A 114093-nucleotide genomic window follows, 5' to 3' on the forward strand; every position below is an offset into this window, starting at 1 on the left:
CTTCTGTAGCGGCAAACCTGCCGGATCGCTATGATGCCAGAGCTAGCCTGAGATAATCCTTATTTCAGGCGGTGTGCGTTGTGACGTGCGTGAACCATTATCAGAAACCTCATCATGCTGAAATTCCGAGTTTCATTATTAAGTCTTGCCCTGGTGCTGGCTGTTCCTTTTGCACCCCAAGCCGTAGCGAAAACGGCGACTACTGCAGCGGCATCTCAACCTGAGATTGCTTCTGGTAGTGCGATGATTGTTGATCTGAATACCAACAAAGTTATCTATTCGAACCACCCGGACCTCGTGCGTCCGATTGCGTCGATTACCAAATTAATGACGGCGATGGTGGTGCTTGATGCACGACTGCCGCTGGATGAAAAACTGAAAGTTGACATCAGTCAGACGCCGGAAATGAAAGGCATCTACTCTCGTGTGCGTCTGAACAGTGAGATCAGTCGTAAGAATATGCTGCTACTGGCGCTGATGTCCTCAGAAAACCGCGCAGCGGCAAGCCTGGCGCACCACTATCCGGGCGGTTATAACGCATTTATCAAGGCGATGAATGCGAAGGCGAAGTCGTTGGGAATGACCCAGACGCGCTTTGTGGAACCGACCGGGTTATCGATTCATAACGTCTCGACGGCGCGTGATTTAACTAAACTGCTGATTGCCAGCAAGCAGTATCCGCTGATTGGTCAGTTGAGTACGACGCGTGAAGACATGGCGACCTTTGCTAATCCGGCTTATACGTTGCCGTTCCGTAACACCAACCATCTGGTGTACCGTGATAACTGGAACATTCAGCTCACCAAAACTGGGTTTACTAATGCCGCTGGTCACTGCCTGGTGATGCGTACGGTTATTAATAACAAGCCGGTAGCGCTGGTGGTCATGGATGCCTTTGGCAAATATACCCACTTTGCTGATGCCAGTCGTTTACGCACCTGGATCGAAACCGGCAAGGTGATGCCTGTTCCGGCCGCGGCGCTGAGCTATAAAAAGCAAAAAGCCGCACAGATGGCGGCAGCGGGTTCAGCGACAGGTGAGCAAACCGCGCAAAACGATTAAACCGTAGGCCGGGCAAGCGAAGCGCCCCCGGCAACGTGCCCGATGGCGCTTACGCTTATCGGGCCTACGATTCTTTCCAGTACTTCTGCTTACTGGTTTTGCCAATACCTGGATTCATACTGTTGGTCGGGTCGTTTTCGCGATAAAAACGCGTCAATGTTTCAGGTGCTTTATACAGATGCCCCACGTTATGTTCTGCAGGATATTGTGCCCCGCGCTCACGCAGTAACACTAGCATTTGCTCTTTCAGTTCGTGAGCATCCACACCTTTCTTCACGATGTAATCCTGATGGAAGACATAGCACATAAAGTGGCCGTAATAGAGTTTGTGCACCAGTTTGCTGTCTATTTCCGGCGGCAGGTGCTCATACCATTCGGTATCGTTACGACGCAGCGCAATATCCAGCGCCAGAATATCTTCCACTTCATCCGCATGGACGGCCTGATATCGAATGGCCGCGCCCGCCGCTGCGAAGCGGTGCAAAAATGCCTTGCTACCTTCTTCCGGCGTACAGGCAAAGAAATCACCTTCGGCAGTTTTGAAAAACTCAGTCAGCCAGCTTTGTGCTTCAGCTACACCGCCACCGGCCATTTTTAACAGCAGGTGATGTTCGTATTTATCACGCCAGCTTTTCATCCGTGCCGGTAAATGGCTGGGGAATAAATGGCCAAACTTCTGCATCGCCCGGTCGGTAAAGTGCGGGCGGAAAATTTTCACTTTTTCCAGCATCGCATCGGTGCGGCCTTTCAGCGTAAAGAAAAACGGCATTTTGTCAGTGCCGAGTTTGTCGATCATCAGAAACGTATCTTTGCCATAGGTTTCGGCGATGTCATAGATATCGCGGTGCATATATTCACCCGCGACCGGCAGATGTTCAAATTTGGCCAGAATATGACGACGGATTTCTGTCAGCACTTCTGGCTGGTTGGTACCGATATAAAATACCTGCTGGTTTTTCTCAGCCTCAAAGGTATCCAGGCGCACGGCGAACACCGCAAGCTTTCCGGCGCAACCAGAAGATTCAAACAAACGCTCAGGGTCTGCGTTATAGCGTGCCGGTGTATCGGCCTCAATATCTCTGACGCGGGTGACGTAATCATGATCGTGTGCATGACGCCCATCGTGCTGGACATCATCATCTTTGATCCGCTCGTCATCAAGTTTGCTCAGGATCTGCTCCGGAGTCTGACCCAGCTCGATACCCAGATGGTTGACCAGCTGCAATTTACCTTGTTCGTCAATGCGTGCAAAGAGCGACATTTCTGTGTATGCCGGACCACGTTGCACCAGCGATCCGCCAGAGTTGTTGCAGATACCGCCGATCACGGAAGCACCGATACAGGAAGAGCCGATCACCGAATGCGGTTCACGGCCAAAAGGTTTGAGCGCCTTTTCCAGCGAATAAAGTGTCGTACCGGGATAAGCCAGCACCTGTTCACCGTTGCCGATGACGTGCAGCTTATCGAGGCGCAGAGTGCTGATGATAACGATGTCGCGATCGTAATCATTGCCGCTAGGCGTAGAGCCTTCGGTCAGACCGGTATTGGCGGCTTGCATCAGGATTATTTTGTCAGCCGAGACGCAGGCGTTGAGGACACGCCACAGCTCTAATAGCGAGCCAGGGAATACGACGGCGAGCGCATCGCCCTGGCCCGAGCGGAAGCCTTTACGATAACGGGCAGTTTTGGCCGGTTCGGTGAGCAGGTGTGAATGGCCGACCAGTCGGGTCAATTCAGTCAGAAACGCTTTATTATCAATTGTTGTAATGGAAGACATTCTCCACTCCTTGTGGTGGGACTCAATATCAGGAACAAGCATAGCGCTATGTATGACAATACGCTTTCTCATTCGCATTGTCTCTGTGTTGTATCCCACTGATTCATGCTGGTTTTGAAAATTCAGAGAATATCCTTAGCTTTCTTCCCCACTCCCGTTTAGGCTTACGGCAAGCTGCGGTTTTTGTTATATTTTCGCTGCCTCGTCGGGTAGAAATTAAGAGAGAATCAACATGAAATGGCTATGTTCTGTAGGTGTCGCTGTGGGCCTGGCGTTGCAACCAGCGCTGGCGGACACCTTGTTTGGTAACCATCCACTGACGCCTGAAGCGCGGGATGCGTTTGTGACCGATTTACTCAAACAGATGACCGTGGATGAGAAAATCGGGCAATTGCGGTTGATAAGCGTCGGACCTGATAACCCGAAAGAAGCCATCCGTGAAATGATCAAAGATGGACAGGTTGGGGCGATTTTTAACACCGTCACGCGCCAGGATATCCGTAAGATGCAGGATCAGGTGATGGAACTTAGCCGCCTGAAAATTCCTCTCTTTTTTGCCTACGACGTATTGCACGGTCAACGTACTGTGTTCCCGATAAGTCTCGGCCTGGCGTCCTCTTTTAATCTCGATGCGGTCAGAACCGTTGGCCGTATTTCTGCGTATGAAGCCGCAGACGATGGTCTGAATATGACCTGGGCGCCGATGGTCGATGTCTCTCGCGATCCGCGTTGGGGCCGTGCATCCGAAGGTTTTGGTGAAGATACGTATTTGACCGCCATCATGGGCAAAACCATGGTGGAAGCGATGCAGGGGAAAAGCCCGGCCGACAGGTATTCAGTGATGACCAGCGTCAAGCACTTCGCTGCTTATGGCGCCGTTGAGGGCGGAAAAGAGTACAACACTGTGGATATGAGTCCGCAGCGTTTATTCAACGACTATATGCCGCCATACAAGGCCGGATTGGATGCCGGTAGCGGTGCGGTGATGGTGGGGCTTAATTCATTGAATGGGACGCCCGCCACCTCTGATGCCTGGCTGCTCAAAGATGTGCTGCGCGATAAGTGGGGCTTTAAAGGCATAACGGTTTCCGATCACGGCGCAATTAAAGAATTGATTAAGCACGGTACCGCGTCCGACCCCGAAGATGCTGTGCGCGTGGCGATCACGTCCGGTATTAACATGAGCATGAGCGATGAATACTACAGTAAGTATCTGCCGGGGTTGATTAAGTCGGGCAAGGTTACGATGGCGGAACTCGATGATGCCGCGCGTCATGTACTGAATGTAAAATATGATATGGGGCTGTTTAATGACCCGTACAGCCACCTGGGGGCGAAAGACTCTGACCCACAGGACACCAACGCGGAAAGCCGTTTGCATCGCAAAGAGGCGCGTGACGTGGCGCGTGAAAGTCTGGTATTGCTGAAAAACCGCCTGGAAACATTGCCACTGAAAAAAACAGCCACCGTGGCAGTCGTCGGTCCGTTGGCCGACAGCAAGCGTGATGTGATGGGCAGTTGGTCCGCTGCCGGTGTTGCCGATCAGTCGGTAACGGTACTGACTGGGATTAAAAATGCCGTCGGTGATAAGGGCAAAGTGCTGTACGCCAAAGGGGCGAATATCACCAACGACAAAGGCATTGTCGATTTCCTCAATCTGTATGAAGAGGCGGTGAAGGTTGACCCGCGCTCGCCGCAGGCGATGATCGATGAAGCCGTGAACGCAGCGAAGCAGTCTGACGTGGTGGTTGCGGTAGTCGGCGAAGCGCAGGGTATGGCGCATGAAGCTTCCAGCCGCACCGATATCACTATTCCACAGAGTCAGCGTGACCTGATTGCCGCGCTGAAAGCAACCGGTAAACCACTGGTGCTGGTGCTGATGAACGGTCGTCCGCTGGCGTTGGTTAAAGAAGATCAACAGGCCGATGCGATCCTCGAAACCTGGTTTGCCGGGACGGAAGGCGGTAACGCCATCGCCGATGTACTGTTTGGTGATTACAACCCGTCAGGTAAACTGCCGATGTCTTTCCCGCGATCGGTGGGGCAGATCCCGGTCTATTACAGCCATCTTAATACTGGTCGCCCGTATAACGCCGATAAGCCGAACAAATATACGTCGCGCTACTTTGATGAAGCGAATGGCCCGTTGTATCCCTTTGGCTATGGTCTGAGCTACACCACGTTCACGGTTTCTGATGTGAAGCTCTCCTCCCCAACGATGAAGCGTGACGGGACCGTGACGGCCAGCGTGCAGGTGACCAACACCGGCAAGCGCGAAGGTGCAACGGTTATTCAGATGTATTTGCAGGATGTGACCGCTTCAATGAGTCGTCCGGTCAAACAGCTGAAAGGTTTTGAGAAAGTGAACCTCAAGCCAGGTGAAACCCAGACCGTCAGCTTCCCCATTGATATTGACGCGCTGAAGTTCTGGAACCAGCAGATGAAATACGATGCTGAACCGGGCAAGTTTAACGTCTTTATCGGCGTGGATTCTGCCAGAGTGAAGCAGGGCGAATTTGAGCTGCTGTAATTGATTAGCGAATAAAGGCCGGGTTTCCGGCCTTTATCTTTAGGCGTATGCGTCGCGTCTGCTTCTTATTTCTCATCACGTTACGGTTAACAAATCCCTCTCTTACTCCCCAATTGCCAGGTTAAGCCCTGATTTTTCGACTATGCTTTTTCCTCAAGTCTCTGAAAAGGGCAGCAAAAGGATGAGGAGAGCAGCATGATAATCTCAAAGGTATGGGTGGGTTCGCTGGCGTTACTGGCCACGATAAGCTTGCCTTTACAGGCCGCGTCACCCGTCACTGTGGGGTCAAAAATTGATACCGAAGGGGCGCTGCTCGGCAATATTATTTTGCAGGTGCTTGAGAGCCACGGCGTGAAAACTGTCAATAAAGTACAACTGGGCACTACGCCCGTGGTGCGTGGGGCCATCACTTCCGGTGAACTGGATATTTATCCGGAATATACCGGCAATGGCGCATTCTTTTTTAAAGATGAAAACGACCCCGCGTGGAAAAATGCGCAGGCCGGTTTCGACAAAGTGAAAAAACTGGACGCTGAGCAAAATAAACTGATTTGGCTAACGCCTGCGCCAGCCAACAATACCTGGACTATTGCAGTACGTCAGGATATCGCTGAAAAAAACAAACTTGTCTCTCTTGCGGATTTAGGCCGCTACCTGAAAGAGGGGGGGACGTTCAAACTGGCGGCCTCTGCTGAGTTTATTGAGCGTGCAGACGCGCTGCCCGCATTTGAAAAAGCGTATGACTTCAAACTCAATCAGAACCAATTGTTGTCGCTGGCAGGGGGCGATACTGCGGTGACAATTAAAGCTGCGGCGCAGCAGACCTCCGGAGTTAATGCCGCAATGGCTTACGGAACCGATGGCCCTGTTGCCGCGCTGGGGCTGCAAACATTAAGCGATCCTAAAGGGGTTCAGCCGATTTACGCGCCAGCGCCCGTCGTGCGTGAGTCGGTGCTGAAAGACTACCCGCAAATGGGGGAATGGCTACAGCCGGTATTTGCCAGCCTGGATGAAAAAACGCTGCAGCAGCTCAACGCCAGTATCGCCGTTGAGGGGCTGGATGCGAAAAAAGTCGCGGCAGATTACCTGAAGCAAAAAGGATGGGTGAAGTAACGGATTTGCAGCAGGTGCGTGTTGTGTCGAAGATATCCGTTAATCGGGTGCTGTTGCTGCTGGTGGTCCTGACCGTGGCCGCAGCCGCGCTTCCTTTCATCAGTTATGCCCCTAATCGTCTGGTTTCCGGTGAAGGTCGCCAACTCTGGGAGGTCTGGCCCCACATGGCGTGGGGACTGGCGGCGACACTTTTACTGCTCGTGGTTCTATGCTTCATACCCGGTAAATCCGGCAGTGTATTGACGCTGGTTGTTGTCCAGTTACTGGTGATAGCGGCGTTGTTTATGGCCGGGAAAACGGCAACGCATCTGGCTCAGACGGGAACTTCTGTCGCCAGAACCAGCCTGGGGAGCGGTTTCTGGCTTGGGGTAGGGGTGTTGTTGCTGGCTGGCAGTGACGCCATTCGGCGTATCACCGCTCAGCCGCTGTGGCGCTGGGTGCTGCATGCGCAAATTGTCATTGTGCCAGTGGCGCTGCTGCTGACCGGCACCCTTAACGATCTTTCTCTGCTCAAAGAATATGCCAACCGCCATGATGTCTTTGATGATGCTCTGGCGCAGCACCTGACTATTCTGTTCGGTACAGTGGTGCCTGCGCTGTGTATTGGTGTGCCGCTGGGCATCTGGTGCACCTTTTCTGCTTCGCGTCAGGGGCCAATATTTGCTGTGCTGAATATCATCCAGACGATCCCCTCCGTCGCGTTGTTTGGTTTGTTGATCGCGCCGCTTGCCGGACTGGTTAAGCATTTCCCGTGGCTTAGCTCGCTCGGCGTAGCGGGAACGGGCCTGACGCCGGCGCTGATTGCGCTGGTGCTGTATGCCTTATTGCCACTGGTTCGTGGCGTGGTGGCCGGGCTGAATCAGGTTCCGCGTGATGTGATGGAAAGTGCGCGGGCGATGGGGATGAGCGCGCGTCAGCGTTTTCTTTCGGTGCAGCTTCCGTTAGCGCTACCCGTTTTCCTGCGTAGCTTGCGGGTGGTGATGGTACAGACGGTGGGGATGGCGGTCATTGCCGCATTGATTGGGGCTGGCGGATTTGGCGCGCTGGTCTTTCAGGGACTGCTCAGTAGCGCCGTTGATTTAGTGCTACTGGGCGTGATTCCGGTGGTGGTACTGGCAGTGCTGATTGATGCGCTGTTTGATTTAGGCTTAGCGCTGCTGAAGGTGACAAACGATGATTGAATTTAGCCATGTCAATAAAACCTATAACCAGCAACAGGCCGTGAGCGATCTCAATCTGCATTTAGGCGAAGGGAGCTTTTCGGTATTAATTGGGACCTCCGGTTCGGGGAAATCCACCACGTTGAAAATGATCAACCGGCTGGTCGAGCATGACAGTGGGCAGATCCGTTTTGCCGGGGAAGAGATCCGTAGCCTGCCGGTGCTGGAATTAAGACGACGTATGGGCTATGCCATCCAGTCGATTGGCTTATTTCCACACTGGACTGTCGCCCAGAACATTGCCACCGTACCACAGCTGCAGAAGTGGTCACGTGCACGTATTGATGACCGAACAGAAGAACTGATGGCGTTGCTGGGGTTGGAAGCGGATTTGCGTCACCGCTATCCGCATCAGCTTTCCGGCGGCCAACAGCAGCGGGTCGGTGTGGCACGCGCGCTGGCGGCTGACCCTCAGGTCCTGCTGATGGACGAACCTTTTGGCGCGCTGGATCCGGTAACACGCAGTGCGCTACAGCAGGAGATGACGCGTATCCACCGTCTGTTGGGTCGTACCATCGTGTTGGTGACGCATGATATCGATGAAGCGCTGAGACTGGCGGAGCACCTGGTGTTAATGGATGCGGGCCAGGTGGTGCAGCAGGGCACGCCGCTGTCGATGTTGACGGCTCCGGTGAATGATTTCGTGCGGACCTTTTTTGGCCACAGTGAACTGGGTGTAAGACTGCTGTCATTGCGCACGGTGGGAGATTTTACCCGTCGTGGTGAACAGTTGGCCGGTGAGCCGTTGGTGGACGAGATGACGTTACGTGATGCGTTATCTGTTTTTGTCGCCCGTGGCTGTGATGTGTTGCCGGTGGTTAATGCCCATGGCGTGGCCCGTGGTACGTTGCATTTTCACGATCTGCTTTCGGAGACACCGCACAGTGAAACATCTGTTTGATCCTCTGCTGTGGCTCATTGCGCTGTTCCTGGTGTTGCTGGTGGGATTGCCCCACAGCCAGACACTGTTCAGCGCGTTGTTTCCCCAATTGCCGCGTCCTGTTTATCAGCAAGAGAGCTTTATGGCACTGGCGCTGGCGCATTTCACGCTGGTGGGCATTTCAAGCCTGATTGCTGTCATTATTGGCGTTGGGGCAGGTGTAGCGGTAACCCGATCCTGGGGCGCGGAATTCAGGCCGATAGTGGAAACCATTGCCGCCGTGGGGCAAACTTTTCCGCCGGTTGCGGTGCTGGCGATCGCCGTACCGGTGATGGGGTTTGGCCCGGAGCCTGCGATTATCGCGCTGATCCTGTATGGGGTGTTACCGATCTTACAGGCAACGCTGGCAGGGCTGGGAGGGATCTCTGCCAGCGTAATAGATATCGCCAGCGGGATGGGCATGAGTCAGGGGCAGCGGCTACGCAAAATCGAACTTCCGCTCGCGGCACCGGTTATTATGGCCGGGATTCGCACGTCAGTGATTATTAATATTGGCACCACAACGATTGCCTCTACCGTTGGTGCGAATACGTTAGGAACACCGATTATTATCGGGTTAAGCGGGTTTAATACCGCCTATGTGATCCAGGGGGCGCTGCTGGTCGCATTGGCCGCAGTCATTGTCGATCGCGGGTTTGAGCGATTAGCGTACTACCTTACCCGGCACGTAAAATAAAGGTATAACCTGCCAGCATCACGCCGCCGATACCACCGATGGCCATCAGCAGGAAGAGGGTTATAACACCGATTTTAGCTGCGCTCATTTTGTACTCCTTATGTGAATTCAAGGATTGTACACGTTTGTTAATAAAATATTAAATACCGAGTGGATAAATATCGTGACCTAACGCGCGCCACTCATCCAGTTGTTGGTGTTGTGCAGGGGTTTGGTTCTCTCCGCACCAGACGAGCAGGGTGCGTCCTTCAAACAGTTCGGGCCGTAGCTGATTGAGCGAGTGGGCCAGTACATCAACACGCCATCCTTGCTGGCTGGCAACCCAGCCTTCCAGCCATAAGCGGGTGGTATCGTGGATATTCCAGCCGACTACCAGGGCATCTTTACCCTGTTTTTTACGCGCCGAGGTAAGGCAAATCGCAATATAATTGATGAGCACACCGTCAAGGATCCCCAATAGCGCCTGAAGAATGGGCTGCTGGCATTGCAGACGTCGGCGTAAGGGAATGAACAAATGCGTATTGAGCGTTTGCGCAGGGTAATCCTGACCACGCTCTTTGATCCACAACCTGAGGCTGTGCAAATTGTTACTTTGCAAATAGCTCAATAGCGTTTCTTGTTGCTCACGCCAACCGTTATGCACATCAATGTTCTCATTGCTGAGTAACATTTTAACTTTACTGACCTGAACGCCATTATTTATCCAGCGTTTTATCTCACGGATCCTGTCAATGTCCGCATCGTTAAACAGGCGATGCCCCCCGTCTGTACGCTGAGGTTTTAGTAATCCGTAACGCCTCTGCCATGCACGTAAAGTGACAGGGTTGATATCACAAAGCAAAGCCACTTCACCTATCGTGTAAAGCGCCATCGTTGTCTCACTCTTGCTCGCGAGGTCCCAGTTTTACTTTAGACGCTCTTTTGCGAACCAGGTAGTTTTGTCTGTTTTTTGATCAAAAGAAGGGTGAGATTGTCGTCATACTCGCGCTTTCGAGTGATCGTTCTCACAAATTCCTGTTTTTTTGCAACAGTTCAAAGAAAGTTACGCGCAGCCCATGTATGTTACGCGCTTTTAAGAAATGTGTGGTTGGCGGGTATGTACGAGTTTAATCTGGTGTTGCTGCTGCTTCAGCAGATGTGTGTGTTTCTCGTTATCGCGTGGCTAATGAGCAAGACGCGCCTGTTTATCCCGCTGATGCAGGTCACTATACGACTGCCGCACAAACTTCTGTGTTACGTCACCTTCTCCATCTTTTGCATCATGGGCACCTACTTTGGGCTGCATATTGAAGACTCCATTGCGAATACTCGCGCCATCGGCGCGGTGATGGGCGGTCTGCTTGGCGGTCCTGTTGTTGGGGGACTGGTTGGCCTGACCGGCGGTCTTCATCGCTATTCGATGGGGGGCATGACGGCGCTCAGTTGCATGATTTCGACCATCGTGGAAGGCCTGCTTGGGGGACTGGTACATAGTGTCCTTACCCGACGTGGCCGTACTGATAAAGTGTTTAGTCCACTGACTGCGGGCGCGATTACCTTTGTCGCCGAGCTGGTGCAGATGCTGATCATTTTGCTGATTGCGCGTCCCTTTGAGGATGCCTTGCACCTGGTCAGTAACATTGCCGCGCCGATGATGGTGACCAATACCGTTGGCGCTGCGTTGTTTATGCGTATTCTGCTCGACAAACGCGCGATGTTTGAAAAATACACCTCGGCGTTTTCTGCCACTGCGCTAAAAGTTGCCGCCTCTACGGAGGGGATTCTGCGACAGGGATTTAACGAGGTTAACAGCATGAAGGTCGCTCAGGTGCTGTATGAAGAGTTGGATATCGGTGCGGTGGCGATTACTGACCGCGAGAAGCTACTGGCGTTTACCGGCATTGGTGATGACCATCACCTGCCAGGCAAGCCCATATCCTCTTCATATACTCAACGGGCGATTGAAACCGGAGAAGTCGTGTATGCCGATGGTAATGAAGTGCCTTATCGCTGTTCATTGCATCCGCAATGCAAATTAGGGTCGACGCTGGTGATCCCGTTGCGTGGTGAAAACCAGCGGGTGATGGGGACGATTAAACTGTATGAAGCTAAAAACCGTCTCTTTAGCTCAATTAACCGCACGCTGGGAGAAGGGATCGCTCAGTTGCTTTCCGCGCAAATCCTGGCCGGACAATATGAGCGACAAAAAGCGATGCTGACGCAGTCAGAAATCAAACTTCTGCACGCTCAGGTTAATCCCCATTTTCTGTTTAACGCGTTGAATACGATTAAAGCCGTGATCCGTCGTGACAGCGAACAGGCCAGCCAACTGGTGCAATATCTCTCGACTTTCTTTCGTAAGAATTTAAAACGACCGTCGGAAATTGTGACGCTGGCTGATGAAATTGAACACGTAAATGCCTATCTGCAAATTGAAAAGGCACGATTCCAGTCCCGTCTGCAGGTGACCTTAACGGTCCCGGAAGCGCTTGCGTATCAGCAATTGCCTGCGTTTACTCTGCAACCGATAGTCGAGAATGCGATTAAGCATGGCACTTCCCAGCTACTTGATACCGGAGAAGTCTCTATCACGGCTCGTCAGGAAGGGCAGTATCTGATGCTGGATATTGAAGATAATGCCGGACTGTATCAGCCCACGACTGAGTCCAGCGGGCTTGGAATGAGTCTGGTGGACAAACGCCTGCGGGAACGGTTTGGCGATGATTTTGGCATCAGCGTAGCCTGTGAGCCTGACCTCTTTACCCGAATTACTTTACGACTTCCCCTGGAGGAACTGGCATGATCAAAGTGCTGATTGTCGATGATGAACCGTTAGCGCGGGAGAACCTGCGGATCCTGTTACAGGAGCAAAGCGACATCGAGATAGTCGGAGAGTGTTCGAATGCGGTAGAGGCCATTGGTGCAGTACATAAGCTGCGCCCGGATGTGCTGTTCCTCGATATCCAGATGCCGCGTATCAGCGGGCTGGAAATGGTGGGTATGCTGGATCCCGAGCATCGCCCGTATATCGTTTTTCTCACCGCTTTTGACGAATATGCAGTGAAAGCCTTTGAAGAACATGCCTTTGATTATCTGCTTAAGCCGATTGAAGAAACGCGGCTGGAGAAAACGCTGATCCGTTTACGTCAGGAGCGCACGAAGCAGGATGTGTCGTTACTGCCGGAACATCAGCAGGCGCTTAAGTTCATTCCATGTAGCGGTCATAGCCGAATCTATCTGCTGCAAATGGATGATGTGGCGTTTGTCAGCAGTCGGATGAGCGGCGTTTATGTGACTAGTAGCGATGGCAAAGAAGGATTCACCGAGCTGACGCTCAGAACGCTGGAGAGCCGTACTCCGCTGCTGCGCTGCCACCGACAATACCTGGTCAACATGGCCCATTTGCAGGAGATCCGTCTGGAAGATAACGGTCAGGCTGAGCTGATTTTACGTAACGGACTGACTGTCCCGGTGAGCCGTCGGTACCTCAAAAGTCTAAAAGAGGCGATTGGCCTGTAAAACTGGTACACTGCGCGCTATTGCATCACCGACAGTTGAAGGCTCTATGCTAAGTAACGATATTCTTCGTAGCCTGCGCTACACCCTGAAAGCGAACAATAACGATATGGTGCGCATTCTTGCGCTTGCTGAGATGGAATCCACCTCAGCAGGTTTCGACACCTGGATGACAAAAGAAGATGAGGACGGGTTTGTTCGCTGCCCGGATATCATTCTCTCCGGTTTCCTGAACGGTCTTATCTATCATCTGCGTGGCAAAGATGATTCTGCGCCGGAACTGGCGATTGAACGTCGTGTTAACAACAATACGGTGCTGAAAAAACTGCGTATCGCGTTTTCACTGAAAACTGATGATATTCTGGCCATCATGACCGAACAGAAATTTCGCGTATCGATGCCGGAAATCACCGCGATGATGCGTGCACCGGACCATAAGAACTATCGCGAATGTGGCGATCAATTCTTGCGCTATTTCTTGCGCGGTTTAACTGCGCGAGTACATAACGCGAAGTCGTGATTTTTGGCCAGCGGCGCGGTGCTTGCAGGACCTACGGGATTTGTAGGCCGGGTAAGGCGAAGCCGACAGCCGGAAAAAAACAAAAAAAAGCCGGAGATAATCTCCGGCTTTTTTGTTATTTCACCTGCTGACCAGGTTTCGCACCGTCATCCGGGCTTAACAGGAAGATGTCTTTTCCGCCAGGGCCTGCTGCCATCACCATCCCTTCAGAGATACCGAAGCGCATCTTACGCGGCGCCAGGTTCGCCACCATAATAGTCTGGCGACCAATCAGGGCTTGCGGATCCGGGTAGGCGGAGCGAATACCGGAGAAGACGTTACGCTTCTCACCGCCAAGATCCAGCGTCAGGCGCAGCAGTTTGTCGGAACCTTCCACGAACTCGGCGTTTTCAATCAGCGCCACGCGCAGATCAACTTTGGCGAAATCGTCAAAGGTGATAGTGTCCTGGATAGGGTCATCCGCCAGCGGGCCGGTCACCGGTGCGGCTGCGGCTTTCACTTCTTCTTTGGAGGCTTCCACCAGCGCTTCTACCTGTTTCATGTCGATACGGTTGTAGAGCGCCTTAAAGGTGTTGACCTTGTGACCGAGCAGCGGTTGCTCAATGGCATCCCAGGACAGGTCGCTGTTCAGGAATGCCTCAACACGTTCAGCAAGCGTCGGCAGTACCGGTTTCAGGTACGTCATCAGAACGCGGAACAGGTTAATACCCATGGAGCAAATTGCCTGCAGGTCGGCGTCACGGCCTTCCTGTTTAGCCACGACCCACGGTGCCTGTTCGTCAACGTAGCGGTTCGCCACGTCGGCCAGCGCCATGATTTCGCGGATTGCTTTCCCGAATTCACGGCTTTCCCACGCTTCGCCAATTACCGCTGCGGCGTCGGTAAAGGTTTTGTACAGTGCCGGATCGGCCAGTTCAGCAGCCAGAATGCCGTCAAAACGCTTAGCAATAAAGCCCGCGTTACGCGACGCCAGGTTCACTACTTTGTTGACGATATCGGCGTTAACGCGCTGAACAAAATCTTCCAGGTTCAGGTCGATATCATCAATGCGCGAAGAGAGTTTCGCGGTGTAGTAGTAACGCAAACTGTCGGCATCAAAGTGTTTCAGCCAGGTGCTGGCTTTAATGAAGGTACCGCGAGACTTGGACATCTTCGCGCCGTTTACCGTCACATACCCGTGAACGAACAGGTTAGTCGGCTTACGGAAATTACTGCCTTCCAGCATGGCAGGCCAGAACAGGCTGTGGAAGTAGACGATATCCTTACCGATGAAGTGATACAGCTCGGCGTCGGAATCTTTCTTCCAGTACTCATCAAAGCTGGTTGTGTCGCCGCGCTTGTCGCACAGGTTTTTGAACGAGCCCATGTAGCCAATTGGCGCATCCAGCCAGACGTAGAAATACTTGCCCGGTGCGTTCGGGATTTCAAAACCGAAGTACGGTGAATCGCGGGAAATATCCCACTGCTGCAGGCCGGATTCAAACCACTCCTGCATTTTGTTCGCCACTTGCTCCTGCAACGCGCCGCTGCGCGTCCACGCCTGCAACATTTCGCTGAACGACGGCAGGTCAAAGAAAAAGTGCTCGGAGTCACGCATTACCGGCGTCGCGCCAGACACAACGGATTTCGGCTCGATAAGTTCAGTCGGGCTGTAGGTTGCGCCGCAGACTTCACAGTTATCGCCGTACTGATCCGGAGACTTACATTTCGGGCAGGTGCCTTTAACGAAACGATCCGGCAGGAACATACCTTTTTCCGGGTCGTAAAGCTGGGAAATCGTACGGTTCTTAATAAAACCGTTCTCCTTCAGGCGTGTGTAAATCAGCTCAGACAGCTCACGGTTCTCTTCGCTGTGCGTTGAGTGGTAGTTGTCATAGCTAATGTCAAAACCTGCAAAATCAGTCTGATGCTCCTGACTCATTTCACCGATCATCTGCTCTGGCGTGATCCCAAGCTGCTGTGCTTTCAGCATGATTGGCGTACCGTGTGCGTCGTCCGCGCAGATGAAGTTAACCTGGTGGCCGCGCATTCGCTGGTAACGGACCCAGACATCAGCCTGGATGTGCTCCAGCATATGGCCGAGGTGGATTGAGCCGTTGGCGTACGGCAGCGCGCACGTTACCAGAATTTTCTTCGCGACTTGAGTCATAGTGGGCAATTACTTCTTTTGTAGTGAAAAGGGCTTTGATAGTACCAAAATGGTAATTACTGCGCCAAGCGATAAGGGCATTTATCCGTAAATGAATAATTGTTGCGGTTGGAGTAAACTACCTGGTGACTATTGTATATTCAGAACAACAAAAAGGAGTCGGGATGAACGCACAATCCCAGGCCAAATCACCAGAGACCCTGCGCGCGATGGTTGCCGGGACGCTGGCGAATTTTCAGCATTCAACCCTGAAGCATAATCTGACGACGCTTAAAGCGTTGCATCACGTCGCCTGGATGGATGACACGTTGCACGTTGAGCTGGTCATGCCGTTTGTCTGGCATAGCGCGTTTGAGGACTTAAAAGAGCAATGTAGCGCCGATCTGCTGCGCATTACCGGTGCGAAAGCCATTGACTGGAAGCTGTCGCATAACATCGCGACGCTGAAGCGTGTGAAAAACCAGCCGGGCATAAATGGTGTAAAAAACATCATCGCCGTCAGTTCGGGTAAAGGCGGTGTGGGTAAATCCTCTACCGCCGTGAACCTGGCGCTGGCGCTGGCTGCGGAAGGAGCGAAGGTAGGTATTCTGGACGCCGATATTTATGGCCCGTCTATCCCGACAATGCTCGGCGCGGAAAACCAGCGTCCAACCTCGCCAGATGGCACCCACATGGCGCCGATCATGTCTCACGGTCTGGCGACGAACTCCATTGGTTATCTGGTCACTGACGATAACGCGATGGTGTGGCGCGGCCCGATGGCCAGTAAAGCGCTGCTGCAGATGCTGCAGGAAACCTTATGGCCAGATCTGGATTACCTGGTACTGGATATGCCGCCGGGTACGGGTGACATCCAGTTGACGCTGGCGCAGAACATTCCGGTAACGGGTGCTGTTGTGGTAACTACGCCGCAGGACATTGCGCTGATCGATGCGAAAAAAGGCATCGTGATGTTCGAAAAGGTGGAAGTACCAGTGCTGGGTATTGTTGAAAATATGAGCATGCATATTTGCAGCAACTGCGGTCATCATGAACCGATTTTCGGCACGGGTGGCGCGCAGAAACTGGCCGAGCAGTATCATACCCAACTGCTGGGACAAATGCCGCTGCATATTTCCTTGCGTGAAGATCTCGACCGCGGTATGCCGACGGTTATCAGTCGTCCCGACAGTGAATTCACCGCGATTTACCGCAGCCTGGCAGGGCGTGTTGCTGCCCAGCTTTACTGGCAGGGAGAAGTTATCCCTGGTGAGATCGCCTTCCGCGCCGTGTAATTAACAGTGTTACAAATATTCACCACATCAATAATATATTGATGTGGTGAATATATTGAGCTAAAAAGTCCACGATATATTTCATCCTGCCTTAATAAACCATGTCTTTTTCTGAATGAACGTCCTCAATGCATCATTGTAATTGATCAAATTGATCTCATTAATCTATAATTTCCATTGGATTGAACAGCGCGTTTCACCCGTATTACGCTGACAGGCCATCTGCATGTTATTTGATGTTAACCACAGAGGTGACGATAAAAATGAAAATTAGCTCGCTGATGGGAACTATAATTCTGACTTATGGAATAAGTGCATCTGCGTTTGCTTCCGATACCGCGACCTTAACAATCAGTGGACGAGTAACCGAACCAACCTGTAGTACCGATGTTGTGAATAACGACGTGCAACAGCGGTGTGGTAAGACGTTCCATTTTTCAACTGTTAACAATGTCGCTTCTTCACCTGCACGTGGGGTGGTGACGGAAATGGTTACAGTCCCTGGCGATACCACGCGACAGATCGTACTCAATCGCTACGATTAAAAAGAACGCCTTTATTAACCATATATCATTTTAATGAATGATATATGGTTTTCTATGCATAAAATAAATTTCTCCAGGCAGTTAATCGCATAAATTTATTAATTCTGAAAATAATACAAATCCTGATTTATTTGTTGCATGTATATTGCGATTTGTAACTTGTTTTAAATCAATAAAACAACGTGTTTACATTGCGGCAACGTTTCACCTGTGAGAATTTAATTTCAAGAGATAACCCCTCTTAACAAATCGAAATTAATTCATTAAGGAAGATATTATGAAACGTTCAATTATTTCTGCTGCTGTCTTGTCTGCTGTATTTATGAGCGCTGGGGTTTTTGCTGCTGATGAAGTAGGTACATTAACTATTAATGGTCATGTGGATAATAGCTCTTGCTATTTTAAAGATAAAAATAATAATAGCATAATTGAGTTACCCACTATTGATGCTTCCCGCTTTGCTAATTTGAGTACTGGGGATACAGTTGGTGATGTAAAACATGATAGCTCAACGCCGATGATTATTGTCTGTCCAGCTAATACAACTTTAAAAACAGTCAGAATTACTGGTGCAAATTTTACCTCTGGTGTACTTAATAAAACCTCGGGTGATGCTGAAGGAGTCGGTTTTAACTTAACGCTAGGCAGTAAGCAGATTACTGACGTTGAGGAAAGCGACCTTTCAGGAGAACTGACTCCAAAAACAACAAGTGATGGAGTTGAATATACTTTAGATTTTGGCGCTAAATATGCTCGCCTTGATACTGGTGTTCCGGTAACTGCAGGGGATTTATCATCAGTTTTAACTATTTCTGTTTCTGCTGACTAACCTTTCATGCCGGTGGATTCACCGGCGATACCTTTAGAAGGACGAACGCGAAATGAAATGGATTCTAATTGCTTTTTTGATCGCATCTACGCAATCCGTCCATGCTGGTATTGTGATTTATGGTACTCGTATTATCTACCCGGCGGAAAAAAATGAAGTCCTGGTGCAACTGATGAATCAGGGAGAACGGTCTTCACTGGTGCAATCATGGATTGATGACGGTGACACATTGTTACCACCAGAAAAAATCCAGGTGCCATTTTTATTGACCCCGCCAGTGGTAAAGGTTGCAGGCGATTCAGGCCAGCAGTTGAAAATTAAAAAAATGCCGAATACGCTGCCTAACGATAAAGAGAGTTTATTTTTTCTTAATGTACTGGATATTCCACCGAATAATCCTGATAGCGCCGGAAAAAATGTACTCAAATTCGCCATGCAGAATCGAATTAAACTTTTTTATCGGCCAAAAGGTATTGCCGCCGTTAATAAAAATACTTTCCATAAACTGGCGTTAACACGCAGTGGTAATAGTTATTCTATCAGAAATGATGCTGCTAACTGGGTTACGGTGACAGAAGTTAAAGCTAATAATGTCAAAATCAACAATGAAAGTATTATGCTTGCTCCGCTCTCCAGTGCGAATGTGGCATTGAAAAATACTAATGCCAATCAGTATAAAATGACCATTATTGACGATCACGGCAATTATATTAGTGATAACGTCAGCCTAAAATAACAGGAGCTGGTTATGTTAAGGATGACTCCGCTTGCTTCGGCAATACTGCTGTTGTTGGTTGGCATTGACGCCCAGGCCGCAGAAGATACGTTTGACACCCACTTTATGATGGGCGGTATGAAAGGCGAAAAAGTCTCAAATTTTCGCCTCGATGATAACCAACCACTGCCAGGCCAATATGATATTGATATCTACGTCAATAAGCAGTGGCGTGGTAAGTATGAAATAACCGTTAAGGATAATCCGGATGACACCTGTTTATCCCGTGACGCATTCACGCGTCTGGGGATAAATACACAAGCATTGGACCAGCAGTATGAATGCCCAACCCTAAAGCAGGCGGTACAGGGAGGCAGTTACGCCTGGAATATCGGCACGTTTCGTCTTGATCTCAGCGTACCGCAGGCGTATGTCGATGAGCTTGAGAATGGCTATGTTCCTCCGGAAAACTGGGATCGTGGCATCAATGCCTTCTATACCTCGTACTATGCCAGCCAGTATTACAGCGACTATAAGGATTCTGGTAACAGTAAAAGTACCTATGCACGCTTTACCAGTGGGTTAAATCTGCTGGGCTGGCAGTTGCATTCCGATGCCAGCTATAACAAAACCGATGACAGCAACGGGGAGTGGAAAAGTAATACCCTGTATCTGGAACGTGGCATCCCGCAAATTCTGGGCACTCTGCGTGCCGGGGATATGTATACCTCATCAGATATTTTTGACGCGGTACGTTTTCGGGGCGTGCGGCTGTATCGCGATATGCAGATGCTGCCAAACTCAAAGCAGAATTTTACGCCGCTGGTTCAGGGGATTGCGCAAAGCAACGCGCTGGTTACCATCGAACAAAACGGTTTTGTGGTTTACCAGAAAGAGGTTCCGCCTGGCCCGTTCTCCATTGCTGATTTGCAGCTGGCTGGAGGGGGAGCGGATCTTGACGTCAGTATCAAAGAGGCTGACGGCTCGGTAACAACCTATCTGGTACCGTACGCTGCGGTGCCCAATATGCTGCAGCCGGGGGTCTCAAAATATGATTTTGCCGCTGGACGTAGCCATATCGAAGGCGCCAGCAACCAGACCGATTTTGCGCAGATGAGCTACCAATACGGGCTGAATAATCTGTTAACGCTGTATGGCGGCACCATGCTGGCAGATAACTACAATGCGTTTACGCTTGGAACCGGCTGGAATACACGTATCGGCGCGATTTCCGTCGATGCGACACAATCGCACAGCAAACAGGATAATGGTGATGTGTTTGACGGGCAGAGCTACCAGATTGCCTATAACAAATATTTGACGCAAACCGCCACCCGTTTTGGCCTGGCAGCTTATCGCTACTCATCACGGGATTATCGGACATTTAACGATCATGTCTGGGCAAACAATAAGAACAACTACCATCGCGATGAAAATGATGTGTACGACATCGCGGATTATTACCAGAATGATTTTGGTCGTAAAAACAGCTTTTCGGCTAACGTCAGCCAGTCTTTGCCGCAAGGTTGGGGCTCGTTTTCGCTCAGTACGCTGTGGCGCGATTACTGGGGACGGAGCGGTAACAGTAAAGATTATCAGGTGAGTTATTCCAATAGCTGGCAACGGATTAGCTATACCTTTTCCGCCAGCCAGACTTACGATGAAGATCATCATGAAGATAAACGTTTTAACGTATTTATCTCTATACCTTTCGATTGGGGAGATGATATTAGCGCTCCGCGCAGGCATTTATATGTGTCTAATTCCACGACCTTTGATGATGATGGCTTTGCGTCAAATAATACCGGACTTTCGGGCACCGCAGGCAGTCGCGATCAGTTTAACTATGGGGTGAATCTGAGCCATCAGCGGCAGGGTAGCGAAACAACAGCAGGCGGCAATCTGACATGGAATGCGCCCGTTGCGACGCTTAACGGCAGCTACAGTCAGTCGTCTAAATACACACAAACTGGCGGCAGTATTTCAGGTGGCCTTGTGGCCTGGTCTGGTGGCGTGAATTTAGCCAACAGACTGTCAGAAACGTTTGCCGTCATGCATGCGCCTGGTCTGGAAGGGGCGTATGTGAACGGGCAGAAATATCGCACCACTGACCACAATGGCGTGGTGGTTTACGACGGCTTAACGCCTTATCGCGAAAACCATCTGATGCTGGATGTGTCCAATACCAATAGTGAAACCGATCTGCAGGGGAACCGCCGCAACGTTGCGCCATATCGCGGTGCGGTAGTGCTGACAACATTTGATACTGACCAGCGTAAACCGTGGTATATCCGGGCGCAGCGCCCTGATGGTTCACCGCTGACGTTTGGTTACGAAGTAGAGGATATACATGGACACAATATCGGCGTGGTAGGCCAGGGAAGCCAGCTCTTTATTCGCACCAATGAAGTGCCATCGGTGATAAAAGTGGCGGTCGATAAACAACAGGGACTTTCATGCTCAATCACTTTCGGCAAAACGATTGATGAAAGTAAAGTTTATATTTGTCGGTGAGAGGCGGATATGAAATATTTGTTTTTTTTAATTGCATTAATTAGTTTTGGTGCAAGTAGTCATTGTTATATTTCTAATGGGGCTGAAACCTATGTGTCTGGCGATGAATTAAAGCTTAATAATATGAAAGGCAATGTTGTCAATATATCCAATTTTAAATTTACGCATAAGCCTATATGTAGAAATTTATTTGACATGGGGGGGGAAACTGTATTTAGTATAGAATTTCCTAGGGAAACCTATTATGTATACCATGCTGATGCTGGTGACATATATTTGAGGGCTACATTTTCTTCTGACCCTGCACATATCTTGTATGATAAAAAAAACTCTTTTACAGAGATGGATATAGGAAAAATAAACAAGGCAGAAATTACCTTAACTTTTGATGTTGTTTCAAAAGCTACTGGGGTAAGTCAAAATGCAAAAAATATAAATGAAGGCATCCAGATAGATTTTATTCCTGAGAAATGCTTTTCAACAGGATGTTTGTTCGGGCATGATAATACGAATCATTATTATCGTGTAACTTATATCCCACAAATCACGCAAATGACAAAAACTTGTAGATTTAATGATGGTGTACTTACTGCCCCAGCAGTTACGATATCAGATCTGAATAATAATGCTTCCAGGTATCTAAAGCTTGAACCTACATCAGGTAACGTATCTTTTATTTGCAATAAAGGATTGTCCTCTTATTCTTTTAAGTATCATTTTGAGTCGGAGAGTATTCAAGGTAATATCCTCAAGAATGAATATGAAAATGAATATGGAGGTGCTGGGGATGTTGGGTTTGAAATCTCACTAAATGGAAGTCAAGCAATTAATTTTAGTGCAGGGAATAGTTCCAGCTATGATCTTTTGAATTTTAAAGATGTAACTCCAGAAGAACAACGCGTTAACTTAAATCTATATGGGAGATATGTTGTATATGGACAAAATATTCGACCAGGTAAAGTACAAAGTAGAGTTAAAGTTGTTACGGAATACGAGTGATATTTAATTGACGCACCCTTTATATAGGGTGCGTGTTTTTTTACCGGTGATAAAAAATCTCGCCGTCGTAGGCTTTAATGATTTTACCGTCGGCATCATTGACCAGCACATACGCGCCGCCCATATAGGTCCAGTGGGTGCCTGGCGTCGGTGCGGGCAGGTTGCGCAGATTCCACTGCTTAATGGTGTATTCTTCGGTGAGATACAGTGGTGGAACCTTGTCACCGGGTTTGAAATGGGTGAAGTCAGCAATAAAGCTGCTCAGCTCATACTTATCGATACCGGTGGGGGCTGCTGTTGCGGCTGGCGCGGCCCAGACGACGCTGCTCGCAAGCAGAAGTGCGCCCAGCAACATTTTATTTTTCATACCCATCCTTTCTACCTCTTCGGGTCATCAAAATCAGTCGTGTATCATTTCTGGCTTACAGGATATCTGACAAGCACTATTTTGTGTGTACCCCAGTTATTTCGTAAAAAGTGTAAATGAAGTGCAGATATGTAGGCAATGTTGGCCTGCAATTTACAACATGGCGTGCAGACAGTATCCTGTTGCTGAAACCTGAATATCATATTTGTGTTTCAACGACTCGGGGTGCCCTTCCGCGTGAAGGCTGAGAAATACCCGTACCACCTGATCTGGATAATGCCAGCGTAGGGAAGTCTGACACTGCTCGTGTCCCTTCTTTCACGCGGGCAGGAGCTGAACCATGCAGCCTGACCTGCACAGCCGCGCACTTGCGGCCCACACCTTACACCAATTTAGAACGCTTTCCCCCCTCACTCACTGTATGACCAACGAGGTTGTGCAAAGCTTCACTGCCAATACGTTACTGGCACTTGGCGCATCGCCCGCGATGGTGATCGAACCTGAGGAAGCCAGCCAGTTTGCTGCTATTGCCCAGGCGCTGCTCATTAATGTTGGGACACTGACTCAGGCGCGGGCAACGGCAATGCGTGCCGCCGTTGAACAGGCGCAGCAGGCGAAAACCCCCTGGACGCTCGATCCCGTTGCCGTGGGCGCACTGGCGTTTCGTCGTCGCTTCTGTCTGGATTTACTGGCGCTACAGCCAGCGGCTATTCGCGGTAACGCCTCAGAAATCCTTGCGCTGGCGGGGATGAACGGAGTGGGGCGCGGTGTAGACACGACGGATACGCCAGCGGTAGCCCTTCCGGCAGCACAAACACTGGCACGCCAGGTTGGAACCATTGTCGTGGTGACCGGCGAAGTTGACTATGTTACCGATGGTCAGCGTACCGTCTGCGTGAACGGCGGTGACCCGTTGATGACGCGCGTAGTGGGCACCGGCTGTGCATTGTCAGCGGTAGTCGCAGCCAGTTGCGCCCTGGAGGGCGACCGGTTGAATAATGTTGCTTCTGCCTGTAGCTGGATGAAGCAAGCCGGACAACGCGCCACTGAACAATCGACGGGACCGGGAAGTTTTGTTCCGGCATTTCTCGACGCTCTCTATAACCTGAACGCCCAGGAGCAAGCATGAAACGGATTAACGCATTAACGATCGCCGGAACCGATCCAAGCGGTGGCGCGGGGATCCAGGCCGACTTAAAAACTTTTTCGGCACTCGGCGCTTATGGCTGCTCAGTAATCACGGCACTGGTGGCGCAAAATACGCGCGGGGTGCAGTCGGTGTATCGCATTGAACCTGACTTTGTTGCTGCACAGCTGGACTCGGTGTTCAGCGATGTGCGCATCGATACCACCAAAATCGGCATGCTGGCAGAAACCGATATTGTCGAAGCCGTTGCCGAACGTTTACAGCGTCATCGGGTACAAAACGTCGTACTGGATACGGTAATGTTGGCAAAAAGCGGCGATCCGCTGTTGTCTTCCTCTGCGGTTGAAACGCTGCGTACCCGTCTGTTACCGCAAGTGTCGATTATTACCCCTAATCTGCCGGAGGCGGCGGCGTTGCTCGGGGCATCGCATGCCCGAACGGAGCAGGAAATGTTAGAGCAGGGGCGCGCGTTGCGGGCGCTGGGCTGTGAGGCGGTATTAATGAAAGGGGGTCATCTTGATGATGAGCAAAGCCCTGACTGGCTGTTTACCCGCGATGGCGAACAGCGTTTCACCGCGCCAAGGGTGGTGACAAAAAATACGCACGGAACAGGGTGCACGTTGTCAGCAGCGCTGGCGGCACTGCGTCCACGCCATGTTAACTGGGCTGATACGGTACAGGAGGCTAAGTTGTGGCTCTCTGCGGCGCTGGCGCAGGCGGATACGCTGGAAGTGGGCGAGGGGATTGGTCCGGTGCATCATTTCCACGCGTGGTGGTGATGAGCAGAAATGGTATACTGGCTGCAGAAACGGCTGCCAGGAAAAAGATAAATGGAACAAGCGCATACCCAGCTTATCGCGCAACTGAATGAACGTATTTCAGCGGCGGACAACACGCCGCTGTATATGAAATTCGCTCAAACGGTTAAGAACGCCGTGCGCAGTGGGATCCTGGAGCATGGCAATATCCTGCCTGGCGAGCGCGACCTCAGCCAGTTGACCGGCGTTTCACGCATTACGGTGCGCAAAGCGATGCAGGCGCTGGAAGAAGAGGGGGTGGTGACGCGTGCGCGTGGCTACGGGACGCAAATCAATAACATCTTCGAGTATTCGCTCAAAGAAGCGCGCGGTTTTTCACAACAGGTGGTGTTGCGCGGTAAAAAGCCGGATACGCTGTGGGTGAATAAACGCGTGGTGCCCTGCCCGGAAGAGGTGGCTCAGCAGTTGGCCATTGCTGTCGGCAGTGAGGTCTTCTTGCTCAAGCGCATTCGCTATGTTGATGAAGATGCTGTGTCTATTGAAGAATCATGGGTACCCGCCCATCTTATCCATGACGTGGATGCCATTGGCGTTTCACTGTACGACTATTTCCGCAGCCAGCATATCTTTCCACAGCGCACACGCTCACGCGTTAGCGCGCGGATGCCGGACGCCGAGTTTCAGTCACATATCCAGATGGACAGCAAAGTGCCGGTACTGGTGATCAAGCAGGTAGCGCTTGATCAGCAGCAACGGCCTATTGAATACAGTATCAGTTACTGTCGAAGCGACCTATACGTCTTTGTGTGCGAGGAGTAACGCCTCGCGTGAGGGGGCGCAGTCACCACCGCGGTGACCCACCACCCAGGATGCTACTGCATTGCCAAGCAGGACGGCATCGCCCAGCGACCAGCCTGATGCCAGCCCAGCCAGCATGCCGCCGGCGTGGCTGTCACCTGCGCCAATGGTGTCAACGACCGCCGTTGCAAATGCCGGTACGCACCCAGATGTCTGTGCGCTGAAATACCATGCGCCGTCTTTATCGTGACGCACGACCACCGGTGCGGTGAAACGCTGCACCCATTCTGCGCCAAAACCTTCCACATCCTGACTCAATGCAAATCGCTCGGCAGCAATTTCCGCCTCCTGACGATTAAGTGACACCAGCGGACGGCAGGCCATAATTCGTACCAGTAAGGGCTCGGGAATGTCGCCGATGCGCGGGCCAAAATCGATAAACGGCGTCACCTCTTCCAGACCTTCCAGCCACTGCACCAGCAATTCACCGCACGGGGATGCTAGCTGATAACCCGAGAGATACACCAGGCTATGACGCGGGATATCCAGCTGTGCCAGCCAGGCGGCATTCCACTGATTCTCAACGCCGCTAAAGGACATAAATGTGCGTTCACCGTCTGGCTCTACCAATGCCAGACACCAGCCGTTATCACCTTCGGCATTATCGATCAGGCTGTGCAATCCTTCTTTCGCCATACGGTTGCGGATAATATCGGCCCACACGCCCTGACCCAGCGGTAACGCATTGCTGGCCTCGATACCTAAACGTTTAAGCGCCACGGCAATATTGAGCGCGCAGCCGCCAACGTTCACCCCTTGCTGCTTAAGCTCAATGTCACAGCCGCGCCAGGGAAGAGCATACGCATCGGCAATCACATCAATAACCGCCGCGCCGACTACCGTTACCGGTCGCTGGCTGTGCAACTGTGGGAGAAGCGTTTGCAGACGAGTAGCACTCATTGCGCCTCCCGTTGCTCACGCAGCTGCATTAATCCACTGGCGTAGCGGATAAAGTCCAGCTGATTTACCGCATCAAGCTCATGTTTCAATGCCGGATTAATCGCACTTACGCCGTGCAGCGCGCCACAAATGGCGGTTGCCATCGCCCCGATGGTGTCGGTATCGCCGCCGAGGTTCGCGCACAGAATGGCGCAGCGGTTGGGATCGGTCTGCGCCAGTTCGACCATCGCGATGGCGCAAGGTACGGATTCAATCGTACTGGTTCCAGCCCCCACCACCTGATACAGCTGCTCACTGGCAGACTCAAAGCCGTCGGCATTACGGACGATTTTCAGCGCCAGTTCAAGGCGTGCACAGAGAGACGCGCTGAAGGTGGTAATCCGCTTTTGCTGGGCATGCCGGGCAATGGCGGGCAGTGCGTCGACAATCTCCGACCATTTACCGCCATCAATGGCGCGTGATACCGCCCACGCGACCACAACTGCGCCAGCAATAGCCAGATCCGATTTATGCGTTGGACTGGAAGCTAATGCTACGTCGTCGATAAAGGCATCGAGATCGCGCGCGGGCAGCAGACATCCCAACGGCGACACGCGCATAGCCGCCCCATTGGTGACACCGTTGTTTTCCAGTTCGGCGACGGGTTTGCCGTCGCGAATGGCGTTTAGCGCAATTTTTGAGGTCGGACCCAGCACGTTTTTATTAAAGGCATCAAAGCGCTCTGCCCAGGCCAGAATATTGCGACCAATAACGTCGGGTACAATTTCTCCGTCGCACTCGAGCAGGGCATCTGCCAGACACAGCGCCATGGAGGTGTCATCAGTGAACTCCGCCTGGCTGAAATAGCAGGCGGCATTATTCTCCGCCGGACCGGGCAAAAAACGGTCGATCCAACCGAAGTGAGCTTTTACCCGGGTTCGTGGCCACAGTTCCGACGGCATACCCATCGCATCCCCTAACGCCTGCCCATAAAGAGCACCGAGAATACGTTCTGCTTTCATTTAATTTCCCCTTGTTGCAATACGATATCGCGGTCGTCCACCTTAATGGCGGTGATTTCTTTGTCTGACTCGCGAAAGAAAATCATAAACAGCACGGCGATAACGGCGATCATGATCGCGCCAAATCCCCACATGCCAGCCCAGTTAAAGGTGAGGCCATTCACCGGCTCTTTATAAGCAAACATTTTTTCCATCATCACCCCACCCAGGCGGTAGCCGAGCAGGCTGCCGAATCCCTGACAGCAGAGAGTGATTAACCCCTGCGCAGCGGTACGCATGTGCACTGGCGCTTTTTTATCGACATAGATGTAGGCCGTAACGTAGTAGAAGTCGTAGCTAACGCCATGTAGCAGAATGCCGAGAAATAGCAGGGCGTAGGTGAAATATTCTTCCGCGCCGCCGTAAACAAAAAATCCGTAGCGGATCGCGGCAGTGATAAGACCAAGCAACAGTACCTTTTTAATGCCAAAGCGTTTGGTGAAGAACGGCAGTGCCAGCATGAAGAAAATTTCAGAGAACTGGCCCAGCGTCATCCAGCCGGTCGCATTTTTCATCCCAACTTCTGTCAGGTAGCCGTTGGCGAAGATGTAGTAAAACGCCAGCGGCATGGCAAACAGAAAAGAGCAGAAGAAAAAGACCAGGAAGTTCTTATCACGCAGCAGGATCAGCGCATCCAGACCCAGCATGACTTTGAAATCCATCTTGCCGGTACTTTTCGGTGGTGTATCCGGTAAAAAGAAAGCGAAGATACCCAGTAACGCGGAACTCGCGGCCGTAATGAGCAGCGGAATGTTGGTCGGTGAAATGTCGTTATAGCCGAGCATTTGCGGTAAGAACCCGCAAGCCAGGCCGGAAGCAATCCAGCCGATCGTGCCCATTACGCGAATGCGCGGAAAATCACGTTCTACATCCGGGACGTTGGCGAAGGCGATACTGTTGGTTAGTGCAATCGTCGGCATATAGGTGAGTGAATACGCCAGCAATAGCGGAAAGAATCCGCCGAACGTCGTCTGCTGCGCTGCAAAATACATCAAAATCGCGCCGACAAACATCAGCACTGCCAGTACTTTTTGCGCAGAGAAAAAGCGGTCAGTGATCGAACCGACGAAGATCGGTGAGAGGATCGCGGCAATGGCGGTACAGGCATAAGACCAGCCAATTTCACCAGCAGTAAAGCCGCTTTTACTCAGCCAGAGCCAAAGCGGCACAAACCAGGCGCCCCAGATAAACCACTCCACAAACATCATGAACGACAGCTTAACTGTAGTTTTCATCTTTAAATCCTTCATGACAGGTAAGGTACGTCTGGATAGTACCACTTAATAATACCTTTTAAATACCTTTATGGTCTAAATTTGACCGTTGTATCATTTTTTGATGCCTGAATCGAGCCAGCGGAAATCGCTGAAAAGTGCGCTAAAGATGGAAAAAATGCGCAGTCAGTACCAGGCTTATTGCTGCCCGCCATCAGGCGGGTCAGGACAATCCACTTCCGAGATCAAATCGGAACTTACGGGAGCATAGCTATGACTGATATTGCGCAGTTGCTTGGCAAAGATGCCGACAACCTTTTACAGCATCGTTGTATGACCATTCCTTCTGACCAACTTTACCTGCCAGGACATGATTACGTCGACCGCGTGATGGTTGACAATAACCGTCCCCCCGCCGTGCTGCGTAATATGCAGACGCTGTACAACACCGGACGGCTCGCCGGGACCGGTTATTTGTCGATTCTGCCTGTAGACCAGGGTGTGGAACATTCTGCTGGGGCATCGTTTGCCGCAAACCCGCTGTATTTTGATCCGAAAAATATTGTTGAGCTGGCGATTGAAGCGGGCTGCAACTGCGTCGCGTCAACCTATGGCGTGCTGGCGTCTGTTTCCCGCCGTTATGCGCATCGCATTCCATTCCTGGTGAAAATTAACCATAACGAAACGCTTAGCTACCCGAATACCTTTGACCAGACGCTGTATGCCAGCGTGGAGCAAGCGTTCAATATGGGCGCGGTCGCGGTGGGGGCAACCATTTATTTTGGTTCAGAGGAGTCGCGCCGCCAGATTGAAGAGATCTCTGCAGCCTTTGAGCGCGCCCATGAGCTGGGCATGGTGACGGTACTGTGGGCCTATTTGCGCAACTCTGCGTTTAAGAAAGACGGTGTGGATTATCATGTTTCGGCTGATTTGACCGGGCAGGCAAACCATCTGGCGGCAACTATCGGCGCGGATATCGTTAAACAGAAAATGGCGGAGAATAACGGCGGGTATAAAGCGGTTAACTTCGGCTATACCGACGATCGTGTCTATAGCAAGCTGACCAGTGATAACCCGATTGACCTGGTGCGTTATCAACTGGCGAACTGCTATATGGGACGCGCCGGACTCATTAACTCCGGTGGTGCGGCCGGCGGAGAAACCGATCTCAGCGATGCGGTACGTACCGCGGTGATTAACAAGCGTGCCGGTGGCATGGGGTTAATTCTTGGACGTAAAGCGTTCAAGAAAACCATGGCTGACGGCGTGAAGCTGATTAATGCCGTCCAGGATGTTTATCTGGATAACAAAGTCACGATTGCCTGATGTCAGTAGAGTGCCGTCGGATTAGCGCAATAATGGGCAACCCGGCGGTAGCCTGCAGCGCAGGGCTGCAGGCAGGATTTCAACATGAAACTCTTGCCCGCTGAGCGGTTCTCCATCCAGATTGAAGGTAATTTCATGTGGCGCACGGATATCAAACCATGATGATGTGCCATCAATGATATTCGGATTGTCTTCGGACTGAGTTATCGCCGATAGCAGTGCCGGAATCAGCTCCTCACCGGTAAAGATTCGCAGTTGCAGCAGGCCGTCATTAATGAGCGCTGTCGGGCAAAGTTGCTGTCCACCACCGGCCTGACGCCCATTGCCAATACCAATCACCAGCGCGTCCCCCTGCCAGTGAAAGTTTTCGCCGCGAATTTCGCAACTGTCTGGCTTCAGCGTATCCATGCGCATTAACCCGTGAATAAAGTACGACACACCGCCAAGGGCGGCTTTGAGTTTCTCCGGTGTTTCGGTAGTGATCCGAGTACCGAACCCTCCTGTCGCCATATTGATAAAGCAGGTTTTATCGTTGACCTGCACCATATCAATCTCTACCGAATTCCCGGCAATGGCCAGCTTTAATGCCTTGTCCAGCGCTTCAGGAATGCCAACGCTGGTAGCAAAATCATTTGCCGTTCCCAATGGCAAAATCCCGAGCGCCGGAACATTCTCCCCCTGACAGTGGATCAGCGCAGTGGATACTTCGTTGATGGTACCGTCACCACCGCCGGCAATCACCGTTGCTACGCCCAACCGGAGCGCTTCATCAACGTAACGTTGTGCATCGCCTTTTTCCCAGGTCACGCGAACATGGATTTCGACACTCTCATTGCGCAGTTGAGCGATAGCGTCACGCAGGGGAAGGTTATCAGCACTTTTTCCATTCAGGATCAGTAAGCTGGCCGGGAATGCTATCATCCTGTTGCCTCACTTTTATCGTTTTAACTAGTGTATGTCAGGAATGCATATATGGCGTAGGAACTGACTGAAAGCGAAGATCCATCGACGGGTTCTGAGGGCGGTTGATAGTCTGTATGGGACAGAGGCGAAAAAAAGCCCGTACATGCGTACGAGCTCTTTCTCGAATATGGCGGTGAGGCGGGGATTCGAACCCCGGATACGTTGCCGTATACACACTTTCCAGGCGTGCTCCTTCAGCCACTCGGACACCTCACCATATTGTTGTTCCTGTACTGCTGGAACGGGCGCTAATGTAGGGGAAATACCGCCCCGGCGTCAATCTACTTTTTCAAAAAAACGTGCATTTACACAAACTTCAAGCAACATGGGGCTTAAATGAGCGGGAATTGTTTTTTTTGCCAGCACTCTGAAATTTGCTAATCTGATGTTCCCTCGGAAAATGATGATAATAAGTGCGAGAATGTTCCGCATAACAATGTTCAGGAGACAATATGGAAATAATTTTCTATCACCCTACATTTGATACGGCCTGGTGGGTAAAGGCGCTGACGAAAGCCATCCCTGGCGCTAACGTTCGCGAGTGGAAAGCGGGTGATAATGCCCATGCCGACTATGCGCTGGTCTGGCATCCTCCGGTTGAAATGCTGGCAGGGCGAAAGTTAAAAGCTGTCTTTGCATTGGGAGCCGGAGTGGACTCCATCCTCAGTAAGCTTAAAGCACACCCGGAGATGCTGGATACCTCGATTCCACTTTTCCGTCTGGAAGATACCGGTATGGGTCTGCAAATGCAGGAGTATGCGGTGAGTCAGGTGTTGCACTGGTTCCGCCGCTTTGATGACTATCAGGCATTAAAATCCCAGGCGAAGTGGCAGCCGTTGCAAGAGTATACCCGTGATGAATTTACCATCAGCATCATGGGGGCCGGTGTATTAGGGGCTAAAGTGGCAGAGAGCCTGCAGGCATGGGGGTTCCCACTGCGTTGTTGGAGCCGTACCCGTAAATCCTGGCCTGGTGTGGAAAGTTTTGCGGGCACCGAAGAATTGAGTGCATTTTTAAGCCAGACGCGTGTGCTGATTAATCTTCTGCCCAATACGGCAGAAACGGTAGGCATTATTAATGCCGGACTGTTGAATCAATTACAGGATGGAGCCTATGTGTTGAACCTGGCGCGTGGTGTTCATCTCAATGAAGACGATCTTCTGGCATCGTTGGATAGCGGAAAACTGAAAGGTGCGATGCTGGATGTCTATAGCCGAGAACCGCTACCGGAAGACAACCCATTGTGGAAACACCCGCGTGTGGCGATGACGCCGCACATTGCTGCGGTAACGCGCCCAGCGGAAGCGGTGGATTATATTTCTCGTACAATCCTGAGCCTGGAAAGTGGAAAAGCGGTTACCGGTCAGGTCGATCGCGTTCGGGGTTACTGATATCAATGTCAACCCGGCCAGCGCCGGGTTTCGACTAAATACAACCCGAATTATTTAGGGTATTAATGGCGGCGATACCTGCTATCCTTGACGGAAAACGACTACAGGAGAGAGTTATGTATCCCGTTGACCTGCATATGCATACCGTTGCCAGCACCCATGCCTACAGCACCTTAAGTGATTACATCGCTGAAGCTCATCGCAAAGGCATCAAGCTATTTGCCATTACCGATCATGGACCGGACATGGCGGATGCGCCTCATCACTGGCATTTTATTAACATGCGTATTTGGCCGCGTGTTGTAGATGGCGTAGGGATCCTGCGCGGCATTGAGGCGAATATTAAGAATATTGAAGGTGAAATTGACTGCTCAGGGCCGATGTTTGACTCACTCGATCTGATTATTGCAGGCTTCCATGAGCCGGTTTTTGCACCTCACGATAAAGACACGAATACCCAGGCGATGATCGCCACGATGGCGAGCGGCAATGTGCATATTATCAGCCATCCAGGAAATCCAAAGTATCCCGTTGATATCACCGCAATTGCACAGGCGGCGGCAAAATATCAGGTCGCGCTGGAAATCAATAATTCCTCGTTTTTGCATTCGCGTAAGGGCAGTGAAGATAACTGTCGCGCTGTGGCTGCGGCAGTACGTGATGCAGGTGGCTGGGTGGCCCTGGGTTCAGATTCCCATACCGCATTCACGTTGGGAGAGTTCGGTGAATGCCGTAAGATTCTGGATGATGTGGGCTTCCCGGAAGACCGAATTCTGAACGTTTCACCAAAACGCTTGCTGTCGTTTCTGGAATCGCGGGGCATGGAGCCTATCGCGGAATTTGCTGAACTTTAATTGTTACTAACTGGAATATATCAATGAACGAGTTTTCTATCCTGTGCCGTGTACTGGGCTCGCTGTTTTACCGCCAACCGCAGGACCCTTTACTGGTTCCCCTGTTTACCTTGATTAGCGAAGGTAAACTGTCTGCTAACTGGCCACTGGAACAGGATGAGCTGTTGGCCCGTTTGCAGAAAAGCTGTGATATGCCCCAGCTTGCTGCAGATTACAACGCGCTGTTTGTCGGGAAAGAATGTTCAGTGCCGCCTTATCGTAGCGCCTGGGTAGAAGGGGCGAAGGAAGCGGATGTTCGTGCATTCCTGTCTGCGCGTGGAATGCCGCTGGCGGATACACCTGCCGATCATATTGGTACCTTGTTGCTGGCGGCATCCTGGCTTGAAGACCAGTCCGCAGAAGATGAGAGTGAAGCACTGGAAACCTTGTTTGTTGACTACCTGCTTCCCTGGTGCGACACGTTCCTTGGTAAAGTTGAGGCGCATGCGAATACCGCTTTCTGGCGAACTATGGCGCCACTGACGCGCGATGCAATTAGTGCAATGTGGGATGAATTACAGGAAGATACAGACGAATAAATGTGATTTAAATCACTATATACTGCAACGCAATTCATCATATTGCATGAATTGTGTGCACGATCTCATTACCATGCCGTTTTTCTGCTAAGATGCGCGGCATGAACATACTTCTCTCTATTGCAATCACAACGGGCATTCTCTCCGGACTCTGGGGATGGGTGGCCGTTTCTCTTGGTTTACTCAGTTGGGCTGGCTTCCTGGGCTGTACAGCCTATTTTGCCTGCCCACAAGGTGGACTGAAAGGGCTGTGGATCTCGGCGTGTACGCTGCTAAGCGGTGTGGTGTGGGCGTTGGTGATTATTAATGGTAGTGCACTTGCCCCACATATGGACATCCTTGGCTATGTCATGACGGGAATTGTCGCATTTATGATGTGTATCCAGGCAAAGCAATGGCTGCTTTCATTTGTGCCAGGCACGTTTATTGGCGCATGCGCAACGTTTGCAGGGCAAGGGGATTGGCAACTGGTTGTGCCGTCTCTGGCGCTAGGTCTGGTATTCGGCTATGCGATGAAAAACAGCGGATTGTGGCTGGCATCACGTCGCGAAAACCCGGCTTCATCCACGCTGACCAGTAAATAAAAAAAGCGTGAGGGCCCTCTCACGCTTTTTATTCTCTTTTTAGTATCAGGACTCTGGAGGTACCGACATATGGCGGTATTTGACCAGAATGTCGTTATCAACTTGTTTCTTATCCTGCAAATCCCACAAGCCGCGATCGATACCGTCATTTATCAGGAAGATAACGCCAGTTTCAATGGCTGACATCAGGCAAAGCATGACCGGTTCGTTAGAGGTATAACCAATTTCCCCTTCCAGAAGCCGTTGGTAGTCAATGAAACGGAATACCCCTGCCTGCACTTCATAAGACAGGATGGTTTTACTGGTATTGACCGAAGAAAGGATCTCACCGGTACTGACGTTAACTACGCGCAGGTTTACCGCTATCTGGTCGAGTTGATATTGCGTATCGGCACCAATACCGAAATAACGCGCGCCGACACCACCTGATTTAACGTTGCTTTCATAGCCGATGATTGAACCTTCCACCATCACGTTAGCTGCGGTTAATGATTGCAGCGGAATTCGGTTGTTAATGGCAACCGTGCCGTTTTCCTGTGCCGCACGGATGATTTTTCGTTCGTTCAGTAAGTTCTGTAATCCCTGACGCTCCAGCGGGACGAACCAACGCGAATCTTTCAGTGCGGTAACCAGCATTGCCGTGGCACTTTGCGGTACGGCAGTGGAGAAGTTACTTGCCGGATAAGGTTTAAACTGACCAGTTTCATCCTGGATATTGTAAACCGATACAAAGATTTTACCCGTAGGCATCGGGAGATGCGTCAAGTCTTTGTAACTTTGGGCGCGAGGCATTAATGTCGGTTTAGCGGCTTCTTGCGGTGGGGACGTTAAGCATCCGCTGAGTAAAAATACTGCAACCATTATAAGTAAGCGCTGCATGATTTTTTCCTTTCGTGGCTATGGCTTAGAAATCGGTTGACTGTGTTTGTAAACCCGACACTTCGATCGTTGATGTTTTTCCCGATTTCCTGTCGGTAACATTCAATTGCAGCTGCCCGTCCCGGTTAGCGATATCAATGATAAAATCATTGGTCACCATTCTTCCCGGCTTACCGGTATTAATGTTGGTGAGCAGGCCGCCGAGAATTTGTGACTGAATCGCCTGAGTAAAGTTATCCAGCGCTGACGGTGTTTCAATTCCGTAATCGCTATAGCTCGGATCTTTATAGGAGTTCTGCGCCTGAGCGCTGTTCAACAAAAAAGCGCCGTTATTCGGGTTGCCACCAAAGTTTGGATTTCGGAACTGGAACGTCATGTTTCCGGCCCAACTTAATGGTGAAATTAGCATGAGCAAAACCACTGCATGTTTGACACGCATGAAAGCCTCCGGACAAAATCATGTTTTAGAATTCATCGCGCGCTAAATCGCTCGTGCTTAATAGTGTTTGATCTATTTGCCGGCGATTTAATGCTTCCTCAGTTTGTGCCAATGCGAAGACGACAATTTTGTCGAAGTCTCTTTTCGTGGGGAATAAAAAAGTCTGGAAGATAACGTCCTGATTGACCGTTATGGTGATCCAACTTCCCCAACGCGCACTGGGTCTTTCATTGATAGTTAAATTTCCTGTGTACTCACTTTCCCACTTGTCACTAAATGCACGATAAAAATCATGCCCGATTGAAGAGACAGTGTGGTCAGTTAACAGTCCGGGAACCTCCACTTCTACGCTTGTAGCCGCGTGCAAATTCCCGGCAGCAAAGAATAAATTTGCTGCCACAATCCAGGTCAAATAGCGTTTCATGGCTTTATCGCCTGAGGTTATCATTGGCCCATGAGACCGCCTGCGTACGATTTTTGACAGCTATCTTTTTGAAAAGATTATAAAGATGTGTTTTTACCGTATTTTCACTGATAAATAGTGAGCGAGCGATTTCAATATTTGAGGCGCCGATACGCAATTTATTAAGTATCTCTTTTTCACGGTGTGTCAGCAGCGCTGATTCCGTGCTGTTATAACGATAATTTCCAGAATGCGTGATCAGATAACTGGCAAGCTTTTGCGTGAAGTAACATTCACCGCGTAAGACACCCTGCAAGCCGCTAACAACACGCTGTTCGTCTTCAGTTGCGTAAAACACGCCATTGATATGTGGCCAGTTTTCGATATCCCGATAAGGGTAGTCATCAGGGGTATTCAACAATAACGTCTTTATATTGTTGTTTTTTCTGCTCAAATTATCTTGCCAGTAATGGATCAGTTTTTTATCTGCCTCCATCATATCCAGTAAAACAATGCAGCTGGAGGAAATATCATCCAGAGAACGTTGAATATTATGTAGTTTTCCGGTTAGCGCCAGTGATTGTTTTAAATGTTGTAATAATGCAGTTGCCTGCAAAGAAGGTTTCGTGATCAACAATAATGTATGACCATGAATGCTATGGACTTCATTAAACATGATGAAACTCCACTTTTTAGTCGCACACCTGACAGCTGTCTCTACTAAAATAGAGGCACCAGAAGTACTGACAGATGCTGCACTGCTGTGTAGAAATAAAATATCGACCCAAAGGGGTGAAAATATTAAAACAAATGGACTTCAACTGATTTCAATCTAGCTATTACAAATCTTAAAGCAAGTGTTAAACATGTAACAGGATGTAAAATTATATATTAAAATGTGATTTTTAGGTTTTATTGGAGTTTAGATTTGATAGGAAAGTTGTACATTTTACCGTTACTGCATAGATTTAAAAAATCATACAAATTATAATAATTTATTGATTTATAAGGTTTTAATTAATGATTAGCGAGTTTTAGATTTCTAATGAATTCTAAATTCTTTGTCCCACTTTACGTTGGACAATTTTAAGAGGAAAAAACTGACCTTTGTCACGACTTGCATCGATGACTATCACGACACGGTGCTGCGAAGCCCTGAAATCGCGGAAAATGCACTTTTTCAGTGACTGCATAGAAATTCATTTCTGATTGAGAAATAAAAATAAAACCTATACCTGTAGCGGTGTTATTCACTGTTAATTAGTACTTTGGGGTGAATCTGGATATCAAAATACCACTCGCGGGTGAGTTATTTAAAATGTTTCAACGGACATACTCTTCATCGTAACGTGGCGTTAACAAATGTAAGTCATGTTAACAACAATTTGAGTGGTAATTAATTTAACTTCATGTACGACCAGGTCCAGGGTGACAGCATGAAAAACAAGTTGTTATTTATGATGTTTACAATACTGGGTGTGCCTGGGATTGCATCCGCAACCAGTTATGATTTAGCTAATTCAGAATATAACTTTGCGGTAAATGAATTAAGTAAGTCTTCATTTAATCAGGCAGCCATTATTGGTCAGGTTGGCACTGCTAACAGTGCAAATACTCGCCAGGAGGGCAGCAAGTTATTGTCGGTCATTTCGCAAGAAGGTTCAGGTAACCGGGCGAGAACAGATCAGACAGGATCATATAATTTTGCATATATTGATCAAACGGGCAGCTCCAATGATGCGAGTATTAAACAAAGTTCTTACGGTAATACAGCGATGATTATCCAGAAAGGTTCTGGTAATAAAGCAAATATTACCCAGTACGGTACACAAAAAACAGCAGTTGTGGTGCAGAGACAGTCGCAAATGGCAATTCGCGTTACTCAACGCTAATCCGTAAACGACGTTTAAATCAATCCGATGGGGGTTTACCATGAAACTTTTAAAAGTGGCAGCATTCGCAGCAATCGTAGTTTCTGGCAGTGCTCTGGCAGGTGTTGTTCCGCAATGGGGCGGCAATCATCATGGTGGCGGTAGTAATTATGGCCCGGACTCTTCATTGAGTATTTACCAATATGGGTCAAGTAACGTTGCGAATGCGCTGCAAAGTGATGCACGTAAATCAGACGTGACCATCACACAACACGGACATGGTAACGGTGCTACCGTCGGGCAAGGTGCTGATGACAGTACCATTAGCCTGAAACAGACTGGCTTCCAGAACAGCGCTGATATCAATCAGTGGAATGCAAAAAATGCTGACATCAGTGTAACTCAGTTCGGTGGTCGTAACGGTGCGGTGGTTAATCAGACTGCATCTGACTCGAATGTTCTGATTCAGCAGGTTGGTTATGGCAACAATGCGACAGCTAACCAGCACTAATTCAGTTTTATAACTGATAATAAACAGGGCGAAAGCCCTGTTTTTTTTCGGGAGCATATTATGCATACGCTATTACTCATTGCCGCGCTTTCAAATCAAATAACCTTTAATACAACCCAGCAAGGTGAGATGTATACCATTATTCCGCAGGTGACATTATCGCAACCCTGCGTGTGCGAGGTACAAGTTCTTGCCATACGTAAAGGGTCGGGGGGGCAAAGCCAAACGCAACAGAAAACAAGCCTGTCGATCCCTGCTAATCGGCCGATTGAATTAACAAAACTGAGCTTTAATATTTCACCTGAAGATACGGTCAACATTGTCGTTACCGTTTCGGATGGGCAGTCATTGCATCTGTCCCAGCAGTGGCCTGATTCAAGCAATCGCTCATGATTTTTTGCTGTATTTGCTTTAAAGGTGTGGCTGGGAAAGCGGTGCTGTTCTATGAATATAGAGACGTGAAAACGTTTTTATTTGGTCGTTAATCGCAGCGGTGAAGGATCACTTCGATCCCTCAAGGATGGTTTATCATTGAGGAACCCTTATGAGCACCTTATTAAAACGTATTTTAAGTACCAGTTTATGTGTTACTTCTTTTTTTATCTTCCCCGCAACGGCGCAGCAAATCACACCTGGCGGGATTATCCATTTTCGTGGCGCAATAGTTGAATCGCCTTGTGATGTGAGCTCGCAACAACAGCAGATTGAAGTGTCATGTATACGTGATGGCAAGTTACGGAGTAGTCGCTATAACACACAACAGATAACGATGGCCCCTGAAAGCCTCCAGCAAATTGCCAGTATGAGAATGCAGTACCTTAATGAACAGAAAAATCTGGCAATTCTTAATATTGAATATAAATGAATCGTTCTGGCGTAGATATGCACCTGTATAGTTAAAAAGTGAGATTTCATAGAAAACCCTGCTGTACACTTAACGGAGAGTGTTTTGTCAGGGGGAACTTATGCAATCGCGTGTTCATGTTTTACAGGGCGACATTACGACAATCGCCGTTGATGTGATTGTCAATGCGGCCAACTCCTCGTTGCTGGGCGGCGGTGGCGTTGATGGAGCGATTCATCGCGTTGCTGGACCTGCACTGTTGGAGGCCTGCAAACAGGTATTACAGCAACAGGGCGAATGCCCAACCGGCCATGCGGTTATCACCCTGGCGGGAAATCTTCCCGCCAAAGCGGTGATCCACACTGTTGGGCCCGTCTGGCAGGGCGGCGATCATCATGAAGCAGAACGCCTTGAAGAGGCCTATCTCAATTCATTACAACTGGCACTGGCCAATGGCTATCAATCCATTGCGTTCCCGGCTATCAGCACCGGAGCCTACGGATATCCACGTGCAGCGGCGGCGGAGATTGCGGTGAATACGGTGCAAAAATTTATCACCCGCCGTGCGCTACCTGATCAAATCTACTTCGTGTGTTTTGATGAGGAAAATGCCAGGTTATACAAGAGATTACTCACCCAACAAGGCGATGATAACACGGCCTGATATGACGCGACTTGAGCGTGCCATTACCCCATTGTGCGCAAGCCATCCGGACCAGTGCGGCATTCTGGCACTGGATGACAGTCTGGATGCTTTCGCAGCCCGTTATCGGCTGACAGAAATGGCGGAACGAACGCTGGATGTGCAGTATTACATCTGGGAGAACGACATGTCCGGGCTGCTGCTGTTTTCTGTTCTGCTGGCCGCGGCGAAACGCGGGGTACGGGTTCGTTTGCTGTTGGATGATAACAACACTCCGGGCCTTGATGACACGCTGCGTCTGTTGGATAACCATCCAAATATTGAAGTCCGCCTGTTTAATCCCTTTTCATTTCGCATCCTTCGCGCATTGGGGTATTTAACCGATTTCGCCCGGCTCAATCGCCGCATGCACAATAAAAGTTATACCGCGGACGGTGTAGTGACGCTGGTCGGCGGGCGTAATATCGGAGATGCCTATTTCGGTGCGGGTGAAGAACCGTTGTTTTCCGATCTTGACGTGATGGCCATCGGTCCAGTGGTGAAAGAGGTCGCGGATGATTTTGAGCGATACTGGCAATGTCAGTCAGTTTCAACGTTACAAAGAGTCCTGGAGTTGTCTGAACCAGAAACGACTCAACGCATTGAACTGCCTGAATCCTGGTATAACGACGATATTACCCGACGCTATTTGCACAAACTGGAGACCAGCCAGTTTATGACGCATCTTGACCAGGGTTCACTGTCGCTGATTTGGGCCAAAACGCGCCTGCTCAGTGACGATCCGGCAAAAGGAGAGGGGAAAGCGCCGCGTCACTCGCTATTACCGCAGCGTTTGTTTGACGTCATGGGCTCACCCACTGAGCGTATTGATATTATTTCCGCTTACTTTGTGCCGACACGTGCCGGAGTCGCACAACTCCTGCGCCTGGTCCGAAAAGGGGTAAAGATTGCTATTTTAACTAACTCGCTGGCCGCGAATGATGTGGCAATTGTGCATGCAGGATATGCGCGCTGGCGGAAAAAATTGCTGCGCTATGGTGTAGAACTGTATGAGCTAAAACCAACCCACGATCGCGGTACGGTGGTACACGATCGCGGGTTGACCGGCAATTCAGGCTCTAGTCTGCATGCGAAAACCTTCAGCATTGATGGCCGCAAAGTCTTCATCGGCTCGCTTAATTTTGATCCGCGCTCAACGTTGCTCAATACGGAAATGGGATTTGTGATTGAGAGTGAAGTGCTGGCGTCATTGATTCATAAACGCTTTATGCAAAGCCAGCGTGATGTGGCCTGGCAATTGCGCCTGGACCGCTGGGGTCGGATAAACTGGGTAGATTGTCCTGGCGGCAGTGAGCGGGTAGTGAAAAAAGAACCCGCCACAGGATTCTGGAAGCGGGTTCTGGTGAGGCTGGCCTCTGTATTACCGATTGAATGGTTGCTCTGAACCATGCAATGACAGGCCTGCTATCCGGCAATGGCCTTGCTTTTATCCTGCTTAACGATGGGTTTCCCTGAAAAGAGGAACTTCAGCACCGGTATCCGCAAGTGGATTTCGTACAATATTACCGCAATCCCGACAACAAACAGCAGCCCACAGAGAAAACCCAGCAGGTTTGATGTAATGTGCGGTGTGATATAGGCGCCGAAAAACAGCGTTAACGGATGATGCACCAGATAGATAAACAGTGATGCATTGACAAAATAGGTGACACGGGCTGACTGGAAATTCAATAAACGGTGGCCGAGCGAGAAAACGACGTTAACCATCCACAGTCCCATCACCATTGTTATCACGTATTCGGTTTCATACATCCAGGCATCGCCGTTTCCATAGCGTTGATTGAGCAGATAAGCCATAAAAGCGCATGCCGCGCCTAACGTGCAGCTGCGCGAGGGCGTTGTGAACAGTGCTTTCAACTGCGGATTGATAAACGCCAGCGCGCCGAGCATAAAGAACGGCACATAGAACAGCGTTTGCATGACGATAAAATTAAACATGCCATCGCTGAGAATAGACGGGTAGACGATAAAAATTGTTCTTCTGACGGCGGCGTATCCGACGCCAAGCAACAAAAAGATCAACGTCAGTTTTGTCATCGATATCGTGGACGTGCTGACGCCATCGGGGCTCGTCAACCGGTGTTTCATTTGGCTAAACACCCACATACTCACGGTTGTTAAAACGACAAGGACGAGTAAAAACCACAGATGAGAAATCAGCTCCCATGCCAGTGCGTTGTATTTATCGTACCCACTGAGAGTATGCCAACTGTCGGCTTTGCCTTTCACATATTGCAGCATGATAAATTGCGGCAGTGTGAGTAGCGGGATGGCGGTCAGCATAGGGATCCCCACGCGTTCAACACGCACTTTCCACCACCGCTTTAAGGGGTAGCGCAAAAACAGCATGTATGAAAAGTAACCCGAAATAACAAAGAAGACCTGCATGCGAAATGCATGTATGAAATCGTTAAAGAGGGTCAATATCCATGACGGTTCTGCGCTGTTCACATGCCAGGTATGTGTGGAGTAGATCAGCGAGATATGGAAGGGAATCCCCAACAACATCAGCCAGGCACGGATGGAATCCAGAAAATATTCACGTGGTGGAGATACAGAGCTCATAGACAGTTACGTATTCTCAGACTTTTCGTCTTATCCCTAAGACGAATTATGGTTACATTCGAAGGCAACCCTACACGAAGTCCAACAACCTGTCTCCAGGATAAGCACTCAAAGTGAAAACAGGCAGGCGAACCTGCTTAAACCATGAGCCAGCACGCGAACAATACAGGGATTCAGTTGTCGGAATACCCGATTATCCATTAAAATGGATCGGATCAATATAAGCACACAAAGGGGGAAGTGCTTACTAATTATGAAACATAAACTACAAATGATGAAAATGCGTTGGTTGGGTGCAGCAGTAATGTTAACGCTGTATACATCATCGAGCTGGGCGTTCAGTATTGATGATGTTGCAAAGCAAGCTCAATCCTTAGCCGATAAAGGCTACGAGGCGCCAAAAAGTAACTTGCCCTCCGTTTTCCGCGACATGAAATATGCGGATTATCAGCAGATCCAGTTTAATCGCGACAAAGCATACTGGAGCAATCTTAAGACCCCATTTAAGCTCGAATTCTACCACCAGGGTATGTACTTCGACACGCCGGTCAAGATCAACGAAGTTACCGCAACTGCGGTGAAAAAAATCAAATACAGCCCGGATTATTTTAATTTTGGCGATGTGCAGCACGATAAAGACACGGTAAAAGATCTCGGTTTCGCCGGGTTTAAGGTACTGTATCCGCTCAACAGCAAAGACAAAAACGATGAAATCGTCAGCATGCTCGGCGCCAGCTATTTCCGCGTACTTGGCGCAGGCCAGGTCTATGGTCTGTCTGCGCGCGGTCTCGCGATAGATACCGCACTGCCTTCTGGTGAAGAGTTTCCCCGCTTCCGTGAGTTTTGGATCGAACGCCCAAAACCGACTGACAAACGTTTAACCATTTATGCCCTGCTGGACTCCCCGCGTGCAACCGGGGCGTATCGCTTTGTGATTATTCCAGGCCGTGACACGGTTGTGGATGTTCAGTCCAAAGTCTATCTGCGCGATAAAGTGGGCAAGCTGGGCGTAGCTCCGTTAACCAGTATGTTCCTGTTCGGACCGAACCAGCCATCTCCGACGACAAATTATCGTCCGGAACTGCACGACTCAAACGGATTGTCTATCCATGCTGGTAACGGCGAGTGGATTTGGCGTCCGCTGAATAACCCGAAACATCTCGCGGTGAGCAGCTATGCGATGGAAAACCCGCAAGGATTCGGCCTGTTGCAACGTGGACGTCAGTTCTCCCGTTTCGAAGATATCGACGACCGTTATGACCTGCGCCCAAGTGCCTGGATCACGCCAAAAGGCGACTGGGGTAAAGGCAAAATTGAATTAGTTGAGATCCCCACTAACGACGAAACAAACGATAACATCGTTGCCTACTGGACTCCGGATCAACTGCCGGAAGCAGGTAAAGAGATGAACTTTAAGTACACCCTGACGTTTACGCGCGATGAAGATAAGCTTCATGCGCCAGAAAATGCCTGGGTGCAGCAGACTCGCCGTTCCACAGGGGATGTCAAACAATCTAATCTTATTCGTCAGCCTGACGGCACTATCGCGTTTGTGGTGGATTTCACCGGCACCGAGATGAAAAAGCTGCCGCAGGACACCCCGATTACCGCGCAAACCAGTATTGGCGACAACGGTGAAATCGTGGAAAGCACCGTGCGTTACAACCCGGTTACGAAAGGGTGGCGCTTGATGCTGCGCGTGAAAGTGAAAGATGCGAAGAAAACCACTGAAATGCGTGCTGCGTTGGCCAATGCCGATCAGCCGTTGAGTGAAACCTGGAGCTACCAGTTACCTGCCAATGAATAAGACAACTGAGTATATTGACGCAATGCCGCTTTCGGATATCGAAAAAGCGGCACTGCCGAAAACTGACATCCGCGCCGTTCATCAGGCGCTGGATGCCGAGCACCGTACTTACTCGCGCGAAGATGATTCACCGCAGGGTTCTGTAAAAGCTCGCCTTGAGCAAGCCTGGCCAGACTCTCTGGCCAAAGATCAGTTGATAAAGGATGATGAAGGGCGTGACCAACTGCAGGCAATGCCGAAAGCGACACGTACTTCAATGTTTCCCGATCCCTGGCGTACTAACCCGGTTGGCCGTTTTTGGGATCGCCTGCGCGGGCGCGATGTCACACCGCGTTATCTTTCTCGTTTGACGAAAGAAGAACAAGAAAGTGAGCAGAAATGGCGTACCGTCGGCACGATCCGCCGTTATACGCTGTTGATCTTGACGCTGGCGCAAACGGTCGTAGCAACCTGGTATATGAAGACGATCCTTCCTTATCAGGGATGGGCGTTCATTAATCCAGCAGATATGATGGGGCAGAACCTGTGGGTTTCCTTTATGCAGTTGCTGCCTTATGTGCTGCAGACCGGTATCCTCATTCTGTTTGCCGTGCTTTTTTGTTGGGTATCAGCCGGTTTCTGGACCGCGCTGATGGGCTTCCTGCAGTTGCTGATTGGGCGTGACAAGTACAGTATCTCTGCCTCAACGGTAGGGGATGAGCCGCTGAATCCTGAGCACCGCACTGCGCTAATCATGCCTATCTGTAACGAGGACGTTGACCGCGTATTCGCGGGCTTGCGCGCTACGTGGGAGTCGGTTAAAGCCACGGGGAATGCGGAGCATTTCGATGTTTACATTTTGAGTGACAGCTACAATCCTGATATCTGCGTTGCGGAACAAAAGGCGTGGATGGAGCTGATTGCCGAAGTGCAGGGCGAAGGACAGATTTTCTACCGTCGTCGTCGTCGTCGTGTGAAGCGTAAAAGCGGTAACATTGATGACTTCTGCCGTCGCTGGGGCAACCAGTACAGCTATATGGTGGTGCTGGACGCTGATTCCGTGATGAGCGGAGACTGTCTGACCGGTCTGGTACGCCTGATGGAAGCGAACCCGAATGCCGGGATTATCCAGTCTTCGCCGAAAGCGTCTGGTATGGACACCCTGTACGCGCGCTGCCAGCAGTTTGCTACCCGCGTTTATGGCCCGCTGTTTACCGCCGGACTTCACTTCTGGCAGTTGGGTGAGTCGCACTACTGGGGTCATAACGCGATTATTCGTGTGAAACCGTTCATTGAACACTGTGCGCTTGCACCGCTGCCGGGCGAAGGCTCGTTTGCGGGATCGATCCTCTCCCATGACTTCGTGGAAGCGGCATTGATGCGTCGTGCGGGCTGGGGCGTGTGGATTGCCTACGATCTACCGGGTTCATATGAAGAGCTGCCACCGAACCTGCTGGATGAGCTCAAGCGTGACCGTCGCTGGTGCCACGGTAACCTGATGAACTTCCGTCTGTTCCTGGTTAAAGGGATGCACCCGGTTCATCGCGCGGTGTTCCTGACCGGTGTGATGTCCTATCTGTCAGCACCGTTGTGGTTCATGTTCCTCGCGTTGTCGACCGCATTACAGGTGGTCCATGCGTTGACGGAACCGCAGTACTTCCTGCAACCACGTCAGCTGTTCCCGGTCTGGCCGCAGTGGCGCCCTGAGCTGGCTATCGCGTTGTTTGCCTCAACGATGGTGCTGTTGTTCCTGCCGAAGCTGCTGAGTATTTTGCTTATCTGGTGCAAAGGCACGAAAGAGTACGGTGGATTTATTCGCGTCACGTTGTCGCTGCTGCTGGAGGTTCTGTTCTCCGTGCTGCTGGCGCCGGTGCGTATGCTGTTCCATACCGTTTTCGTGGTGAGTGCCTTCCTCGGATGGGAAGTGGTGTGGAATTCGCCGCAACGCGATGACGACTCCACTCCGTGGGGCGAGGCGTTTATGCGTCACGGATCTCAGCTGTTGTTGGGCCTGGTGTGGGCAGTAGGGATGGCCTGGCTGGATCTGCGTTTCCTGTTCTGGCTGGCTCCGATTGTCTTTTCACTAATCCTGTCGCCGTTTGTTTCTGTCATTTCCAGTCGTTCAACGGTTGGGTTACGTACCAAACGCTGGAAACTGTTCCTGATCCCGGAAGAGTATTCTCCGCCGAAGGTGCTGGTGGACACGGATAACTATCTGGAGTTGAACCGTAATCGTTCGCTGGATGATGGTTTCATGCACGCTGTGTTTAACCCGTCGTTTAACGCGCTGGCAACGGCAATGGCTACCGCGCGCCATCGTGCGAGTAACGTGCTTGAAATCGCACGTGATCGCCATGTCGAGCAGGCGCTGAATGAAACGCCGGAGAAACTGAATCGCGATCGTCGCCTGGTTCTGTTGAGCGATCCGGTGACCATGGCGCGTTTACATTATCGCGTCTGGAATTCACCAGATAAGTATTCTTCATGGGTTAATTATTATCAGGGGATCTCCCTGAACCCACTGGCACTCAGGAAAAAATAAGCGTGTGAAACGTAAAAATACCGGCCTGGAGCCGGTATTTTTTTATACTGAATATAAAAGTCATGAGGTATCCAGTGCGAATACTGGCTGTGGGAATGATGGTCTTTCTTCTGAGCGGATGCGGCAGCATTATTAGCCGGACGATCCCCGGACAAGGACACGGAAATCAATACTATCCAGGCGTGCAATGGGATGTCCGGGACTCTGCGTGGCGTTACGTCACCATCCTGGATCTGCCGTTTTCGCTGGTGTTTGATACGTTGCTATTACCGCTCGATATACACCATGGGCCTTACGAGTAACTATCGTTCATCCCATTCATCGGCTGCGGTCTGGCCTTCCTCTGTGTCAAGGGGAGGCTCCAGTTGAAATTCACCCTCATCCCATTCGTGGAGCGTATTTTCCTCCTGCCACTCCTGGCGAATATCAATCTCATCATAGTCACCATCAAAAACGCTTTGTGCCGCTTCACCGCTCAGCATGGGTAAACATTCGCCTTCGCCATCATCTTCGTCGGCAAAAAACTCAGCTTGCCACATGATATCGCCATCCTGTAGCACGTACTTTTGTACGTTCAGCTGCTGGACGCTGGCTTCGTCAGATTCAAGACCTGGATTATCAGCCAGAAACTCTTCACGTGCTGCATCAATGGCTTCTTCAAGGGTGGGGTACAAGGCATTCATATTCGCATCCTGATCGCATGGGTGATTGGCTTAATAAAAAGATATAGGTGGTGTGGTGAGAACTGTCAAAGCATTCGTTTATCGCGAAGTTTCAGGTATGCAACGGCTTGAAGCATCGAGTGTTTCTTACCATAACCACTCGGTTGTGGTGCTTCCTGGAACAACAAAAACACGGGGGAACCCTACCGCCAATACGTTTCATGAACAGCAAACCTTAAGTTTTTAAGAATCGGTTGGAGTGTATTAAACTCAAGTGGTTATGCAGGAGCACCATGAGTGAGGATGTCATAGTTTAAAGGGGGTGATTGAATAGACTGCAAGCCATACTTTATAGCGGATGAAACAATATAATTTATATAAGGTTTTTATTATAACTAATTGAAATTAAAGAGTAAGGCAAAAAGTGACGCGCGTTAGTATTACGTCTTAAAGTATCGATATTTGTTTAAGTTAGATATCCATAAATGATATTGTTAATCATTATATATGTGATAAATATGTTAATGTATAACAAAGTATAAGAAAACATCCATAACATTCAATGAATAATAACATGCGTTATAAATAAGATTGTCATTATTGAAAGAATGATAAATTATTAATTTGCAAAAGATAATGGCTTAATATATAAAATGCAAAATAGGATTCTTGCCAGGGCTGTTATGGATAATAGTAATTCAAACAATAGCAGGTTGATGAACTTTTACATTACTTGCTTAGTCAGCTATTTTATTGCTGGTGTGTGTCTTTCTCAGTATCAGTTAGAAGTGCAGAGTGTACCTCAAACAACATATTTAATAATCATCGTTGGGTTATTTTTTCTGTACGGCATTGTTTTTCTTTTTATGCTTTTTCAATACCTTTGCAGGAAAGATCTAACATACCTGATGATATTAGGAATGGCATTCCTTAGTAATAATATCTATCTTATAGAAACTATATATATCGTTCAGAATTTAATTAATGATAGCGTTTTGATAGAAAAACGCACAAATGATATCGCTATCTTCTATTATTTTAGGCAAGTTAGTTTTATCGCATTACTTTTTGTATCATTGAAAGCTTATAAAGCGGCTTCCACAGTTATTGAGACTAAAGAAAGAGAACCATGCTACATAATTATAGCATTGTTGATTATGCTGGCAATTGCATTCCTTTCGCATAACTTATCAAGTTATAACGCTGATGTTACGATTGAAATTACCAGTCACAAAACTGACAATAAAACGGTGCACTGGCATATTGGCTACATATATTCACTGATTATTTCATGGGGAATGGTTTTGTTGTATCTGTCAGTGAAAACAAAAATGCATGGTATCTTATGGAAAAGCATCGCGTTACTGTGTTGCTCTGCAATCCTGACGAATGTTCTGCTGTTGAGTCTGGATGAATATAGTATGTATATTTGGTATGTCAGTAGGGGAATCGAAGTTATCAGCACCTTAAGTATCATATCTATATTAATGTACAACACGTTCATTATTCTTAAGAGAGAGGCGGATTCAGCAATAAAAGATGCGATGACTAAGATATATAACCGAAAATTATTCTATAAGGCACTAAAATCATCTTTAGTAAAAGGTGCTATTTGTATAATGATACTGGATATAGATAAATTCAAACGCATCAATGATTCTTATGGCCATCAGGAAGGCGATCACGTTATAAAGAGCATTGTTGATATTGTCAATAAATCGATCAGGGACTCAGACATTTTTGCGAGAATTGGTGGGGAAGAGTTTGGGCTCCTGATTAAGTGTAAAGATAAAGCTGAAGCAATGTTTGTTGCGGAAAGAATAAGAAAAAATGTTGAGACTGAAACAGCGGAGCCCAATATATATGGCCTGAAAGAGAAAATGACAATCAGCATCGGTGTATATTGTAGTAAATCTGATGATTATTCTGCTGACAAAGTCGTATCATATGCCGATGCTGCGCTGTATGATGCGAAAAACTCAGGGAGAAATAAAGTGGTTTACTATAACAGCTAGAATAATATTAAGCGTTATTGAGTTCACTCTGCGTATCCCCCATATTAAACCAATTGATATGTTAGGGGGACCGTTGAGAATGAATACACAAAATCATCCCAGGACCTGAGATCCCCGGCGGCGGCGCAGACTGTTCCATGAGTAGATTGCGTTGAATAACACAACACCAGCGGTGACGCAGAAGACGGCACGGAAGCCATAATTTGCCGATATAGCAGCTCCCATTAACGGCCCAGTAACGTTGCCTATATCACGAAACGACTGGTTGTAGCTAAAGATACGCCCGGCGATTTGGTTGGTTGAGTTATACACCAGCAAGGTCTGTACGGCAGGCAGCAATGCGCCATCAGCGGCACCCAGTAAAAAGCGCAGCACGCCCAGCTGCCAGGGCGTCTGGACGAATGACATTGGGATCAGCAGCAGTACGGAGATAACCAATGCAACGATCAGGATCTTCTCCGGACCAATCCTGTCACCCAATTTGCCGAGCTTTGGTGCACTGATTAAGGCCGCAACACCGGGTACAGAGGCAATCATCCCACTGATAAACGCGATATTGCTGACATTACCTGCAAGCTCCCGTACATACAGCGTCAGGATTGGCGCAATGGAGCCGGTTGCAACCTGAATTATCAGGGTAGTGACAAACAAGCTCAGCACCAGCTTTGGATTCTTTAACGACGTCACGACTTCGCGAACGTGCAGCATCTCTTTCTTGCTCACTGGCTGGAAGCGTTCACGGATAAAAAAGAGTGTCAGAATAAAACAGATCAACAGCACCAGGGCTGTGATGAAAAATACAGGGCGCAGACCATACTGATCGGCGAGTAACCCGCCCGCCAGTGGCCCAAGTAAAGCACCGCTGACGCCGCCGGTGGAAAGTGTCCCCAACGCCCAGCCGCTTTTATTGCGTGGCACCTGGGTTGCGATCAGTGCGTTGGCATTAGGAATAAATCCACCGAGCAAACCCAGCAGGGCGCGCAGGATCAAGAATTGCCAGATATTTTGCGCCAGCCCCATCAGCAGCATGACGATGGACATGCCCAGTGCTGAGCGTAAGAGCATGATTTTCCGGCCTTTACGATCGGCCAGTCCGCCCCAGAAAGGTGAGGCAATCGCTGAAAACAGGAAGGTGATACTGAATACCAGCCCTGACCACATATTCAGGGCACTGTGATCCGTCACGCCAAGACTCTCGACGTAAAGGGGTAAAAATGGCATGACCAGGCTAAATGCTGCGCCGGTTAAAAAACAGCCCAGCCAGGCAACGGTAAGGTTGCGTTTCCAGTTTATGGGGACATCAGAGGGTGACATAGCGATCCGCAGTGTGATGCGCTGTTTGCGCTATCGAGTAAATATAAATAAGCAGGCTAATTATGCGCCTGGTTGATAGTTGCTGCAATGCGGATAGCAGTTAAACCTAAAAGGGGAGAGAAGTTGTTGCAGCCACAGGACTGCAACAAAGACTCAGTACAGAGACGGGGAACCTTCAGGGCGTGTCTTGAAGCGGCGATGTAACCACATGTATTGCTCGGGGGCCATCATAATGCATTTTTCAACGATTTTATTCATCCAGGCCGCCGTTGTTTCAGCATTGTCCAGCGGTGGTGAACACTCCGGTGGCAGCATGATCAATTGATACCCCTTGCCGTCAGGTTTGCGACGGGGAACAAATGGCACCAGGCAGGCATTCGACATTCGGGACAGCATCCAGGTTCCGGACGTCGTCGCAGCCTGTTCAACGGCGAACAAAGGCACAAATACGCTGGCGCGAGAGCCATAGTCGTGATCCGGCGCGTACCAGACCACTTCACCTTTCTTCAACGCTTTAATCATCCCTTTCAGGTCTTTACGATCGAGCATTGATTTATTGGAGCGCATACGCCCCCAGGTTTGTAGCCAGTCGAGCAGAGGATTGTCGTTAGGACGATACACACCAATTCCCGGCTCTTGTAAGCCAAACTGGCGTGCACCCAACTCGAGGGTCAAAAAGTGCAGACCAACTAACAGGATCCCACGCTTTTGTGCCTGAACGTCCCGGATATGCTCCATTCCGATAACTTCAGTCCAGCGTGATATTCGCCTGTCGGACCAAAACCAGGCCATGCCGGTTTCCATTACGCCCATACCGACAGACTCAAAGTTTTTTACCATCATCTGCTGGCGTTCCTGCTCGCTCATTTGCGGGAAGCACAGTTCCAGATTGCGGGAAACAATCTTTGCCCGACGTTTCATCAAGCGTAATGCCAGACGGCCTAATGCGCATCCCAATTTATAGAGCACTGGGTAGGGTAACTGTACGATTAACCAAAGGATGCCAATACCCAGCCAGGTTAACCAATAACGCGGATGCAGTAGCGCAGCCGAAAACTTGGGTAAATTCGTCATGTCTATCCTGTCTTCTAACGACCAATTCCCTGTATTGTCGCATTTTTTTGCGCGTATCTAAAATTTACGACGGGAGAGTGGTGATTAAATCATCAATTGTTGTTGTGTTTTTATCGTGAAGTATGAAATGTAGCGTAAAATGTGTGGATGTAAATTGGCGAAGTTTGCTTTATCATGCCGGCCGATTTTCATTTTTACTGATTGCAGGATACGTACACCATGCCAGTGTTACACAACCGCATTTCGAATGACGCGCTCAAAGCTAAAATGCTGGCGGAATCTGAGCCGCGCACGACGATTTCATTCTATAAATATTTCACCATCGCTGATCCTCAGCAAACGCGTGATGCACTGTATCAACTGTTCACTACACTGAATGTGTTTGGCCGCGTATATCTTGCACGGGAAGGCATTAACGCACAAATCAGTGTACCGCAAAGTAACGTTGATGCGTTTCGCCAACAGTTATACGCATTTGATCCTGCATTATCCGGGTTGCGTCTCAATATTGCATTAGATGATGACGGCAAATCTTTCTGGGTTCTGCGCATGAAGGTCCGTGAGCGAATTGTTGCGGATGGCATTGATGATCCTGATTTTGACGCCAGCAACGTGGGTGATTATCTGAAGGCAGCTGAAGTGAATGCCATGCTGGACGATCCGGATGCGGTGTTTATTGATATGCGCAACCACTATGAATATGAAGTGGGTCACTTCGAAAACGCGCTGGAGATCCCGGCAGACACCTTCCGCGATCAGCTGCCGAAAGCGGTAGAAATGATGCAGGAGCATAAGGATAAAAAAATCGTTATGTATTGTACCGGGGGGATTCGTTGTGAGAAAGCCAGTGCCTGGATGAAACATAACGGGTTTAGCAAAGTCTGGCACATTGAGGGCGGCATTATTGAGTATGCCCGCAAAGCGCGTGAGCAGGGGCTGCCTGTGCGTTTTATCGGCAAAAATTTTGTTTTCGATGAACGCATGGGAGAGAGGATCTCTGACGATGTGATTTCGCATTGTCATCAGTGCGGTACCGCATGTGACAGCCATACCAATTGCAAAAACGATGGCTGCCATCTGCTGTTTATACAGTGTCCAGCCTGTGCGCAAAAGTATAAAGGCTGCTGTAGTGAACTGTGTTGTGAAGAGAGCGAACTGCCGGAAGAAGAGCAGCGCCGCCGTCGCGCGGGGCGTGAGAATGGCAATAAGATCTTTAATAAATCGCGTGGTCGTTTAAATACTAAGCTCGGTATTCCCGATCCTGCGCAATAACACGATGCCGGATGGCGGCAAAAGCCTCATCCGGCATCAATAGGATGTTATTTCTGCTGTACGCCTTCCACCGAGATAATTAATTCGACTTCCTGCGAAGCGGGACCGAGATCGGTGGTAATGTTGAAATCCTTCAGCTTTATTTTCCCTTGAGCTTCAAAACCGGCGCGTGTGCCACCCCATGGATCGCCCCCTTGACCCATCAACTTTGCATCCAGTGTTACCGGTTTGGTGACGCCGTTCAGGGTCAGGTTACCGGTGATATCTAAATCGTTGCCCTCTTTCTTCACGCTGGTGGACGTAAAGGTGGCCTGCGGGAACTTGCTCACATTGAGGAATTCTGCACTACGCAGGTGTTTGTCACGTTCGGCATGATTGGTATCAACGCTGTTGGTGTTGATGGTGACATTGACTTTATCGGCAGCCGGATTTTTCTCGTCAAAGGTAAATGTGCCGTCGAAGTCTTTAAATGTGCCGTACAGCCAGCTGTATCCCAGATGCTGAATGCGGAAATTAACAAAGGCATGCTGTCCCTCTTTGTCAATTTTGTAATCCGCTGCGATAGCAGAGCCGGTCGTGAATAATAAAGAGGCGAGTGTGAGTCCCAGCAGGTTTTTTTTCATTTTAAGCTCCATAGTCAGATGACGATTTTCCCAACATGCGATTAAGGGTATCGTCGTTATCGATAAAGTGATGTTTCAGGGCCATTAACCCATGCAGAAGTGATAAAACCACCACGGCCCACGCGAGCCACAGGTGCACGCTACCGGCGATGTCAGCTTGCACGCCTGCGTTGGCAAACGTGGCGGGAACATCGAACCAACCAAATACGCTTATTGCTTTACCGTCTGCGGTAGAGATCAGATAGCCGCTGATGCCAATAGAAAAAAGCAGGGTATACAGCGTGAGGTGGCCCAATGCCGCCGCAATACGGGTTAAACGGGAATAGCTTTTCAGTGCGGCAGGGGGAGGGGAAACAACCCGCCAGACAATGCGGACAACCAGTCCCATCATCAGCAACACACCGATACTTTTATGCAGTTCAGGCGCCTGGTGATACCAACCATCGTAATAACTGAGTGTTACCATCCATAAACCCAGAGCAAACATGCCATAGACGGCAATAGCGACCAGCCAGTGTAATGCGGCAGACACCACGCCATAGCGCTGTGGACTATTATTGAATTGCATAAATACACCGTTAGATATTTCAGAAGTGAATGAAAATGGCGCGTAAAAGACATTAATGCAACTAATAAATAACAATGGTGATGATATTTGTTTTTATTTCAATAAAATTGATTGATTAAAGGCGCAATCATCAAATCGTTAGTGTGAGTGGCCATTGAGAAGGGCTTGAAAACAAGGAAGGATGAAAATTATGTTATTCAGTTTATTGCAATGAAATTAAGAAATTATCAGTTTTTGTCAATTAATGTCAGCGCATATAGATTAGAAGAACATAATATATATGACGTCCATAATCGCCAGCAGCGACCATAAAATAATGTAGAGCATGAAATGCTCGCGAATATTATTAACCAGATAGTTAAAGATGCGGCGCATCAATGTTATTCCTGTCATTTAAAATGGCCTCACCAACGAGGCCATTGATCAATTATCGCTTAAAACGGGACAGCCTGAATGGCGTCAGGTCAAAGGCTGACGGTTTACCCTGGGCAAACTCAGCCGCAATTTCGCCCAGTACGGAAGCAAACTTAAAACCGTGTCCGCTGAGTCCGGTAATCACCAGCGTGTTGTCATGGTCTGGCAGCGTATCGATAATGAAGTCTTCATCTGGCGAGTTATCGTAAGTACAGGATGCACCATGCAGACAACAGCCGATGCCAGGCAAAATAGCGCGCAGGAATGGGAAGGCTTCCGAACCATCGCTGGCGACAGCGGCAAACGGTTTACGTTCTTCAGGTGAATGAATGACCTGTCCGCCGTTATGCCTGCCAATTTTTAACTCGTCATTTTCAGCCGGAAAACCGTAGTATTGATCGCCATTAGGCAGTTCGCCGGTAAATGCCGGGAATTTGTTTTTGACACTGTAGCGCCCGTCAGCCTGATACCATGCGAATACCTTACGCACCGGCTGTATCGGCAGTTCAGGCAATAATGCCTTGACCCAGGTGCCGGCGCTGACGACAACTTTTTTCGCGTGGTAGTCACCATCGGCTGTTGCAACCGTTACGCCATCATCGTGGTGATGAATTGCCGTGACGGGGCATTTAAACAACTGCGCACAACCTGCCTCTTCAGCCAGGCGAATCCAGGTTTTAATGGCTAGCTCACTGCGCAAAAAACCGGATTCGGCTTCAAACAGCCCGATATAGTTTTCAGGCACGCGAATTTCTGGCCAGCGAGTCATGATGGCTGCTGCATCCAGCTGTTCGACATTGAGTTGCCACTGTTTGGCACTTTGCGCCACGGTCGCTAAAAAGGTCGAATCTGCAGGACCCAGGTTGATAACGCCAGAGCGAACAAAAACAGGCTCTTCATTTTGTGCGGAAAGTTCATCCCACAATGTTTGCGCACGTAGCACCAGCGGAACGTATTTTTCACCTTCGCCATACGCATGACGAATTAATCGTGTATCGCCGTGGTGGCTGCCCTGTTGATGCGGTGGCATATGCGCATCGATCATCAGAACGTTGAGACCGGCGCGAGTGGCGTAGTATCCGGCTGCGGCGCCCACGGAACCGCTGCCAATAATGATTAAGTCGTATTTCATCCGCTTCTCTCTGCAATCGCGATAGTATACCTTAAATAATTCGAGTTGCAGGACCAAACGCCCGGGCCGTTTTGAACAGCGCCCCCGAAGGGGTGAGGCCGTAAGGCCGAATCACGCGGCGACGCAGCGAATCCCAGGGATGGGCCGAGTAATAAAGCCAACGCATATGCAACTTGAAGTATGACAGGTATAGCAGAGTAAATAACTGACCCGGAATATTCAACCTGCAAATAAGAAAGGCACCATGAAGGTGCCTTTTGATGGTGTGATGTATCAGGTTTAATGTCGCTGATACTCATTTACCTGGTAATCGCCAGATTCAATTTTAGCGATTCCGGCTTCTAATATCGAAATAAATTGCCTGGCAACATCAGTGGTTAACCAGAGCGTTTGACCGACCTCAGTCCCATCCGGGTCCGGACGATTCGGGGTCTGGTAGTGCAAACGCAGCATCAGCGCATCGTAGCTATCAACAGTGCTGATGTCCCATCCTACAAGCGGATGAGTCTGAATGACTTCATTATTCTTTTCCATCATGCCCCCTAATTCGTGTTACTAGACAACGGTTTTCGAGGTTCAATGCGTTTTTTTCTGAAGCAACTTCAGTATATCAATAAATAAGGGTATTCATTGAAAATTTAAAGAGGGCGGCGCATAAATTTTTTGTTTTCAGTGTTATATGATTAATAAAACAACATGTCATTCATTTTTTTTTAGCATGTTGTGCAATTATTTTGGTGTTTTGATTAAAAGATAATCAATGTGTTTAATATAAATTATCTGCTAGCGTGGTGAATGCAAGATTGATTTAAAGGATGCACGCATAAAAAAGCCGGGGCGACCCGGCAAACAAACATCACTGCATATCATTTTTTATTCGTTGATGAACCAGTCATCCGCGCTTTCCCAGGTTTCCTGTAGGATTTCGCTGATGCGTTCTTTGTCCTCTTTTGTTGCGCCAATAACCGACAAGTTGTTGGTACCGGCATAACGAACGGTAACGTTACCTTCGTTATCCGGAAAATGATGATGAATACGGCGGGAGAGTTCATCTGCCAGCGCGTCGATAGCACCGGCTGGTAAAGGTGAAGTTTTGGCAATAGTGACTTCAATACGCATAATAGCCCCCTGTTGTTTATACTGGTTATTTATACAGTTAACTGCGCCAGTTGACAACAGGAGGCTACACTTTTTTAGCGTTTTACTGACCAGCGTACCGTTTCACCGCCAAGGAAAGGCACCAACGTATCGTTTTCCAACGCAATGTTCTCCGGGACCAGGTGCTCCACGCGTTCCAGCTCAATAAAGGTCTCATTCACCGGCAAACCATAGAACTGTGGGCCATTGAGTGAGCAGAAGGCTTCGAAATGGTCCAGGGCGTTCATCTCTTCGAACGCAGTGGCATAGCTGCCCAGCGCGGTTGGCGCATTAAAGCAGCCCGCACAGCCGCAACTGGACTCTTTACGATGACGCGCATGCGGTGCGGAGTCGGTACCCAGGAATGCGCGATTGAATCCGCTGGCAACCAGTTCACGCAGCGCCTGCTGGTGAACGTTACGTTTGAGTATTGGCAGGCAGTACAGATGCGGACGAATTCCACCGACCAGCATATGGTTGCGGTTAAACATTAAATGCTGCGGTGTGATGGTTGCTGCAAGAAGCTCGTTGCCATCGCGCACGTATTCGGCGGCATCTTTGGTCGTGATATGTTCAAACACCACTTTTAGCGCGGTTAAACGCTGACGTAAGGGATCCATCACCGTTTCGATGAAACGTGCTTCGCGATCGAAAATGTCGATATCAGCGTGCGTCACTTCACCGTGCACCAACAGTGGCATCCCCAATTTTTCCATGCGCTCCAGTACCGGCATAATGGTATCGACCGAGGTTACACCCTGTGTCGAGTTGGTTGTTGCATTAGCGGGATAAAGTTTCGCGGCGGTGAAGACGCCTTCATTGAATCCACGCTCAAGTTCATTAGGATCCAGCGTGTCCGTTAAGTAGCAGGTCATTAACGGAGTAAAGTTATGTCCGGCGGGTACAGCGTCCAGAATGCGCTGACGGTACGCAATGGCCGCATCAACTGTCGTGACCGGCGGAGCGAGGTTTGGCATAACGATCGCGCGACCATAAGTTTCACTGGTATAAGGCACGACAGTTTTCAACATGTCGCCATCGCGAAGGTGAAGGTGCCAGTCGTCTGGGCGGCGGATCTTTAAAACCTGGGATGGTGCAGTCATTAATATGCTCCGGCTGAGGATAGTCTTTTTTGCCGGAAACAAAGGATAAGCGGAAACGTTTTCGTTTGCACGAAAAAAAAGGGCGCATTAGCGCCCTGTTGTTTATTAATCGGTGAACGGGATAATGATTTCACCCGGTTTAACCTCAATCCCTTTCGCCAGTTTTTTCGCCAATGCTTCGCCTTTGCTGCTGTCTTCACGCAGAATGTAGGCCGGTTGCTGGTTAAAGTAATTCCGCAGCGACTGATTTAAGTAGGGCATCAGAGTTTGCAGTACAGATTGCATTTTCTCTGGTGTGACGGTCGCATCGACCACTTCCATTTCTTGCAGATAAATCGCGCCTTTTTCTTTATTGAAGACTGGCAATGCTTTTAACTTCAACTTCATGGTCGCTTTCTGGCTACCAAAAAGGGAATTCATATCCAGATTGGCGTCGCCTGTCAGAGTCACTTTATTCGGTTCTTCGCGACCAATCTGGCTGGCGAGATTGGTCAGTACGATGTGGGCTTCAGCAACGCCAGGCAGACCAATATCTTTCGAGAAGTCGTTATGCTTAGCCAGTGCCTGATTAATCTCTTGCTCGCTAACCGTGTATTGTGTGAGTTGATTACAACCAACCAACAGGCCGCTGACAATCAGTGCAGCAGCAAAAAAAATCTTTTTCATGGGGTTCCTCAACATGATACTTGTGGCGTAATCGTGACACAAAGCAGCATCCAGCACCAGCGGCCCGGGCACCAGCAGAAAAAACTGAAATTGAGTCCGGGACGTCTGGTCAGCTATCAGGCATCAGGTTCCAGCATGCCGCGTGACGGACGTTTATGGCTAAACTGCCAACCCAGCGCGAGGAAGGTGATAAAGCCGATAATGCCGAGCATCATCCACGGGAGTTCTGGCTGTGACAGTGCTTTACCCATGTCAAACAGCCAGCCGCCACCGATATAACCGATGGCACCGCCGATGGCTAATCCGAGGCGGCTAAAGCCCATGTAACTGCCCCGTGCGCGCGCATTTGCCAACGACGCGCTCAACGTCTCGCGCGCCGGTTCGGCGATGATAGAACCGATATAGAAGGTGCAAATCAGGGTGAAAAGCTGCTGTAAATTCCCGACCAGACCGATGGGCATCATGCTAAGAGACATGATCAGCAGGCCTGCCATCAGCCGATGTTCAAGACGAAAACGTTTTTCACTCCAGCGGGCGATAGGGTAGAGCAGCGTTAAAGAGAGACACGCTTCGATGGCATACATCCACTTCACGGCGGCCGGCGAACCGGCAATGTCATTAACCATAATCGGCAGCATCAACATAACCTGTACCGCCAGCATGTAATACCCCGCCAGCGTCAGGACATAGGTGACAAAGCGTTTGTCATGCATCACATGGCTCATGCCTTCGCGCACGGGAATCTTCACGGTAGATAGCTTCCATGCCGGAAGTAGCCAGGCGTTAAACGCGGCGCACAGAACGAACAAAATCGCGCCTACGGCGCAAACCAGACGGAAATCGTACTGTAACAGCCAACTGCCGAGCAATGCGCCGACCACGGCACCGGCACTGTCCTGCATCATCAGAATAGAAAAAAAACGCCCGCGCTTTTCTGGGCGGATCAGTTTGACCACCAGCGCCGAGCGGGGCGGGTCGAATAACGTACCACCTAAACCGGAGAGGAAACAGGAGAACCACAATAGCCAGGGTTCGTGTGCAATCCCCATCGTGGCGAACCCGGCGGCACGCATCAGCATACCGGTCACAATCATCGGTTTGGCACCAAAGCGGTCAGCAATTGCGCCGCCAAAAATCCCCAGACCTTGCTGGATAAATTGGCGCAATCCAAGTGCGATACCGACCATCACGGCGGCCCAGCCCATTTGGTCGACGAAACGGATAGAGATCAGTGGGAAAACGACAAAGAAACCCAGCACGACCAGCATATTATCGATGAGCAGGAAATATTTACCCAGGTTCCTTGCCTGCGAGACTTGCGACATTTCCCCTCCAGGGAAAAAACTCGTCACTCGGTGGAGAGTTTAAAAGATAAGCACCTTCTATTCTGCGGTGTCGTTTGTGCTTTTCCCACCCTTGGCGGGACAATATTTTTTTATCAAAAGTCAGTCTTGATAGATAGTTTTCATCAAAATGTGTGAATAATTCAAAAAATGGCATTTTGCTCTTTTCACACGGTGTATTTGCACAGGTATAGTAATGCGAATTGCGTATTGAAGACGTTACGGGAAGGAGTAGGTATAGAATGTTTGGCTATCGCAGTAACGTGCCAAAAGTGCGCTTAACCACGGACCGCCTGGTCGTGCGTTTGGTGCATGAGCGTGATGCCTGGCGTCTGGCAGATTATTACGCAGAGAATCGTCATTTCTTAAAGCCCTGGGAACCTATCCGCGATGAAAGCCACTGCTACCCCTCTGGCTGGCAGGCGCGTCTGAGCATGATCTCTGAATTCCATAAACAAGGCACAGCCTGGTATTTCGCGTTGCTCGATCCTGACGAAAAAGAAATTATCGGCGTTGCGAACTTCTCGAACGTGGTGCGTGGATCTTTCCACGCCTGTTATCTCGGTTATTCCATTGCGCAGAAGTGGCAAGGGCAGGGGCTGATGTACGAAGCCCTGACCGCCGCTATTCGTTATGTGCAGCGGACGCAACATATTCACCGCATTATGGCGAACTACATGCCACACAATAAGCGTAGCGGCGATTTGCTGGCGCGACTCGGCTTTGAGAAAGAAGGGTATGCAAAAGACTATCTGCTGATTGATGGACAGTGGCGCGATCATGTGCTGACGGCGTTGACAACATCAGAATGGACCCCCGGTCGCTAAGTTTCAGGCGCACGGCCTGAATAATGGAGAAGACGATGAAATACGAATTAACCGCCACCGAAGCCCGTGTGATTGGCTGCTTATTAGAAAAACAGGTTACTACACCGGAACAATATCCCCTTTCCGTGAATGGTGTGGTGACCGCGTGTAATCAAAAAACCAACCGTGAACCGGTGATGAATCTATCGGAAGCCGACGTGCAGGATCAGCTTGATAACCTGGTAAAAAGGCATTTTCTGCGTACGGTTAGCGGCTTTGGTAATCGCGTGACCAAATACGAACAGCGGTTCTGTAATTCAGAGTTTGGCAATCTTAAGCTTAGCGCGGGTGAAGTGGCATTGATCACCACGCTGTTACTCCGTGGCGCTCAAACACCGGGTGAATTACGTAGCCGCGCATCCCGCATGTATGAGTTCAGCGATATGGCGGAAGTGGAGTCGACGCTGGAGAAACTGGCTACCCGGGAAGATGGCCCTTATGTGGTCCGCCTGGCGCGTGAACCTGGGAAACGAGAAAGTCGTTATATGCACCTGTTTTGTGGCGAGGTTGATGAGTCACTCGCTGCGGCAGATGAACCGCAGGCGGCGTCTGGAGATTTGCAGGCGCGTGTTGAAGCGCTGGAAACCGAAGTGGCAGAGTTGAAACAGCGGCTCGATTCGTTATTGGCACACCTGGGAGACTAACGTGGGAAAATTGCGTATTGGCGTGGTCGGGTTAGGGGGCATCGCGCAAAAGGCATGGTTGCCAGTGTTGGGCGCATCTGCGGACTGGACGCTGCAGGGCGCATGGTCTCCCTCGCGGGAAAAAGCGCAACGTATTTGTGAGACCTGGCGAATGCCATACGTTGATTCCGTACAGAATTTAGCGGCAACCTGCGATGCCGTTTTCGTTCATTCCAGTACCGCCACTCACTACGCCGTAGTGAGTGAGTTGCTGAATGCCGGCGTTCATGTTTGTGTGGACAAGCCGCTGGCAGAAAATCTGCGCGAAGCTGAACAACTGGTGGAGCTGGCGGCGCGGAAAAAACTGACGCTAATGGTTGGATTTAATCGTCGCTTTGCGCCGCTGTATCAGGATCTACAGGTGCAGTTGGGCAATGCGGCGTCAGTCCGTATGGACAAGCACCGTACGAACAGCGTCGGGCCGCACGATCTGCGTTTTACGCTGCTGGATGATTATCTGCACGTGATAGACACCGCGCTGTGGCTGGCAGGAGGAAAGGTTCAACTTAATGGTGGCACGCTGTTAACAAATGACATCGGTGAAATGCTTTATGCTGAACATCATTTTTCTGCCGATCAGCTACAGATAACCACCAGTATGCACCGCCGTGCTGGTAGCCAACGCGAGAGCGTGCAGGCGGTGACGGACGGTGGCCTGATTGACGTTACGGATATGCGTGAATGGCGCGAGGAACGTGGGCAAGGCGTAGTGCACAAGCCGGTAGCAGGCTGGCAAACCACCCTGGAACAGCGTGGTTTTGCCGGATGCGCACGTCATTTTATTGAGTGCGTGCAAAATCAGACGGTTCCGCAGACGGCAGGCGAACAGGCGCTACTGGCCCAGCGCGTTGTCGAAATGCTGTGGCGGGAGGCGATGGCGGAATAACCCCCTGTAACATCTGGCGGTAGTAATTCAATGTAATCCAGGTACTATATGCCAACTCAAAAATAACACCTCTTTTCAGCCCTTGACTGGTTTGTTGGCTTGATAAGACGCAAAGGCGTTGCCAGCAGGCACTGCGAAATTATCGGATATCGGCGCTTATGTCTTATCCGGTAAATGGGCTGATTATGCGGGGTTCTGCCTCAGAGTCTGGAATACAACATAGATGAATTTATTAAAATCGCTGGCAGCCGTCAGCTCGATGACGATGTTCTCACGTGTGCTGGGTTTTGCGCGTGATGCGATTGTCGCCAGAATCTTTGGCGCAGGGATGGCGACAGATGCCTTTTTTGTGGCATTCAAACTTCCTAACCTGCTGCGCCGCATTTTTGCTGAGGGAGCGTTCTCTCAGGCGTTTGTACCGATTCTTGCCGAATACAAAAGTAAGCAGGGCGAAGACGCCACCCGCGTGTTTGTCGCCTATGTTTCCGGGCTGTTGACGCTGGCGCTGGCCGTCGTCACGGTGGCCGGGATGCTTGCTGCGCCGTGGGTGATAATGGTCACCGCGCCAGGGTTTGCAGATACTGCAGATAAGTTCACACTGACCACCCAACTGCTGCGAATTACCTTTCCTTATATTCTGCTGATCTCATTGGCTTCGCTGGTGGGGGCAATCCTGAACACCTGGAACCGCTTTTCCATTCCGGCGTTTGCGCCCACGTTTCTGAATATCAGTATGATCGGCTTCGCGCTGTTTGCCGCGCCTTATTTCCATCCGCCGGTGCTGGCGCTGGCGTGGGCTGTCACCGTGGGCGGTGTGCTGCAATTGGTTTATCAGCTTCCACATTTGAAGAAAATTGGCATGCTGGTGCTGCCGCGCGTGAACTTCCACGATGCCGGGGCGATGCGCGTCGTGAAGCAAATGGGCCCGGCGATCCTTGGGGTCTCTGTCAGCCAGATTTCTCTCATCATCAATACGATTTTCGCCTCGTTTCTGGCTTCCGGCTCGGTTTCATGGATGTACTATGCCGACCGCCTGATGGAGTTTCCGTCTGGCGTACTCGGCGTAGCATTGGGGACTATCCTGCTGCCATCGCTGTCCAAAAGCTTTTCCAGCGGTAATCATGACGAGTATTGCCGTTTGATGGACTGGGGCCTGCGTTTGTGTTTTCTGCTGGCATTACCGAGCGCCGTAGCGTTGGGTATTCTGGCTAAACCGCTGACGGTTTCTCTGTTCCAGTACGGTAAATTTACCGCCTTTGATGCTGCCATGACCCAGCGTGCGCTGGTGGCGTACTCGGTTGGTTTGATTGGCTTGATCGTGGTGAAAGTGTTGGCTCCAGGTTTCTATTCGCGCCAGGATATTAAAACGCCGGTAAAGATTGCCATTGTAACGCTGATTATGACCCAGGTAATGAACCTGGCGTTTATCGGGCCGCTGAAGCATGCCGGGCTGTCGCTGTCGATTGGTCTGGCAGCGTGTCTGAACGCGTCATTGCTGTACTGGCAGTTGCGTAAGCAGAAAATCTTTACTCCCCAACCGGGTTGGGCCTGGTTCCTGATGCGACTGGTTATTTCTGTGCTGGTGATGTCGGCCGCGCTGGTAGGGATGCTTTACATGATGCCGGACTGGTCTCAAGGTACGATGTTATGGCGTTTGTTGCGTCTGATGGCCGTCGTGGTGGTAGGTATTGCAGCTTACTTTGCTGCGCTCGCCGTGCTGGGCTTTAAAGTGAAAGAGTTTGTACGCCGGACGGCGTAATGAACATCCGATGCCGGATGGCGGCGCAACGCCGCATCCGGCCAACAGAATAGCGTTGCCTGATAAGCACAAGGCCATCAGGCAATCATCAAATAGAGAATTTCTTCCCGCCGCGATGTGCCGCAGAGGTCTGGCCGTTCGCGCCATACAGCGTCGGCTCCTGGTGCGGTTTCAGCACTTGAATTGCCTGTTGATTGCGTTCGATTTGCCCTTCGAGCAGCCAGCCATTGTGCTGGTTGAGATCGCGCAAATGCTGTGTCTTCCTGGTGATAGTCTGCCAGCGCTCGGCAATCTCATCATTGGCGCTGCGCGTGGCATCATTTTCCAGGCGGCGCTGCTGTTCCAGATAATCGAGGGTGGCCAGCAAAGAACTTTTTTCTTCTGTAATTCGCTGTAGCTGGCTACCGTTGATCTGCCCTGCAGAAAGCTGATGCTGCTCAGCATCCATCACCGTTTTCAGGTCATTGAGGACGGTCGTCATCTGATCAAGTATTTCTGACAAACGAGTCATACTTTATTTACTCTGTAGGTAGCTCTGTGCCTCGCGGATCAGCGAGTCGGCAATTTTTCCGGTATCCATTTTCAGCTCGCCGTTACGGATCGCGGTTTTCAGCGCTTCGACACGTTCCATGTTGATGTCATTGGTGCCGGGCTGCATCAGTTTGGCCTGAGCGTCACTCAGCATTACGCTGGTGCTGTTTGTCGTCGCTGTTTTTTCCTTCCGCGCTTTTTGTACCGGCGAGTCGCTGGTTTCGCGTGGCTGGACAGTGCTTACTGGCTTCAATGGTGAGGTACGATCAATACTCATTTTTTCTATCCTCATCGAGGGGTTACGCTATAGCGACCCGCTTTAATCATTGGTTGATTATCTATCGGCACTCGCTAAAAAATCTTTAACCTATTATAGGTTAATAAGAATATTCCCATCAGAATCGACGATTCCACTCACCACCTGACCCGAAATCATCCGCACTCGTGCGTTTTGCGCGACGGCTGCATTGTTGAGCGCTTTACCTTCGGCATTGACCCGAAAGCCGTCTCCGTTGGCGATAACCATCACGCGTTGACCCGCTTTTATCCGCCATGCCTGGCGCAACATTGTGAGCTGGATTGGCTGACCCGGAACCAGGTCGCGCAGGCTCACGGCATCCTGAACCTGATTAATGTCCAGTACGGCGCGAGGCGGCAGTTGATCCAGACGACCTCGTTTTAGCGTTACGCTGGCCGCGTTCAGGGCGCTTCCTCGGGCAACAGGGGCTGCTGCGACAACATAGTTGCCGGTGGCTTGCACAGTGACCTGCAGATAGCGTTTTTCATTGGCGCAGCGGGCCAGTACGTTCACGTTACCCCACAGTTTCGCACTGCCGGACACGCTCAGCGCAGGCTGGTCACAGCTGGGCTGCAAGTTTGGCGGCGTACGGACAGTGACGACCACCTCATCGCTAAACCCGGCCAGGCGCTGGGAAAACCACGCGGTTAACTGCGAATTCAGGTCTTGTGCCAGCGTCATAGGGCTGAACAGCAGTGCTGCCACAACTATTCCACGTTTAAACGTTTGCATCAAAACCTCGCGCTTTTTCAGGTAGTGGCAGGATTCTACCTGTGTGACGCAGTCATCAACGCAACAAATAGCGACGCATTTTGCGTTTATTCCGGCGATAACGCGCGCGTGATGGGATTTAAGCTGTCGGCTGAATTTTGTCATTTGCGGAGGAGATATGCTCGATAAGCTCGACGCCGCCTTACGTTTTCAACAGGAAGCGCTGAATTTGCGCGCCCAACGCCAGGAAATATTAGCGGCCAACATTGCCAATGCCGACACGCCGGGGTATCAGGCGCGCGACCTGGATTTCGCCAGTGAATTAAAAAAAGTCATGGTGCGCGGGCGGGAAGAAACCGGCGGTGTTTCGTTGACGCTGACCTCTGCACAACACATTCCTGCCCAGACTGTCTCGGCGCCATCTACGGAGTTGCTCTATCGCATTCCTGACCAGCCGTCTCTGGATGGCAACACGGTGGATATGGACCGGGAGCGTACGCAGTTTGCGGATAACAGCCTGAAGTACCAGATGGGGCTTACCGCGTTAGGTGGGCAAATCAAGGGCATGATGAACGTGCTGCAAGGAGGGAACTAACCCGTGGCGTTGCTCAATATTTTTGATATCGCAGGTTCTGCGCTGACGGCTCAGTCTCAGCGTCTGAACGTGGCTGCCAGCAACATGGCGAACGCCGATAGCGTGACCGGACCTGATGGTCAGCCGTATCGCGCAAAACAGGTTGTTTTTCAGGTCGATGCAGCGCCAGGCGCAGCAACCGGTGGCGTAAAAGTCGCTGACGTCATTGAAAGTCAGGCGCCGGACAAGCTGGTTTATGAGCCGGGCAATCCGCTGGCGGATGCGAATGGCTACGTAAAAATGCCGAATGTCGACGTGGTCGGCGAGATGGTTAACACCATGTCTGCTTCACGCAGCTATCAGGCAAACGTTGAAGTGCTCAATACCGTAAAAAGCTTGATGCTTAAAACGCTGACGCTGGGCCAGTAAAGGAGGCGCACATGTCCGTTGCTGTAAAAATGAATGACCCGAGTACGTCGGGTGTTAATGCTGCCACTGGCAAAAGTTCGCTGACAGGGAGCAACGCGGCTGATCTGCAAAGCAGCTTTCTGACGCTTCTGGTCGCGCAGTTAAAAAACCAGGACCCGACCAACCCGCTGCAAAACAATGAGTTGACTACCCAGTTAGCGCAAATTAGTACCGTAAGCGGCATTGAAAAATTGAATACCACACTGGGATCGATCTCCGGACAGATTGATAGCAGCCAGTCGTTACAGGCCAGTACGCTGATTGGTCATGGCGTCATGATCCCAGGGACCACCATTCTGACCGGTAAAGGTGCAGAAGAAGGGGCAACGACGACCACGACGCCGTTTGGCGTTGAGCTGCAGCAACCGGCAGATAAGGTTACCGCAACCATTACCGATAAAGACGGCAAGGTGGTACGCACCATTGATATTGGCGGGTTGAAAGCGGGCGTTCACACCTTTACCTGGGATGGCACCATGACGGACGGCACGGATGCGCCGAGCGGTTCGTATAACGTTTCGATTGCGGCCAGCAACGCCGGAACGCAACTTGTGGCGCAGCCTCTACAGTTTGCGCTGGTGCAGGGTGTTATCCGCAGTAACGGCGGTAATACGCTGGACCTGGGCACCTATGGAACCACCACCCTCGACGAAGTACGGCAGATAATTTAAGCCTTCACACTTATCAGGAGTAAGTCATGGCCTTTTCACAAGCGGTCAGCGGTCTGAACGCTGCAGCGACCAACCTCGATGTCATTGGTAACAACATCGCCAACTCCGCCACTTACGGTTTTAAATCCGGTACGGCATCCTTTGCCGATATGTTCGCCGGTTCTAAAGTGGGTTTGGGCGTTAAAGTTGCGGGTATTACCCAGGACTTTACCGATGGTACCACCACCAACACTGGACGTGGGCTGGATGTGGCTATCAGCCAGAACGGTTTTTTCCGTATGGTTGACAGCAATGGTTCTGTTTTCTTCAGCCGTAACGGTCAGTTCAAGCTCGATGAAAACCGTAATATCGTTAACATGCAGGGACTGAAACTGACGGGCTATCCGGCGACCGGTACGCCGCCGACAGTTCAGCAGGGTGCGAACCCGGGGCCGATCACGATCCCCAATACATTGATGGCGGCACAGGCAACCAGCAAGGCCTCAATGCAGATCAACCTGAACTCGTCGGATAAAATCCCGACAACGACAAAGTTCGATCCGAAAGATGCTGACAGCTATAACAAAAAAGGCCCTGTCACCGTTTATGACAGCCTGGGCAATGCCCACGAAGTTAACGCCTATTTTGTAAAACAGCCTGATAACAAATGGGCTGTCTATACCATTGATAGCAGCGATCCTAAGGCTGCTGTACCAACCGCACCGACGTCCACGCTGGAATTTGATACCAATGGGGCGCTAATCGGCGGCGGTACATTCAATATCACCACAGCTGCGCTCAATGGCGCACCGGCCGTCACCTTCGCAATGAGTTTCCAGAACTCCATGCAGCAGAACACCGGTGCAAACAACATTGTGGCCACTAACCAGGACGGCTACAAACCGGGCGATCTGGTGAGCTACCAGATTAACAATGACGGTACCGTAGTCGGTAACTACTCCAACGAACAGAAACAGGTTCTGGGACAGATCGTGCTGGCAAACTTTGCCAACAACGAAGGTCTGGCGTCTCAGGGCGATAACGTCTGGGCAGCAACTCAGGCTTCCGGTGTGGCGCTGCTGGGTACCGCGGGTACGGGTAACTTCGGCAAGCTGACCAACGGTGCGTTGGAAGCTTCTAACGTGGATTTGAGTAAAGAACTGGTGAATATGATCGTCGCTCAGCGTAACTATCAGTCGAATGCGCAGACCATCAAAACCCAGGATCAGATCCTTAACACGCTGGTCAACCTGCGCTAAGCGCCTGACGGGATGGCTTAATGGATCACGCAATATATACCGCCATGGGCGCGGCCAGTCAGACGCTGAATCAACAGGCGGTGACGGCCAGCAACCTGGCAAATGCCTCCACACCGGGTTTTCGTGCTCAGCTCAACGCGCTGCGTGCGGTTCCCGTAGAAGGGCTTTCGCTGCCAACGCGTACGCTGGTGGTCGCCTCAACGCCTGGGGCCGATATGACGCCAGGCCAGATGGATTATACCTCCCGTCCGCTGGATGTGGCTTTGCAGCAGGATGGCTGGTTGGCTGTGCAGACCGCCGATGGTAGCGAAGGATACACCCGCAATGGCGCAATTCAGGTGAGTCCAACCGGTGAACTGACCATTCAGGGACATCCGGTGATCGGCGAAGCTGGGCCTATAGCGGTACCGGAAGGGTCGGAAGTGACTATCGCCGCTGACGGAACGATTTCGGCGCTCAACCCCGGCGATCCTGCGAATACGGTGGCGCCAGTAGGACGTCTGAAGCTGGTTAAAGCGACGGGAAGTGAAGTGCAACGTGGTGATGACGGTATGTTCCGTCTGAGTGCGGCAGCGCAGGCTACCCGGGGACCGACACTGCAAGCCGACCCCAGCATCCGCGTGATGTCGGGTGTACTGGAAGGCAGTAACGTCAAACCGGTTGCCGCGATGAGCGATATGATCGCCAGCGCTCGCCGCTTCGAAATGCAGATGAAGATTATCAGTAGCGTGGATGATAACGCAGGCCGTGCCAACCAACTGCTGTCGATGAGTTAATACAGGACATTTTATGATCAATTCATTATGGATCGCCAAAACCGGCCTGGACGCGCAGCAAACCAACATGGATGTGATTGCCAACAACCTGGCAAACGTCAGTACTAATGGTTTTAAACGCCAGCGTGCGGTGTTTGAAGATCTGCTGTACCAGACGATTCGCCAGCCTGGCGCTCAGTCTTCTGAACAGACAACGCTGCCGTCTGGTTTGCAGATTGGTACCGGTGTGCGTCCGGTTGCGACCGAACGTTTACACAGTCAGGGCAACCTGTCGCAGACCAACAACAGTAAAGATGTGGCGATTAAAGGCCAGGGGTTTTTCCAGGTCATGCTACCAGATGGCACGTCAGCTTATACCCGTGATGGCTCTTTCCAGGTGGATCAGAACGGTCAGTTGGTAACGGCGGGGGGGTTTCAGGTGCAGCCTGCAATCACTATTCCGGCTAACTCGCTGAGCATCACGATTGGACGCGACGGTATTGTCAGTGTGACTCAGCAGGGCCAGGCTGCGCCTGTTCAGGTGGGACAGCTCAACCTGACGACCTTCATGAACGATACCGGCCTGGAAAGTATTGGTGAGAATCTGTACACCGAAACGCAATCGTCCGGCGCACCGAACGAAAGCACGCCGGGGCTGAACGGTGCGGGCCTGTTGTACCAGGGTTATGTGGAAACCTCTAACGTCAACGTGGCGGAAGAACTGGTCAACATGATCCAGGTTCAACGTGCTTATGAAATCAACAGTAAAGCGGTATCGACCACCGATCAGATGCTGCAGAAACTGACGCAACTCTAAAGTGACGTCCGGTGGGGTGAAAGCCTCACCGGCGCACTGATTTTGAAGATGAAGGCAATGCGAAAATACGCGCTTCACCCATACCCGATTTTGGCCCTGCTGGTGGTTTCACTGACAGGATGCGCCTGGATCCCGGCCACTCCGCTCGTGCAGGGCGCGACGACTGCCCAGCCAGTTCCAGGCCCGACGCCGGTGGCGAATGGATCAATATTTCAGTCTGCGCAGCCGATTAATTATGGCTACCAGCCGTTATTTGAAGACCGCCGTCCGCGCAATATTGGCGATACGTTGACTATCGTATTGCAGGAAAACGTCAGTGCGAGCAAAAGCTCCTCGGCGAATGCCAGTCGTGATGGCAAAACTAACTTTGGGTTTGACACGGTACCGCGTTACCTGCAGGGATTATTTGGCAATGAGCGTGCCGACGTAGAGGCTTCTGGCGGCAACTCGTTTAACGGCAAAGGCGGCGCGAACGCCAGGAACACCTTCAGTGGTACGTTGACTGTGACGGTTGACCAGGTACTGGTGAATGGCAATTTACATGTCGTGGGTGAAAAACAGATCGCCATTAACCAGGGCACTGAATTCATTCGCTTCTCTGGGGTTGTTAACCCGCGCACCATTAGCGGCAGCAACTCTGTACCGTCAACGCAGGTTGCGGATGCGCGTATTGAATATGTCGGTAACGGCTATATCAATGAAGCGCAGAATATGGGCTGGTTGCAGCGTTTCTTCCTTAATTTATCGCCGATGTAAGCGAGGTATCCAGTGTTTAAAACTCTTGTTGGAATGGTACTGGTACTGGCTACCACCTTTGCGCATGCCGATCGCATTCGTGATCTGACCAGCGTGCAGGGCGTGCGGGAAAACTCGCTGATAGGCTACGGGCTGGTGGTCGGGCTGGACGGTACGGGTGACCAGACCACCCAGACACCGTTTACGACACAAACGCTGAATAACATGCTGTCGCAGTTGGGGATCACCGTGCCTACCGGCACCAATATGCAGCTGAAAAACGTGGCAGCGGTAATGGTCACCGCGCAGTTCCCGGCCTTTGGTCGTCAGGGGCAAACCATTGACGTAGTGGTCTCTTCAATGGGTAACGCCAAAAGCCTGCGCGGCGGAACGCTGCTGATGACGCCGCTGAAAGGGGTCGATAGCCAGGTGTATGCGTTGGCGCAGGGGAATATTCTGGTCGGTGGTGCAGGCGCCGCAGCGGGTGGTAGCAGCGTGCAGGTGAACCAGCTCAATGGCGGACGTATTACCAACGGCGCGACCATCGAACGCGAATTACCCAGCCAGTTCGGCGGCGGTAACACCATTAATTTGCAGCTGAATAATGAAGATTTCACCATGGCGCAGCAAATTACCGACACCATTAACCGCTCGCGCGGCTTTGGCAGCGCAACAGCGCTGGATGCACGCACGATCCAGGTACGCGTCCCGAATGGCAATAGCTCGCAGGTACGTTTCCTCGCGGATATCCAGAATATGGAAGTGAACGTCACGCCGCAGGACGCGAAGGTGATTATTAACTCCCGTACGGGATCGGTGGTCATGAACCGCGAGGTGACGCTGGATAGTTGCGCTGTTGCACAAGGCAATCTGTCGATTACGGTTAACCGCCAGGCGAATGTCAGCCAACCGGATACACCGTTTGGTGGTGGACAAACCGTGGTGACGCCACAAACGCAGATCGATCTGCGCCAGAGCGGTGGTTCGTTGCAGAGCGTTCGTTCCAGCGCCAACCTGAACAACGTCGTACGTGCATTGAATGCGCTGGGAGCAACACCGATGGACCTGATGTCTATCCTGCAATCCATGCAAAGTGCGGGTTGTCTGCGCGCCAAACTGGAAATCATCTGATGATTGGTGATAGCAAACTGCTGACCAGCGCCGCCTGGGATGCACAATCACTGAACGAACTGAAAGCGAAAGCGGGTCAGGACCCGGCGGCAAATATCCGCCCGGTCGCCCGCCAGGTTGAAGGGATGTTCGTGCAGATGATGCTGAAAAGTATGCGCGAGGCGTTGCCAAAAGACGGTGTGTTTAGCAGCGACTCCACGCGTTTATACACCAGCATGTATGACCAACAGATCGCCCAGCAGATGACGGCAGGAAAAGGTCTGGGGCTGGCTGAAATGATGGTCAAGCAGATGACCGAAGGGCAGGCGCAACCTGCGGATGATGCGCCGCAGGTGCCGATGAAGTTCTCGCTGGAAACGGTGACCAGCTATCAAAATCAGGCGCTGACGCAACTGGTGCGTAAAGCCATTCCCCGGGCGACGGAAAGCAATGATGAGCCGCTGTCGGGTGACAGTAAAGACTTTCTGGCTCAACTTTCTCTGCCGGCAAAACTGGCCAGTCAGCAGAGTGGGGTTCCTCATCATCTGATTCTGGCGCAGGCGGCGCTGGAGTCCGGGTGGGGGCAACGACAAATTCGACGGGAGAACGGCGAGCCGAGTTTTAACATTTTTGGTGTGAAAGCCTCGGGAAGCTGGAAAGGGCCGACCACTGAAATCACCACCACCGAATACGAAAACGGTGAGGCGAAAAAAGTGAAAGCGAAATTCCGTGTTTATAGCTCCTATCTTGAAGCACTGTCGGATTATGTCGGTCTGATATCCCGCAATCCGCGTTACGCAGCGGTGACCGGTGCCGCGACCGCAGAGCAGGGTGCCCAGGCATTGCAGAATGCGGGTTACGCCACTGACCCTAACTATGCGCGCAAATTAACCAGCATGATCCAGCAGCTAAAATCGATGAGCGAAAAGGTGAGTAAAACCTACAGCACGAATCTCGATAATCTCTTTTAAATAGCTCAAGTCTGCTGACCTGCTGCCGATAATACCGAGTATTGAAGGATTACAAGGAACCTCCATGTCCAGCTTGATTAATAACGCGATGAGTGGACTCAGCGCAGCGCAGGCCGCGTTGAACACTGCCAGTAATAACATCTCCAGCTATAACGTTGCCGGCTATACCCGACAAACGACAATTATGGCGCAAGCGAACAGCACGCTGGGTGCGGGGGGCTGGGTCGGCAATGGTGTCTATGTTTCTGGCGTACAGCGTGAGTATGACTCATTTATCACTAATCAGTTACGTGCGGCGCAGAACCAGAGCAGCGGTCTGACGACACGTTACGAGCAAATGTCAAAAATCGACAACCTGCTCGCCAGCAAAACCAGTTCGATCTCAACGTCGATGCAGGGCTTTTTTACCAGCCTACAGACGTTGGTGAGTAACGCAGAAGATCCGGCGGCGCGTCAGGCACTTATCGGTAAAGCTGATGGCTTAGTCAATCAGTTCAGAACGACGGACCAATATCTGCGCGATCAGGATAAGCAAGTCAATATTGCGATTAAGGCCAGCGTCGATCAAATCAACAACTATTCGAAGCAAATTGCCAGCCTTAACGACCAAATCTCCCGTTTGACCGGCGTTGGTGCGGGTGCATCACCTAACGATCTGCTCGATCAGCGCGATCAACTGGTGAGTGATCTGAACAAGATTGTCGGTGTGGAAGTCAGCATTCAGGACGGCGGCACCTACAACGTGACCATGGCGAATGGCTATTCGCTGGTGCAAGGCAGCAATGCTCGCCAACTGGCTGCTGTACCTTCCAGCGATGATCCCTCTCGCACGACCGTCGCTTATGTTGACGGCGTGGCCGGAGAAGTTGCCATCCCGGAAAAACTGATCACGACCGGTTCGCTGGGCGGGCTGTTGACGTTCCGTTCGCAGGAACTCGACCAGACGCGTAATACCCTTGGTCAGTTGGCCCTCGCCTTTGCTGATGCGTTTAACACGCAGCACAAAGAAGGTTTTGATGCCAACGGCGACCCGGGCAAAAACTTTTTCGATATTGGTGGCCCGGCAGTCCTTAGCAATACGAAGAATAAAGGGACCGGTGCGCTTGATGTTAAAATGACGGATAGCTCGTCGGTGCAGGCAACCGACTATAAAATTACGTTTGATGGTACTGACTGGCAGGTAACCCGTCTGGCTGACAATACCAGCTTTAAGCCGACGGTTACTGGCGGAAAAATGTCCTTTGATGGGCTGGAAATCACCGTCAAAAATGGTGCGCTGGCAAATGACAGCTTTACGGTGAAACCCGTGGGTGACGCCATTATTAATATGAAAGTGGCGGTGACCGATGAGTCGAAAATCGCCATGGCTGAAGTGTCCAAAAATGACACTGATCCCAATGTTGATAAAGGTAAAAGCGATAACCGTAACGGCCAGAAACTGCTGGATCTGCAAACCAAGGCAACCATCGGGAATAAAACCTTTAACGATGCTTACGCTACGCTGGTGAGCGATGTCGGGAACAAAACGGCGACCTTAAAAACCAGCAGCACCACGCAAAACAACGTGGTCACGCAGCTTTCAAATCAGCAACAGTCTATTTCCGGGGTTAACCTCGACGAAGAGTACGGGAATTTGCAGCGTTATCAGCAGTATTACCTGGCCAACGCTCAGGTACTGCAAACGGCGAATTCGCTCTTTGATGCACTGCTGAATATTCGCTAAGGGAGAGGAACTCAATGCGTATCAGTACTCAGATGATGTACCAGCAGAATATGCGCGGCATCACCAACTCTCAGGCTGAATGGTTGAAATTTGGCGAGCAGATGTCAACGGGGAAACGCGTGAACAACCCGTCTGACGATCCGATTGCCGCATCACAGGCCGTGGTGCTTTCACAGGCTCAGGCACAGAACAGCCAATATACGCTGGCGCGTACTTTCGCGACGCAAAAAGTGTCACTGGAAGAGAACGTGTTAAGCCGGGCGACGACCGCTATTACCGCGGCACAGGAAAAAATTGTCAATGCTGGCAATGGGACATTGAGTGATGATAACCGGGCATCGTTGGCAACTGATTTGCAAGGGATCCGCGATCAGTTAATGAATCTGGCGAACAGTACCGACGGTAATGGTCGTTATATCTTTGGCGGCTACAAAACGGAAGCCCCACCATTTGCCCAGACTGATGGTGCCTATAGTGGTGGAACGCAAAATATTACCCAACAGGTCGATGCCGCTCGGTCAATGGTGATTGGTCATACCGGGGATAAGATTTTTGACTCGGTGACCAGCAACGCGGTTCCGGAGCCAGATGGAAGCAAGTCAGAAACGAACTTATTCGCCATGCTGGATTCCGCTATTGCGGCCCTGAATACGCCGATTGAAGGCGATGATGCGGCAAGAGATGCAGCCAAAGCAGCCATCGATAAATCCAACCGTGGTCTGAAGAACTCACTGAATAACGTGCTGTCTGTTCGTGCTGAACTCGGTACGCAACTCAGTGAACTTAGCGCTCTGGACTCGCTGGGGGCCGATCGCGCGTTGGGTCAAACGCAGCAGATGAGCAATCTGGTTGATGTTGACTGGAATGCGGCGATTTCTTCGTATGTTATGCAGCAGGCTGCGCTACAGGCATCGTATAAAACGTTTACCGATATGCAGGGAATGTCACTGTTCCAGCTCAACCGGTAACGATCCTTTTTGAAACATATCATGAAACTGGATATGTTTGTCTGCCCGCTCCACATACACCCCGGAGCGGGCATTTTTTTAGGCTGCAGTTGTCTGGCTAACAGGCAATTTACCGGTCAGTCTAATTACCAGCGCAACAACGCCGCTGAAAGTGGCCAGTGTCACCACGCCTTCCCAGTTTGCCAGCGCATAGGCCTGACTTCCGAGTACAGAACCCAGCGCCATGCCGATAAACACCATGGTAAATAGCAACGCATTCAGACGACCTCTTGCCTGAGGCTCCAGGCTATAAACCAGGTTCTGGTGGGCGACCAGGCTGGATTGCAGTCCGAGATCAAAGCCTATCGCTGACAGGGCAATCAGCAGCCACTGCCCCTGTACTGGCAGGGCCGGAAGCAAGAACATCAGGGCAAATGAAAGCGTGACTAACAGCGCCCCCAACTGTGTTACCCGTCCGGCACCTACTTTATCTGCCAGATGACCTGCCATAGGGGCTGCCAGCGCCCCGGCTGCCCCTGCAATACCAAATGCTCCCGCCATCGCACTGCCCATGTGGTAATGCTCAGAGAGCATAACCGCCAGTGTTGACCAGAAGGCGCTAAAGGCAATGGACAGGAAGCCCTGAGCCAACGCCGCCCTGCGCAGTGCAGGATAACGCTGCCACAGTTGCGCCATGGAGAACATTAATGCCGGATAACTCAGCGTGGAATGGACCGTAAAGCGGGGCAGCATTTTCCACATCAGTACGGCAATCACGGCAATACTGACGGCGGCAAGTTGATACATTTCCCGCCAGCCATAGGCTTCACCTACCATCCCGCTGATGGTCCGCGAGAGTAGGATCCCCAGCAGAAGACCGGTCATGACGGTACCTACTGTTTTTCCCTGCTTGCCCTCAGGCGCAAGGATGGCTGCGGCCGGCACGATATCCTGAGCCATGGTCGCTGCCATCCCCATCAGTAAGCTAACCAGCAGTAGCGAATGCAACTGACCGGTAAAGCTGCAGGCCAACAGCAGCGCGGCAAGAGAGACGCTTTTTAGCAGGATTAATGTCCGGCGGTCATAACGGTCGCCCAGCGGCAACAAAAACAAAATGCCCAGCGCGTATCCTGCCTGGGTGAGCGTTGGCACCAGCCCCATGCCGGTGACGCTTAAGGCCAGGTCCTGACCCATTAAAGGTAAAAGAGGCTGGGCATAATAGATTGCGGCAACGCTGAACCCAGCGCCCAGTGCCAGAACAAAAATAACCCAACGGGAAAGTGCGGTGTGTGTGTTCACAAATGATTCCTCAATCACGGGATGTGTGGCTATTTTTATCCTTCAACCGGTAGCACGGTAGCGAGCGCAGTGGTAAAACAGTTATACGTTACACGTATGAATAACGACTAAATGATAAAAACTGAACGTATAGATAGGGTGGAATTGATGCGCACGTTTGTGCGCATCGTCGAGGCCGGTTCGCTTTCAGCGGCGGCCAAGCAAATGGGCACCACCCAGGCAACCGTCAGTCGGCGGTTACAATCCCTTGAGACGCTGTTGGGCGTTAAGCTGATTATGCGTACCACCCATGCAATGAAGCTGACTGATGATGGTGAGCGAGGGTATCAGCATGCCAAACACATTATTGATGCCTGGCTGGCGCTGGAGGACGGACTGAACATCACGGAGGATGAACCGGTGGGGACGTTGCGGGTTCGGGCGCCACATGCGTTCGGCCAACAACAACTCCTTGAGCCGCTTCTGCAGTTCCTTTCCCGCTATCCACAGTTATCTGTTGAGTGGATGCTGAATGATAAGACCGTTGATTTTCTCAGCGACAATATCGACTGCGCTATCCGGGTTGGGGCTGAGGTTGATCCTGCTACGGTCTCGGTTTTACTGGCTGAAGTCCCGCGAAGTATGGTGGCAAGCCCTGAGCTTCTCGCGCAATTTGGGATTTTGACTCACCCTGAACAGCTATCGGCGCTGCCCTGGATCGCGGTAAATACATTTTATCAGCACAGCGTGTCGTTACTTCACCACCGGCGTAACGAAGCTATCACGTTAAATATTTCTCCCAGATTAAGTACCGACAGTATTTATGTCGCCAGAAATGCTGCACTTGCGGGGCTGGGGGTTACGCTTGTCTCAAGCTGGATGGTTGAAGACGATATCGCCAGCGGAAGATTGATTACGCTATTACCTGACTGGCATGCGTCGTCATTGCCCGTGCATTTGGTTTATCCCTGGGCTCGTTATTATCCAACCCGTTTACGCAAATTTCTGGCGTTGATGAAAGATGTTATGCCACAGGTAGCAGGGATGAGGGGCGTTCACGACGTATAAAAAAAGCCGACCCTGAGGTCGGCTTTTTCATTGCTTAGGACTTACTCAACAGACTGCGGTCGCGTTGCTGGCGCGGTTGCCTGATGGCTGGCACTGTGTCCGCCTGCAGCACCTTTGCCTTCAAAGGCGAATGCCGGGCGCTGCCACTCGCTATGACGCGGCGCTTCAGGCACATATTCCGGAGCCGGAGCGCGGGTCATCGGTGCGGTCGCATGGCTGTGAAGATGTTCTGCGTCAACACGGGTTGCGACAGCGTCAGACTTAACGACTGCAGTTTCGACGACAGGTGCTGCAACAACTTCTTGCGACGCTGCGACTTCTTCAACAACAGGCGCTGTTTCCACAACCTCGACAATCTCTTCAACCGCTTCAGGCTGGGAGACAACGACATCCGCAGGTTCTTCGATAACCGGTGAAGCCACAACTTCAGCCACAGGTTCGGCTTTCGCAGCGATCTCTTCGGCAACCGGTGCGTCAGACTCAGCGATAATTTGCGGTTGCTGCTCGACCGGAGTAGCAATAACTTCCGGATGCGTGGTTTCAACAACGACGGACTGCGTTTCCGCTACGCTAACATCGGATTGCGCGACGTCTGCCTGTGCAGGGACATCCACAATGTGCTCAACGACAGCTGCAGCGGCTTGAGGCTCTACTGCCACAGATGCGTTTTGTTCCAGCTCCAGTTTCTGTTCGCGCTGTTCTTCAACCTGCATGTCCTGAGTACGGGCAACAGGGTAGCTAATCCAGACTTTGCCGGACGCTAATTCCGGAGAAGCACAGGCAACCGTTAACGGCATCGGCGACTGAACCGGATAGCGTTCGTCACGATAGCGACGACGACGCTGCCCGCTTACGCGCAGATGGCGAGGAGAACGACGTGAGCGACGAGGCATACCGTTATTATCACGTGCTTCGTTGTTGTCTTCTTGCTCTGATGCAACGACTGCGGGTAAATCGACTTTAGCCAGTTCGGTACGTTGAGCCGGGGCGGACTGTTCAACAGATTGAGCAACGGCGGTTTCAGCAACAATGGCTGCGGTCGCCACTTCGGCGTCAACCGGCGCGCTGTCAGTGAATCGAACTTTCTGATTCAACTGACGCTGTTTACGACGAGTCTGCGGCTGACGCACGCGTTCTTCCTGCTCGGCATCCTGCACAGGTTGTTCAGCCTGGTTCAGCTCTTTAACTTCCTGCTGAGCCTGACGCTTGTCATCGTTACGACGGCGGTTGCGTTCGCGACGCGGAGCCTGCTGCTCATCGCCAGATTTCGCTTTGTCTGCAACGTCAGTAGTTTGCTGGCGGTTATCACGAGTTTCAGCAGTCTGCTGCTGCGCCTGACGACGATTACGACGATTTTCATCGCGGTTTTCGCCGTTTTCTGAACGCTCATTACGGTTGTCACGGTCACCACGGTTGTCACGATTATCACGACGCTCGTTACGGTCACGACGATTGTTCTGACGCGGTTTGCGACGATCCTGCTGGCGTTCCGTTTTCTCTTCAGCTTTCGGTGCCGGTTGTTCAACCGGTTTCACTTCTTCATTGCTACCAAAGATGGACTTCAGCGCGCCGAAGAAACGGCTAATCAAACCCGGCTGCGTAGCGACAGGTGCGGTCGCGGCAGCAGCTTTAGGCGCGGCAGCTTTCACGGCTGGCTCCTGCAGTGCAGGGGCAGGCGGAACATCAGGCATCGCGAAAGTGGCGAGTGCCGGTTGTTCAGGTTGCTTACGCTCAACGTATTCTTCTTCCGTCGGCAACGCCATCGCTTCTTCGTGCAGTTTCGGCAGCAGGTAGCTCAGGGTAGGCGTTTCTTCCCCTTTGCGTACACGCAGCACGGAGTAGTGCGGGGTTTCCATCTGATCGTTTGGCACGATCACACAGCGCACGCCGTTCTGACGCGTCTCGATGGCATTGACCGCGGTACGTTTTTCGTTAAGCAGGTAGGATGCGATCGGCACAGGAACAATAGCGTGAACTTCCTGCGTATTTTCTTTCAGCGCCTCTTCTTCGATCAGACGCAGAATAGACAGCGACAGTGATTCGTTATCACGTACGGTACCGGTGCCGGAGCAACGCGGGCAGACGTGGTGACTGGATTCACCCAGCGACGGGCTCAGACGCTGGCGGGACATTTCCAGCAGACCGAAGCGAGAAATATGGCTGATCTGAATACGCGCTCTGTCCTGGCGAACCGCTTCACGCAGACGGTTTTCTACCGCACGCTGGTGGCGAACCGGGGTCATATCGATAAAATCGATGACGATCAGGCCACCAAGGTCACGCAGACGCAACTGACGCGCAATTTCATCAGCAGCTTCAAGGTTAGTGTTAAACGCCGTTTCTTCAATATCGCCGCCGCGGGTTGCGCGAGCGGAGTTGATATCGATAGCAGTCAGCGCTTCAGTGCTGTCGATAACGATTGAGCCGCCGGAAGGCAGACGCACTTCACGTTGGAAGGCGGATTCAATCTGGGATTCAATCTGGTAGTGGCTGAACAGCGGGATTTCACCGGTGTACAGTTTGATTTTGCTGCTGAAATCCGGACGACCCAGCGCAGCGATGTGCTGACGCGCCATCTCCATGACTTTTGGGTTGTCGATGAGGATTTCGCCGATGTCCTGGCGCAGATAGTCGCGGAAGGCACGCACGATAACGTTGCTTTCCTGGTGGATCAGGAACGGGGCAGGACGGCTTTCAGCCGCTTTTTGAATGGCTTCCCAGTGTTTCAGACGGAAGCTCAGGTCCCACTGCAGTGCTTCGGCCGATTTACCGACACCCGCGGTACGTACGATAAGCCCCATGCCATCAGGCAGTTCGAGGCTTGCCAGCGCTTCTTTTAACTCGGTACGGTCATCGCCTTCAATGCGACGAGAGATACCGCCCGCACGCGGGTTGTTTGGCATCAAAACCAGATAGCTGCCTGCCAGACTGATAAAGGTTGTCAGTGCTGCGCCTTTATTTCCGCGCTCTTCTTTATCTATCTGAACGATAACTTCCTGACCTTCACGCAACACATCTTTAATGTTGGGGCGGCCATGGGAACTGTAGTTTGCAGGAAAATATTCGCGGGCAATTTCTTTTAACGGGAGGAAACCGTGACGTTCAGCGCCGTAATCAACAAAAGCAGCTTCCAGACTCGGTTCAATACGGGTAATTTTACCTTTATAGATGTTGGCTTTTTTCTGCTCGTGTCCAGGACTTTCGATATCCAGATCGTACAGACGCTGCCCATCTACAAGGGCGACACGCAACTCTTCCTGCTGAGTTGCGTTAATTAACATTCTTTTCATCGTAACTTACTCATTATTCTTACATTGACGACTAAGCTGCGGGCAGAGAAATGCCTTTCCGGGTGTGAACCGATGGCCTCGTGTCTATTCGCGTCGCCAACCTCACGGTTATCGTCAGCTCAAAGAGGCGCAGAGTGTCGGTTGCCTGTATTTCATACGGAAACACAGCGCAATTATCAGGGGAACAGTCTGGGTATTACTCTCCAGAGAAGCTTCCATTGTGCTTGTCGTCTTTCACGCTGTTGGTGCGTTGGCTTCATCTTCTCACCCCAGACACTTACAGGAGTAAGCTTCTGGGGGTTCCCAGACTTGCCGCCTTCCTACAACGCGAAATCCATAGAGCACTTACCGGTAAGGACTGCAACCCGCAGCCCGCTAACTGCCTGAAAGATCAATACGTCTTACGCCATTGCTGCGTTGATGATCGGTCGGGCAAAATTGGGTCATTCCGGAAAAGTTCTTGTTTTAACAAGATTCAACACGGAAACAAGCTCATTATTCCACTGCTAACCTTGTTATAGCAAGATGACTTTTGCCATTTATCACCCGGTTACTCACAGTTTTTACACTTCCGCCTGGTGATTGCTTTAATAACCACCAAATCGGTTCTGTCAAACTTAAGTAATCAGGTATAGCAGTTAATATAAGCATAGAAAAATGTGTGGCGCGAATCTTGATGGCTATTTAAAATCGGCCCCCATGAAAACAGAGACTCCAGCCGTAAAAATAGTTGCCATTACTGCCGATGAAGCAGGGCAACGCATCGACAACTTTTTGCGCACCCAGCTCAAAGGCGTGCCGAAAAGTATGATTTATCGCATTTTGCGTAAAGGCGAAGTGCGGGTGAATAAAAAACGCATCAAACCCGAGTACAAACTCGAAGACGGGGATATTGTGCGTATTCCGCCAGTGCGTGTCGCTGAGCGTGAAGAAGAAGCGATTTCTCCGAATTTGCAGAAGGTCGCTGCGCTGACGGATGTCATTTTGTATGAAGATGACCATATTTTGGTGCTTAACAAACCTTCTGGCACCGCCGTCCATGGCGGCAGCGGATTAAGCTTTGGTGTGATCGAAGGTTTACGTGCCTTACGTCCGGAAGCGCGTTTCCTTGAACTGGTGCATCGCCTGGACCGTGATACCTCCGGTGTGTTGCTGGTCGCCAAAAAGCGCTCGGCGCTGCGTTCACTGCATGAACAATTGCGTGAAAAAGGGATGCAAAAAGACTATCTGGCGCTGGTAAGGGGTCAGTGGCAATCGCATGTCAAAGCTGTGCAGGCACCTTTGTTAAAGAACATTCTGCAAAGCGGCGAGCGTATCGTGCGGGTAAATCAGGAAGGGAAACCGTCGGAAACCCGTTTTAAAGTGGAGGAGCGCTATGCGTTTGCCACGCTTGTGCGCTGCAGCCCCGTGACCGGACGCACGCACCAGATTCGTGTGCATACGCAATATGCCGGACATCCGATTGCTTTTGATGACCGCTATGGCGACCGTGAGTTCGATAAGCAACTGGCGGATACGGGGTTGAACCGTCTGTTTCTGCACGCTGCTGCGTTGAAGTTTACTCATCCCGGTACGGGTGAGGTTATGCGTGTTGAAGCGCCGATGGATAATCAACTGAAACGCTGCCTTGAGGTATTACGCAGCAAAGCCTGATGCGCGTTGCGATTTTATCGCGTTAAACCCGTAGGCCGGATAAGACGTTTACGTCGCGCCTGATGGCGCTGCGCTTATCAGGCCTACTTGATTACGCCTGTACAGGAGTTCTTTAATCAGGCGTTCAGCGGGTTCATGTCTTCCCTGCGCAGCATCTGACACAACGCGATCAGCGGCAAGCCAATCAGTGTGTTAGGATCGCGGCCCTCCAGACGCTCAAAGAGTGCAATACCTAACCCTTCACTTTTGAAACTACCTGCACAATGGAGCGGACGCTCTTTGCGCAGATAATCATCAATTTCCGCCTCGCTTAAATGACGGAAATGGACGTCAAAAGGTTCTACTTCAGTTTGTAAATGTCCGGTTGCAGAATTATACAGCGCCAGTCCGGTGTAAAACGTCACAATATTGCCACGGGCTTTGAGTAACTGTTGGCGCGCATTTTCTTCTGTTAATGGTTTGCCGGTTATTTCACCATCAAGAACACAAATTTGATCGGAGCCAATAATCAGATGCGAGGGATAACGGTGGGCGAGTGATTGTGCTTTTTGCTGCGCCAGTCGCAACACCAGATGACGCGGCGCCTCGCCTGGTAATGGTGTTTCATCAACCTCTGGTGCTGCGCATTCGAACGGAATTGCCAGTTTTTCGAGTAAAGCGCGACGCCAGGGAGAGGTGGAAGCAAGAATAAGTTGAGGCATATTTTTTCCCTCGCATATAGCGTATTGATGAGAGCCATTTTAAACTATGGACTTCGACCTACAAGCTGGCTGTAGTGGCTTGTCTTGAGCGATTTTAAGTCGATGACCCGCAATGTGTGCGAATTATTGGCAAAAGGCAACCACAGGCTGCCTTTTTCTTTGACTATATGACGTTACAAAGTTAATATGCGCGCCCTATGCAAAAGGTAAAATTACCCCTGACTCTTGATCCGGTTCGTACGGCTCAAAAACGCCTCGATTATGAAGGTATCTATACTTCTGATCTGGTTGAGCGCGTCGCCGATTCTGTAGTCAGTGTGGACAGTGATGTGGAATGCTCCATGTCGTTCGCTATCGATAACCAGCGTCTCGCCGTTATAACCGGTGATGCGAAGGTATCGGTTACGCTCGAATGTCAGCGTTGCGGGAAACCGTTCCCACTTCATGTTCACACAACATATTGTTTTAGTCCTGTCCGTTCTGACGAGCAGGCTGAAGCACTCCCGGAAGCGTATGAGCCGATTGAGGTTAACGAATTCGGTGAAATCGATCTGCTTGCAATGGTTGAAGATGAGATTATCCTCTCCTTGCCGGTAGTTCCGGTGCATGATTCTGAACACTGTGAAGTGTCCGAGGCGGACATGGTCTTTGGCAAATTGCCTGATGAAGCGCAAAAACCAAACCCATTTGCCGTATTAGCCAGCTTAAAGCGTAAGTAATTGAGGAGTAAGGTCCATGGCCGTACAACAGAATAAACCAACCCGTTCCAAACGTGGCATGCGTCGTTCTCATGACGCTCTGACCGCAGTCACCAGCCTGTCTGTAGACAAAACTTCTGGTGAACAACACCTGCGTCACCACATCACTGCCGACGGTTTCTACCGTGGCCGTAAGGTAATCGCTAAGTAATCACGCATGACTCAATGGCTTTCCCACCCCTGGTGAGAAAGACAAAGAGTGAACGCGTGATGAAGCTTAGTGAGGCTTTCCCCGGGTAACAGGGGAAACACCTAACCGGGCAGCGACGATACCTTGACACGTCTAACCCTGGCGTTAGATGTCATGGGGGGAGATTTTGGCCCTACCGTGACAGTGCCTGCAGCATTGCAGGCACTGAATTCTAATTCGCAACTCACACTTCTTTTAGTCGGGGATCCCGATACAATCACGCCATTACTTGCCAAAGCTGACTTCGAACAACGTTCGCGTCTGCAGATTATCCCTGCTCAGTCAGTTATTGCCAGTGATGCCCGGCCCTCGCAAGCTATTCGCGCCAGTCGTGGAAGCTCAATGCGTGTTGCCCTGGAGCTCGTGAAAGAAGGTCAGGCACAAGCTTGTGTCAGCGCCGGTAATACGGGCGCACTTATGGGACTTGCGAAGTTATTGCTCAAACCCCTTGAGGGGATTGAGCGTCCGGCGTTGGTGACGGTTTTACCACATCAGCAAAAGGGCAAAACGGTGGTGCTGGATTTGGGCGCCAACGTAGATTGTGATAGCACGATGTTGGTGCAATTTGCCGTCATGGGTTCCGTGCTGGCAGAAGAGGTTGTTGGCATTGCTAATCCTCGCGTAGCGTTACTCAACATCGGCGAAGAAGAAACGAAAGGTCTCGACAGTATTCGAGATGCTTCAGCTGTGCTAAAAACAATCCCTTCCATTAATTATATCGGCTATCTTGAAGCCAATGAGTTACTGACTGGCAAAACCGATGTGTTGGTCTGTGACGGCTTTACAGGTAATGTCACATTAAAGACGATGGAAGGTGTTGTCAGAATGTTCCTTTCACTGCTGAAATCTCAGGGTGAGGGCAAAAAACGGTCGTGGTGGCTGCTGTTATTAAAACGTTGGTTACAAAAAAGCCTGACAAGGCGATTTAGTCACCTCAACCCCGACCAGTATAATGGCGCCTGTCTGTTAGGATTGCGCGGCACGGTGATTAAGAGTCATGGTGCGGCCAATCAGCGAGCATTTGAAGTCGCGATTGAACAGGCAGTGCAGGCGGTGCAGCGACAAGTTCCTCAGCGAATTGCCGCTCGCCTGGAATCTGTATACCCAGCTGGATTCGAACTGCTGGACGGTGGCGAAAGCGCAACCTCACGAGCACACAGATAACGGTGCGTTTGTGAATGTGGCCAACGTATCAGCGATTTGCTCGTGGCGGTATATAACCTAAAAGTGACTGAGCGTACATGTATACGAAGATTATTGGTACTGGCAGCTATCTGCCTGAACAAGTGCGTACTAACGCCGATTTGGAAAAAATGGTTGAGACATCTGATGAGTGGATCGTCACTCGTACAGGTATCCGTGAACGCCATATTGCAGCGCCAAATGAAACAGTTGCGACGATGGGCTTTGCCGCCGCAAACCGTGCGATTGAAATGGCGGGCATCGACAAAGAGCAAATTGGTCTGATTGTGGTTGCTACCACATCATCCACTCACGCATTTCCAAGCGCGGCGTGCCAGATCCAAAGTATGCTAGGGATCAAAGGCTGTCCGGCGTTTGACGTTGCAGCCGCTTGCGCTGGTTTCACTTACGCCCTGAGCGTTGCCGACCAGTATGTTAAATCTGGCGCAGTTAAGCATGCTCTGGTCGTTGGTTCTGATGTTCTGGCGCGCACCTGTGATCCAACCGATCGCGGAACGATCATCATTTTCGGTGATGGGGCGGGCGCGGTTGTACTGAGCGCATCAGAAGAGCCAGGCATTCTCTCCACGCATCTGCACGCTGACGGTCGCTATGGCGAACTGTTGACGCTGCCTAACGCCGATCGCGTGAGCCCAGAAAACCCGATTCATCTGACGATGGCGGGTAACGAAGTATTTAAAGTCGCGGTGACCGAGCTTGCGCACATCGTTGATGAAACGCTGGAAGCCAATAATCTCGACCGTTCTGCGCTGGACTGGCTGGTACCGCATCAGGCTAACCTGCGCATTATCAGCGCGACGGCGAAAAAGCTGGGTATGTCGATGGATAATGTTGTCGTGACGCTCGACAGACATGGTAATACCTCTGCTGCCTCCGTACCGTGCGCGCTGGACGAAGCCGTCCGCGACGGGCGTATTAAAGCTGGGCAGTTGATATTGCTTGAAGCCTTCGGGGGTGGATTCACCTGGGGCTCCGCGCTGGTTCGTTTCTAGTATAAGGATTTAAACATGACGCAATTTGCATTTGTGTTTCCGGGGCAGGGTTCCCAGACCGTTGGGATGTTGTCTGAAATGGCAGCAAACTACCCAATTGTTGAAGAAACATTTGCTGAAGCATCAGCTGCGCTGGGCTATGATCTGTGGGCGTTGACTCAGCAGGGTCCGGCAGAAGAACTGAACAAAACCTGGCAGACGCAGCCAGCGCTGTTGACCGCATCTGTCGCGCTGTATCGCGTATGGCAGCAGCAGGGTGGTAAAACGCCTGCGCTGATGGCAGGTCACAGCCTGGGTGAATACTCTGCGCTGGTATGTGCGGGTGTTTTCGGTTTTGCCGATGCCGTACGTTTGGTTGAACTGCGTGGCAAATTTATGCAGGAAGCCGTACCGGAAGGCACAGGTGGCATGTCTGCTATCATCGGTCTGGATGATGCCGCTATCGCGAAAGCGTGCGAAGAGTCTGCTGAAGGTCAGGTGGTTTCACCGGTAAACTTTAACTCACCGGGTCAGGTGGTTATTGCCGGGCACAAAGAAGCTGTAGAGCGTGCAGGTGCAGCTTGTAAAGCTGCTGGCGCTAAGCGTGCGTTACCGTTACCGGTTAGCGTTCCATCTCACTGTGCGCTCATGAAGCCTGCAGCCGAGAAACTGGCTGTTGAACTGCAAAAAATTACCTTTAACACGCCGACTGTTTCCGTTGTGAACAACGTTGACGTGAAGTGCGAAACCACTGCCGATGCTATCCGCGATGCGCTGGTTCGTCAGCTTTATAGCCCGGTTCAGTGGACTAAAACCGTTGAATTTATGGCATCCCAGGGCGTAGAGCACCTGTATGAAGTCGGTCCGGGTAAAGTTCTGACCGGTTTGACGAAACGTATTGTTGACACCCTGACTGCTTCGGCACTGAATGAGCCGGCGGCACTGTCTGCGGCGCTAGAGCAATAAAAGAGGAAGACCATGAGTTTTGAAGGAAAAATCGCGCTGGTTACCGGTGCAAGCCGTGGCATTGGCCGCGCAATTGCTGAGACACTCGTTGCCCGTGGCGCGAAAGTTATCGGTACTGCTACCAGCGAAAGCGGCGCGCAGGCCATTAGCGATTATTTAGGTGCAAATGGTAAAGGTCTGATGTTGAATGTGACCGATCCTGCATCTATCGAATCTGTTCTGGAAAATATTCGCGCAGAATTTGGTGAAGTCGATATCCTGGTCAATAATGCCGGGATTACTCGTGATAACCTGTTAATGCGCATGAAAGATGACGAGTGGAACGATATCATCGAAACCAACCTGTCATCTGTTTTCCGTCTGTCAAAAGCGGTAATGCGAGCTATGATGAAAAAGCGTCATGGGCGTATTATCACTATCGGTTCTGTGGTTGGTACCATGGGAAATGCGGGTCAGGCTAACTACGCTGCGGCGAAAGCGGGTCTGATCGGCTTCAGTAAATCACTGGCGCGCGAAGTTGCGTCTCGTGGCATTACTGTAAACGTTGTTGCTCCGGGCTTTATTGAAACGGACATGACGCGTGCGCTGTCTGATGATCAGCGTGCGGGTATTCTGGCGCAGGTTCCTGCGGGTCGCCTTGGCGGCGCTCAGGAAATCGCCAGTGCGGTTGCATTTTTAGCTTCTGACGAAGCAAGTTACATCACAGGTGAGACTTTGCACGTCAACGGCGGGATGTACATGGTTTAACCACGATTGAAAAATATTTGCGTTATTAGGGTGAATGGCCTCAAAATAGCGCAAAATCGTGGTAAGACCTGCCGGGATTTAGTTGCAAATTTTTCAACATTTTATACACTACGAAAACCATCGCGAAAGCGAGTTTTGATAGGAAATTTAAGAGTATGAGCACTATCGAAGAACGCGTTAAGAAAATTATCGGCGAACAGCTGGGCGTTAAGCAGGAAGAAGTAACCAACAATGCTTCCTTCGTTGAAGACCTGGGCGCGGATTCTCTTGACACCGTTGAGCTGGTAATGGCTCTGGAAGAAGAGTTTGATACTGAGATTCCGGACGAAGAAGCTGAGAAAATCACTACCGTTCAGGCTGCCATTGATTACATCAACGGCCACCAGGCGTAAGTGAACATCTCCAGGCGGTCATTCGACCGCCTGAGTTTTATCTTTTTTTCCCACTTGAATTATTTTTCCCTCCCTGGAGGACAACCGTGTCTAAGCGTCGTGTAGTTGTGACCGGACTGGGCATGTTGTCTCCTGTCGGCAATACCGTAGAGTCTACCTGGAAAGCTCTCCTTGCCGGTCAGAGTGGCATCAGCCTGATCGACCATTTCGATACTAGCGCCTATGCAACGAAATTTGCTGGCTTAGTAAAGGATTTTAACTGTGAAGACATTATCTCGCGCAAAGAACAGCGCAAGATGGATGCTTTCATTCAATATGGAATTGTCGCTGGCGTTCAGGCCATGCAGGATTCTGGCCTCGAAATAACGGAAGAGAACGCCCACCGTATTGGCGCCGCTATCGGCTCTGGTATTGGCGGTCTCGGTCTTATTGAAGAAAACCATACCTCTCTGGTAAATGGTGGACCGCGTAAGATCAGCCCGTTCTTCGTTCCGTCGACGATTGTTAACATGGTGGCAGGTCACCTGACCATCATGTACGGCCTGCAAGGGCCAAGCATCTCCATCGCGACCGCCTGTACTTCAGGCGTACATAACATCGGTCATGCTGCACGTATCATTGCATACGGCGATGCGGACGCGATGGTTGCGGGTGGTGCAGAAAAAGCCAGTACGCCGCTGGGCGTGGGTGGTTTTGGCGCGGCACGTGCGCTGTCTACACGTAATGATAACCCGCAAGCGGCAAGCCGTCCGTGGGACAAAGAACGTGATGGCTTTGTGCTGGGCGACGGCGCAGGCATGGTTGTACTGGAAGAGTACGAACATGCGAAAGCGCGCGGTGCAAAAATCTATGCTGAAGTCGTTGGCTTCGGTATGAGCAGTGATGCTTACCACATGACGTCACCACCGGAAAACGGTGCAGGCGCTGCGCTGGCAATGGTCAACGCGCTGCGTGATGCGGCTATCGAAGCGGGTCAGATTGGCTATGTCAACGCGCATGGTACGTCTACGCCTGCAGGCGATAAAGCAGAAACCCAGGCCGTGAAATCGGTGTTTGGTGATGCTGCACGTAGCGTGATGGTTAGTTCAACCAAATCCATGACCGGACACCTGTTGGGTGCTGCGGGCGCGGTAGAGTCTATTTTCTCTATCCTGGCGCTGCGCGATCAGGCTATTCCGCCAACCATCAACCTGGATAACCCGGATGAAGGTTGTGACCTGGACTTCGTACCTCACGAAGCGCGTCAGGTTAGTGGTCTGGAGTATGCGCTGTGTAACTCCTTTGGCTTCGGTGGTACCAACGGCTCTTTGATCTTTAAAAAGATTTAAGCCCGTTAGGTGATGCGCTAGCATCGATAGCAAATTGAAAAGGTCCGCTTGTCGGGCCTTTTTTTATTCGGTTTTCCGCCCTTGTCCTGTGTTACTCATCCTGCCAAACTAGCGGACCAGAAATAAGGAGCCACCATGTTCTTAATTAATGGCTGCGAGCAAAATATGCTGGCAGCAAGCGATCGAGCGACCCAATTTGGTGATGGCTGTTTTACCACTGCCTGTATTATCGACGGCGAAATCCCTCTCTTTGCAGCGCATCTTGAGCGTTTACAAGACGCTTGCCAAAAACTACTGATCTCTTTTGAAAATTGGTCCGAGCTGCAAAATGAAATGAAAATGCTGGCGAAAAGGCACGTACGCGGGGTGTTGAAAGTGATTATCAGCCGTGGCAGTGGAGGCCGGGGTTACAGTGGCAAAAGTTGTCACAGCGCCACACGTATCCTCTCCGTTTCAGCCTGGCCCGATCATTACGATCGTTGGCGGCAAGAGGGGATTTCGCTGGCGCTAAGCCCAGTGCGACTGGGGCGTAATCCACTGCTTGCCGGACTTAAGCATCTGAATCGACTGGAGCAGGTGTTGATTCGCTCTCATCTTGAACAGACAGACGCAGATGAAGCACTGGTTCTTGACAGCGAGGGATGGGTTACGGAATGCTGTGCGGCTAACTTGTTTTGGCGTAAAGGTGATGTGGTTTACACGCCTCGCCTGGATCAGGCCGGAGTAAACGGCATTATGCGACAATTCTGTATCCGGATGCTGGCACAATCGCCATTCAGTATTGTCGAAGTGTATGCCGGGTTGGAGGAGGTTATGCAGGCTGATGAAATCGTCGTCTGTAACGCGTTAATGCCCATTATTCCCGTGCGTGCCTGTGGCGACACATTGCTGTCTTCACGTTTGTTATTCGATTTTTTAGCCCCACTTTGTGAGCACCCGAATTAGTCATGAAAAAACTGTTACTCGTTGTCCTGTTATTGCTGGTTGTGCTGGGCATTGCCGCGGGAGTGGGAATGTGGAAAGTTCGCCATCTGGCGGACAGTAAATTATTGATTAAAGAAGAGACGATTTTTACGCTGAAAGCGGGGACGGGCCGCCTGGCCCTTGGCGAACAGCTGTATGCGGACAAGGTTATTAACCGTCCGCGCGTGTTCCAGTGGCTGCTGCGTGTGGAACCCGACCTGTCGCATTTTAAGGCCGGAACCTACCGTTTTACACCCGACATGACGGTTCGGGATATGCTGCAACTGCTGGAAAGCGGCAAAGAGGCGCAGTTCCCGTTACGTCTGGTTGAAGGGATGCGCCTAAGCGATTACCTGAAACAGCTGCGCGATGCCCCGTATATCAAACATACGTTAAGCGACGATAGCTATGAGACCGTAGCCCAGGCGCTGAAGCTGGAAAACCCGCAATGGGTGGAAGGTTGGTTCTGGCCAGATACCTGGATGTATACCGCCAATACTACTGACGTAGCGTTGCTAAAACGCGCGCATCAGAAAATGGTTAAAGCGGTGGATACTGTCTGGGAAGGGCGCGCTGATGGCCTGCCTTATCAGGACAAAAATCAGCTGGTAACCATGGCTTCTATTATTGAAAAAGAGACTGCGGTTGCCAGCGAGCGTGACCAGGTGGCTTCGGTGTTTATTAACCGCTTACGTATTGGCATGCGTTTACAAACCGATCCGACGGTGATTTACGGTATGGGGTCACGGTATAATGGCAAATTATCGCGTGCGGATCTGGAAATGCCGACAGCCTATAACACTTATACCATCACAGGTTTGCCGCCGGGCCCGATTGCCATGCCGGGTGAGGCTTCGTTGCAGGCCGCAGCGCATCCGGCCAAAACGCCGTATCTCTATTTCGTGGCTGACGGTAAAGGCGGCCACACGTTTAACACTAATCTTGTCAGCCACAACCGCTCCGTGCAGGATTATCTGAAAGTGCTTAAGGAAAAAAATGGGCAGTAACTATATCGTTATCGAGGGCCTGGAAGGCGCCGGAAAAACTACTGCGCGTAATGTGGTGGTAGAGACTCTTGAGCAACTCGGGATTCGCGACATGGTATTTACCCGCGAGCCCGGTGGAACGCAGCTTGCGGAGAAATTAAGAAGTCTGGTGTTGGACATTAAATCGGTCGGCGATGAGGTGATTACCGATAAAGCCGAAGTCCTGATGTTTTATGCCGCGCGCGTACAACTGGTTGAAACGGTGATTAAGCCGGCGCTGGCAAAAGGCGCATGGATTATTGGCGATCGTCACGATCTGTCGACCCAGGCGTATCAGGGCGGCGGTCGTGGCATCGATCAACACATGCTGGCAACACTGCGTGATGCCGTGCTTGGTGATTTTCGCCCTGACCTGACTCTGTATCTGGATGTGACACCTGAGGTAGGACTAAAACGCGCTCGAGCACGTGGCGAACTGGATCGTATTGAACAGGAGTCTTTCGATTTCTTTAATCGCACCCGCGCACGCTACCTTGAACTGGCTGCCCAAGACGCCAGCATTCGTACAATTGATGCAACACAGCCGCTTGATGTCGTGATGGAGGATATCCGCACTACCATCACCGAGTGGGTGAAGGAGCAGGGCGCATGAAATGGTATCCATGGTTACGACCGGATTTTGAAAAACTGGTAGCCAGCTACCAGGCGGGTCGTGGTCACCATGCGCTACTGATTCAGGCGTTACCCGGCATGGGTGACGACGCGCTGATTTACGCTCTTAGCCGCTATTTAATGTGCCAGCAGCCAGAAGGACATAAAAGCTGCGGACAGTGCCGTGGCTGTCAATTGATGCAGGCAGGTACACACCCGGACTACTATTCGTTGCTGCCGGAAAAAGGCAAAAGTACGCTGGGTATTGATGCGGTACGTGAAGTCAGCGAGAAGCTGTACGAGCATTCACGCCTTGGCGGTGCGAAAGTGGTGTGGATCCCGGATGCCGCTCAGTTAACCGATGCCGCCGCCAATGCGTTGCTGAAAACGCTGGAAGAACCGCCCGCGCAAACCTGGTTTTTCCTTGCCAGCACAGAGCCAGCTCGCCTGCTGGCGACATTACGTAGCCGCTGCCGGTTACACCATCTTGCGCCGCCGCCTGAGTCGTATGCAATTTCCTGGCTTGCCCGTGAAGTAACAGCGTCGTCAGAAGCGTTGTTGAGCGCGTTACGACTTAGTGCAGGTGCGCCCGGTGCGGCACTCTCGCTGTTACAGGCGGAAAGCTGGGCGCACCGGACCGACTTCTGTGCGGCACTGGCGAACACATTGCAGTCCGACGACTGGTATATCCTGTTGGCAGCACTCAACCATGAGCAAGCTGCGACCCGTTTACAGTGGCTGGCAACGTTGTTTACAGATGCCCTCAAACGTCCGTATGGTGTTGCCCATTTAACCAATCCTGATGCTCTGACGTTGATATCGTCCATCGCTGAGCGGTTATCCGTCGCGCAGATACAGGCGATACTCGGTGACGTTTGTCACTGTCGTCAGCAATTGCTGAACGTGACAGGCGTAAACCGTGAACTGGTATTAACCGATCTTATTCTCCGTACTGAGCATTATCTGCAACCAGGCACCATACTGCCTGTTCCCCATCTTTGAGAGAGACATTATGTTTTTAGTCGACTCGCACTGCCATCTTGATGGCCTGGATTATCAATCTCTGCATAAGGACGTGGATGACGTGCTGGCGAAAGCGGCCGCACGCGATGTGAAATTCTGCCTTGCCGTTGCCACCACGCTACCGGGGTATCGCAGTATGCGCGAACTGGTTGGTGAGCGTGACAATGTGGTTTTCTCATGTGGTGTTCATCCGCTAAACCAGGATGAAACCTATGATGTCGAGGATTTGCGTCGTTTTGCCGCCGAAGAGGGCGTAGTTGCGATGGGTGAAACGGGGTTGGACTATTTTTACACCCCGGAAACTAAAGTTCGCCAACAGGAATCATTCATCCACCACATCCAGATTGGCCGTGAGTTACACAAGCCGGTTATTGTTCATACCCGCGATGCGCGTGCTGATACGCTGTCAATTCTGCGCGAAGAAAAAGTGACGGATTGTGGCGGCGTACTACACTGTTTTACAGAGGACAGGGAAACTGCGGGTAAATTGCTGGATCTCGGATTTTATATCTCGTTTTCTGGCATCGTCACGTTCCGTAATGCTGAACAGCTTCGTGATGCGGCGCGTTATGTTCCGCTGGATCGTTTGTTAGTTGAGACTGATTCCCCATACCTTGCGCCCGTGCCGCATCGCGGAAAAGAGAATCAGCCAGCCATGGTTCGTGATGTCGCCGAGTACATGGCCGTATTGAAAGGTGTTGCCGTTGAAGAACTGGCGCAAATCACCACAGATAACTTTGCCCGCCTGTTTCACATCGACGCCTCTCGCCTGCAATCAGTACGCTAACTGAGTTTTTTTAAAGCTCGTAATTAATAAACAAAGCGAGTAAAGTTCACCGCCATTAAATGGGCGGTGAATAACCAGTTGGAAACATTCAGATACTCATTTTATCGGAATGTGCGAGTTTTTCGGCCATCCACAGCTGAATTGTGATAGCCGTCAAACAAAAACGAACTGAATTATTTTACTCTGTGTAATAAATAAAGGGTACTTAGATACCCTGTCCACGGCGAGGTTCTCCCCCCTCGCCAATGCGTGAGAACGTAGAAAAGCACAAATACTCAGGAGCACTCCTAATTATGTTTAAGAATGCATTTGCTAACCTGCAAAAGGTCGGTAAATCGCTGATGCTGCCGGTATCCGTACTCCCTATCGCAGGTATCCTGCTGGGCGTCGGTTCCGCTAACTTCAGCTGGCTGCCAGCCGTTGTATCGCACGTAATGGCAGAAGCCGGCGGTTCTGTTTTTGCGAACATGCCGCTGATTTTCGCTATCGGTGTTGCGTTAGGCTTCACCAACAACGACGGCGTATCCGCTCTGGCATCCGTTGTTGCTTACGGCATCATGGTCAAGACCATGGCTGTTGTTGCGCCGTTGGTTCTGCATTTACCTGCTGAAGAGATCGCCGCTAAACACCTTGCTGATACGGGTGTTCTCGGGGGGATTATCTCCGGTGCGATTGCAGCGTATATGTTCAACCGCTTCTACCGTATCAAATTGCCTGAGTATCTGGGCTTCTTTGCCGGTAAGCGCTTCGTTCCTATTATTTCTGGTCTGGCTGCCATCTTCACAGGTGTGGTTCTGTCCTTCATTTGGCCGCCGATCGGTACTGCTATTCAGACGTTCTCCCAGTGGGCTGCATACCAGAACCCGGTCGTGGCGTTCGGTATCTATGGCTTCATTGAACGCTGCCTGGTGCCGTTTGGTCTGCACCATATCTGGAACGTTCCATTCCAGATGCAGATCGGTGAATACACCAACGCTGCGGGCCAGGTATTCCACGGCGACATCCCTCGCTATATGGCGGGTGACCCGACTGCGGGCAAACTGTCCGGTGGCTTCCTGTTCAAAATGTACGGTCTGCCGGCTGCTGCTATCGCTATCTGGCATTCTGCTAAACCAGAAAACCGCGCGAAAGTGGGCGGTATCATGATCTCCGCTGCGTTGACCTCGTTCCTGACCGGTATTACCGAGCCGATCGAGTTCTCCTTCATGTTCGTGGCGCCGATCCTGTACATCATCCACGCTATCCTGGCTGGTCTGGCATTCCCGATTTGTATTCTGCTGGGTATGCGCGACGGTACATCATTCTCCCACGGTCTGATCGACTTTATCGTTCTGTCCGGTAACAGCAGCAAACTGTGGCTGTTCCCGATTGTCGGTATCGGTTATGCGATCGTGTACTACACCATTTTCCGTGTGTTGATCAAAGCGCTGGACCTGAAAACGCCGGGTCGTGAAGATGCGACTGAAGACAACAAAGCGGGCGCGACTGGCGAAATGGCGCCGGCCCTGGTTGCCGCGTTCGGCGGTAAAGAAAACATCACTAACCTCGATGCGTGCATCACGCGTCTGCGCGTCAGCGTTGCTGATGTTGCCAAAGTGGATCAGGCTGGCCTGAAGAAACTGGGTGCGGCGGGCGTTGTTGTCGCGGGTTCTGGTGTTCAGGCTATTTTCGGTACCAAGTCCGATAACCTGAAAACTGAAATGGATGAGTACATCCGTAACAGCTAAGCAGTAATACGTTGGGGAGAACTAAGGCAGCCTGCGGGCTGCCTTTTTTATTGCCTTAATTGGCCTGAACGCGAATCGGCGCGGTGGCGGCGAAAAGCCACGGACGAGCCTCTGCGTTCACGCGGGGGGATAACGTCTCTCTGACCTGCTGGTGGTAATCATCAATCCACTGTTTTTCTGCATCGCTGAGCAAATGCAGTTCAACCAGATTCAAATCAATCGGCACCAGCGTCAGCGTTGAGAAACGACAGAAGCCAGGGCGACTGTTGATAATCTCCACCTGATTCTCAATACGGATCCCATATTGTCCGGCCAGATAATAACCCGGCTCGATGGTAATGATATTGCCCGCAACCAGAGGCCAGGGGTTTACTTTTTTGGCGATGCGATAGGGTTGCTCATGGATGAGTAACTGATGACCCACACCGTGGCCGGTACCGTGATCAAAATCCAGACCTAAATCCCACAACGCCCGACGACTAAAGGCATCCAGTTGATGTCCCTGAGTACCGGTGGGAAACTGCAGTGAGATAAGCGATAAAAAGCCTTTCAACACGGCGGTGTAATGCAGACGACGCTGCGGATCCTGTGGACCAAAGGCGAGCGTTCTTGTTGTATCCGTAGTGCCATTTTGATACTGGCCGCCGGAATCATTCAGGTACATTGCCTGTGTGGTGATGGGGGTGTTTGTTTTCTCGCTGGAATGGTAATGACACATCGCCGCATTGCTGGCAGAGGCGGAAATAGTACTGAAACTTTGCTCTATAAATCCTGGCTGCTGCTGGCGAAACGCCAGCTGCTTGGCTTGTGCTTCCAGTTCAGTGACAGGATTACCTGCTGCCTCGCGCAGCGGAACCTCATGCGCCAGCCAGGCCAGAAAGTTTACCCATGCGGCGCCATCCTGTTCATGGCATTCCCGATACCCTGCCAGTTCAACATCATTTTTATGAGCTTTAATCAATGTGATGGGGTCGGGGGTCCAGAGAACCTCTCCTCCGTTTTGTTCAATGGCGAACCGCAGCGCGACTGGCGCATAGTCTTTATCAACCAGGAAACGCTTTCCTTGGGCAAGTTGCTGGCAGCGCGGAAGAAAGTTATCTTGCGGGGCCAGCGTGATCGTCTCCAGCAACGATGCAGGCAGCTGCTGCGTCTTATTATTATCAACAAACCACTCCAGTTCGCCGCTGCGATGGAGCAGGGCAAACGAAAACGGCACTGGCACCATAGCCAGATCCGAACCGCGCACATTCAGCAGCCAGGCGATGTTATCCGGCAGCGTGATCGCCAGCACGTCGGCCTGATGCTGGGCCAGTTGTTCCACTATTCGTTCGCGCTTATGTGCGCTGCTTTCGCCGCTTATCTCAACGGGCATTTCACGAATTACACCACAGGGGGCGGCTGGACGGTCGAGCCAGATCTGGTCGAAGGGATCGCGTTCCATCGGAACCAGTTTGCAGTGAGTGGCCGACAGTGCTTCAAATTGGCTGTTGACCATCAGCAGAGGTTCAAAGCCGATACGCGCACCAGAGGTGACGTAAGCCTGCAAGTAGTCGGCCAGAGGTTCCTCGTGCAAATGATGGATTTCAAAATCATCGAGAGAGACTTCGTTACGTACCTGGACCTGATAGCGCCCATCGACAAACATCAGCGCGCGATCGCGAAGTACCAATGCAAGACCAGCGGAACCGCTAAAGCCGGTGAGCCAGGCCAGTTTATTGTCATGTGGCGTACAATCTTCACTTTGGTGAGCGTCGGCGCGCGGAACAATCATGCCATCCAGTCCCTGCGCTAACAGCAGACTGCGCAGGGCGGAAAGAGGAGTTGAGTTGTGCATAGTTACCTTCAGGCCTTAACGGAACGGCGGTTCGTTGAACGTACGTAATTTACGGGAGTGCAGTCGGTCGCCTTCAGCACGCAGACGGTCGATAGCCCGGATACCTATTTGCAGGTGTTCAGAAATGGCACCTTCATAAAAACGGTTGGCCTGACCAGGCAGTTTGATCTCGCCATGCAGTGGTTTGTCGGAAACACATAGCAGCGTGCCGTAAGGGACGCGGAAGCGGTAGCCCTGAGCGGCGATGGTGGCACTCTCCATATCGATAGCTACCGCGCGGCTGAGGTTAAAACGTAGCGCAGAAGCGGAATAGCGTAGCTCCCAGTTACGGTCGTCGGTGGTGACGACGGTTCCGGTACGTAAACGCTGCTTAACCTCTTCGCCGGGCATGCCGCTGACTTCTTTGGTAGCGTCATACAGGGCGCGTTGCACTTCCGCAATGCTCGGAATCGGAATGTCCGGCGGCAATACGGCATCCAGTACATGGTCGTCACGCAGATAAGCGTGGGCCAGAACATAGTCGCCAATTGCCTGACTTTCACGCAGACCGCCGCAATGTCCAATCATCAGCCAGACGTCAGGACGCAGTACGGCCAGATGATCGCAAATGGTTTTGGCGTTAGAGGGGCCGACGCCGATATTAACCAGCGTGATCCCCTGACCGTCGGCGGTAATTAAATGCCAGGCGGGCATCTGGTGTTTTTTCCACGCCAGATCGGAGATGGCCTCTTCCGGCGCTTCAGTTTCCGCGGTGATCCAGATCCCGCCCGCGCATGACAGCGCGATATACGGGCTGTCCGGATCGAGGATCTGGCTGCAGCCCCAGCGCACGAACTCATCGACGTAGCGGGTGTAGTTGGTGAACAGTACAAAGGGCTGAAAGTGCTCAACCGGCGTTCCCGTGTAGTGACGCAGTCGCGCCAGCGAGAAATCGACTCGTCGCGCGTCGAAGTGCGACAACGGGGAGAACTCCGCCGGATGATAGGTACCATCCGCAGTTTCATCGCCAATCTGTGACAACTCGGTGGTCGGAAAATGGCGCGTCAATCCGGCGCTCATCGAGCGGTCGAGCGTCAGTTCAGAGCCGTCAATGACATACGGATAGGGAATTTCATGTTGCGACGGCTCGACGGAAATATGCGCATCATAATCCTGATACAGCAGCGTCAGTTGTTCTTCAAGATAAGGGCGAAAAAGCGACGGGCGGGTGATGGTTGTGGTATAGCAGCCTGCATGGGTAAAACGGCCATAGGCGCGGGTTTTGGGGGGATTGGTGGCGCTGCCATCCCAGGTGACACAAAGCGATGGGTAAACAAAAAGACCGTTTTGGCGGGCGATGTCGTCAGGGAGCGTCCCTGTTTCAATATACTTACCAATGGCGCTACGCAGTGCTTTAACCGACTGCTCGTACAGCGCGTCCAGTTTATCCAGTGCCTGAGCCGGGGTCAGGCTGGAGCCCTTATTGTTCATGTCTGTCTCCTTGTTCCACAGATGTACTGCTCTCCCGATAGTATGTCACAGGAATGTGAAACAAAAGTCAGACGTTGAGGAAGATTATGCGAAGACCGGACGGCCTTCGCACTCAGACTTAACCGTGCTGCTTATCTCTCATCAGCATTGCGGTCACGGCCGAAATAAGGCATCCGGCCATCAGGTAAATGGCAACGCTGTGCCAGTCGCCACCGGAGAAAGTCACTAATGCAGCGGCAATAAAAGGCGTAAAACCACCGCCGACAACGCTGGCAACCTGATAACCCACGCCTGCGCCACTGTAGCGATAGCTTGCGCCAAACAGGCCGGTAAACATAGGCTGCTGTACGCAGACCACCATATCGTGCGCAATGTTGGCCAGCATAATCGCGAAGAACACTATCCAGAAAATGGACTGCGCTTCCAGCGCCATGAAGAATGGGAAGGCGCTCAGCGTACCGACCAGCGCACCGGTAATATAGACGCGCCGACGGCCAAAGCGATCGGCAAGCCAGGCAAAGCAGGGGATGGTCAAACAACTCAGCCCACCAACCAGTAACCCGATATTCAGAAACAATTCGCGCGGCAGCCCCAGGTTCTGCGTGGAGTAGTTGAGAGCAAACGCGGTAACAATGTACATCGTCAGGAGTTCACACAGACGCAGGGCGATAATTTTCAGAAATGCTCCTGGGTGGCGGGTGAGCGCCTCGATAACCGGCAGCCGCTTTTTCACTGGTTGAGGGGCCTGTTTTTGCTGTTCGAATTCAGCCGATTCATCCATTCTGTTGCGCATCCACAACGCGCCCAGAACCAGCACAATGCTGAACAGGAACGGAATGCGCCAGCCCCAGCTCAGGAACTGCTCATCGGTTGTTTGCGAGCTAATCAACGAGACCAGCCCCGTAGAGAGCAGTAGCCCGACGCCGTAACCGACCTGAACGCCGCTACTGTAGAAGGCTTTTTTATTTTTCGGCGCGCTTTCGACCGAGAGCAACGCCGCGCCACCCCATTCACCGCCAACGGCGAATCCCTGAACGGCGCGCAGCGTCACCAGTAGCACAGGAGCCCACCAGCCAATGGTGTCAAAAGAGGGAATAATCCCGATCAGCGCAGTGGCAATACCCATCATCCAGACGGTAAGCATCAACATACGTTTGCGGCCCAGGCGATCGCCGAAGTGGCCGAAGATTATCCCGCCTAACGGACGGAACAAAAATCCGACGCCAAAGGTGGCGAATGCGGCAAGTGTTCCCATCGCCGGACTAACCTGCGGGAAAAACTCGCGATTAAAGACCAGCGCGGCGGTGATGCCATAAAGCAGAAAATCATACCAGTCGACCACGGCACCCGCGAAGCTGCCGAGTGCGGCACGTCGGGCACGGTTAAGCGATGAGGTGTCCTGCTGGGGACCCGTGGAGGTGAGGGTGGAATCCATAGTTATCCTGTCTGTACTGTTTTTTAATTATTAGTATTGGAGTTAGGTTACGCACATTGCAGTCGAGGTATAAACGACTGTAATGAGACTACCGCGACAGACGAGAAGATAAAACGATTTTATCCCTTACAAGAGGACAAGATGAAAAATAAGACGATTGAAGAAATTAATAAGCAAAAAGCCCGCTTAAGTTTCCTTAAGCGGGCTTCTCTAAATATGGCTCCTCTGACTGGACTCGAACCAGTGACATACGGATTAACAGTCCGCCGTTCTACCGACTGAACTACAGAGGAATCGTGTGAACGAGGCGCATATTAGCGGGGGCGATGGGGGTTGTCAAAGGGGTAAATGAAATTGTGTGTTCGTTTGCTGACAAATTCAACAAAGCGGCGATCTTTCATGCTTTTTAGACATTTGCCCCATTCTGGTGCGGGTCTACCTCTTGTGGGGCAGCCCGGAAAAACGCGGAATCAGTAGAAGCGATCACTTTCCTGCGCCATCCCTTACTTAACGGGAGCTTAACATTAAATAATCGTCTACAGATGAAACTGGCAAGCATCTTGCAATCCTGAGTTTCATGATTGCCAGCATGGGTTCTGGTATTCCGACAGGAGGCAAAATGAACTTCAGACGACTGAAATACTTCGTAAAAATCGTCGATATTGGTAGCCTGACCCAGGCAGCGGAAGTATTGCATATCGCTCAACCCGCGCTGAGCCAGCAGGTTGCTACGCTGGAGGGGGAGCTGGATCAACAGCTGTTGATCCGCACCAAACGCGGGGTGACGCCGACGGAAGCGGGGAAAGTGCTGTATACGCACGCCCGGACGATATTACGGCAGTGTGAGCAGGCGCAGCTTGCGGTCAATAATGTAGGGCAGACCCTGAGTGGACACGTCTCTATTGGCCTGGCGCCAGGCACTGCGGCATCATCAATTACCATGCCGTTATTACAGACCGTTCGCGCCGAGCTGCCCGATGTACTGGTCTATTTACATGAAAACAGCGGGGCGGTGCTGAACGATAAACTGCTCAGTGGTCAATTAGATATGGCGGTGCTCTACGAGCGCTCGCCGATCGCGGGTATTTCCAGTCAACCGTTACTCAAAGAGGATCTTTTCCTGGTGGGGACGCGTGAATGTCCTGGGCCTGGTGTCGATTTAACGGCAGTCGCGCAGATGAATTTGTTTCTGCCACGGGATTACAGTGCGGTTCGCCTCCGTGTTGACGAAGCCTTCTCACTGCGCCGCTTAACGGCCAAAGTAATAGGTGAAATTGATTCTATCTCCACCCTAACGGCCGCGATTGCCAGCGGTATGGGGGTGACAGTCTTACCTGAATCGGCAGCCCGGGCATTATGTCATGCAGCGAATGGCTGGATGGCGCGGATTACAACGCCCTCCATGAATCTGCCCCTCTCGCTTAACATGTCAGCCAGAGGCAGTTTGACACCACAGGCTCAGGCGGTGAAAGAGATCCTGTTGTCGCTGGTTAGCCGTCCGGCTCTGGAAAATCGGGAACTACAGCTGGTGAGTTAGACCTTATTCCAGCCAGGAATAAGATGCAGGTTTTTATTATTTGTTATGCCGAGCATCAGACTTTAACAATAGTGTAATGTCTGATGTACCCGGAGCGAAAAGTGAATTTCCAGCAACTTAAAATAATCCGCGAGGCGGCCCGTCAGGATTACAACCTGACGGAAGTCGCGAATATTCTTTATACCTCGCAGTCGGGGGTAAGTCGGCATATTCGTGAACTTGAAGATGAACTTGGCATCGAAATTTTTATTCGTCGTGGTAAACGTTTACTTGGCATGACCGAACCGGGGAAGGCGTTGCTGGTGATCGCTGAGCGTATTCTTAATGAAGCCAGTAATGTTCGCCGAGTGGCGGACCTGTTTACCAATGACACGTCTGGTGTGCTGACCATTGCGACCACGCACACGCAGGCACGCTATAGTCTGCCTGCGGTGATCAAAGCATTTCGTGAGCTCTTCCCGGAGGTTCGCCTGGAGCTTATCCAGGGGACGCCGCAAGAAATTGACGTTCTCCTGCAAAATGGCGGCGCAGACATTGGTATTGCCAGTGAACGACTCAGCAGCGATCCGCTGTTGGTGGCGTTTCCCTGGTTTCGTTGGCAGCACAGCCTGCTCGTTCCACACGATCATCCATTAGTTAAGGCTTCCCCGCTTACGCTTGAGTCTATTGCTCACTGGCCGCTCATTACCTATCGACAGGGTATTACGGGACGCTCACGTATTGATGAGGCATTTGCGCGTAAAGGGTTGGTGCCGGATATTATCCTCAGTGCACAGGACTCGGATGTGATTAAAACGTATGTAGCGCTGGGGCTGGGAATAGGGCTGGTGGCGGAGCAATCCAGCGGAGAGCAGGAGGAGGGGACGTTAACCCGCCTTGATACCCGGCATTTATTTGATGCGAACACCGTTTGGCTGGGGCTCAAACGTGGTCAGTTGCAGCGCAATTACGTCTGGCGATTCATCGAGCTATGCAACGCAGGTTTATCTGTGGAAGAGATTAAACGCCAGGCGATGGAGCCTGATGAAGTGATGATTGATTATCAGATATAAAGCAAGAAGCCTGCTTAGTTTCCTAAGCAGGCTTCTTAAATATGGCTCCTCTGACTGGACTCGAACCAGTGACATACGGATTAACAGTCCGCCGTTCTACCGACTGAACTACAGAGGAATCGTGTGAACGAGGCGCATATTACTGACCTCACCATGACGTGTCAACAGTAAAATTAATACGTCATATCAATTGGTTAATTAATCTTCAAATTCAGTATTAATGTACATTTGATGAGCGAAAATGGTCTTCTTCCTGGCTATCGCGCAACCGAAGCATTGGGTTCTGGCGATAGAACTGGAAAAAACGTTGCCACAATGCCGGAAAACGTGGTGCAAACAACTCGGGGGCGCTGAAGAAATACTCGGATAATACCGCAAAGCATTCTGCAGGATCGGTTGCTGCGTAGGCATCTATACTGCAGGCCGTTTCACCCACCAGATCGATTTCATCCTGGATGTTGTTCATCGCGGCATGGAGATCATGCTCCCAGTTCGCAATTTCCCTCAGCGGAATAGCCGGAACGCCGCTGGCGCGATCGCCATTACGCATATCAAGTTTATGTGCCACTTCGTGAATAATCAGATTAAAGCCGGAAGCATCGAAGGAATCCTGGATATCAAGCCAGTTCAGGATCACCGGACCCTGTTGCCAGCTTTGGCCTGACTGAATAATCCGTTGATTGTGCACCAGCCCAATATCATCTTCCCATTCGTCATCCACGACAAACGGGGCAGGGTAAATAAGGACTTCATGAAAACCATCGAGCCACTCGATGCCTAATTCCAGAACTGGCAAACAGAAAAGCAGAGCAATTCGTGCACTTTTCAGTACGTCCAGTTCAAATCCTTGTAGCGCAACCAATCTTTTTTGCTGTAAAAAACGCTCAGCCAGGGCAATAAGCCTGGCTTGCTCTTGTTCAGTAAGATTCACCAGAAGAGGAATTGCCAGGGCATCATCCCAGGGCCAGTCATCATTCCGGGCTGTTTCTTGCTCTTTCCAGGGCCACTTAATCATCGTTTTGCTCGCAAACTCGTCACTTGAACGAAATTGACGGAACTGGGTCTGTTAAAATGCCAAATTACCTGGCATCATGGCAACCACCAGAACGGAGAGATGCCAGAGCGGCTGAATGGACCGGTCTCGAAAACCGGAGTAGGGGCAACTCTACCGGGGGTTCAAATCCCCCTCTCTCCGCCACTATTCAAGCACTTAGCCCAGTTCCTTTCAACGACTCACGTCACACTTGGTATAGTGTTGGTATATTAGCTTGGTATATTTGCTAATTTTGGCAGCTAACATACCATTGGAGTACTGGTCAACAAACCTCTTTTATCTACATTAAAAATCGCTATCATGTCACCCATAACCTATTAATAGCTTATGGATTTTAGCGAAAAATGAGTACTTCATCTTACAAGGACAAGATTCGTTCCCTTCAGCGTGCACTGAATGCCGGACAATTTGAGCCTTTCATACAGCATATCCGTTTTCCATACTTTAAAAACATAGAACAGAATGCAAGAATCGACTTTCAATTTCCGATCACTGCTTTGGTTGGTCAAAATGGAACCAACAAAAGCTCTGTTATAAAGGCATTGTTTGGTTGCCCATATGGGAAAAGCATTACGCGCTATTGGTTTACTACAGAAACAGATGAATTTCCTGACCTACAACTTGCGGATGGAAGTTCTCTGAAACCTAGATACATTTATGGTTATAAAAACTCTGATGGACGCTTGGTCGAAATACTACAAACGCGTATTAATGCGACCAAACATACAATCGACTATTGGGAGACTAGTCGCCCGTCAGTTGGCGATAATATGGAAAGTGTTTCTGAGGTTTCAGGTGCAGAAAGTAATGCCACTCGATGGCAAAAGGTTAAAAAGGGATTGGTTTTCTTAGATTTCAGATCAGAAATAAGTGCTTTTGATAGATGTATGTATCACTCTGACTTTAAGTTGAGAAAAAAGAAAGATGGAAAATTGATCACAAAACAGGATTACATCAGAAGTAAGTCTAAATATATAAAGAAGGCTTTTGATGAAAAACTTAAAAATTTAAGACTTTGGGGTTCGGAAACCATTGTAAGAAATGTAACCTTAACACCCGATTTGGTTCAGGCTGTTTCATATATTTTGGGTAGAAATTATAAAGATATAAAATTTCTAGAGCATAGATTATGGGGAGCCAGAGGTGGGACTGCCTTACTTTCAACGGATAAACTAAACTATACTGAGGCTTTTGCTGGGAGTGGTGAATTCGCTATTGTTTCACTTGTACTTAGCATTTACTCAGCCAAACCTAATTCATTAATTCTTCTTGATGAACCAGAGGTTTCTCTACATCCAGGTGCTCAGAAGAGAATGATGGAAATTCTTTACTCTATTGTTGAGCAAAAAAAACACCAAGTAGTTGTTTCAACTCATTCTCCAGTTATTGTAAATTTGCTTCCGAAAGAAGCGATTAAGTTATTTATTTTTGATGAGGATAGTGAAACGGCAAAAATAGCTCAAAATATATCACCAGATGAGGCTTTCGTAGAGTTAGGTCATGATATTACAAAGAAAACTATAATTGTAGAAGATAAGTTAGCTAAAGAGATAATAGCCAAGGCAATTAAAAGTGATGATATGCTAAAGCTATCGTTTAATATAAGCTATATACCTGGTGGATCTGAGACTATATTAAGTAAGCACCTTCCAAGTTATGCTATGGTATCTCGTGACGATATTCTGTTTTTGCTGGATGGAGATAAAAATAAAAAAGTTAAACCGGTAAGAATTAGTGAGATCGCAGATGCTAATTTAGTTAAAACAATGCGCGAATATTACGGGTGTGAGTTGGTTATCAATGCAAGTGGTAGTAATGGTAAGGCAAATGAACTTGAAGCAAATGCTCTGAAAAGACAAGCGCTTGAGTATGCTTTTCAGAAAGTACAGTATTTACCATTTAATACTCCTGAACAATTCCTTATCGAATCTGCTATATTGCCAGATGAACAAAATATAATTGATTCACAGAGTTGGGATGCTAATGATTTGGATATGTATAAAAAACAGATTAGATTATTAGCGCAACATCAATATGATAAAGAAGAAGTAGATTCAGGAGAGATTTTTTGTATTCAAAAAATAATGATTGCTAGACTTAAAGATGATTTACCAGAAATGGCGGAAATAAGAAAGGTAATTACTCAAGCTATTGAACGTGGTATCATTAAGTGAAGATTTTGGAATTTGAGGGAAAAATGAAGAAAATCAAAGTGTTCGATTTCTTCTCCGGTTGTGGTGGAACTAGTCAAGGCTTCCACCAAGCTGGTATGGATGTTGTTTTTGGTCTGGATTTCGACGTAGATGCGGCCAATTCATTTCGTGCAAATTTCCCACAGGCTGAGTTTATTAATTCGGATATTCGAATTATTGAAAATGATGCTATAAAAAATCTGGTAGAGAATCATCGTAATGATTATATCCTTTTTTCAGGGTGTGCGCCTTGTCAGCCATACTCTAAGCAAAACTCAAATAAAAAATCTGATGATCCTCGGTTGGATTTATTAAAAGAATTCAGTCGTTTTGTAGAACATTATATGCCCGATTTCATTTTTGTTGAAAACGTGCCTGGAATGCAAAGGTTTAATAAAAATGAAGGGACATTCATGCTTTTTTTAGAAATGCTCACTTCAAATGGCTACAGTGTGGATTATAAAGTAATGCCGGCTGCATGGTACGGTGTGCCACAAACGCGGGAGAGACTAGTGCTTATTGCATCTAAAGATTTTGATGTTGCATTACCTTCCCCCACACATGGAATTGGAAACACACCTTATTCAACAGTCAAAGACTGGATCGGTAATCTTCCGAGGATAGAGGCGGGTGAAAAGCATAATAGTCTTCCTGATCATGAGGCTGCACGTTTATCAGAGCTTAATTTGCGTAGGATTAAATGTACCCCAGAGGGTGGCAGTCGAGAGTTCTGGCCTGATGAACTGATTTTGAAATGTCATCGTAACCATAAAGGCCATACAGATGTCTATGGCCGTCTGAGCTGGGATAAGCCTGCCAGTGGACTAACAACGCGCTGTATTAGTTATTCAAATGGACGTTTTGGACACCCGACACAAAATCGAGCAATATCTGTTCGTGAAGCAGCTTGTTTACAAACTTTCCCTTTGGATTATAAGTTTACTGGTTCTTTGCAATCTCGGGCTCGCCAAATAGGAAATGCGGTTCCCCCTAAGATGTCTGAGGCGATGGGTAAGCATTTACTTAATGTAATCAAAGCCTCCTAGGAGGCTTTGACTTTTTTTACAGTCTGTATATTTGGTAGATCAAGTGTGGGAGAAATTTTCACTTTTCTGTCATAAATCACAACTTGGCTTTCAGTTTTATGACCTGAGAATAGTTGTTTGTCCTTACTTGAACCTTCGTAATCAGATATTCCCTTGGCTTTGAGATCATGAAATGTACACGGCAGTTTTCTATCTAGTTTTTTTCCTGCTGCTTCCCTTGCGGTTTCCCACAGATCGTTAAACCCACTTTTCGAGTATTTAGTTTTTTTGCTGCTACAGATAACCGTTTCCCGCCCACCCAGAGTTTTTGCAAGTTCGATGGCGTTATGAAGCCGTTCAGTCCAGATTTTTATTTGTTTAGTCCCGGTCTTTCCCTGCTGGATAAAAATGCCTTCCTCGCTTACTTGCGACCATTTGAGAGAAAGTACATCGGAAACGCGAGCTGCGCATAAGTAAGATATCTCCATGCCAACCCGGAGAGCTGGTGTCGCCTCTTCATAAATTGCCTGATATTCTTCGTCTGTCACGTACACGTCACGGGCTTTTAAAGAGAACTTGCGCACTCCTTTGCATGGATTTCCTTTCACGTACCCTCGTTCATATCCCCATGAGAAAACACGCGACATCCCGCCGAGTTCCTGGTTTGCCTGGTTAATGCTGCGTTGGCCACGTTTATCCATATAGATCCTGACCATCTCAATTTTTATGTCATCTGCTCGCATATTCCCGAACACTGGGACCAGGTTTTTTTCATACGATCTGTAATCAGTCTGCGTCCGTGGAGCCAGTTCAGCAAAAGCTGGGCTACTGGTGAATAACTTCCATAATTTAGAAAATGTCATCACGTCTGAACGCTTGGCTTTCTCTTCCTCATAACGCGCCCATAGCCGGGATATACTTGTCCCGGTAATAGGTGCAAGAGTTACGCTTTGTTTTGTTCCTTTTGGCTTCCACACATAGCTATAACGGTTTTTAGTTACGCGTGGCGGGAGGTGCCTGTCTTTAGGATCTTTTCTTGGTCTGCCCATTGATTGCGTCGTAATTTGGCTCAAGTGCAACATATTCATCGACCTTAGGTAATTCAGAAACTCCGGGACCAATACTTCTGCGCAATACAATTGGGCGGTTCCGCCCATCAGTGGTGAACGGTATGCCGTGACACCGCAGCTGTCGCTGCTGGTGGGTGTAGCGCTGATAGCCAGTAATTTCTGCAATTTCCTGAGGAGACAGTGTAAGTTCGTACATAGCTCATCTCTCTGATGGCCTGCCTGTAAAAACATACCAGGCAGGAACCATAAATTGTGAAATTAGAAAATCAGTCTGCGGTCAGACGTTTCCAGATTGCAGAGACGTATTTGACCTGATGCCGGGCGTCAGAAAGTGCATTGTGCAAATCACCTTCAAACGGGATGTCGAAGCGCGGATTGATACCGACAGATTTACCCAGTTCAACCATGGTCCTTACGTCCCTGTCATTCCAGAACGGAACAGCGAAGGGCGTTTCTGTTAACACATACGCGCGGCGGAGAATGACGTTATCAAACGAACAGCCATTACCCCATACCTGAACGGAGTGACTACTGTTAGCAGCATTTTCAGCAATAAAGTCGGCCAGAAGCTCAAGGACTTCGCGCAACCCCATGGCTCCATCAACAAGAATCGCAGAACGGGCTTCCGAAGATTGTTTTAACCACCACTGAATTGTCGAGGCATCCGGTTTCATGCCAAACGACATCGATGACTCTAGACTGACAACCTGGTAAAACTCGGCTCCAGTGTTACCAGTTGAAGGATCAAAAAATACAGCGCCGATAGAGACTATTGGGGCATCAGGGCTGTTGCCCATAGTTTCCATATCAAGCATCAGGTGAGTATAAAAAGCGTTCAGGGGATCCGTATTAATATGGTGAACGGGTTCATTATTCAGGGAAGCTGACGCGTCACCAGTTGCATCAGCGCTTTTAACTGGCAAAACTGCTGTTTCGCTCTGAGACACTTCAGGATTAGCTTTGATTTCGTTGTTGTCAGTTTCTTCCATCTGCACATCGCTGGTGGCTTCCTCGTTTAATTTGGCAGGGGGATTCATCAGGCCATCGACAGAAAATATGCCGTTACCGAGATTGGCTACTTCAGGTTGTTTGATTAATTCTGAAGTTTCCTGTTTTGCGGCTTTTGCTGCCAATGCCCCCACTGTCGCAAAGTCAGTGGACAGTTTCTCCAGATTCTCTAGCGGCTCTTTCCCCTGAACTACAGCAGCGACAACAGCAGCGCTATTCACCTGGCGCGCAGCAGCAAGTGTTTCATCGGTGGGATTTTGATGATCGCTTTCGACCAGATTTGCATTGATGTAGCCGGATAAGCGACCGGGAGAAAGGTAATAAGAGGGATGAGCGCCTCGTATTAATGCAAAAATAGCTGCGCGCGAGTAATCGAGGATGCCAGAACATTTTCGCAGTGCTGCGGACCATTCTTTGAATGGACTGTCTTTGGCTGCGATGATCTCTTTAGCCTGGCGGAGAATAGATCCCGGAATATTGTAGATATCGAAATCCATTGTAAGCGTGGCCAGCGCAATCTCAACGTCGAGCGTATCCAGTGTATGAGCATAATCGGTATTGCGATCGGTCTTATTGCCACCACCAGCGTTCGTTCTAGTGTCAGTGCGCTGAATCTGTGACACACTATTGCCCTTACACCACTCTTTAACCAGCAACCCACGGTCAATGTGTTCAGTATTGAACCAAGTTTTAAAGAAATGAATGACGGTAGAGAGATCCACTCGTTTGCCATCAACAGGGAAAATAGTTTTCAGCGCGCTGACAATTTTCCAGATATCGATCTCTGGCGCTTTTCTGAATGGTTCTACATTCTCGGCGGCAAGTAGCAGGTTTTGCACGTAGCTGTTATCCACATCCAGCTCGAGTTCCTGAATGGTTTTCTTCTGCTCAGTATCAATATGGTAAGCATATTCATCAGAAATAAACTGAGCTAAAAGACGCTGGCGTAGCGGGAGAGTCGCAACGGTAATGAGCTCTGGCGTTACAGGTGGAACGGTGGGTTCATCACCCACAATTCGTGCTTTCTTATCGTTAACCCACTCCTGCACGGTATGAGTCCGCGCTTTCGGTTCCGCAATCCATTCGGTAATAAATTCCTCAAATGAAGCGACGGTATAGACCAACTCACGATCGAAGACTTCTTTTATTGCGTTTGCCAGGTTCCACTCGACATGAGCAGAAAGCTCTTTCACAGCCGGCACATTCGCAACGGCCAGTAACAGGTTTTGTACATAGAGATTATTTTCGTCCAGTTCCATTTGTCCGATCTGGACGTGCTGCGCTTCACTGATTTCCTTCTCTTCAGTGTCATTGACCAGGTGCGCAATCAGTCGTTGAGACAGGCGCAGGCGAGATATGGGGCGGAGCAATGCTGGTGCATCGCCGGTGGGTACATTAGTACTGGCGGTTTCAGGTTTTTGCTGGCCGGTAGCCCCCTGATTTTCATTCTCAGGCTTCTGTTTCGGTTGCCATGTTTGCTGGTCTTCTGCCAGTTCGTAACGATCGCACCATGTGTCATCGAGTGCGTTTTCCTCTGGGAGATCGTCAACAACAAACCAGTTGGTGCGGACAGGTAATTGATAGTCAGCGCCACGTCCGACGGCAATACCGTTGTCTTCGAGAATATTGAGGATTTCGCGTTCTGCGCGGGAATCTGATTTCGCAGAGAACCAGCAAAACAGGTTTTTTGCCTCAGTTGCTTTCGCTTTGGCTTTAATAAGATACGCATACGTTAACATTGCGTTCGGGCTCCATTGGATTGTAAGATACCCGGCAGCTGATGATCGCCGCCTAAGGTAGTGGTTATTGGTCAAAACTCGTTCCGGAAAGCTTTGGTCGGCTGACCGGGTACTTAACCCGCCTTGCGCGGGTTTTGTGCTTTATGGGGTAGGTGATTTTCCCTGCGCCAGCTGCGCGACGGGAACCCACTCCAGAGCATTCAGCACGGGTTCAAATGAATCAGGCGTGTTTGTTACGGCGCGAACGACGTCAGCCACGCTGGGGTTTGCTTTGCTAAGGTGGTACCCGCCACCAGCGCCACGCTGGCCGGTGACGATTTCACTGGTGCGCAGTTTCGAGAAAATCTGCTCGAGGTAAGACACAGACAGCTTTGATTCCTTACTGATAGATGCGATGGAAACAGGGCTGCCGTTGTAAATCCTGTTGAGGATGGCAACGACCTGAACTGAAGCCACCACACGTTTCATTCCAAATTCCATCACGCATCCTTTGCCGGTTCGCGACCGTATCCTGGGTTATCGTTTAAGGCGTCATTCAGAACTTGCATTGCCTCATTATGTGGGAGAGTCAGAGCAAGTTTGATCGCCGTTCCAAGAGCTTCAGCCGCACATTCAAATTTACGAGCGAGCCTGGCCGTTTCATCAACTTGTTCGCCCATCGCTTCCATTTCAAAGTTGTGCTCAGTCCAGACTTCATCCATCACATCACTTTCAACTTCTTCACGTAATGCTTCTTTTACTTCCAGAACAGGCAAAACCCCGATTAATGCCTCTGCTGGTGCGCTGCTGAAGCGCAATGCCAGATCGTTCGCTGACATAAAAACCTCCGGAAAAAAGCCCGCCACGGGACGGGCAAAGAACACTTTTCCAATTTAACCAGAACAGGTCTTCGTCTCCTGTTTGGTTACGATGGTGGTATTACCATCACAATGCCCTGTGCACCGGGCATGAGGCTGGCAACAGCCATTGGTCAAACTCGTTATTAACGAACTACGGTCTGTTGGTCGGCAGACGGGTCGCCCTTCTGGGCAAGCGTGTAGCAAATCAGTCGAATGATGACTTCAATGCGATTTAGATGTACGGCCTGACACCGCACTGGTTTACGTGCGAAATCGATCATGGATTTATCCTCTTGTGTTGCCCTTGTCGCCAGGCTGGCGGAACGTTGAACCTGCTGCGTGTTAATGCCTGCCATCTCATCCGGTGATTCGTATGCCGCCGGCAGCTACTTCGTGGGCGTCCTGCCTCGATGACGTTTTTCAAAATGTGTTTATATTTAAACTCTAAATGTGTTTAAAAGTCAACACAGCATGTGTTTAAGGTGGTGAGGATGATAACGATATGGGAAAAGGGAGTGGGCAAGGCATAAAAAAACCAGCCAAGGAGGCTGGTTAGAGCGCTTAAAATTGTAGCTTAGTCGTCAGTTGGCTTTAATCGTCCCCGAAGGTATTTCTCAACATACTCATCAATTTCTTTCAGCCGTAATTGAAAGGTATCGATCATTCTGTCTTGTTCAGACTCCGGCAACTGGTCAAAAAGAGTTATCAACTTACGATGTCTTGGCGTTAACCATGATTCGGCGTGATCATCACCAAACATTAGCTCAGCCGGGCTAATGCCGAGAGCTTTAGATATCGTTATAGCGTCGTCAACGCCAACATTGCGGCGACCTGCTTCATAGTTCCCGATGCGTGACTGAGCCCACCCACATAACTCTGCGAGTTTAGATTGCGACATATTTTTCTGTTCGCGTAGCTGCTTCAGTCTGGCGGCAATTGCAGTGTTTATATTCATTACTGATTTTTACCACGTTACGTGTTAACGCTCAAAGAACGTTTCGTCTTGACTATCTAACACATTGTGTGTTTAATTCAGCTAAACACTATATGTGAGGACAAGATGAACAACATCGCCAAAGAACGGCAAGCACTCGGTTTAACCCAAGAGCAATTAGCCAAATTATTCGGGTGGCGTCAGTCAAGGCTCTCAAATTATGAGAACGGAACACGCCAACCAGGCCTACCGGAATGCAGATTGATTGTGGAGAA

113 protein-coding genes, 4 tRNA genes and 1 riboswitch (1 of these 118 running past the window's edge) are annotated in these 114093 nt (G+C 50.5%); of the genes, 71 read left to right on the top strand and 46 right to left on the bottom strand.

Features of this window, described 5'->3' with window-relative positions; all coding sequences use genetic code 11:
* Window positions 1-114: 114 nt before the first annotated feature.
* Window positions 115-1062 carry a D-alanyl-D-alanine endopeptidase gene (gene pbpG, locus G8S19_RS07740; RefSeq protein WP_048211180.1) on the top strand — a complete coding sequence of 316 codons (948 nt, stop codon included), beginning with the start codon at window positions 115-117 and terminating at the stop codon, window positions 1060-1062.
* Window positions 1063-1126: 64 nt separating this feature from the next.
* Here the strand turns inward: pbpG and dld are convergent, their stop codons facing one another.
* Window positions 1127-2839: a D-lactate dehydrogenase gene (gene dld / locus G8S19_RS07745; RefSeq protein ID WP_101741576.1), complete on the bottom strand. Its 1713-nt coding sequence runs from the start codon at window positions 2837-2839 to the stop codon at window positions 1127-1129.
* 232 nt (window positions 2840-3071) lie between these two features.
* Here dld and bglX point away from each other — a divergent pair, with 232 nt between their 5' ends.
* From bglX to G8S19_RS07770, 5 genes are all read left to right on the top strand, one after another.
* Window positions 3072-5369 carry a beta-glucosidase BglX gene (bglX, locus tag G8S19_RS07750; RefSeq protein ID WP_253686410.1) on the top strand — a complete coding sequence of 766 codons (2298 nt, stop codon included), beginning with the start codon at window positions 3072-3074 and terminating at the stop codon, window positions 5367-5369.
* Window positions 5370-5564: 195 nt separating this feature from the next.
* Window positions 5565-6482, top strand: coding sequence for an ABC transporter substrate-binding protein (locus G8S19_RS07755; RefSeq protein ID WP_048211182.1), 918 nt, complete (start codon window positions 5565-5567; stop codon window positions 6480-6482).
* The gene (locus tag G8S19_RS07760) at window positions 6470-7663 is read left to right on the top strand and encodes an ABC transporter permease (protein WP_048211183.1); all 1194 of its coding nucleotides are present in this window, start codon (window positions 6470-6472) and stop codon (window positions 7661-7663) included. Before G8S19_RS07755 ends, G8S19_RS07760 begins: the two co-directional genes overlap by 13 nt.
* The gene (locus G8S19_RS07765; protein ID WP_086523389.1) at window positions 7656-8603 is read left to right on the top strand and encodes an ABC transporter ATP-binding protein; all 948 of its coding nucleotides are present in this window, start codon (window positions 7656-7658) and stop codon (window positions 8601-8603) included. Before G8S19_RS07760 ends, G8S19_RS07765 begins: the two co-directional genes overlap by 8 nt.
* Window positions 8587-9318: an ABC transporter permease gene (locus G8S19_RS07770; protein WP_101741579.1), complete on the top strand. Its 732-nt coding sequence runs from the start codon at window positions 8587-8589 to the stop codon at window positions 9316-9318. The genes G8S19_RS07765 and G8S19_RS07770 overlap by 17 nt, the downstream gene beginning before the upstream one ends.
* On the opposite strand, the gene G8S19_RS07775 is transcribed toward G8S19_RS07770, so the two are convergent.
* The gene (locus G8S19_RS07775; RefSeq protein WP_003027354.1) at window positions 9299-9406 is read right to left on the bottom strand and encodes a protein YohO; all 108 of its coding nucleotides are present in this window, start codon (window positions 9404-9406) and stop codon (window positions 9299-9301) included. The two genes, G8S19_RS07770 and G8S19_RS07775, sit on opposite strands and share 20 nt — an antisense overlap.
* Window positions 9407-9457: 51 nt before the next feature.
* Window positions 9458-10189 (bottom strand): HTH-type transcriptional regulator MlrA, encoded by a 732-nt coding sequence (gene mlrA / locus G8S19_RS07780; protein ID WP_253686412.1) that lies wholly within the window; start codon window positions 10187-10189, stop codon window positions 9458-9460.
* A gap of 225 nt (window positions 10190-10414) precedes the next feature.
* Between mlrA and G8S19_RS07785 the strand changes: the two genes are divergently transcribed.
* Genes G8S19_RS07785 through G8S19_RS07795 form a run of 3 tightly spaced genes read left to right on the top strand, consistent with a single transcriptional unit; the run spans window position 10415 to window position 13333 of the window.
* Entirely contained in the window at window positions 10415-12100 is a 1686-nt protein-coding gene (locus tag G8S19_RS07785) for a sensor histidine kinase (protein WP_061068154.1), read from the top strand.
* On the top strand, window positions 12097-12816 hold the full coding sequence (gene btsR / locus G8S19_RS07790) for a two-component system response regulator BtsR (RefSeq protein ID WP_005129174.1): 720 nt from the start codon (window positions 12097-12099) through the stop codon (window positions 12814-12816). The genes G8S19_RS07785 and btsR overlap by 4 nt, the downstream gene beginning before the upstream one ends.
* Before the next feature lie 46 nt (window positions 12817-12862).
* Entirely contained in the window at window positions 12863-13333 is a 471-nt protein-coding gene (locus G8S19_RS07795; RefSeq protein ID WP_005129173.1) for a DUF1456 family protein, read from the top strand.
* 115 nt (window positions 13334-13448) lie between these two features.
* Here G8S19_RS07795 and metG read toward each other — a convergent pair whose 3' ends face one another.
* The gene (metG, locus tag G8S19_RS07800) at window positions 13449-15482 is read right to left on the bottom strand and encodes a methionine--tRNA ligase (protein ID WP_101741581.1); all 2034 of its coding nucleotides are present in this window, start codon (window positions 15480-15482) and stop codon (window positions 13449-13451) included.
* Between the two features lie 164 nt (window positions 15483-15646).
* Here metG and apbC point away from each other — a divergent pair, with 164 nt between their 5' ends.
* The 6 genes from apbC (at window position 15647) to G8S19_RS07830 (ending at window position 22358) form a co-directional block, all read left to right on the top strand.
* Window positions 15647-16756, top strand: coding sequence for an iron-sulfur cluster carrier protein ApbC (gene apbC, locus G8S19_RS07805; RefSeq protein ID WP_048211189.1), 1110 nt, complete (start codon window positions 15647-15649; stop codon window positions 16754-16756).
* Window positions 16757-17019: 263 nt separating this feature from the next.
* Window positions 17020-17301: a DUF2574 family protein gene (locus G8S19_RS07810; protein WP_071887363.1), complete on the top strand. Its 282-nt coding sequence runs from the start codon at window positions 17020-17022 to the stop codon at window positions 17299-17301.
* Window positions 17302-17578: 277 nt separating this feature from the next.
* Complete coding sequence (locus G8S19_RS07815) at window positions 17579-18130, top strand: fimbrial protein (RefSeq protein WP_115643174.1); 552 nt, start codon at window positions 17579-17581, stop codon at window positions 18128-18130.
* Window positions 18131-18182: 52 nt separating this feature from the next.
* The gene (locus G8S19_RS07820) at window positions 18183-18866 is read left to right on the top strand and encodes a fimbria/pilus periplasmic chaperone (RefSeq protein WP_124020720.1); all 684 of its coding nucleotides are present in this window, start codon (window positions 18183-18185) and stop codon (window positions 18864-18866) included.
* 12 nt (window positions 18867-18878) lie between these two features.
* The gene (locus G8S19_RS07825) at window positions 18879-21359 is read left to right on the top strand and encodes a fimbrial biogenesis outer membrane usher protein (protein WP_101741583.1); all 2481 of its coding nucleotides are present in this window, start codon (window positions 18879-18881) and stop codon (window positions 21357-21359) included.
* A gap of 9 nt (window positions 21360-21368) precedes the next feature.
* On the top strand, window positions 21369-22358 hold the full coding sequence (locus G8S19_RS07830; protein ID WP_124020718.1) for a fimbrial protein: 990 nt from the start codon (window positions 21369-21371) through the stop codon (window positions 22356-22358).
* A gap of 40 nt (window positions 22359-22398) precedes the next feature.
* Here G8S19_RS07830 and G8S19_RS07835 read toward each other — a convergent pair whose 3' ends face one another.
* Window positions 22399-22731: an RcnB family protein gene (locus tag G8S19_RS07835; RefSeq protein WP_086523387.1), complete on the bottom strand. Its 333-nt coding sequence runs from the start codon at window positions 22729-22731 to the stop codon at window positions 22399-22401.
* Between the two features lie 205 nt (window positions 22732-22936).
* Window positions 22937-23033, top strand: a riboswitch (TPP riboswitch).
* Between the two features lie 32 nt (window positions 23034-23065).
* On the opposite strand from G8S19_RS07835, the gene thiM reads away from it, so the two are divergent.
* The 3 genes from thiM to G8S19_RS07850 are packed head-to-tail and all read left to right on the top strand — an operon-like array spanning window position 23066 to window position 25449.
* Window positions 23066-23854, top strand: coding sequence for a hydroxyethylthiazole kinase (thiM, locus tag G8S19_RS07840; RefSeq protein WP_101742044.1), 789 nt, complete (start codon window positions 23066-23068; stop codon window positions 23852-23854).
* Window positions 23851-24651, top strand: coding sequence for a bifunctional hydroxymethylpyrimidine kinase/phosphomethylpyrimidine kinase (thiD, locus tag G8S19_RS07845; RefSeq protein ID WP_048211195.1), 801 nt, complete (start codon window positions 23851-23853; stop codon window positions 24649-24651). Before thiM ends, thiD begins: the two co-directional genes overlap by 4 nt.
* A gap of 51 nt (window positions 24652-24702) precedes the next feature.
* Window positions 24703-25449: a GntR family transcriptional regulator gene (locus tag G8S19_RS07850; protein WP_005129153.1), complete on the top strand. Its 747-nt coding sequence runs from the start codon at window positions 24703-24705 to the stop codon at window positions 25447-25449.
* Here G8S19_RS07850 and G8S19_RS07855 read toward each other — a convergent pair.
* From G8S19_RS07855 to G8S19_RS07865, 3 genes are read right to left on the bottom strand one after another with little or no spacing between them, the layout of a single operon-like run.
* A complete protein-coding gene (locus tag G8S19_RS07855) occupies window positions 25423-26388 on the bottom strand; it encodes a PfkB family carbohydrate kinase (RefSeq protein ID WP_115643177.1) in 966 nt (321 codons plus the stop codon). The genes G8S19_RS07850 and G8S19_RS07855 overlap by 27 nt on opposite strands.
* The gene (locus G8S19_RS07860) at window positions 26385-27389 is read right to left on the bottom strand and encodes an ADP-ribosylglycohydrolase family protein (protein WP_124020717.1); all 1005 of its coding nucleotides are present in this window, start codon (window positions 27387-27389) and stop codon (window positions 26385-26387) included. The genes G8S19_RS07855 and G8S19_RS07860 overlap by 4 nt, the downstream gene beginning before the upstream one ends.
* A complete protein-coding gene (locus tag G8S19_RS07865) occupies window positions 27386-28663 on the bottom strand; it encodes a nucleoside permease (RefSeq protein WP_048211198.1) in 1278 nt (425 codons plus the stop codon). Before G8S19_RS07865 ends, G8S19_RS07860 begins: the two co-directional genes overlap by 4 nt.
* Before the next feature lie 252 nt (window positions 28664-28915).
* On the opposite strand from G8S19_RS07865, the gene fbaB reads away from it, so the two are divergent.
* On the top strand, window positions 28916-29968 hold the full coding sequence (gene fbaB, locus G8S19_RS07870; RefSeq protein WP_005129139.1) for a class I fructose-bisphosphate aldolase: 1053 nt from the start codon (window positions 28916-28918) through the stop codon (window positions 29966-29968).
* Between the two features lie 21 nt (window positions 29969-29989).
* Here the strand turns inward: fbaB and yegS are convergent, their stop codons facing one another.
* Window positions 29990-30889, bottom strand: a complete 900-nt coding sequence (yegS, locus tag G8S19_RS07875) for a lipid kinase YegS (protein ID WP_124020715.1) — start codon at window positions 30887-30889, stop codon at window positions 29990-29992.
* Window positions 30890-31059: 170 nt separating this feature from the next.
* Window positions 31060-31147: transfer RNA gene (locus G8S19_RS07880), tRNA-Ser, on the bottom strand.
* A gap of 236 nt (window positions 31148-31383) precedes the next feature.
* On the opposite strand from G8S19_RS07880, the gene ghrA reads away from it, so the two are divergent.
* From ghrA to G8S19_RS07900, 4 genes are all read left to right on the top strand, one after another.
* Complete coding sequence (gene ghrA, locus G8S19_RS07885) at window positions 31384-32322, top strand: glyoxylate/hydroxypyruvate reductase GhrA (RefSeq protein ID WP_124020714.1); 939 nt, start codon at window positions 31384-31386, stop codon at window positions 32320-32322.
* A 116-nt stretch (window positions 32323-32438) separates the two neighbouring features.
* A complete protein-coding gene (locus tag G8S19_RS07890; RefSeq protein WP_048211201.1) occupies window positions 32439-33176 on the top strand; it encodes a phosphatase in 738 nt (245 codons plus the stop codon).
* Between the two features lie 23 nt (window positions 33177-33199).
* Entirely contained in the window at window positions 33200-33754 is a 555-nt protein-coding gene (locus tag G8S19_RS07895; protein ID WP_005129133.1) for a molecular chaperone, read from the top strand.
* Between the two features lie 101 nt (window positions 33755-33855).
* Window positions 33856-34338 carry a DUF1097 domain-containing protein gene (locus G8S19_RS07900; RefSeq protein ID WP_048211203.1) on the top strand — a complete coding sequence of 161 codons (483 nt, stop codon included), beginning with the start codon at window positions 33856-33858 and terminating at the stop codon, window positions 34336-34338.
* Between the two features lie 45 nt (window positions 34339-34383).
* Here G8S19_RS07900 and csgG read toward each other — a convergent pair whose 3' ends face one another.
* From csgG to csgD, 4 genes are read right to left on the bottom strand one after another with little or no spacing between them, the layout of a single operon-like run.
* On the bottom strand, window positions 34384-35217 hold the full coding sequence (gene csgG, locus G8S19_RS07905; RefSeq protein ID WP_048211204.1) for a curli production assembly/transport protein CsgG: 834 nt from the start codon (window positions 35215-35217) through the stop codon (window positions 34384-34386).
* 25 nt (window positions 35218-35242) lie between these two features.
* Complete coding sequence (gene csgF / locus G8S19_RS07910; protein WP_005129126.1) at window positions 35243-35656, bottom strand: curli production assembly/transport protein CsgF; 414 nt, start codon at window positions 35654-35656, stop codon at window positions 35243-35245.
* Between the two features lie 25 nt (window positions 35657-35681).
* The gene (gene csgE / locus G8S19_RS07915) at window positions 35682-36080 is read right to left on the bottom strand and encodes a curli production assembly/transport protein CsgE (protein ID WP_061068136.1); all 399 of its coding nucleotides are present in this window, start codon (window positions 36078-36080) and stop codon (window positions 35682-35684) included.
* Window positions 36081-36084: 4 nt separating this feature from the next.
* Window positions 36085-36735 (bottom strand): biofilm master transcriptional regulator CsgD, encoded by a 651-nt coding sequence (gene csgD, locus G8S19_RS07920; protein WP_005129125.1) that lies wholly within the window; start codon window positions 36733-36735, stop codon window positions 36085-36087.
* Window positions 36736-37495: 760 nt separating this feature from the next.
* On the opposite strand from csgD, the gene csgB reads away from it, so the two are divergent.
* The 6 genes from csgB to G8S19_RS07950 all read left to right on the top strand — a co-directional run bounded on the left by csgB (window position 37496) and on the right by G8S19_RS07950 (window position 41372).
* Window positions 37496-37951 carry a curli minor subunit CsgB gene (gene csgB, locus G8S19_RS07925; protein WP_048211206.1) on the top strand — a complete coding sequence of 152 codons (456 nt, stop codon included), beginning with the start codon at window positions 37496-37498 and terminating at the stop codon, window positions 37949-37951.
* 40 nt (window positions 37952-37991) lie between these two features.
* Complete coding sequence (gene csgA / locus G8S19_RS07930) at window positions 37992-38441, top strand: curli major subunit CsgA (RefSeq protein WP_048211207.1); 450 nt, start codon at window positions 37992-37994, stop codon at window positions 38439-38441.
* Between the two features lie 60 nt (window positions 38442-38501).
* Complete coding sequence (gene csgC / locus G8S19_RS07935) at window positions 38502-38834, top strand: curli assembly chaperone CsgC (protein WP_048211208.1); 333 nt, start codon at window positions 38502-38504, stop codon at window positions 38832-38834.
* 151 nt (window positions 38835-38985) lie between these two features.
* Window positions 38986-39306, top strand: coding sequence for a type 1 fimbrial protein (locus tag G8S19_RS07940; RefSeq protein WP_061068135.1), 321 nt, complete (start codon window positions 38986-38988; stop codon window positions 39304-39306).
* A gap of 100 nt (window positions 39307-39406) precedes the next feature.
* Complete coding sequence (gene ymdB, locus G8S19_RS07945; RefSeq protein WP_048211210.1) at window positions 39407-39949, top strand: O-acetyl-ADP-ribose deacetylase; 543 nt, start codon at window positions 39407-39409, stop codon at window positions 39947-39949.
* Window positions 39885-41372 carry a phospholipase D family protein gene (locus tag G8S19_RS07950; RefSeq protein ID WP_253686414.1) on the top strand — a complete coding sequence of 496 codons (1488 nt, stop codon included), beginning with the start codon at window positions 39885-39887 and terminating at the stop codon, window positions 41370-41372. The genes ymdB and G8S19_RS07950 overlap by 65 nt, the downstream gene beginning before the upstream one ends.
* 20 nt (window positions 41373-41392) lie before the next feature.
* On the opposite strand, the gene mdoC is transcribed toward G8S19_RS07950, so the two are convergent.
* Window positions 41393-42553, bottom strand: a complete 1161-nt coding sequence (mdoC, locus tag G8S19_RS07955) for a glucans biosynthesis protein MdoC (RefSeq protein ID WP_115601799.1) — start codon at window positions 42551-42553, stop codon at window positions 41393-41395.
* A gap of 271 nt (window positions 42554-42824) precedes the next feature.
* Here mdoC and mdoG point away from each other — a divergent pair, with 271 nt between their 5' ends.
* The 3 genes from mdoG to G8S19_RS07970 all read left to right on the top strand — a co-directional run bounded on the left by mdoG (window position 42825) and on the right by G8S19_RS07970 (window position 47183).
* On the top strand, window positions 42825-44360 hold the full coding sequence (mdoG, locus tag G8S19_RS07960) for a glucans biosynthesis protein MdoG (RefSeq protein WP_253686616.1): 1536 nt from the start codon (window positions 42825-42827) through the stop codon (window positions 44358-44360).
* A complete protein-coding gene (mdoH, locus tag G8S19_RS07965; RefSeq protein ID WP_040230656.1) occupies window positions 44353-46881 on the top strand; it encodes a glucans biosynthesis glucosyltransferase MdoH in 2529 nt (842 codons plus the stop codon). The genes mdoG and mdoH overlap by 8 nt, the downstream gene beginning before the upstream one ends.
* A 62-nt stretch (window positions 46882-46943) precedes the next feature.
* Window positions 46944-47183, top strand: a complete 240-nt coding sequence (locus G8S19_RS07970; protein ID WP_202927478.1) for a YceK/YidQ family lipoprotein — start codon at window positions 46944-46946, stop codon at window positions 47181-47183.
* Here the strand turns inward: G8S19_RS07970 and G8S19_RS07975 are convergent, their stop codons facing one another.
* The gene (locus tag G8S19_RS07975) at window positions 47184-47564 is read right to left on the bottom strand and encodes a MysB family protein (RefSeq protein ID WP_061068133.1); all 381 of its coding nucleotides are present in this window, start codon (window positions 47562-47564) and stop codon (window positions 47184-47186) included.
* A 662-nt stretch (window positions 47565-48226) separates the two neighbouring features.
* Here G8S19_RS07975 and G8S19_RS07980 point away from each other — a divergent pair.
* Complete coding sequence (locus G8S19_RS07980; protein WP_124020711.1) at window positions 48227-49558, top strand: sensor domain-containing diguanylate cyclase; 1332 nt, start codon at window positions 48227-48229, stop codon at window positions 49556-49558.
* Between the two features lie 93 nt (window positions 49559-49651).
* Here the strand turns inward: G8S19_RS07980 and mdtG are convergent, their stop codons facing one another.
* Together mdtG and G8S19_RS07990 are read right to left on the bottom strand one after the other, a co-directional pair.
* A complete protein-coding gene (gene mdtG / locus G8S19_RS07985; protein ID WP_124020710.1) occupies window positions 49652-50872 on the bottom strand; it encodes a multidrug efflux MFS transporter MdtG in 1221 nt (406 codons plus the stop codon).
* A gap of 153 nt (window positions 50873-51025) precedes the next feature.
* Window positions 51026-51946 (bottom strand): Kdo(2)-lipid IV(A) acyltransferase, encoded by a 921-nt coding sequence (locus G8S19_RS07990; protein WP_253686416.1) that lies wholly within the window; start codon window positions 51944-51946, stop codon window positions 51026-51028.
* 219 nt (window positions 51947-52165) lie between these two features.
* Between G8S19_RS07990 and G8S19_RS07995 the strand changes: the two genes are divergently transcribed.
* The gene (locus G8S19_RS07995) at window positions 52166-53218 is read left to right on the top strand and encodes a rhodanese-related sulfurtransferase (protein WP_040230660.1); all 1053 of its coding nucleotides are present in this window, start codon (window positions 52166-52168) and stop codon (window positions 53216-53218) included.
* Between the two features lie 47 nt (window positions 53219-53265).
* On the opposite strand, the gene G8S19_RS08000 is transcribed toward G8S19_RS07995, so the two are convergent.
* From G8S19_RS08000 to mdtH, 9 genes are all read right to left on the bottom strand, one after another.
* Window positions 53266-53841, bottom strand: a complete 576-nt coding sequence (locus tag G8S19_RS08000; RefSeq protein ID WP_061068131.1) for a YceI family protein — start codon at window positions 53839-53841, stop codon at window positions 53266-53268.
* 1 nt (window position 53842) lies between these two features.
* Entirely contained in the window at window positions 53843-54409 is a 567-nt protein-coding gene (locus G8S19_RS08005) for a cytochrome b (protein ID WP_005129081.1), read from the bottom strand.
* Window positions 54410-54670: 261 nt separating this feature from the next.
* Entirely contained in the window at window positions 54671-54784 is a 114-nt protein-coding gene (locus G8S19_RS08010) for a YceO family protein (protein ID WP_071887361.1), read from the bottom strand.
* A gap of 52 nt (window positions 54785-54836) precedes the next feature.
* Window positions 54837-55955 carry an N-methyl-L-tryptophan oxidase gene (solA, locus tag G8S19_RS08015; RefSeq protein WP_048211217.1) on the bottom strand — a complete coding sequence of 373 codons (1119 nt, stop codon included), beginning with the start codon at window positions 55953-55955 and terminating at the stop codon, window positions 54837-54839.
* Between the two features lie 279 nt (window positions 55956-56234).
* On the bottom strand, window positions 56235-56489 hold the full coding sequence (gene bssS / locus G8S19_RS08020; RefSeq protein ID WP_003036154.1) for a biofilm formation regulator BssS: 255 nt from the start codon (window positions 56487-56489) through the stop codon (window positions 56235-56237).
* A 339-nt stretch (window positions 56490-56828) separates the two neighbouring features.
* Window positions 56829-57074, bottom strand: a complete 246-nt coding sequence (gene dinI / locus G8S19_RS08025; RefSeq protein WP_048211218.1) for a DNA damage-inducible protein I — start codon at window positions 57072-57074, stop codon at window positions 56829-56831.
* A 74-nt stretch (window positions 57075-57148) separates the two neighbouring features.
* The gene (gene pyrC / locus G8S19_RS08030; RefSeq protein WP_253686418.1) at window positions 57149-58195 is read right to left on the bottom strand and encodes a dihydroorotase; all 1047 of its coding nucleotides are present in this window, start codon (window positions 58193-58195) and stop codon (window positions 57149-57151) included.
* A gap of 105 nt (window positions 58196-58300) precedes the next feature.
* Window positions 58301-58861 carry a lipoprotein gene (locus G8S19_RS08035; RefSeq protein WP_061068127.1) on the bottom strand — a complete coding sequence of 187 codons (561 nt, stop codon included), beginning with the start codon at window positions 58859-58861 and terminating at the stop codon, window positions 58301-58303.
* Between the two features lie 116 nt (window positions 58862-58977).
* Window positions 58978-60186, bottom strand: a complete 1209-nt coding sequence (gene mdtH, locus G8S19_RS08040) for a multidrug efflux MFS transporter MdtH (protein ID WP_048211221.1) — start codon at window positions 60184-60186, stop codon at window positions 58978-58980.
* A 260-nt stretch (window positions 60187-60446) separates the two neighbouring features.
* On the opposite strand from mdtH, the gene rimJ reads away from it, so the two are divergent.
* From rimJ to murJ, 4 genes are all read left to right on the top strand, one after another.
* The gene (rimJ, locus tag G8S19_RS08045; protein ID WP_005129064.1) at window positions 60447-61031 is read left to right on the top strand and encodes a ribosomal protein S5-alanine N-acetyltransferase; all 585 of its coding nucleotides are present in this window, start codon (window positions 60447-60449) and stop codon (window positions 61029-61031) included.
* A gap of 35 nt (window positions 61032-61066) precedes the next feature.
* Window positions 61067-61714, top strand: a complete 648-nt coding sequence (locus tag G8S19_RS08050) for a YceH family protein (RefSeq protein WP_048211222.1) — start codon at window positions 61067-61069, stop codon at window positions 61712-61714.
* A gap of 1 nt (window position 61715) precedes the next feature.
* Complete coding sequence (locus G8S19_RS08055; RefSeq protein ID WP_115643185.1) at window positions 61716-62639, top strand: Gfo/Idh/MocA family protein; 924 nt, start codon at window positions 61716-61718, stop codon at window positions 62637-62639.
* 223 nt (window positions 62640-62862) lie between these two features.
* Window positions 62863-64398 (top strand): murein biosynthesis integral membrane protein MurJ, encoded by a 1536-nt coding sequence (gene murJ, locus G8S19_RS08060; RefSeq protein WP_101742057.1) that lies wholly within the window; start codon window positions 62863-62865, stop codon window positions 64396-64398.
* Between the two features lie 88 nt (window positions 64399-64486).
* Here murJ and flgN read toward each other — a convergent pair whose 3' ends face one another.
* From flgN to flgA, 3 genes are all read right to left on the bottom strand, one after another.
* Complete coding sequence (flgN, locus tag G8S19_RS08065) at window positions 64487-64909, bottom strand: flagella biosynthesis chaperone FlgN (RefSeq protein ID WP_048211225.1); 423 nt, start codon at window positions 64907-64909, stop codon at window positions 64487-64489.
* 3 nt (window positions 64910-64912) lie between these two features.
* Entirely contained in the window at window positions 64913-65206 is a 294-nt protein-coding gene (gene flgM / locus G8S19_RS08070) for a flagellar biosynthesis anti-sigma factor FlgM (RefSeq protein WP_005129057.1), read from the bottom strand.
* 93 nt (window positions 65207-65299) lie between these two features.
* Window positions 65300-65959: a flagellar basal body P-ring formation chaperone FlgA gene (gene flgA, locus G8S19_RS08075; RefSeq protein WP_061068834.1), complete on the bottom strand. Its 660-nt coding sequence runs from the start codon at window positions 65957-65959 to the stop codon at window positions 65300-65302.
* 157 nt (window positions 65960-66116) lie between these two features.
* Here flgA and flgB point away from each other — a divergent pair, with 157 nt between their 5' ends.
* The 11 genes from flgB to flgL all read left to right on the top strand — a co-directional run bounded on the left by flgB (window position 66117) and on the right by flgL (window position 75968).
* Complete coding sequence (flgB, locus tag G8S19_RS08080; protein WP_003036189.1) at window positions 66117-66533, top strand: flagellar basal body rod protein FlgB; 417 nt, start codon at window positions 66117-66119, stop codon at window positions 66531-66533.
* A gap of 3 nt (window positions 66534-66536) precedes the next feature.
* Window positions 66537-66941 (top strand): flagellar basal body rod protein FlgC, encoded by a 405-nt coding sequence (flgC, locus tag G8S19_RS08085; protein WP_045441655.1) that lies wholly within the window; start codon window positions 66537-66539, stop codon window positions 66939-66941.
* 11 nt (window positions 66942-66952) lie between these two features.
* The gene (flgD, locus tag G8S19_RS08090) at window positions 66953-67651 is read left to right on the top strand and encodes a flagellar hook assembly protein FlgD (protein WP_040230672.1); all 699 of its coding nucleotides are present in this window, start codon (window positions 66953-66955) and stop codon (window positions 67649-67651) included.
* Window positions 67652-67677: 26 nt separating this feature from the next.
* Window positions 67678-68889, top strand: a complete 1212-nt coding sequence (gene flgE, locus G8S19_RS08095; protein WP_048211226.1) for a flagellar hook protein FlgE — start codon at window positions 67678-67680, stop codon at window positions 68887-68889.
* A 20-nt stretch (window positions 68890-68909) separates the two neighbouring features.
* Window positions 68910-69665: a flagellar basal body rod protein FlgF gene (locus G8S19_RS08100; RefSeq protein ID WP_048211227.1), complete on the top strand. Its 756-nt coding sequence runs from the start codon at window positions 68910-68912 to the stop codon at window positions 69663-69665.
* Between the two features lie 13 nt (window positions 69666-69678).
* Window positions 69679-70461, top strand: a complete 783-nt coding sequence (gene flgG, locus G8S19_RS08105) for a flagellar basal-body rod protein FlgG (protein ID WP_005129045.1) — start codon at window positions 69679-69681, stop codon at window positions 70459-70461.
* A gap of 57 nt (window positions 70462-70518) precedes the next feature.
* Window positions 70519-71217 carry a flagellar basal body L-ring protein FlgH gene (gene flgH, locus G8S19_RS08110; protein WP_003836756.1) on the top strand — a complete coding sequence of 233 codons (699 nt, stop codon included), beginning with the start codon at window positions 70519-70521 and terminating at the stop codon, window positions 71215-71217.
* Between the two features lie 33 nt (window positions 71218-71250).
* On the top strand, window positions 71251-72327 hold the full coding sequence (locus tag G8S19_RS08115; protein ID WP_086523801.1) for a flagellar basal body P-ring protein FlgI: 1077 nt from the start codon (window positions 71251-71253) through the stop codon (window positions 72325-72327).
* Window positions 72327-73277 carry a flagellar assembly peptidoglycan hydrolase FlgJ gene (gene flgJ / locus G8S19_RS08120; RefSeq protein WP_061068124.1) on the top strand — a complete coding sequence of 317 codons (951 nt, stop codon included), beginning with the start codon at window positions 72327-72329 and terminating at the stop codon, window positions 73275-73277. The genes G8S19_RS08115 and flgJ overlap by 1 nt, the downstream gene beginning before the upstream one ends.
* Before the next feature lie 64 nt (window positions 73278-73341).
* The gene (gene flgK, locus G8S19_RS08125) at window positions 73342-75000 is read left to right on the top strand and encodes a flagellar hook-associated protein FlgK (RefSeq protein ID WP_048211230.1); all 1659 of its coding nucleotides are present in this window, start codon (window positions 73342-73344) and stop codon (window positions 74998-75000) included.
* Window positions 75001-75014: 14 nt separating this feature from the next.
* Entirely contained in the window at window positions 75015-75968 is a 954-nt protein-coding gene (gene flgL, locus G8S19_RS08130; RefSeq protein ID WP_048211231.1) for a flagellar hook-associated protein FlgL, read from the top strand.
* A 78-nt stretch (window positions 75969-76046) separates the two neighbouring features.
* Here flgL and G8S19_RS08135 read toward each other — a convergent pair whose 3' ends face one another.
* A complete protein-coding gene (locus tag G8S19_RS08135) occupies window positions 76047-77246 on the bottom strand; it encodes an MFS transporter (RefSeq protein WP_124022149.1) in 1200 nt (399 codons plus the stop codon).
* Window positions 77247-77357: 111 nt separating this feature from the next.
* Here G8S19_RS08135 and G8S19_RS08140 point away from each other — a divergent pair, with 111 nt between their 5' ends.
* Entirely contained in the window at window positions 77358-78293 is a 936-nt protein-coding gene (locus tag G8S19_RS08140; RefSeq protein WP_048211232.1) for a LysR family transcriptional regulator, read from the top strand.
* A gap of 41 nt (window positions 78294-78334) precedes the next feature.
* On the opposite strand, the gene rne is transcribed toward G8S19_RS08140, so the two are convergent.
* Window positions 78335-81583: a ribonuclease E gene (gene rne, locus G8S19_RS08145; protein ID WP_126320161.1), complete on the bottom strand. Its 3249-nt coding sequence runs from the start codon at window positions 81581-81583 to the stop codon at window positions 78335-78337.
* Between the two features lie 699 nt (window positions 81584-82282).
* Here rne and rluC point away from each other — a divergent pair.
* The gene (gene rluC / locus G8S19_RS08150; RefSeq protein WP_167469975.1) at window positions 82283-83236 is read left to right on the top strand and encodes a 23S rRNA pseudouridine(955/2504/2580) synthase RluC; all 954 of its coding nucleotides are present in this window, start codon (window positions 82283-82285) and stop codon (window positions 83234-83236) included.
* A gap of 116 nt (window positions 83237-83352) precedes the next feature.
* On the opposite strand, the gene G8S19_RS08155 is transcribed toward rluC, so the two are convergent.
* Entirely contained in the window at window positions 83353-83937 is a 585-nt protein-coding gene (locus tag G8S19_RS08155) for a nucleoside triphosphate pyrophosphatase (protein ID WP_124022146.1), read from the bottom strand.
* A 197-nt stretch (window positions 83938-84134) separates the two neighbouring features.
* Between G8S19_RS08155 and yceD the strand changes: the two genes are divergently transcribed.
* The 14 genes from yceD (at window position 84135) to ptsG (ending at window position 96629) form a co-directional block, all read left to right on the top strand.
* Window positions 84135-84656, top strand: a complete 522-nt coding sequence (gene yceD, locus G8S19_RS08160) for a 23S rRNA accumulation protein YceD (protein ID WP_124022145.1) — start codon at window positions 84135-84137, stop codon at window positions 84654-84656.
* 16 nt (window positions 84657-84672) lie between these two features.
* A complete protein-coding gene (gene rpmF / locus G8S19_RS08165) occupies window positions 84673-84846 on the top strand; it encodes a 50S ribosomal protein L32 (protein ID WP_003036242.1) in 174 nt (57 codons plus the stop codon).
* Window positions 84847-84969: 123 nt separating this feature from the next.
* Window positions 84970-86049 (top strand): phosphate acyltransferase PlsX, encoded by a 1080-nt coding sequence (gene plsX, locus G8S19_RS08170; protein ID WP_003846798.1) that lies wholly within the window; start codon window positions 84970-84972, stop codon window positions 86047-86049.
* 77 nt (window positions 86050-86126) lie between these two features.
* Window positions 86127-87080, top strand: coding sequence for a beta-ketoacyl-ACP synthase III (fabH, locus tag G8S19_RS08175; protein WP_253686420.1), 954 nt, complete (start codon window positions 86127-86129; stop codon window positions 87078-87080).
* A gap of 15 nt (window positions 87081-87095) precedes the next feature.
* Window positions 87096-88025, top strand: a complete 930-nt coding sequence (gene fabD, locus G8S19_RS08180; protein WP_124022144.1) for an ACP S-malonyltransferase — start codon at window positions 87096-87098, stop codon at window positions 88023-88025.
* Between the two features lie 12 nt (window positions 88026-88037).
* Window positions 88038-88772, top strand: a complete 735-nt coding sequence (gene fabG / locus G8S19_RS08185; RefSeq protein ID WP_003036255.1) for a 3-oxoacyl-ACP reductase FabG — start codon at window positions 88038-88040, stop codon at window positions 88770-88772.
* A gap of 155 nt (window positions 88773-88927) precedes the next feature.
* Window positions 88928-89164: an acyl carrier protein gene (gene acpP / locus G8S19_RS08190; protein WP_000103754.1), complete on the top strand. Its 237-nt coding sequence runs from the start codon at window positions 88928-88930 to the stop codon at window positions 89162-89164.
* 86 nt (window positions 89165-89250) lie between these two features.
* Window positions 89251-90492, top strand: coding sequence for a beta-ketoacyl-ACP synthase II (gene fabF, locus G8S19_RS08195; protein ID WP_124022143.1), 1242 nt, complete (start codon window positions 89251-89253; stop codon window positions 90490-90492).
* Window positions 90493-90627: 135 nt separating this feature from the next.
* A complete protein-coding gene (gene pabC, locus G8S19_RS08200; protein ID WP_124022142.1) occupies window positions 90628-91437 on the top strand; it encodes an aminodeoxychorismate lyase in 810 nt (269 codons plus the stop codon).
* A 2-nt stretch (window positions 91438-91439) separates the two neighbouring features.
* The gene (yceG, locus tag G8S19_RS08205; RefSeq protein ID WP_124022141.1) at window positions 91440-92462 is read left to right on the top strand and encodes a cell division protein YceG; all 1023 of its coding nucleotides are present in this window, start codon (window positions 91440-91442) and stop codon (window positions 92460-92462) included.
* The gene (gene tmk / locus G8S19_RS08210) at window positions 92452-93093 is read left to right on the top strand and encodes a dTMP kinase (protein WP_124022140.1); all 642 of its coding nucleotides are present in this window, start codon (window positions 92452-92454) and stop codon (window positions 93091-93093) included. The genes yceG and tmk overlap by 11 nt, the downstream gene beginning before the upstream one ends.
* Window positions 93090-94094 carry a DNA polymerase III subunit delta' gene (gene holB, locus G8S19_RS08215; RefSeq protein ID WP_253686422.1) on the top strand — a complete coding sequence of 335 codons (1005 nt, stop codon included), beginning with the start codon at window positions 93090-93092 and terminating at the stop codon, window positions 94092-94094. Before tmk ends, holB begins: the two co-directional genes overlap by 4 nt.
* A 10-nt stretch (window positions 94095-94104) precedes the next feature.
* Window positions 94105-94902: a metal-dependent hydrolase gene (locus G8S19_RS08220; RefSeq protein WP_101742067.1), complete on the top strand. Its 798-nt coding sequence runs from the start codon at window positions 94105-94107 to the stop codon at window positions 94900-94902.
* A gap of 293 nt (window positions 94903-95195) precedes the next feature.
* Window positions 95196-96629 carry a PTS glucose transporter subunit IIBC gene (gene ptsG / locus G8S19_RS08225; protein WP_005128998.1) on the top strand — a complete coding sequence of 478 codons (1434 nt, stop codon included), beginning with the start codon at window positions 95196-95198 and terminating at the stop codon, window positions 96627-96629.
* A gap of 55 nt (window positions 96630-96684) precedes the next feature.
* On the opposite strand, the gene G8S19_RS08230 is transcribed toward ptsG, so the two are convergent.
* The 4 genes from G8S19_RS08230 to G8S19_RS08245 all read right to left on the bottom strand — a co-directional run bounded on the left by G8S19_RS08230 (window position 96685) and on the right by G8S19_RS08245 (window position 101661).
* Window positions 96685-98463: an aminopeptidase P family protein gene (locus G8S19_RS08230; protein WP_253686424.1), complete on the bottom strand. Its 1779-nt coding sequence runs from the start codon at window positions 98461-98463 to the stop codon at window positions 96685-96687.
* A 15-nt stretch (window positions 98464-98478) separates the two neighbouring features.
* Window positions 98479-99933, bottom strand: a complete 1455-nt coding sequence (locus G8S19_RS08235; protein ID WP_005128994.1) for an AMP nucleosidase — start codon at window positions 99931-99933, stop codon at window positions 98479-98481.
* Between the two features lie 118 nt (window positions 99934-100051).
* Window positions 100052-101368 carry a shikimate transporter gene (gene shiA / locus G8S19_RS08240; protein ID WP_124022139.1) on the bottom strand — a complete coding sequence of 439 codons (1317 nt, stop codon included), beginning with the start codon at window positions 101366-101368 and terminating at the stop codon, window positions 100052-100054.
* A 217-nt stretch (window positions 101369-101585) separates the two neighbouring features.
* Window positions 101586-101661 (bottom strand) — tRNA-Asn (locus G8S19_RS08245).
* Window positions 101662-101987: 326 nt separating this feature from the next.
* On the opposite strand from G8S19_RS08245, the gene nac reads away from it, so the two are divergent.
* Both nac and cbl read left to right on the top strand, forming a co-directional pair.
* Window positions 101988-102905 carry a nitrogen assimilation transcriptional regulator NAC gene (gene nac, locus G8S19_RS08250; RefSeq protein ID WP_048211293.1) on the top strand — a complete coding sequence of 306 codons (918 nt, stop codon included), beginning with the start codon at window positions 101988-101990 and terminating at the stop codon, window positions 102903-102905.
* A gap of 101 nt (window positions 102906-103006) precedes the next feature.
* Window positions 103007-103957, top strand: a complete 951-nt coding sequence (cbl, locus tag G8S19_RS08255) for an HTH-type transcriptional regulator Cbl (protein WP_124022038.1) — start codon at window positions 103007-103009, stop codon at window positions 103955-103957.
* Between the two features lie 42 nt (window positions 103958-103999).
* Here the strand turns inward: cbl and G8S19_RS08260 are convergent.
* Window positions 104000-104075 (bottom strand) — tRNA-Asn (locus G8S19_RS08260).
* Window positions 104076-104174: 99 nt separating this feature from the next.
* A complete protein-coding gene (mtfA, locus tag G8S19_RS08265) occupies window positions 104175-104972 on the bottom strand; it encodes a DgsA anti-repressor MtfA (RefSeq protein ID WP_048211295.1) in 798 nt (265 codons plus the stop codon).
* Between the two features lie 93 nt (window positions 104973-105065).
* Between mtfA and G8S19_RS08270 the strand changes: the two genes are divergently transcribed.
* The 3 genes from G8S19_RS08270 to G8S19_RS08280 all read left to right on the top strand — a co-directional run bounded on the left by G8S19_RS08270 (window position 105066) and on the right by G8S19_RS08280 (window position 108249).
* Window positions 105066-105155 (top strand) — tRNA-Ser (locus G8S19_RS08270).
* Between the two features lie 200 nt (window positions 105156-105355).
* A complete protein-coding gene (locus G8S19_RS08275) occupies window positions 105356-107185 on the top strand; it encodes an ATP-dependent endonuclease (protein ID WP_188232092.1) in 1830 nt (609 codons plus the stop codon).
* Window positions 107186-107208: 23 nt separating this feature from the next.
* Window positions 107209-108249, top strand: a complete 1041-nt coding sequence (locus G8S19_RS08280; RefSeq protein WP_188232099.1) for a DNA cytosine methyltransferase — start codon at window positions 107209-107211, stop codon at window positions 108247-108249.
* Here G8S19_RS08280 and G8S19_RS08285 read toward each other — a convergent pair.
* The 7 genes from G8S19_RS08285 to G8S19_RS08315 all read right to left on the bottom strand — a co-directional run bounded on the left by G8S19_RS08285 (window position 108246) and on the right by G8S19_RS08315 (window position 113839).
* Window positions 108246-109277, bottom strand: a complete 1032-nt coding sequence (locus G8S19_RS08285) for a tyrosine-type recombinase/integrase (RefSeq protein WP_253686426.1) — start codon at window positions 109275-109277, stop codon at window positions 108246-108248. The genes G8S19_RS08280 and G8S19_RS08285 overlap by 4 nt on opposite strands.
* Window positions 109252-109494 (bottom strand): DUF4224 domain-containing protein, encoded by a 243-nt coding sequence (locus G8S19_RS08290; RefSeq protein ID WP_253686428.1) that lies wholly within the window; start codon window positions 109492-109494, stop codon window positions 109252-109254. Before G8S19_RS08290 ends, G8S19_RS08285 begins: the two co-directional genes overlap by 26 nt.
* 70 nt (window positions 109495-109564) lie before the next feature.
* Window positions 109565-112045, bottom strand: coding sequence for an exonuclease (locus tag G8S19_RS08295; protein ID WP_253686618.1), 2481 nt, complete (start codon window positions 112043-112045; stop codon window positions 109565-109567).
* A gap of 141 nt (window positions 112046-112186) precedes the next feature.
* Window positions 112187-112525 (bottom strand): Rrf2 family transcriptional regulator, encoded by a 339-nt coding sequence (locus G8S19_RS08300; RefSeq protein WP_253686430.1) that lies wholly within the window; start codon window positions 112523-112525, stop codon window positions 112187-112189.
* On the bottom strand, window positions 112525-112863 hold the full coding sequence (locus tag G8S19_RS08305; protein WP_135107954.1) for a hypothetical protein: 339 nt from the start codon (window positions 112861-112863) through the stop codon (window positions 112525-112527). The genes G8S19_RS08300 and G8S19_RS08305 overlap by 1 nt, the downstream gene beginning before the upstream one ends.
* A gap of 164 nt (window positions 112864-113027) precedes the next feature.
* Window positions 113028-113240: a hypothetical protein gene (locus G8S19_RS08310; protein WP_086523794.1), complete on the bottom strand. Its 213-nt coding sequence runs from the start codon at window positions 113238-113240 to the stop codon at window positions 113028-113030.
* Between the two features lie 218 nt (window positions 113241-113458).
* On the bottom strand, window positions 113459-113839 hold the full coding sequence (locus G8S19_RS08315) for a helix-turn-helix domain-containing protein (RefSeq protein WP_101742086.1): 381 nt from the start codon (window positions 113837-113839) through the stop codon (window positions 113459-113461).
* Between the two features lie 105 nt (window positions 113840-113944).
* On the opposite strand from G8S19_RS08315, the gene G8S19_RS08320 reads away from it, so the two are divergent.
* Window positions 113945-114093: the 5' portion of a helix-turn-helix transcriptional regulator gene (locus G8S19_RS08320; RefSeq protein WP_003832309.1), read on the top strand. Its footprint extends 64 nt past the window's final position; only the first 149 of its 213 coding nucleotides appear in the window; its start codon is at window positions 113945-113947; its stop codon lies beyond the right edge, outside the window.

The sequence above is a fragment of the Citrobacter sp. SX206 genome (assembly GCF_024181025.1).
Lineage (GTDB): Bacteria > Pseudomonadota > Gammaproteobacteria > Enterobacterales > Enterobacteriaceae > Citrobacter > Citrobacter youngae.

What these genes read in the sequence shown, in the direction of transcription:
- G8S19_RS07900 (WP_048211203.1), top strand. Translation starts at nt 33,856, where the DNA reads ATGAACATACTTCTCTCTATTGCAATCACAACGGGCATTCTCTCCGGA.
- mdoH (WP_040230656.1), top strand. Translation starts at nt 44,353, where the DNA reads ATGAATAAGACAACTGAGTATATTGACGCAATGCCGCTTTCGGATATC.
- G8S19_RS07990 (WP_253686416.1), bottom strand. Translation starts at nt 51,946, where the DNA reads ATGACGAATTTACCCAAGTTTTCGGCTGCGCTACTGCATCCGCGTTAT.
- G8S19_RS07975 (WP_061068133.1), bottom strand. Translation starts at nt 47,564, where the DNA reads ATGAATGCCTTGTACCCCACCCTTGAAGAAGCCATTGATGCAGCACGT.
- bssS (WP_003036154.1), bottom strand. Translation starts at nt 56,489, where the DNA reads ATGGAAAAGAATAATGAAGTCATTCAGACTCATCCGCTTGTAGGATGG.
- G8S19_RS07995 (WP_040230660.1), top strand. Translation starts at nt 52,166, where the DNA reads ATGCCAGTGTTACACAACCGCATTTCGAATGACGCGCTCAAAGCTAAA.
- holB (WP_253686422.1), top strand. Translation starts at nt 93,090, where the DNA reads ATGAAATGGTATCCATGGTTACGACCGGATTTTGAAAAACTGGTAGCC.
- G8S19_RS08280 (WP_188232099.1), top strand. Translation starts at nt 107,209, where the DNA reads ATGAAGAAAATCAAAGTGTTCGATTTCTTCTCCGGTTGTGGTGGAACT.
- flgA (WP_061068834.1), bottom strand. Translation starts at nt 65,959, where the DNA reads ATGCAAACGTTTAAACGTGGAATAGTTGTGGCAGCACTGCTGTTCAGC.
- yceG (WP_124022141.1), top strand. Translation starts at nt 91,440, where the DNA reads ATGAAAAAACTGTTACTCGTTGTCCTGTTATTGCTGGTTGTGCTGGGC.
- rne (WP_126320161.1), bottom strand. Translation starts at nt 81,583, where the DNA reads ATGAAAAGAATGTTAATTAACGCAACTCAGCAGGAAGAGTTGCGTGTC.
- G8S19_RS07765 (WP_086523389.1), top strand. Translation starts at nt 7,656, where the DNA reads ATGATTGAATTTAGCCATGTCAATAAAACCTATAACCAGCAACAGGCC.
- csgE (WP_061068136.1), bottom strand. Translation starts at nt 36,080, where the DNA reads ATGAAACGCTATTTGACCTGGATTGTGGCAGCAAATTTATTCTTTGCT.
- dld (WP_101741576.1), bottom strand. Translation starts at nt 2,839, where the DNA reads ATGTCTTCCATTACAACAATTGATAATAAAGCGTTTCTGACTGAATTG.
- G8S19_RS07970 (WP_202927478.1), top strand. Translation starts at nt 46,944, where the DNA reads ATGAGGTATCCAGTGCGAATACTGGCTGTGGGAATGATGGTCTTTCTT.
- flgL (WP_048211231.1), top strand. Translation starts at nt 75,015, where the DNA reads ATGCGTATCAGTACTCAGATGATGTACCAGCAGAATATGCGCGGCATC.
- G8S19_RS08275 (WP_188232092.1), top strand. Translation starts at nt 105,356, where the DNA reads ATGAGTACTTCATCTTACAAGGACAAGATTCGTTCCCTTCAGCGTGCA.
- csgC (WP_048211208.1), top strand. Translation starts at nt 38,502, where the DNA reads ATGCATACGCTATTACTCATTGCCGCGCTTTCAAATCAAATAACCTTT.
- G8S19_RS08155 (WP_124022146.1), bottom strand. Translation starts at nt 83,937, where the DNA reads ATGCCTCAACTTATTCTTGCTTCCACCTCTCCCTGGCGTCGCGCTTTA.
- G8S19_RS07795 (WP_005129173.1), top strand. Translation starts at nt 12,863, where the DNA reads ATGCTAAGTAACGATATTCTTCGTAGCCTGCGCTACACCCTGAAAGCG.
- flgM (WP_005129057.1), bottom strand. Translation starts at nt 65,206, where the DNA reads ATGAGTATTGATCGTACCTCACCATTGAAGCCAGTAAGCACTGTCCAG.
- rpmF (WP_003036242.1), top strand. Translation starts at nt 84,673, where the DNA reads ATGGCCGTACAACAGAATAAACCAACCCGTTCCAAACGTGGCATGCGT.
- G8S19_RS07860 (WP_124020717.1), bottom strand. Translation starts at nt 27,389, where the DNA reads ATGAAAGCAGAACGTATTCTCGGTGCTCTTTATGGGCAGGCGTTAGGG.
- ptsG (WP_005128998.1), top strand. Translation starts at nt 95,196, where the DNA reads ATGTTTAAGAATGCATTTGCTAACCTGCAAAAGGTCGGTAAATCGCTG.
- csgB (WP_048211206.1), top strand. Translation starts at nt 37,496, where the DNA reads ATGAAAAACAAGTTGTTATTTATGATGTTTACAATACTGGGTGTGCCT.
- G8S19_RS08295 (WP_253686618.1), bottom strand. Translation starts at nt 112,045, where the DNA reads ATGTTAACGTATGCGTATCTTATTAAAGCCAAAGCGAAAGCAACTGAG.
- G8S19_RS08100 (WP_048211227.1), top strand. Translation starts at nt 68,910, where the DNA reads ATGGATCACGCAATATATACCGCCATGGGCGCGGCCAGTCAGACGCTG.
- G8S19_RS07890 (WP_048211201.1), top strand. Translation starts at nt 32,439, where the DNA reads ATGTATCCCGTTGACCTGCATATGCATACCGTTGCCAGCACCCATGCC.
- murJ (WP_101742057.1), top strand. Translation starts at nt 62,863, where the DNA reads ATGAATTTATTAAAATCGCTGGCAGCCGTCAGCTCGATGACGATGTTC.
- G8S19_RS08300 (WP_253686430.1), bottom strand. Translation starts at nt 112,525, where the DNA reads ATGGAATTTGGAATGAAACGTGTGGTGGCTTCAGTTCAGGTCGTTGCC.
- tmk (WP_124022140.1), top strand. Translation starts at nt 92,452, where the DNA reads ATGGGCAGTAACTATATCGTTATCGAGGGCCTGGAAGGCGCCGGAAAA.
- flgN (WP_048211225.1), bottom strand. Translation starts at nt 64,909, where the DNA reads ATGACTCGTTTGTCAGAAATACTTGATCAGATGACGACCGTCCTCAAT.
- G8S19_RS08305 (WP_135107954.1), bottom strand. Translation starts at nt 112,863, where the DNA reads ATGTCAGCGAACGATCTGGCATTGCGCTTCAGCAGCGCACCAGCAGAG.
- G8S19_RS07950 (WP_253686414.1), top strand. Translation starts at nt 39,885, where the DNA reads ATGAGGAAAATGCCAGGTTATACAAGAGATTACTCACCCAACAAGGCG.
- flgD (WP_040230672.1), top strand. Translation starts at nt 66,953, where the DNA reads ATGTCCGTTGCTGTAAAAATGAATGACCCGAGTACGTCGGGTGTTAAT.
- solA (WP_048211217.1), bottom strand. Translation starts at nt 55,955, where the DNA reads ATGAAATACGACTTAATCATTATTGGCAGCGGTTCCGTGGGCGCCGCA.
- pabC (WP_124022142.1), top strand. Translation starts at nt 90,628, where the DNA reads ATGTTCTTAATTAATGGCTGCGAGCAAAATATGCTGGCAGCAAGCGAT.
- G8S19_RS07865 (WP_048211198.1), bottom strand. Translation starts at nt 28,663, where the DNA reads ATGAAAACTACAGTTAAGCTGTCGTTCATGATGTTTGTGGAGTGGTTT.
- flgE (WP_048211226.1), top strand. Translation starts at nt 67,678, where the DNA reads ATGGCCTTTTCACAAGCGGTCAGCGGTCTGAACGCTGCAGCGACCAAC.
- apbC (WP_048211189.1), top strand. Translation starts at nt 15,647, where the DNA reads ATGAACGCACAATCCCAGGCCAAATCACCAGAGACCCTGCGCGCGATG.
- G8S19_RS07825 (WP_101741583.1), top strand. Translation starts at nt 18,879, where the DNA reads ATGTTAAGGATGACTCCGCTTGCTTCGGCAATACTGCTGTTGTTGGTT.
- G8S19_RS07895 (WP_005129133.1), top strand. Translation starts at nt 33,200, where the DNA reads ATGAACGAGTTTTCTATCCTGTGCCGTGTACTGGGCTCGCTGTTTTAC.
- G8S19_RS08140 (WP_048211232.1), top strand. Translation starts at nt 77,358, where the DNA reads ATGATAAAAACTGAACGTATAGATAGGGTGGAATTGATGCGCACGTTT.
- thiD (WP_048211195.1), top strand. Translation starts at nt 23,851, where the DNA reads ATGAAACGGATTAACGCATTAACGATCGCCGGAACCGATCCAAGCGGT.
- mdoC (WP_115601799.1), bottom strand. Translation starts at nt 42,553, where the DNA reads ATGAGCTCTGTATCTCCACCACGTGAATATTTTCTGGATTCCATCCGT.
- G8S19_RS08115 (WP_086523801.1), top strand. Translation starts at nt 71,251, where the DNA reads ATGGTACTGGTACTGGCTACCACCTTTGCGCATGCCGATCGCATTCGT.
- thiM (WP_101742044.1), top strand. Translation starts at nt 23,066, where the DNA reads ATGCAGCCTGACCTGCACAGCCGCGCACTTGCGGCCCACACCTTACAC.
- ghrA (WP_124020714.1), top strand. Translation starts at nt 31,384, where the DNA reads ATGGAAATAATTTTCTATCACCCTACATTTGATACGGCCTGGTGGGTA.
- G8S19_RS08290 (WP_253686428.1), bottom strand. Translation starts at nt 109,494, where the DNA reads ATGTACGAACTTACACTGTCTCCTCAGGAAATTGCAGAAATTACTGGC.
- G8S19_RS07850 (WP_005129153.1), top strand. Translation starts at nt 24,703, where the DNA reads ATGGAACAAGCGCATACCCAGCTTATCGCGCAACTGAATGAACGTATT.
- csgA (WP_048211207.1), top strand. Translation starts at nt 37,992, where the DNA reads ATGAAACTTTTAAAAGTGGCAGCATTCGCAGCAATCGTAGTTTCTGGC.
- G8S19_RS07980 (WP_124020711.1), top strand. Translation starts at nt 48,227, where the DNA reads ATGGATAATAGTAATTCAAACAATAGCAGGTTGATGAACTTTTACATT.
- flgB (WP_003036189.1), top strand. Translation starts at nt 66,117, where the DNA reads ATGCTCGATAAGCTCGACGCCGCCTTACGTTTTCAACAGGAAGCGCTG.
- pbpG (WP_048211180.1), top strand. Translation starts at nt 115, where the DNA reads ATGCTGAAATTCCGAGTTTCATTATTAAGTCTTGCCCTGGTGCTGGCT.
- pyrC (WP_253686418.1), bottom strand. Translation starts at nt 58,195, where the DNA reads ATGACTGCACCATCCCAGGTTTTAAAGATCCGCCGCCCAGACGACTGG.
- G8S19_RS08010 (WP_071887361.1), bottom strand. Translation starts at nt 54,784, where the DNA reads ATGCGCCGCATCTTTAACTATCTGGTTAATAATATTCGCGAGCATTTC.
- G8S19_RS07815 (WP_115643174.1), top strand. Translation starts at nt 17,579, where the DNA reads ATGAAACGTTCAATTATTTCTGCTGCTGTCTTGTCTGCTGTATTTATG.
- G8S19_RS08050 (WP_048211222.1), top strand. Translation starts at nt 61,067, where the DNA reads ATGAAATACGAATTAACCGCCACCGAAGCCCGTGTGATTGGCTGCTTA.
- mdtH (WP_048211221.1), bottom strand. Translation starts at nt 60,186, where the DNA reads ATGTCGCAAGTCTCGCAGGCAAGGAACCTGGGTAAATATTTCCTGCTC.
- G8S19_RS07785 (WP_061068154.1), top strand. Translation starts at nt 10,415, where the DNA reads ATGTACGAGTTTAATCTGGTGTTGCTGCTGCTTCAGCAGATGTGTGTG.
- G8S19_RS07820 (WP_124020720.1), top strand. Translation starts at nt 18,183, where the DNA reads ATGAAATGGATTCTAATTGCTTTTTTGATCGCATCTACGCAATCCGTC.
- dinI (WP_048211218.1), bottom strand. Translation starts at nt 57,074, where the DNA reads ATGCGTATTGAAGTCACTATTGCCAAAACTTCACCTTTACCAGCCGGT.
- rluC (WP_167469975.1), top strand. Translation starts at nt 82,283, where the DNA reads ATGAAAACAGAGACTCCAGCCGTAAAAATAGTTGCCATTACTGCCGAT.
- yegS (WP_124020715.1), bottom strand. Translation starts at nt 30,889, where the DNA reads ATGATAGCATTCCCGGCCAGCTTACTGATCCTGAATGGAAAAAGTGCT.
- G8S19_RS07810 (WP_071887363.1), top strand. Translation starts at nt 17,020, where the DNA reads ATGAAAATTAGCTCGCTGATGGGAACTATAATTCTGACTTATGGAATA.
- csgD (WP_005129125.1), bottom strand. Translation starts at nt 36,735, where the DNA reads ATGTTTAATGAAGTCCATAGCATTCATGGTCATACATTATTGTTGATC.
- fbaB (WP_005129139.1), top strand. Translation starts at nt 28,916, where the DNA reads ATGACTGATATTGCGCAGTTGCTTGGCAAAGATGCCGACAACCTTTTA.
- yceD (WP_124022145.1), top strand. Translation starts at nt 84,135, where the DNA reads ATGCAAAAGGTAAAATTACCCCTGACTCTTGATCCGGTTCGTACGGCT.
- flgH (WP_003836756.1), top strand. Translation starts at nt 70,519, where the DNA reads ATGCGAAAATACGCGCTTCACCCATACCCGATTTTGGCCCTGCTGGTG.
- mdoG (WP_253686616.1), top strand. Translation starts at nt 42,825, where the DNA reads ATGATGAAAATGCGTTGGTTGGGTGCAGCAGTAATGTTAACGCTGTAT.
- fabH (WP_253686420.1), top strand. Translation starts at nt 86,127, where the DNA reads ATGTATACGAAGATTATTGGTACTGGCAGCTATCTGCCTGAACAAGTG.
- flgG (WP_005129045.1), top strand. Translation starts at nt 69,679, where the DNA reads ATGATCAATTCATTATGGATCGCCAAAACCGGCCTGGACGCGCAGCAA.
- bglX (WP_253686410.1), top strand. Translation starts at nt 3,072, where the DNA reads ATGAAATGGCTATGTTCTGTAGGTGTCGCTGTGGGCCTGGCGTTGCAA.
- mlrA (WP_253686412.1), bottom strand. Translation starts at nt 10,189, where the DNA reads ATGGCGCTTTACACGATAGGTGAAGTGGCTTTGCTTTGTGATATCAAC.
- G8S19_RS08285 (WP_253686426.1), bottom strand. Translation starts at nt 109,277, where the DNA reads ATGGGCAGACCAAGAAAAGATCCTAAAGACAGGCACCTCCCGCCACGC.
- G8S19_RS07830 (WP_124020718.1), top strand. Translation starts at nt 21,369, where the DNA reads ATGAAATATTTGTTTTTTTTAATTGCATTAATTAGTTTTGGTGCAAGT.
- G8S19_RS08035 (WP_061068127.1), bottom strand. Translation starts at nt 58,861, where the DNA reads ATGAAAAAGATTTTTTTTGCTGCTGCACTGATTGTCAGCGGCCTGTTG.
- G8S19_RS08005 (WP_005129081.1), bottom strand. Translation starts at nt 54,409, where the DNA reads ATGCAATTCAATAATAGTCCACAGCGCTATGGCGTGGTGTCTGCCGCA.
- G8S19_RS08220 (WP_101742067.1), top strand. Translation starts at nt 94,105, where the DNA reads ATGTTTTTAGTCGACTCGCACTGCCATCTTGATGGCCTGGATTATCAA.
- fabD (WP_124022144.1), top strand. Translation starts at nt 87,096, where the DNA reads ATGACGCAATTTGCATTTGTGTTTCCGGGGCAGGGTTCCCAGACCGTT.
- mtfA (WP_048211295.1), bottom strand. Translation starts at nt 104,972, where the DNA reads ATGATTAAGTGGCCCTGGAAAGAGCAAGAAACAGCCCGGAATGATGAC.
- acpP (WP_000103754.1), top strand. Translation starts at nt 88,928, where the DNA reads ATGAGCACTATCGAAGAACGCGTTAAGAAAATTATCGGCGAACAGCTG.
- shiA (WP_124022139.1), bottom strand. Translation starts at nt 101,368, where the DNA reads ATGGATTCCACCCTCACCTCCACGGGTCCCCAGCAGGACACCTCATCG.
- G8S19_RS07835 (WP_086523387.1), bottom strand. Translation starts at nt 22,731, where the DNA reads ATGGGTATGAAAAATAAAATGTTGCTGGGCGCACTTCTGCTTGCGAGC.
- flgK (WP_048211230.1), top strand. Translation starts at nt 73,342, where the DNA reads ATGTCCAGCTTGATTAATAACGCGATGAGTGGACTCAGCGCAGCGCAG.
- G8S19_RS07760 (WP_048211183.1), top strand. Translation starts at nt 6,470, where the DNA reads ATGGGTGAAGTAACGGATTTGCAGCAGGTGCGTGTTGTGTCGAAGATA.
- G8S19_RS07775 (WP_003027354.1), bottom strand. Translation starts at nt 9,406, where the DNA reads ATGAGCGCAGCTAAAATCGGTGTTATAACCCTCTTCCTGCTGATGGCC.
- fabG (WP_003036255.1), top strand. Translation starts at nt 88,038, where the DNA reads ATGAGTTTTGAAGGAAAAATCGCGCTGGTTACCGGTGCAAGCCGTGGC.
- G8S19_RS08315 (WP_101742086.1), bottom strand. Translation starts at nt 113,839, where the DNA reads ATGAATATAAACACTGCAATTGCCGCCAGACTGAAGCAGCTACGCGAA.
- G8S19_RS08235 (WP_005128994.1), bottom strand. Translation starts at nt 99,933, where the DNA reads ATGAACAATAAGGGCTCCAGCCTGACCCCGGCTCAGGCACTGGATAAA.
- ymdB (WP_048211210.1), top strand. Translation starts at nt 39,407, where the DNA reads ATGCAATCGCGTGTTCATGTTTTACAGGGCGACATTACGACAATCGCC.
- mdtG (WP_124020710.1), bottom strand. Translation starts at nt 50,872, where the DNA reads ATGTCACCCTCTGATGTCCCCATAAACTGGAAACGCAACCTTACCGTT.
- flgJ (WP_061068124.1), top strand. Translation starts at nt 72,327, where the DNA reads ATGATTGGTGATAGCAAACTGCTGACCAGCGCCGCCTGGGATGCACAA.
- G8S19_RS07940 (WP_061068135.1), top strand. Translation starts at nt 38,986, where the DNA reads ATGAGCACCTTATTAAAACGTATTTTAAGTACCAGTTTATGTGTTACT.
- G8S19_RS08000 (WP_061068131.1), bottom strand. Translation starts at nt 53,841, where the DNA reads ATGAAAAAAAACCTGCTGGGACTCACACTCGCCTCTTTATTATTCACG.
- metG (WP_101741581.1), bottom strand. Translation starts at nt 15,482, where the DNA reads ATGACTCAAGTCGCGAAGAAAATTCTGGTAACGTGCGCGCTGCCGTAC.
- G8S19_RS07755 (WP_048211182.1), top strand. Translation starts at nt 5,565, where the DNA reads ATGATAATCTCAAAGGTATGGGTGGGTTCGCTGGCGTTACTGGCCACG.
- G8S19_RS08230 (WP_253686424.1), bottom strand. Translation starts at nt 98,463, where the DNA reads ATGCACAACTCAACTCCTCTTTCCGCCCTGCGCAGTCTGCTGTTAGCG.
- btsR (WP_005129174.1), top strand. Translation starts at nt 12,097, where the DNA reads ATGATCAAAGTGCTGATTGTCGATGATGAACCGTTAGCGCGGGAGAAC.
- nac (WP_048211293.1), top strand. Translation starts at nt 101,988, where the DNA reads ATGAACTTCAGACGACTGAAATACTTCGTAAAAATCGTCGATATTGGT.
- csgG (WP_048211204.1), bottom strand. Translation starts at nt 35,217, where the DNA reads ATGCAGCGCTTACTTATAATGGTTGCAGTATTTTTACTCAGCGGATGC.
- csgF (WP_005129126.1), bottom strand. Translation starts at nt 35,656, where the DNA reads ATGCGTGTCAAACATGCAGTGGTTTTGCTCATGCTAATTTCACCATTA.
- G8S19_RS07855 (WP_115643177.1), bottom strand. Translation starts at nt 26,388, where the DNA reads ATGAGTGCTACTCGTCTGCAAACGCTTCTCCCACAGTTGCACAGCCAG.
- rimJ (WP_005129064.1), top strand. Translation starts at nt 60,447, where the DNA reads ATGTTTGGCTATCGCAGTAACGTGCCAAAAGTGCGCTTAACCACGGAC.
- G8S19_RS08310 (WP_086523794.1), bottom strand. Translation starts at nt 113,240, where the DNA reads ATGGCAGGCATTAACACGCAGCAGGTTCAACGTTCCGCCAGCCTGGCG.